The organism is Acinetobacter baretiae, assembly GCF_015627105.1.
Lineage (GTDB): Bacteria > Pseudomonadota > Gammaproteobacteria > Pseudomonadales > Moraxellaceae > Acinetobacter > Acinetobacter baretiae.
Map to the genome: position 1 here is coordinate 1 of NZ_VTDM01000004.1, position 103,504 is coordinate 103,504.

Annotated in this window: 104 protein-coding genes, 3 tRNA genes and 1 pseudogene; 42 read left to right on the top strand and 66 right to left on the bottom strand. The window is 36.6% G+C overall.

The window, feature by feature from the left end:
* The first annotated feature begins 7 nt into the window (after positions 1-7).
* Positions 8-217 (top strand): transposase, encoded by a 210-nt coding sequence (locus I2F17_RS12785; RefSeq protein ID WP_456236996.1) that lies wholly within the window; start codon positions 8-10, stop codon positions 215-217.
* Here I2F17_RS12785 and I2F17_RS01755 read toward each other — a convergent pair.
* From I2F17_RS01755 to I2F17_RS01790, 8 genes are all read right to left on the bottom strand, one after another.
* Positions 135-614 (bottom strand): hypothetical protein, encoded by a 480-nt coding sequence (locus I2F17_RS01755; protein ID WP_235985900.1) that lies wholly within the window; start codon positions 612-614, stop codon positions 135-137. The two genes, I2F17_RS12785 and I2F17_RS01755, sit on opposite strands and share 83 nt — an antisense overlap.
* Positions 615-909: 295 nt before the next feature.
* Complete coding sequence (cas3, locus tag I2F17_RS01760) at positions 910-3,924, bottom strand: CRISPR-associated helicase Cas3' (protein WP_211138949.1); 3,015 nt, start codon at positions 3,922-3,924, stop codon at positions 910-912.
* A complete protein-coding gene (gene cas1f, locus I2F17_RS01765) occupies positions 3,921-4,883 on the bottom strand; it encodes a type I-F CRISPR-associated endonuclease Cas1f (RefSeq protein ID WP_211138950.1) in 963 nt (320 codons plus the stop codon). The genes cas3 and cas1f overlap by 4 nt, the downstream gene beginning before the upstream one ends.
* 483 nt (positions 4,884-5,366) lie before the next feature.
* Positions 5,367-6,191, bottom strand: coding sequence for an ABC transporter permease (locus tag I2F17_RS01770; protein ID WP_196423079.1), 825 nt, complete (start codon positions 6,189-6,191; stop codon positions 5,367-5,369).
* Between the two features lie 16 nt (positions 6,192-6,207).
* Positions 6,208-7,287: an extracellular solute-binding protein gene (locus I2F17_RS01775; protein WP_211138951.1), complete on the bottom strand. Its 1,080-nt coding sequence runs from the start codon at positions 7,285-7,287 to the stop codon at positions 6,208-6,210.
* Positions 7,284-8,315 carry an ABC transporter ATP-binding protein gene (locus I2F17_RS01780; RefSeq protein ID WP_211138952.1) on the bottom strand — a complete coding sequence of 344 codons (1,032 nt, stop codon included), beginning with the start codon at positions 8,313-8,315 and terminating at the stop codon, positions 7,284-7,286. Before I2F17_RS01780 ends, I2F17_RS01775 begins: the two co-directional genes overlap by 4 nt.
* 4 nt (positions 8,316-8,319) lie before the next feature.
* Positions 8,320-9,093 (bottom strand): ABC transporter permease, encoded by a 774-nt coding sequence (locus I2F17_RS01785; protein ID WP_196423082.1) that lies wholly within the window; start codon positions 9,091-9,093, stop codon positions 8,320-8,322.
* 67 nt (positions 9,094-9,160) lie between these two features.
* Positions 9,161-9,811 carry a TIGR00725 family protein gene (locus I2F17_RS01790; protein WP_211138953.1) on the bottom strand — a complete coding sequence of 217 codons (651 nt, stop codon included), beginning with the start codon at positions 9,809-9,811 and terminating at the stop codon, positions 9,161-9,163.
* A gap of 73 nt (positions 9,812-9,884) precedes the next feature.
* Here I2F17_RS01790 and I2F17_RS01795 point away from each other — a divergent pair, with 73 nt between their 5' ends.
* On the top strand, positions 9,885-10,664 hold the full coding sequence (locus tag I2F17_RS01795) for a DeoR/GlpR family DNA-binding transcription regulator (RefSeq protein WP_211138954.1): 780 nt from the start codon (positions 9,885-9,887) through the stop codon (positions 10,662-10,664).
* Between the two features lie 45 nt (positions 10,665-10,709).
* On the opposite strand, the gene hfq is transcribed toward I2F17_RS01795, so the two are convergent.
* The 4 genes from hfq to tsaE all read right to left on the bottom strand — a co-directional run bounded on the left by hfq (position 10,710) and on the right by tsaE (position 14,685).
* On the bottom strand, positions 10,710-11,264 hold the full coding sequence (hfq, locus tag I2F17_RS01800; RefSeq protein WP_196423085.1) for an RNA chaperone Hfq: 555 nt from the start codon (positions 11,262-11,264) through the stop codon (positions 10,710-10,712).
* Between the two features lie 93 nt (positions 11,265-11,357).
* A complete protein-coding gene (gene miaA / locus I2F17_RS01805; protein WP_211138955.1) occupies positions 11,358-12,302 on the bottom strand; it encodes a tRNA (adenosine(37)-N6)-dimethylallyltransferase MiaA in 945 nt (314 codons plus the stop codon).
* A 6-nt stretch (positions 12,303-12,308) separates the two neighbouring features.
* Complete coding sequence (mutL, locus tag I2F17_RS01810; protein ID WP_211138956.1) at positions 12,309-14,219, bottom strand: DNA mismatch repair endonuclease MutL; 1,911 nt, start codon at positions 14,217-14,219, stop codon at positions 12,309-12,311.
* The gene (gene tsaE / locus I2F17_RS01815) at positions 14,206-14,685 is read right to left on the bottom strand and encodes a tRNA (adenosine(37)-N6)-threonylcarbamoyltransferase complex ATPase subunit type 1 TsaE (protein ID WP_196423098.1); all 480 of its coding nucleotides are present in this window, start codon (positions 14,683-14,685) and stop codon (positions 14,206-14,208) included. Before tsaE ends, mutL begins: the two co-directional genes overlap by 14 nt.
* A 99-nt stretch (positions 14,686-14,784) precedes the next feature.
* On the opposite strand from tsaE, the gene I2F17_RS01820 reads away from it, so the two are divergent.
* Positions 14,785-15,693 (top strand): pseudouridine synthase, encoded by a 909-nt coding sequence (locus I2F17_RS01820; RefSeq protein ID WP_211138957.1) that lies wholly within the window; start codon positions 14,785-14,787, stop codon positions 15,691-15,693.
* Positions 15,694-15,789: 96 nt separating this feature from the next.
* Positions 15,790-16,074, top strand: coding sequence for a type II toxin-antitoxin system RelB/DinJ family antitoxin (locus I2F17_RS01825; RefSeq protein ID WP_196423089.1), 285 nt, complete (start codon positions 15,790-15,792; stop codon positions 16,072-16,074).
* Positions 16,075-16,080: 6 nt separating this feature from the next.
* On the opposite strand, the gene I2F17_RS01830 is transcribed toward I2F17_RS01825, so the two are convergent.
* Positions 16,081-16,785 carry a pseudouridine synthase gene (locus tag I2F17_RS01830; RefSeq protein WP_211138958.1) on the bottom strand — a complete coding sequence of 235 codons (705 nt, stop codon included), beginning with the start codon at positions 16,783-16,785 and terminating at the stop codon, positions 16,081-16,083.
* 134 nt (positions 16,786-16,919) lie between these two features.
* On the opposite strand from I2F17_RS01830, the gene I2F17_RS01835 reads away from it, so the two are divergent.
* Entirely contained in the window at positions 16,920-17,369 is a 450-nt protein-coding gene (locus I2F17_RS01835; RefSeq protein WP_211138959.1) for a DUF441 domain-containing protein, read from the top strand.
* A gap of 682 nt (positions 17,370-18,051) precedes the next feature.
* Here the strand turns inward: I2F17_RS01835 and I2F17_RS01840 are convergent.
* The 3 genes from I2F17_RS01840 to I2F17_RS01850 form a co-directional block, all read right to left on the bottom strand.
* The gene (locus I2F17_RS01840; RefSeq protein ID WP_211138960.1) at positions 18,052-18,606 is read right to left on the bottom strand and encodes a TetR/AcrR family transcriptional regulator; all 555 of its coding nucleotides are present in this window, start codon (positions 18,604-18,606) and stop codon (positions 18,052-18,054) included.
* A gap of 4 nt (positions 18,607-18,610) precedes the next feature.
* Entirely contained in the window at positions 18,611-18,955 is a 345-nt protein-coding gene (locus tag I2F17_RS01845) for a DMT family transporter (RefSeq protein ID WP_211138961.1), read from the bottom strand.
* Positions 18,956-19,434: 479 nt separating this feature from the next.
* A complete protein-coding gene (locus tag I2F17_RS01850) occupies positions 19,435-20,352 on the bottom strand; it encodes a LysR family transcriptional regulator (protein WP_211138962.1) in 918 nt (305 codons plus the stop codon).
* Positions 20,353-20,619: 267 nt separating this feature from the next.
* Here I2F17_RS01850 and I2F17_RS01855 point away from each other — a divergent pair, with 267 nt between their 5' ends.
* On the top strand, positions 20,620-21,807 hold the full coding sequence (locus I2F17_RS01855; RefSeq protein ID WP_196422121.1) for an MFS transporter: 1,188 nt from the start codon (positions 20,620-20,622) through the stop codon (positions 21,805-21,807).
* 15 nt (positions 21,808-21,822) lie between these two features.
* On the opposite strand, the gene I2F17_RS01860 is transcribed toward I2F17_RS01855, so the two are convergent.
* The 3 genes from I2F17_RS01860 to I2F17_RS01870 form a co-directional block, all read right to left on the bottom strand.
* Entirely contained in the window at positions 21,823-23,043 is a 1,221-nt protein-coding gene (locus tag I2F17_RS01860; RefSeq protein WP_196422120.1) for a chloride channel protein, read from the bottom strand.
* A gap of 186 nt (positions 23,044-23,229) precedes the next feature.
* The gene (gene proC, locus I2F17_RS01865) at positions 23,230-24,069 is read right to left on the bottom strand and encodes a pyrroline-5-carboxylate reductase (protein WP_211138963.1); all 840 of its coding nucleotides are present in this window, start codon (positions 24,067-24,069) and stop codon (positions 23,230-23,232) included.
* Positions 24,070-24,668: 599 nt separating this feature from the next.
* Positions 24,669-25,139, bottom strand: coding sequence for an Lrp/AsnC ligand binding domain-containing protein (locus I2F17_RS01870; RefSeq protein ID WP_196422118.1), 471 nt, complete (start codon positions 25,137-25,139; stop codon positions 24,669-24,671).
* A gap of 134 nt (positions 25,140-25,273) precedes the next feature.
* On the opposite strand from I2F17_RS01870, the gene I2F17_RS01875 reads away from it, so the two are divergent.
* The 3 genes from I2F17_RS01875 (at position 25,274) to queC (ending at position 28,670) form a co-directional block, all read left to right on the top strand.
* On the top strand, positions 25,274-26,524 hold the full coding sequence (locus I2F17_RS01875; protein ID WP_196422117.1) for a D-amino acid dehydrogenase: 1,251 nt from the start codon (positions 25,274-25,276) through the stop codon (positions 26,522-26,524).
* A gap of 27 nt (positions 26,525-26,551) precedes the next feature.
* A complete protein-coding gene (alr, locus tag I2F17_RS01880) occupies positions 26,552-27,649 on the top strand; it encodes an alanine racemase (RefSeq protein ID WP_211138964.1) in 1,098 nt (365 codons plus the stop codon).
* Positions 27,650-27,971: 322 nt separating this feature from the next.
* On the top strand, positions 27,972-28,670 hold the full coding sequence (queC, locus tag I2F17_RS01885) for a 7-cyano-7-deazaguanine synthase QueC (RefSeq protein WP_211138965.1): 699 nt from the start codon (positions 27,972-27,974) through the stop codon (positions 28,668-28,670).
* A gap of 103 nt (positions 28,671-28,773) precedes the next feature.
* Here queC and I2F17_RS01890 read toward each other — a convergent pair whose 3' ends face one another.
* On the bottom strand, positions 28,774-29,106 hold the full coding sequence (locus tag I2F17_RS01890; protein ID WP_196422114.1) for a hypothetical protein: 333 nt from the start codon (positions 29,104-29,106) through the stop codon (positions 28,774-28,776).
* A gap of 122 nt (positions 29,107-29,228) precedes the next feature.
* On the opposite strand from I2F17_RS01890, the pseudogene I2F17_RS01895 reads away from it, so the two are divergent.
* A pseudogene (locus I2F17_RS01895) lies at positions 29,229-29,809 on the top strand (uracil-DNA glycosylase family protein).
* On the opposite strand, the gene I2F17_RS01900 reads toward I2F17_RS01895, so the two are convergent.
* From I2F17_RS01900 to pabC, 7 genes are all read right to left on the bottom strand, one after another.
* Complete coding sequence (locus I2F17_RS01900; RefSeq protein WP_196422112.1) at positions 29,806-30,549, bottom strand: amino acid ABC transporter ATP-binding protein; 744 nt, start codon at positions 30,547-30,549, stop codon at positions 29,806-29,808. The pseudogene I2F17_RS01895 and the gene I2F17_RS01900 overlap by 4 nt on opposite strands.
* A gap of 14 nt (positions 30,550-30,563) precedes the next feature.
* Positions 30,564-31,241, bottom strand: a complete 678-nt coding sequence (locus I2F17_RS01905; RefSeq protein ID WP_211138966.1) for an amino acid ABC transporter permease — start codon at positions 31,239-31,241, stop codon at positions 30,564-30,566.
* Between the two features lie 2 nt (positions 31,242-31,243).
* Positions 31,244-32,086 (bottom strand): amino acid ABC transporter permease, encoded by an 843-nt coding sequence (locus I2F17_RS01910; RefSeq protein WP_196422110.1) that lies wholly within the window; start codon positions 32,084-32,086, stop codon positions 31,244-31,246.
* 65 nt (positions 32,087-32,151) lie between these two features.
* Positions 32,152-33,009: an amino acid ABC transporter substrate-binding protein gene (locus I2F17_RS01915; RefSeq protein WP_407926537.1), complete on the bottom strand. Its 858-nt coding sequence runs from the start codon at positions 33,007-33,009 to the stop codon at positions 32,152-32,154.
* A gap of 334 nt (positions 33,010-33,343) precedes the next feature.
* The gene (tmk, locus tag I2F17_RS01920) at positions 33,344-33,955 is read right to left on the bottom strand and encodes a dTMP kinase (RefSeq protein ID WP_196422108.1); all 612 of its coding nucleotides are present in this window, start codon (positions 33,953-33,955) and stop codon (positions 33,344-33,346) included.
* A complete protein-coding gene (mltG, locus tag I2F17_RS01925) occupies positions 33,956-35,014 on the bottom strand; it encodes an endolytic transglycosylase MltG (RefSeq protein ID WP_211138967.1) in 1,059 nt (352 codons plus the stop codon).
* Positions 35,014-35,844 carry an aminodeoxychorismate lyase gene (pabC, locus tag I2F17_RS01930; protein WP_211138968.1) on the bottom strand — a complete coding sequence of 277 codons (831 nt, stop codon included), beginning with the start codon at positions 35,842-35,844 and terminating at the stop codon, positions 35,014-35,016. Before pabC ends, mltG begins: the two co-directional genes overlap by 1 nt.
* 195 nt (positions 35,845-36,039) lie before the next feature.
* Here pabC and gloB point away from each other — a divergent pair, with 195 nt between their 5' ends.
* Both gloB and I2F17_RS01940 read left to right on the top strand, forming a co-directional pair.
* A complete protein-coding gene (gloB, locus tag I2F17_RS01935) occupies positions 36,040-36,774 on the top strand; it encodes a hydroxyacylglutathione hydrolase (RefSeq protein WP_211138969.1) in 735 nt (244 codons plus the stop codon).
* A gap of 148 nt (positions 36,775-36,922) precedes the next feature.
* Positions 36,923-37,126, top strand: a complete 204-nt coding sequence (locus I2F17_RS01940) for a hypothetical protein (RefSeq protein ID WP_196422104.1) — start codon at positions 36,923-36,925, stop codon at positions 37,124-37,126.
* 1,247 nt (positions 37,127-38,373) lie between these two features.
* Here the strand turns inward: I2F17_RS01940 and I2F17_RS01945 are convergent.
* The 5 genes from I2F17_RS01945 to I2F17_RS01965 form a co-directional block, all read right to left on the bottom strand.
* Positions 38,374-38,458, bottom strand: a tRNA-Leu gene (locus I2F17_RS01945).
* 5 nt (positions 38,459-38,463) lie between these two features.
* Positions 38,464-38,537 (bottom strand) — tRNA-Trp (locus I2F17_RS01950).
* A 19-nt stretch (positions 38,538-38,556) separates the two neighbouring features.
* A tRNA-Leu gene (locus I2F17_RS01955) sits at positions 38,557-38,641 on the bottom strand.
* 92 nt (positions 38,642-38,733) lie between these two features.
* Entirely contained in the window at positions 38,734-39,543 is an 810-nt protein-coding gene (locus I2F17_RS01960; RefSeq protein ID WP_211138970.1) for a protein kinase domain-containing protein, read from the bottom strand.
* A 5-nt stretch (positions 39,544-39,548) separates the two neighbouring features.
* Positions 39,549-41,021 carry a DUF3336 domain-containing protein gene (locus I2F17_RS01965; protein WP_407926536.1) on the bottom strand — a complete coding sequence of 491 codons (1,473 nt, stop codon included), beginning with the start codon at positions 41,019-41,021 and terminating at the stop codon, positions 39,549-39,551.
* A gap of 186 nt (positions 41,022-41,207) precedes the next feature.
* On the opposite strand from I2F17_RS01965, the gene I2F17_RS01970 reads away from it, so the two are divergent.
* Complete coding sequence (locus I2F17_RS01970) at positions 41,208-42,077, top strand: ATP-binding protein (RefSeq protein WP_211138972.1); 870 nt, start codon at positions 41,208-41,210, stop codon at positions 42,075-42,077.
* A 62-nt stretch (positions 42,078-42,139) separates the two neighbouring features.
* On the opposite strand, the gene tkt is transcribed toward I2F17_RS01970, so the two are convergent.
* Complete coding sequence (tkt, locus tag I2F17_RS01975; protein ID WP_196422100.1) at positions 42,140-44,128, bottom strand: transketolase; 1,989 nt, start codon at positions 44,126-44,128, stop codon at positions 42,140-42,142.
* A 295-nt stretch (positions 44,129-44,423) separates the two neighbouring features.
* Here tkt and I2F17_RS01980 point away from each other — a divergent pair, with 295 nt between their 5' ends.
* The 3 genes from I2F17_RS01980 to I2F17_RS01990 all read left to right on the top strand — a co-directional run bounded on the left by I2F17_RS01980 (position 44,424) and on the right by I2F17_RS01990 (position 46,568).
* Positions 44,424-44,963 (top strand): hypothetical protein, encoded by a 540-nt coding sequence (locus I2F17_RS01980; protein ID WP_211138973.1) that lies wholly within the window; start codon positions 44,424-44,426, stop codon positions 44,961-44,963.
* A gap of 180 nt (positions 44,964-45,143) precedes the next feature.
* Entirely contained in the window at positions 45,144-46,310 is a 1,167-nt protein-coding gene (gene metK, locus I2F17_RS01985) for a methionine adenosyltransferase (protein ID WP_196422098.1), read from the top strand.
* 69 nt (positions 46,311-46,379) lie between these two features.
* On the top strand, positions 46,380-46,568 hold the full coding sequence (locus tag I2F17_RS01990) for a hypothetical protein (RefSeq protein WP_211138974.1): 189 nt from the start codon (positions 46,380-46,382) through the stop codon (positions 46,566-46,568).
* Positions 46,569-46,593: 25 nt separating this feature from the next.
* Here I2F17_RS01990 and I2F17_RS01995 read toward each other — a convergent pair whose 3' ends face one another.
* Entirely contained in the window at positions 46,594-47,157 is a 564-nt protein-coding gene (locus tag I2F17_RS01995) for an FxsA family protein (RefSeq protein ID WP_211138975.1), read from the bottom strand.
* A 209-nt stretch (positions 47,158-47,366) separates the two neighbouring features.
* Here I2F17_RS01995 and ruvC point away from each other — a divergent pair, with 209 nt between their 5' ends.
* The 4 genes from ruvC (at position 47,367) to I2F17_RS02015 (ending at position 51,158) form a co-directional block, all read left to right on the top strand.
* Positions 47,367-47,912: a crossover junction endodeoxyribonuclease RuvC gene (ruvC, locus tag I2F17_RS02000; RefSeq protein WP_196422095.1), complete on the top strand. Its 546-nt coding sequence runs from the start codon at positions 47,367-47,369 to the stop codon at positions 47,910-47,912.
* Positions 47,913-48,036: 124 nt separating this feature from the next.
* Positions 48,037-49,032 carry a biotin synthase BioB gene (gene bioB / locus I2F17_RS02005; protein ID WP_196422094.1) on the top strand — a complete coding sequence of 332 codons (996 nt, stop codon included), beginning with the start codon at positions 48,037-48,039 and terminating at the stop codon, positions 49,030-49,032.
* A gap of 118 nt (positions 49,033-49,150) precedes the next feature.
* Complete coding sequence (locus tag I2F17_RS02010) at positions 49,151-50,419, top strand: histidine-type phosphatase (RefSeq protein WP_211138976.1); 1,269 nt, start codon at positions 49,151-49,153, stop codon at positions 50,417-50,419.
* A gap of 73 nt (positions 50,420-50,492) precedes the next feature.
* Positions 50,493-51,158, top strand: a complete 666-nt coding sequence (locus I2F17_RS02015) for an O-methyltransferase (RefSeq protein ID WP_211138977.1) — start codon at positions 50,493-50,495, stop codon at positions 51,156-51,158.
* A gap of 113 nt (positions 51,159-51,271) precedes the next feature.
* On the opposite strand, the gene I2F17_RS02020 is transcribed toward I2F17_RS02015, so the two are convergent.
* From I2F17_RS02020 to I2F17_RS02030, 3 genes are all read right to left on the bottom strand, one after another.
* A complete protein-coding gene (locus I2F17_RS02020) occupies positions 51,272-52,114 on the bottom strand; it encodes a universal stress protein (protein WP_196422091.1) in 843 nt (280 codons plus the stop codon).
* Between the two features lie 115 nt (positions 52,115-52,229).
* The gene (locus tag I2F17_RS02025; protein WP_196422090.1) at positions 52,230-52,844 is read right to left on the bottom strand and encodes an acyltransferase; all 615 of its coding nucleotides are present in this window, start codon (positions 52,842-52,844) and stop codon (positions 52,230-52,232) included.
* Positions 52,834-53,427 carry an IMPACT family protein gene (locus tag I2F17_RS02030; RefSeq protein WP_211138978.1) on the bottom strand — a complete coding sequence of 198 codons (594 nt, stop codon included), beginning with the start codon at positions 53,425-53,427 and terminating at the stop codon, positions 52,834-52,836. Before I2F17_RS02030 ends, I2F17_RS02025 begins: the two co-directional genes overlap by 11 nt.
* Positions 53,428-53,761: 334 nt before the next feature.
* On the opposite strand from I2F17_RS02030, the gene I2F17_RS02035 reads away from it, so the two are divergent.
* Entirely contained in the window at positions 53,762-53,983 is a 222-nt protein-coding gene (locus I2F17_RS02035) for a DUF1653 domain-containing protein (protein WP_196422088.1), read from the top strand.
* Here the strand turns inward: I2F17_RS02035 and tsaD are convergent.
* Positions 53,967-54,986, bottom strand: coding sequence for a tRNA (adenosine(37)-N6)-threonylcarbamoyltransferase complex transferase subunit TsaD (gene tsaD, locus I2F17_RS02040; protein ID WP_196422087.1), 1,020 nt, complete (start codon positions 54,984-54,986; stop codon positions 53,967-53,969). The two genes, I2F17_RS02035 and tsaD, sit on opposite strands and share 17 nt — an antisense overlap.
* A gap of 142 nt (positions 54,987-55,128) precedes the next feature.
* On the opposite strand from tsaD, the gene rpsU reads away from it, so the two are divergent.
* Positions 55,129-55,344 carry a 30S ribosomal protein S21 gene (rpsU, locus tag I2F17_RS02045; protein ID WP_004652785.1) on the top strand — a complete coding sequence of 72 codons (216 nt, stop codon included), beginning with the start codon at positions 55,129-55,131 and terminating at the stop codon, positions 55,342-55,344.
* Positions 55,345-55,371: 27 nt separating this feature from the next.
* Entirely contained in the window at positions 55,372-55,821 is a 450-nt protein-coding gene (locus tag I2F17_RS02050) for a GatB/YqeY domain-containing protein (RefSeq protein WP_196422086.1), read from the top strand.
* Between the two features lie 23 nt (positions 55,822-55,844).
* On the opposite strand, the gene I2F17_RS02055 is transcribed toward I2F17_RS02050, so the two are convergent.
* From I2F17_RS02055 to I2F17_RS02100, 10 genes are all read right to left on the bottom strand, one after another.
* The gene (locus tag I2F17_RS02055) at positions 55,845-56,504 is read right to left on the bottom strand and encodes a hypothetical protein (RefSeq protein WP_211138979.1); all 660 of its coding nucleotides are present in this window, start codon (positions 56,502-56,504) and stop codon (positions 55,845-55,847) included.
* Positions 56,505-56,573: 69 nt separating this feature from the next.
* On the bottom strand, positions 56,574-58,433 hold the full coding sequence (locus I2F17_RS02060) for a M48 family metalloprotease (RefSeq protein ID WP_196422084.1): 1,860 nt from the start codon (positions 58,431-58,433) through the stop codon (positions 56,574-56,576).
* A 258-nt stretch (positions 58,434-58,691) separates the two neighbouring features.
* Positions 58,692-60,230 carry an amidophosphoribosyltransferase gene (gene purF / locus I2F17_RS02065; RefSeq protein WP_196422083.1) on the bottom strand — a complete coding sequence of 513 codons (1,539 nt, stop codon included), beginning with the start codon at positions 60,228-60,230 and terminating at the stop codon, positions 58,692-58,694.
* Between the two features lie 24 nt (positions 60,231-60,254).
* Positions 60,255-60,836, bottom strand: a complete 582-nt coding sequence (locus I2F17_RS02070) for a CvpA family protein (RefSeq protein WP_196422082.1) — start codon at positions 60,834-60,836, stop codon at positions 60,255-60,257.
* 5 nt (positions 60,837-60,841) lie between these two features.
* Positions 60,842-61,846 carry a quinone-dependent dihydroorotate dehydrogenase gene (locus I2F17_RS02075; RefSeq protein ID WP_211138980.1) on the bottom strand — a complete coding sequence of 335 codons (1,005 nt, stop codon included), beginning with the start codon at positions 61,844-61,846 and terminating at the stop codon, positions 60,842-60,844.
* A 117-nt stretch (positions 61,847-61,963) separates the two neighbouring features.
* Positions 61,964-62,425 carry a SixA phosphatase family protein gene (locus tag I2F17_RS02080; RefSeq protein ID WP_196422080.1) on the bottom strand — a complete coding sequence of 154 codons (462 nt, stop codon included), beginning with the start codon at positions 62,423-62,425 and terminating at the stop codon, positions 61,964-61,966.
* A gap of 18 nt (positions 62,426-62,443) precedes the next feature.
* Complete coding sequence (locus I2F17_RS02085) at positions 62,444-63,526, bottom strand: NAD(P)H-dependent glycerol-3-phosphate dehydrogenase (RefSeq protein ID WP_196422079.1); 1,083 nt, start codon at positions 63,524-63,526, stop codon at positions 62,444-62,446.
* A 7-nt stretch (positions 63,527-63,533) separates the two neighbouring features.
* Complete coding sequence (locus I2F17_RS02090; protein WP_196422078.1) at positions 63,534-64,130, bottom strand: nitroreductase family protein; 597 nt, start codon at positions 64,128-64,130, stop codon at positions 63,534-63,536.
* A 158-nt stretch (positions 64,131-64,288) separates the two neighbouring features.
* Complete coding sequence (gene rhlB / locus I2F17_RS02095; RefSeq protein ID WP_211138981.1) at positions 64,289-65,440, bottom strand: ATP-dependent RNA helicase RhlB; 1,152 nt, start codon at positions 65,438-65,440, stop codon at positions 64,289-64,291.
* A gap of 101 nt (positions 65,441-65,541) precedes the next feature.
* Positions 65,542-65,754: a cold-shock protein gene (locus I2F17_RS02100; protein ID WP_088822748.1), complete on the bottom strand. Its 213-nt coding sequence runs from the start codon at positions 65,752-65,754 to the stop codon at positions 65,542-65,544.
* Positions 65,755-66,099: 345 nt separating this feature from the next.
* Here I2F17_RS02100 and I2F17_RS02105 point away from each other — a divergent pair, with 345 nt between their 5' ends.
* The 3 genes from I2F17_RS02105 (at position 66,100) to I2F17_RS02115 (ending at position 67,825) form a co-directional block, all read left to right on the top strand.
* The gene (locus tag I2F17_RS02105) at positions 66,100-66,363 is read left to right on the top strand and encodes a sulfurtransferase TusA family protein (protein WP_235985901.1); all 264 of its coding nucleotides are present in this window, start codon (positions 66,100-66,102) and stop codon (positions 66,361-66,363) included.
* A gap of 123 nt (positions 66,364-66,486) precedes the next feature.
* Positions 66,487-67,356 carry an RNA polymerase sigma factor RpoH gene (gene rpoH, locus I2F17_RS02110; RefSeq protein ID WP_196422075.1) on the top strand — a complete coding sequence of 290 codons (870 nt, stop codon included), beginning with the start codon at positions 66,487-66,489 and terminating at the stop codon, positions 67,354-67,356.
* Positions 67,357-67,462: 106 nt separating this feature from the next.
* Positions 67,463-67,825: a DUF423 domain-containing protein gene (locus tag I2F17_RS02115; RefSeq protein WP_196422074.1), complete on the top strand. Its 363-nt coding sequence runs from the start codon at positions 67,463-67,465 to the stop codon at positions 67,823-67,825.
* A 166-nt stretch (positions 67,826-67,991) separates the two neighbouring features.
* On the opposite strand, the gene I2F17_RS02120 is transcribed toward I2F17_RS02115, so the two are convergent.
* From I2F17_RS02120 to I2F17_RS02130, 3 genes are read right to left on the bottom strand one after another with little or no spacing between them, the layout of a single operon-like run.
* A complete protein-coding gene (locus tag I2F17_RS02120) occupies positions 67,992-68,423 on the bottom strand; it encodes a hypothetical protein (RefSeq protein ID WP_211138982.1) in 432 nt (143 codons plus the stop codon).
* Positions 68,424-68,439: 16 nt separating this feature from the next.
* Positions 68,440-69,261: an FAD:protein FMN transferase gene (locus I2F17_RS02125; protein WP_196422072.1), complete on the bottom strand. Its 822-nt coding sequence runs from the start codon at positions 69,259-69,261 to the stop codon at positions 68,440-68,442.
* 14 nt (positions 69,262-69,275) lie between these two features.
* Entirely contained in the window at positions 69,276-69,800 is a 525-nt protein-coding gene (locus I2F17_RS02130; protein WP_196422071.1) for an FMN-binding protein, read from the bottom strand.
* Positions 69,801-69,940: 140 nt separating this feature from the next.
* Here I2F17_RS02130 and I2F17_RS02135 point away from each other — a divergent pair, with 140 nt between their 5' ends.
* On the top strand, positions 69,941-70,858 hold the full coding sequence (locus I2F17_RS02135; RefSeq protein WP_211138983.1) for a DUF6662 family protein: 918 nt from the start codon (positions 69,941-69,943) through the stop codon (positions 70,856-70,858).
* 58 nt (positions 70,859-70,916) lie between these two features.
* Here I2F17_RS02135 and I2F17_RS02140 read toward each other — a convergent pair whose 3' ends face one another.
* The 3 genes from I2F17_RS02140 to I2F17_RS02150 all read right to left on the bottom strand — a co-directional run bounded on the left by I2F17_RS02140 (position 70,917) and on the right by I2F17_RS02150 (position 73,105).
* Positions 70,917-71,423, bottom strand: a complete 507-nt coding sequence (locus I2F17_RS02140) for a DinB family protein (protein WP_211138984.1) — start codon at positions 71,421-71,423, stop codon at positions 70,917-70,919.
* 18 nt (positions 71,424-71,441) lie between these two features.
* A complete protein-coding gene (locus tag I2F17_RS02145) occupies positions 71,442-72,032 on the bottom strand; it encodes a LysE family translocator (RefSeq protein WP_211138985.1) in 591 nt (196 codons plus the stop codon).
* Between the two features lie 116 nt (positions 72,033-72,148).
* Positions 72,149-73,105, bottom strand: a complete 957-nt coding sequence (locus tag I2F17_RS02150; protein ID WP_211138986.1) for a 2-hydroxyacid dehydrogenase — start codon at positions 73,103-73,105, stop codon at positions 72,149-72,151.
* Positions 73,106-73,421: 316 nt separating this feature from the next.
* On the opposite strand from I2F17_RS02150, the gene mutS reads away from it, so the two are divergent.
* Positions 73,422-76,013, top strand: coding sequence for a DNA mismatch repair protein MutS (gene mutS / locus I2F17_RS02155; RefSeq protein WP_211138997.1), 2,592 nt, complete (start codon positions 73,422-73,424; stop codon positions 76,011-76,013).
* A 47-nt stretch (positions 76,014-76,060) separates the two neighbouring features.
* On the opposite strand, the gene I2F17_RS02160 is transcribed toward mutS, so the two are convergent.
* Positions 76,061-76,315, bottom strand: a complete 255-nt coding sequence (locus tag I2F17_RS02160) for a hypothetical protein (protein WP_196422131.1) — start codon at positions 76,313-76,315, stop codon at positions 76,061-76,063.
* Positions 76,316-76,592: 277 nt separating this feature from the next.
* On the opposite strand from I2F17_RS02160, the gene fdxA reads away from it, so the two are divergent.
* The 3 genes from fdxA to I2F17_RS02175 all read left to right on the top strand — a co-directional run bounded on the left by fdxA (position 76,593) and on the right by I2F17_RS02175 (position 78,444).
* On the top strand, positions 76,593-76,916 hold the full coding sequence (gene fdxA / locus I2F17_RS02165; protein WP_196422067.1) for a ferredoxin FdxA: 324 nt from the start codon (positions 76,593-76,595) through the stop codon (positions 76,914-76,916).
* A 123-nt stretch (positions 76,917-77,039) separates the two neighbouring features.
* Positions 77,040-77,798 carry a YcbK family protein gene (locus tag I2F17_RS02170; RefSeq protein WP_456236995.1) on the top strand — a complete coding sequence of 253 codons (759 nt, stop codon included), beginning with the start codon at positions 77,040-77,042 and terminating at the stop codon, positions 77,796-77,798.
* A 16-nt stretch (positions 77,799-77,814) separates the two neighbouring features.
* A complete protein-coding gene (locus tag I2F17_RS02175; protein ID WP_196422066.1) occupies positions 77,815-78,444 on the top strand; it encodes an OB-fold-containig protein in 630 nt (209 codons plus the stop codon).
* A 23-nt stretch (positions 78,445-78,467) separates the two neighbouring features.
* On the opposite strand, the gene I2F17_RS02180 is transcribed toward I2F17_RS02175, so the two are convergent.
* A complete protein-coding gene (locus I2F17_RS02180; protein WP_211138987.1) occupies positions 78,468-79,832 on the bottom strand; it encodes a nucleobase:cation symporter-2 family protein in 1,365 nt (454 codons plus the stop codon).
* Between the two features lie 206 nt (positions 79,833-80,038).
* Between I2F17_RS02180 and I2F17_RS02185 the strand changes: the two genes are divergently transcribed.
* Positions 80,039-80,533 carry a lecithin retinol acyltransferase family protein gene (locus tag I2F17_RS02185; RefSeq protein WP_407926539.1) on the top strand — a complete coding sequence of 165 codons (495 nt, stop codon included), beginning with the start codon at positions 80,039-80,041 and terminating at the stop codon, positions 80,531-80,533.
* A 48-nt stretch (positions 80,534-80,581) separates the two neighbouring features.
* Here the strand turns inward: I2F17_RS02185 and I2F17_RS02190 are convergent, their stop codons facing one another.
* Complete coding sequence (locus tag I2F17_RS02190) at positions 80,582-82,306, bottom strand: glutamine--tRNA ligase/YqeY domain fusion protein (RefSeq protein ID WP_196422063.1); 1,725 nt, start codon at positions 82,304-82,306, stop codon at positions 80,582-80,584.
* Positions 82,307-82,473: 167 nt separating this feature from the next.
* On the opposite strand from I2F17_RS02190, the gene I2F17_RS02195 reads away from it, so the two are divergent.
* Positions 82,474-82,983: a peptidylprolyl isomerase gene (locus tag I2F17_RS02195; RefSeq protein ID WP_196422062.1), complete on the top strand. Its 510-nt coding sequence runs from the start codon at positions 82,474-82,476 to the stop codon at positions 82,981-82,983.
* 17 nt (positions 82,984-83,000) lie between these two features.
* The gene (locus tag I2F17_RS02200; RefSeq protein ID WP_211138988.1) at positions 83,001-83,720 is read left to right on the top strand and encodes a UDP-2,3-diacylglucosamine diphosphatase; all 720 of its coding nucleotides are present in this window, start codon (positions 83,001-83,003) and stop codon (positions 83,718-83,720) included.
* Between the two features lie 155 nt (positions 83,721-83,875).
* On the opposite strand, the gene gabP is transcribed toward I2F17_RS02200, so the two are convergent.
* The 3 genes from gabP to I2F17_RS02215 form a co-directional block, all read right to left on the bottom strand.
* A complete protein-coding gene (gene gabP, locus I2F17_RS02205; protein WP_211138989.1) occupies positions 83,876-85,246 on the bottom strand; it encodes a GABA permease in 1,371 nt (456 codons plus the stop codon).
* Positions 85,247-85,516: 270 nt separating this feature from the next.
* Positions 85,517-86,152, bottom strand: a complete 636-nt coding sequence (gene grxB / locus I2F17_RS02210) for a glutaredoxin 2 (RefSeq protein ID WP_196422059.1) — start codon at positions 86,150-86,152, stop codon at positions 85,517-85,519.
* Positions 86,153-86,221: 69 nt separating this feature from the next.
* Complete coding sequence (locus tag I2F17_RS02215) at positions 86,222-87,934, bottom strand: AAA family ATPase (protein ID WP_196422058.1); 1,713 nt, start codon at positions 87,932-87,934, stop codon at positions 86,222-86,224.
* Positions 87,935-88,064: 130 nt separating this feature from the next.
* Here I2F17_RS02215 and I2F17_RS02220 point away from each other — a divergent pair, with 130 nt between their 5' ends.
* Entirely contained in the window at positions 88,065-88,766 is a 702-nt protein-coding gene (locus I2F17_RS02220; protein ID WP_196422057.1) for a glutamine amidotransferase, read from the top strand.
* Position 88,767: 1 nt separating this feature from the next.
* On the opposite strand, the gene I2F17_RS02225 is transcribed toward I2F17_RS02220, so the two are convergent.
* Positions 88,768-93,186: a hypothetical protein gene (locus I2F17_RS02225; protein ID WP_211138990.1), complete on the bottom strand. Its 4,419-nt coding sequence runs from the start codon at positions 93,184-93,186 to the stop codon at positions 88,768-88,770.
* 347 nt (positions 93,187-93,533) lie between these two features.
* On the opposite strand from I2F17_RS02225, the gene trmB reads away from it, so the two are divergent.
* A complete protein-coding gene (trmB, locus tag I2F17_RS02230) occupies positions 93,534-94,253 on the top strand; it encodes a tRNA (guanosine(46)-N7)-methyltransferase TrmB (RefSeq protein WP_213014409.1) in 720 nt (239 codons plus the stop codon).
* Positions 94,254-94,283: 30 nt separating this feature from the next.
* Here trmB and I2F17_RS02235 read toward each other — a convergent pair whose 3' ends face one another.
* The 4 genes from I2F17_RS02235 to surE form a co-directional block, all read right to left on the bottom strand.
* Positions 94,284-95,057, bottom strand: a complete 774-nt coding sequence (locus I2F17_RS02235) for a Rossmann-like and DUF2520 domain-containing protein (RefSeq protein ID WP_211138991.1) — start codon at positions 95,055-95,057, stop codon at positions 94,284-94,286.
* 57 nt (positions 95,058-95,114) lie between these two features.
* Complete coding sequence (grxD, locus tag I2F17_RS02240; protein ID WP_196422054.1) at positions 95,115-95,450, bottom strand: Grx4 family monothiol glutaredoxin; 336 nt, start codon at positions 95,448-95,450, stop codon at positions 95,115-95,117.
* Positions 95,451-95,583: 133 nt separating this feature from the next.
* Positions 95,584-96,432 carry a peptidoglycan DD-metalloendopeptidase family protein gene (locus I2F17_RS02245; RefSeq protein ID WP_211138992.1) on the bottom strand — a complete coding sequence of 283 codons (849 nt, stop codon included), beginning with the start codon at positions 96,430-96,432 and terminating at the stop codon, positions 95,584-95,586.
* Positions 96,433-96,562: 130 nt separating this feature from the next.
* Entirely contained in the window at positions 96,563-97,336 is a 774-nt protein-coding gene (gene surE / locus I2F17_RS02250; protein ID WP_196422052.1) for a 5'/3'-nucleotidase SurE, read from the bottom strand.
* 224 nt (positions 97,337-97,560) lie between these two features.
* Between surE and I2F17_RS02255 the strand changes: the two genes are divergently transcribed.
* The 6 genes from I2F17_RS02255 to purB all read left to right on the top strand — a co-directional run bounded on the left by I2F17_RS02255 (position 97,561) and on the right by purB (position 103,129).
* Positions 97,561-97,977, top strand: a complete 417-nt coding sequence (locus tag I2F17_RS02255) for an MCR_0457 family protein (protein WP_235985040.1) — start codon at positions 97,561-97,563, stop codon at positions 97,975-97,977.
* Positions 97,978-98,087: 110 nt separating this feature from the next.
* Positions 98,088-99,236, top strand: coding sequence for a D-alanyl-D-alanine carboxypeptidase family protein (dacC, locus tag I2F17_RS02260; protein ID WP_211138993.1), 1,149 nt, complete (start codon positions 98,088-98,090; stop codon positions 99,234-99,236).
* Between the two features lie 73 nt (positions 99,237-99,309).
* Complete coding sequence (locus tag I2F17_RS02265; RefSeq protein WP_211138994.1) at positions 99,310-99,801, top strand: NUDIX hydrolase; 492 nt, start codon at positions 99,310-99,312, stop codon at positions 99,799-99,801.
* 4 nt (positions 99,802-99,805) lie between these two features.
* Positions 99,806-100,936 carry a tRNA 2-thiouridine(34) synthase MnmA gene (gene mnmA / locus I2F17_RS02270; RefSeq protein WP_211138995.1) on the top strand — a complete coding sequence of 377 codons (1,131 nt, stop codon included), beginning with the start codon at positions 99,806-99,808 and terminating at the stop codon, positions 100,934-100,936.
* Between the two features lie 18 nt (positions 100,937-100,954).
* Positions 100,955-101,698 (top strand): DUF489 family protein, encoded by a 744-nt coding sequence (locus tag I2F17_RS02275; protein ID WP_196422048.1) that lies wholly within the window; start codon positions 100,955-100,957, stop codon positions 101,696-101,698.
* A 42-nt stretch (positions 101,699-101,740) separates the two neighbouring features.
* Complete coding sequence (purB, locus tag I2F17_RS02280; protein WP_196422047.1) at positions 101,741-103,129, top strand: adenylosuccinate lyase; 1,389 nt, start codon at positions 101,741-101,743, stop codon at positions 103,127-103,129.
* A gap of 125 nt (positions 103,130-103,254) precedes the next feature.
* On the opposite strand, the gene I2F17_RS02285 is transcribed toward purB, so the two are convergent.
* Positions 103,255-103,504: transposase (locus I2F17_RS02285; protein ID WP_211138996.1), on the bottom strand; the 250-nt coding region annotated here is incomplete at its 5' end.

Genomic DNA, 103,504 nt, shown 5'->3' on the forward strand with positions numbered 1-103,504 from the left:
CATCGTGATGGATAATGCGGCCTTTCATAAGCGATCGGATATACAGGAGTTATTGGAACACTATGGGCATCAGATTTTATGGTTACCGCCTTATAGCCCTGATTTGAATTTTATTGAAAAGACTTGGGCATGGATTAAGAAAAAGAGAAAAGAATGGCAAGAGGATTGTATTGATCGACTCTTTCAGATGTTTTTTCATGTCTGTATGAGTAATTAGATTGTTTGACTATAGTACGTTTACACTGGCTAGATGGCACCACATAACCACGGATTAACCCTGTTATCGATGCTAAAACCTGTTGCAAACTTTTTTCTGCTGCAAAGTGTAAATCAAAGGCTTGATCACGAAAGAGGTGGTGACGAATACAGTTTTGACTAATATATAAAGGATTTTCTTTAAAATTAATATCAGCCGCTTCTTTTTTATACTTATAGCCTGTTTCTTCTTTTATTTTTCCAGTGAGATTAGTATAGCCACGTAATTTAGGTAAGGTATGATTATCTACGGTACGCCCCTCATTACTTAAAGTCGTTGGCCCATTCCAATTCACGACACCATGACCAAAAGCACGAATTTTAAAGTCTACACTCTTAATACCTGTTACTTTTTCCATCTCTCTCTCCAACACACTAATAACTTATAAAATTATTTTGATGATTTATTTTTAAATAAACCACATTCACAACTAAAACAACTAAAACAACTAAAACAACTAAAACAACTAAAACAACTAAAACAACTAAAACAACTAAAACAACTAAAACAACTAAAACAACTAAAACAACTAAAACAACTAAAACAACTAAAACAACTATAGTATTTTATAAATAAACTCCAATGCACTCACAACCTATTATAAAAATAGCTTAGCAAAATAGTATTTTAATTTTTTCCACTGTATAATTAGCTTATTCAATGACTTGTGGATAAATGAGTTGATCTATGCTCATCATACCCACAGGCTGTTTTTTTGTTTTCACATAATACATCGCATGTGAATGTCTAGTTTTTTCGCCACCAATAGGTTCTAAATCTAAGGGGGTATAACTTAAATAAATGGGATATTCAGGTGAACGAGCCAATTTAAGTAATTCCCAATCACGATTCGATTTTTTGTATTCTATATCTAAGTTTTTTGCTTTCATCACGTTATGATGCTTTGAATGCATAAAAGCCAGTAAATTCTTATTACTATCTCTCATTTCAAAACGACCACCCTGAATTTTACTTACCGACTCAGTCAAACCAATCGTTTCTTTTGTATGATCATGTTGTTCAGCGTACGCATATTCATTTAAAAATTTTGGCTCTAAGCTAGAACTAACCTCACAAACAGCCAATTGCACAAAACGATTATCTCCACGAAGCGATATATTGGCTATTTTAGCTACACCATCTTTGTTTTTTTTGCTTCGACTCGGCATACTCACTGGATCAAGCACTTTTTGGTTAATCAAACTAACACTTTCTCTTAAAGACTTTTGAAGATCTTCTGTAATATATTTTTGACTCGCAGAGTCAGTATAGAATAACTGATAAATCGCATATAAATCTTTAATTTTTATTACTTCACCATGACCAATATGCTCTTTTAAGAAAAGTAGCCAAGCTACTGCACTTTGCCATACATGCATCGTAGCTAAAAACTTAGCTTTTTGGCTACTTTGCTTACCTCTTTCAGCTGATTTGGGTACAATTGTGGTGTAAATATTTGTTGCGCCATGTTTATCAAAGCGATCTAATCGCCCTAAACGTTGCAACCAGTTTTCAGCACTGGTTAAATCCGTATACATTCGCTCACAGCTAATATTAAGCGAAGCTTGTACAATAGGGCCGCTTCTTAACACATGATACTGCCGACTGCCATTGTGTTTAAAACTTTCAAATACCCGATTAAACCAAAGGGATTTATCTACCTTAGTATATTTTGAATGTAGCAAAATGCTGTTTTCTGTATTTTGATGCAATAAAAAGCCAAGCTGTGCATCTTGTGCAGTATTACTAATCACAAAAGTTACTTTATCACTCGGCATTGCTTGTGTAATGAGTGGGCTTTTTTGTTCCGTCTCATCGTAGTTTACAAACTCTATTTGATAATCTGCTTGGTTAAAACTTGGCACACGAACAATATAACTAGGGTCTATTTTTAAAATATTTTTTATATAAAAATCATGGGGTGTTGCAGAGACAAGAAGTGTATTGGCATGCTGATGCTTCAATTTTTTCGCCGCGATGAGTTCTGCAAAAAACAAATTAAATGCAGGCATAACAATCAGCTCGTGAAATTCATCAAAGATAATATGTGATTGCATAAAATTAATCATACCTGTCACTTTATGATGCGAAATAATATTATTAATCACTTGATCAATCGTCGTAATAACAATATCACCTGTAAAATACTGGTCAGGGTCGGTGTCTTCAGCTTGCTCAAATGTTGTTCCTTGCAATATTTTTTTATACTCACCAGTCAAAATTTCAATACGGCTATGTGGTAAATAACTAGATGCTGTTAGATCATGTAATATTCCCAAACATACTTGAACCCGAGGACACACCCAAATAATTTTTTGAGCATCTGTTTTTAATGCCCATTCAAGCGAAATTTTGGTTTTACCACAACCTGCGGGGCCTTGAAGTACGGCCACATTAGATACCTCATCAAATTCAGCATTATCTTTAAGTGCTGCAAGGGTAGATGATGCTTGATCTTGCACTTTATTTTGCTCACTCTCTGAGTATTTAGTATTAAATCCATCTATACACTGTTGAATTTGCTGAGAAATATTGCTTTTTTCCAATAAAATATGATCAAGTGCTTGAACCAATGTTCCCTCTGCCAAATACTCATTTAAGTCCTCTTTTGTCATTGCAGATACAATTCTATCTGCACTAATGACTGCCATTCTCACTAAATTGTGTAATGCATTCGGTTCAACATCACTTACAAATTCTTCTATATTTTCTGATAAATCACTGTATATTTTATATTTTGGTACAGCTTTATTTTTTTCTACATGATAGTGATACGACCATTGTGGAAATAGATTTTCAACACTAAAATGTTTCCCCATCAGTTGAATATCTTTTAAAATAGCTACTATCTGATCAGTTAGCTTTTCAAGACTCACATCTTTAAGCGAATTTTTAAATTTTTTATCAATACCCTCTGCTGTATCAAAAAATGTATCATCTTTACGGTAGGGTCTTGTATGATGCCAATAAACACCATGAAAAATTTGATCACATTGCAATGTATTGAGCTGTGTACTCTTTCTTAATAACGATTCAGCCAATAACCAAGAAATTTCGTTGTGTCTAGGATGATTTTCAAAAGAAAAATCTTTAAATCCTCGAACAGTGGTATCAATATGCACACCATCTTCTAAAAGTACAATCTCATCGGAGGGGTAACTTTTTTTAGATAACCATTGCTGAAATTGTGGATCAAGTTTTCCAATATCGTGCAATATTCCAGTAATAAAAGCAGATTGTGCAAGATTTTTATTATTAATCTCTAATTTTTCAATGATGTAATAGGCCAAATAACCCACGGAAAATAAGTGCTGGCTCAAGGGTTGTCCAGAAGAATTAGCTAAAATTGTTTTTGTTTCAATAGGTAAATCCATAAATAACTCCTTTGTTGTATAATTTACTGGAACAATGCCATTACTATTAAATTGACTCCGATTACCCACAATCCAAACTAATGCAGTTGATCTGCGGGTGGTTATTTTATGACAAGCTACGGCGGTATTTTTACTCACTGTATTTAACAATAGTCTCTTTACTGCAAGTAATCCCTCCTCTGTAATCACCGTTTGCCATGTATGGCTACCTATACGATTTGCAAATGCATCTAAAATTTGTCTTGTTCTCGGTATCGCTTTTTTTTCACACTGACTAATGAAGGTCACAATCATAATGTAACCTCAGATATATTTTTATTTTTACAAGCTAGTAATTTTATTTGTTCAAACATAAAGTCTAAACATTTATGTTCAGTCATTTTTTGTAGCACATACTGACGAAATTCTTGTTCAGTCATTTTTTCTTTGGCACAAATAAAGGCTGATGGTAGTACAACAGCATCTTTAATTAAATCAGCCACATCAAATACCAAAGCTCCTCGTCTTGTTTTGCCATGCATCACTGCAAAACTATGTGGAATTCCCAAAACCCATAATGTAGATGCTGCCAAACCATAAGCCAAATAATTCCCATGATTTAAAAAAGTATTGGTTAAATCACCTTCTTTAGGATTACGAGTAAATGATGTTTGCCCACAACGAGTTACAGCAATTTTATACAGTTGTTTTGTTGTCTGTGCTTCTGCTAGTAATAAATTTCCCACCTTTGTCAATTTAGGAATTTTTTGAGTAAAGTCTTGTAGTGCAAATGCAATATCATGATCACTCAAATGGAAACCATACTCTTTTAAATCTCGGTCTTTGGCCCATACTTTTTCAATATATTGAATACGTGCATATTGAAATTGTTTGGCAACCTCAAAACGCTTTTGTTCATCAAACCAAAAACTCATCCAATACTGCATGTATTCAGTAGGTCGATACTCATTTTGAGGTGTAAGCCATTCTATTTCACTGCCCATAAACAATGGGGTTGCTCCACCGCCAGAAAACCCCACCAATACGCCTGCTGTGGCAAGCATACGCATGGCCGCCTGAGTAATAGATGTTCCTGTTCCTAAAATAATGACGGTGGTATTAGCAATCGGAATATTCCAATACTGATTTTCATGTTTTGCTTCAGTCAAATATAAAACTCGACCATCTTTTTGCATCACACGACAGTATTCTAAATAGTAGATATTGGCTCTTTTGGAATGTAAGATTGCTTTCAAATCTGTTATTTGCTGCATTATTATTAGACTTTTTTAATTGGTTATTTTTACAATATCTATTTTTTTATACACTCACAACCACGTTTCATTCAACTGCGACAAATCAGGTCGCGATGTTTTCCATCTATGTATCAAAATTATAATGACGCCTTCTAATTTCTCTTTAGACATGACCAAACATCTAAAGAGTGGATCACTGTAAATTTTGGTTATTTGTAATTCACTGCTCGCAAAATTCAATAGAGTCTGTATTAGGGCAATATAAATAACCACAAGATTTGATCATTCTTTTTCCAATAATTTTCGTATAGCTATTTTTTATGAAATTTTGCACTATCTATGACAATAATTTTTCTTTTCGGTATAGCTATTTAGAAAATACACATTTAAAATTTCAAAAGTAACATCTCTCTAAAAACTAGTCACTTTACACAAAACAAGGTTATATTAAAACTGTATAATAAGTATACGATTACACTGGCCTATTTTTCAAATCATCACTTATTTGTAGTCACATTTACGGGCTAAATAATCTGCTGTTAAAGTAAATATTAAACATAATGTAATTAAAATAATAGACAACATGCCTACCACAGGAAAATCTGTACCTCCATCGGATACTTTACTATAAAGCACTAAAGGCAAAATATTTAGTTGGGTTCCCGACAGTGCTAAAGCTGTACCATATGCACCCAATGCCACTGAACACATCACACACAAAGACGTGACCATGGCAGGTAAAATTTGAGGAAATAAAATCAGGCGATAACTTTGTAATGTAGTTGCACCAAAACTTTTAGATATATCAATCTGACGCCAATCAAAACTTTGAAAGACTGGCAATAAAATAAATACTGCTCGAGGAATAAGGTAGTAACAATATGCCATACCTAAACCAATGGGTGTAAAAATAAGATTACCAATATGTTGCTCTGAAAAACCAATCTGTCCTAGCAATTGCGTAATAAAACCCGCTCGACCAAAAACGAGTATAAACCCGTAAGCTACGATTAAACCACTAAAGACCAGCGGTAAAGAAATAAGTACAATAAAAAACTGTCGTAATTGATCAGAGCAACGACTTAAATGAAAAGATATCAGTACAGCAATAAGCAAAGATATCATTGATGTAAAAATAGATAATAAAAGACTCCCCGTAATACTGCTTAATAAGTACTGATCTGATAACATTCGATTTAACGTAATTATCGGTGACTGCAAAGGCTCATAAAAAACAAAGACCACTGGAAGAATAAAAAATACTAAATAGCATACCAATGTAGGTATGGTCGCCAACCAATCATGGCATATTGTTTTAAAACTCACAGTAGTCTCCTTAATTTTATTGTGAAAGTACCGCACTAGCCCAACGTTTATCTAACTCGGGCTTAATTTCAGCTGCTAAATTTAAATCTAACGGCTGAATTTGAGGTGCAGGTTTTAATTTATCTTTTACACTTTCTGGCAATGCAATACTCGTAACAACAGGGCGTACAAAACCCTCTGCAAATAATGTTTGGCCTTTTGATGACATCACATAATTAGCCCATAATTTTGCTGCTTCAGGATTAGGTGCATTTTTAACCAATGACATCGCATAAGGAGCAGCCAAAGATACTTCTTTTGGAATCACAACAGCAATTTGATCACCCATGCCATCTTTATTCATGGCTTTTAAACCATCATTTTCATAACCAATCCAAATTGGAATTTCACCTTTTAAAAATTGTGCATATGGTGTTGTGCCTACAACACGCAATACATTGCCTGTTTTTTGGAGCTTCCCAAAATATTCAACACCAGGGTTTATGTTTTTCATGGTTCCACCCTGGCTCAAATTTGCAGCAAGTACTACAACTTGCCCTTGACCTGTAGTACGAGGATCTTGATATACAATGCTATTTTTATATTCAGCCTTTTGTAAATCTGCCCAAGATTGTGGTACATTTTTAACTAATTTTTTATTGACTAAAATTGCAACAGTAAGGGAGTGAACAGTGAACCATTGACCATTTCCCTCTTTAAATACTTGTGGTATTTTCTCAAAGTTCACTGGCTTATATGATGCCACTAAATTCTTTTTTGCAGCATCAATTGCAGAAGCACCAAAATAATACGCTGTGTCTGCTTGTGGACGATGTTTTGACTTCTCTAAAGCCACAACTGTTGCAGCTGAACCTAAATCATTGTAGACAATTTCAACCCCTGGGTAACGTTTCTTAAAATCAGTAAATAAATTACTCCAATTTGCCCATGTAGGCCCTGTATCAAAAGAAATCACCATACCTTCTTTCTTTGCTTTTTCGTATTGTAGTTGCTCTTGAGGATACAGCTCTCCACCCTCCAAAGGACTTGCAAAAGTAGAAGCTATTGACATAGATAACACTGTGCCTAGTATCGTATTTAACCAAATTGATTTCATAATGGATTTTCCATAATAAGATGTATTGCATGTATAGGAAGTGAAATAAGATGTAACTGATGATCGGCAAAAATCGTATGTATTTTGACTCTCTCACCTTGGCTTTTAATCACAAATTCATTCAAATGACCTAAAAATTGAGAGCTCACCACTTCATCCACATTGACCACATTCACGTCATTACTTAATGGATTAATGATAATCTTTTCAGGCCTGACCATAATGTTCACCTTTGAGCCAATTGCCAAAGTTGTCGCCATTACAGTTAAAATACCTAACTGTGTTTGTACTGTAGTTGGTGTTAACACCACACCTAGAAATATATTGTTTTTACCCACAAATCGAGCAACAGCTAAATTATTAGGCTGATGATAAATTTCTTTTGGTGGTGCGCATTGTTGAATTGCACCTTGCCCCATCACAGCCACTTGATCGGCCATCATCATCGCTTCTTCTTGATCATGTGTAATTAAAAACGTGGTGATATTTAAAGCCTGTTGAATACGTTTAATCTCTGTACGCATTTCATCTCTTAATGAAGCATCTAATGCAGACAATGGCTCATCAAGTAAAAGTGCTTGTGGCTCAAAAATTAATGCTCTTGCCAATGCAACACGTTGTTTTTGCCCCCCTGATAATTGACTTGGAAATTTCTTTTCCATTGCAGTCAATCCCACCAAATCCATCATACGTTGAACTTTGGTTTCAATATCGGCAACTCGATTAATTTTTAAAGGGTAAGCAATATTTTGTGCTACGGTATAATGAGGAAATAATGCGTAATCTTGAAAAACAATACCTAATCTACGTTCAGCGCATGATAAATTTTGCTGATTTTTATGATTAACCCAAATTTCACCCTCAGTAGGCTGTTCAAACCCTGCAAGTAGTTTGAGTAAAGTGGTTTTACCACAACCACTTTGCCCCAATACTGCAATAATTTCTCCAGTTGCAACAGACAAAGAAATATCAGTGATACCTGCATGGCTATTCGGATAAGTAAAGGAAACTGAACGAAACTCTATCATGGAATTAAAAACCTTTTCTTTTGTTCCAAGGTTGCCAGTTAGACAACAATGACATACAAATTGCCATACACAATAAAATGACGGTAGCTGCGCAGGCTAACCCCGTTGCACCATAAAAGGCCTGTAACAATAATGTGGGATAAGTACGATTCAAAAAGCCTGCAATGAAATTACTTAATTGAAACTCACCCAAAGATATTGCAGCAACTGTCACTAAAGCGGAAAAAATAGATTTTGCCGCAAGTGGCAAAAAAACTGTTTTGAAACGTGTAAATTGATTCGCACCAAAAGATTGAGCAACTTGATCTAAAACAGTCAATGGTGAGCGAGAGATTTCAGCGGTTACACTAAAGTAAAAATACGGGCAAGTAATGACCCAATGTCCGAGAATCAACAACCATGTTGTTCCCAACCAAGGAGTAATTTCTTGACTAAAAAACAAAATAAAACCAAATGCTAAAATGAGTTCGGGAACAGCAATTGGCAATAATGCGAACGTACGTACAATCTTTTGTAATCGTTGATTTTCACTGATGTGTAATCTATAAATCAGTGGCGTAATCATAATAAAGTTGAGTATACACACAACAACACATACCATTAGACTCGTGATCAATGCACGTTTGTACGCTGTAGATTCCCATATTTCTAAATACCATTGTGTTGTAAAGCCTGTCGGAAGTAAGCTATTTGTCCAGCTTTGCCCTAAAGACCCCACAAATAACAATACAATCGGCAATAACAAATAAATTAAATACAAATACGTGACTTTTTTCATGATCACAAAAGACCAAAATGATTAATTATGATCATATTTTTAAAACATGACAAAATAATGAAATACATTAGTCATCATTAAAATTTAATAACTCTGCAATAACCAATGTAATAATTTCATCTAAATTATCACTTAGAACCACCCCTTCAACATAAGGGGCTGTAGAAGTTATAAAAACAGGTTTACCATAATGCAAACCATAGGCAATCTCGCTCAAAGTTCCCATTCCTCCACCTATCGCAACTAAACTAAATGCAGACAATGCGATTAGAGAATTTCTCGTTGGCCCCATATTTGTAGTAACAATTTGCTTAACATAATGATTTGATTCAAATAAATTACCACTTGGAATTAATCCTATACTCATACCACCATGTTGATGCACCCCTTTACACACCGCTTCCATCACGCCATTACGACCACCACAAATGATAGGCAACCCTAAATCTGCCAAAGATTGCCCTAATTTCTCAGCAAATATATATTCACTTTGTGATGCCTCTTTAGGGCCAATAATACCCACAGGTGCAATTTGTAAATACTGTGTATATTGTTTTAAAAAGATAAAAAATTGCTTAGTATCGCAACATTGTATTAATGCTTTCATCAAATCATCAGTTGCTGAAATCAATCTAATCTGAGTTAAACGCCCATTACATAACAACCGATGTGTATCTTCAGACACACTAAAGTTTAAATTTGAGATTATTTTATACATAAGATCAGATATAATTCATAAAACACCATTAAATTTGATCATAAATGATCATTATGACATTTTAAGGAAAATTATGTCTAAAGTGAGACAACACCAATTGCTTGAAATTGTAAAGAAAAATGGTTACACCTCTATTGAACAGTTGGCAGAGCAATTAGAGTGCTCACAACCAACTATTCGTAGAGATATCACTAAACTTTGTAATGACAACCTACTACAACGTTTTCACGGTGGTGTCAGCCTACTCCATCATAATGATGTGCGCCTAGGTCACAGCTTTAAATCATCTCACATGGCGAAAGAAAAAAATTGGATTGCACAACACTTATTAGAAAAAATAAAACACGTAGACAGTCTTTTTTTAGATACGGGTACAACCTGTGATCAAGTAGCCTTTGAAATGAATAAAATCAGTCATAAACAAGTTATTACTCACAACCTCTCTGCCGCACTGATTTTAGCAAAACAAGATAAGCATACCGTCATTGTTTTAGGTGGAATAATTCGAGGAAGTGATGGTGCTGTTACAGGAGATGAAACGTATCGCCAAATTCAATCCTATTTAACAGATTTAAGTATTATTTCTGCATCTGGACTTGATTTAGCAGGCAATGTTCTTGACTTTGATGTAGAAAAAGTTGAGGTTAAAAAATCAATGATGCGTTCGTCGACTACACGAATTTTACTCTTAAGCTCTGATAAATTTAGAAAAACAGGTGTGAAAATTGTTTCTTCTATTGATAAATTTGATTATCTCATTACAGATCAACAACCCAATGAAGCATACACACAAATGCTTAACACACATCAGCTCAAGCTGATTGTTATTCAAAAAAATACCCTAGCGTTCTAAAACACTAGGGTCTTCAGATTATAAAATAACCCTACACAAGAGCGATTAACGGTTGTTTTTATCTTCGTCTTGATTATCTTCAAACTTTTGTTCAGCTTCAAAGTTATTGCTTTGAGGTGCTGCACCAAAATTGCCTTGGTTAAAACCACCGCCGAAGCCACCTTGGTTTCCACCGCCGAAGCCACCTTGGTTTCCACCACCAAAGCCACCTTGATTTCCACCGCCGAAGCCACCTTGGTTTCCACCGCCGAAGCCACCTTGGTTTCCACCGCCGAAGCCACCTTGATGTCCACCACCGAAGCCACCTTGGTTTCCACCACCGAAGCCACCTTGGTTGTTGCCTGCATTAAAGTTTGAACCCTGACCTGGAGCACCTGCTGGAGCACCTGCTGGACGTGGATTTCTTGCAGGTACAACTGTAGAGATGGCATGTTTATACACCATTTGACTGACAGTATTTTTTAAAAGTACAACGTATTGGTCAAATGATTCAATATGGCCTTGTAGCTTAATACCGTTTACCAAAAAAATAGAAACAGGAATACGCTCTTTGCGCAAAGAGTTTAAGAAAGGATCTTGTAAGGTCTGGCCTTTAGACATGTTATTTACTCCAAAAAATAAAAATGAAACTAGCGCAAAAACTATCTTCAGTTTTTTAAAAATTTATAAAAAAGACAGTTTGCAGATTTTGCTTTATCTGTAACAGTTTCGCAAGTGCTCTTGTGCTTGTTTTGTAGATAAAAACGTTACAATTCGATGTTTTTCACTCAAAGAACGTAACCAAGTGAATTGTCTTTTTGCAAGTTGTCTCGTTGCAAAAAGTGCTTTATCCTCCATATTTTTAGTATGACCATTTTTTAGTTGTTCATCGAGCAAAAATTCAACAGCTTGACGATAACCTACAGCCCTCATAGAGGGTGTATCAGCTGAAAGATTATATTTTTCAATTAAATTTTTAACTTCACTCAAAAAACCAATATCCCACATTTTGTTGAGTCTTTGCTCAATTGACTGATGCAATTTTAACCGATCTGGAACGAGTGCATAATTATGAAAATTGTAACGATATGGTAATGATTTTGGTTGCTCTCTTTGTATTTGTGTAATTGAACATCCTGTTAAACGATAAACTTCTAACGCTCGAATAATTCTTTGTTTGTCTGACACTGAAAATTTCTGTGCAGCTTCTGCATCAACTCGTTGTAATTCTTCATGCACAGCACCCCAACCATCTTTAGCTGCCTGTTGTAAAATCTCATGGCGTACATTTTGATCTGCACTAGGTAAATGGTCAGACAACCCCTCAAGTAAAGCTTTAAAGTACAACATAGTACCGCCTACCAAAATTGGAGTTTTTCCCTGTGCATGAATTTGATCAATCACACATATTGCATCTGTAACAAACGATGCAGCCGAATACACCTCTAATGGTGTAATTAAATCAATTAAATGATGTGGATATTTTTGCTGTTCTTCTAAAGAGGGTTTAGCTGTTCCAATATTCATATCTTGATAGACTAATGCTGAATCCACTGAGATCAGCTCAAAACCACCATGATCATACAACTCACAAGCGAGTGCAGTTTTGCCACTTGCTGTTGGCCCCATTAAATTAATGACAGGTAATATCTTGCTCATGAATCCTTACTCTCCTCGAGCAAATAATTTATCTAATTGCGACAACGGAAAAGCACGCCATGTTGGTCGCCCATGATTACATTGGCTTGCAAATGCAGTCTGTTCCATTTGACGCAACAAAGCGTTCATTTCAGGTAAACTCAGCTGCCGATGTGCACGTACCGCACCATGACACGCCATACCCGCTAAAATTTGATCTCGTTTCTTTAATAAACCTAGCGCCTGATCACTAGGATCTAAATCATTTAATAACTCACAGATCAAACGATTTAAATCTGCATGTTGTAAAATTGCAGGAACGCCTCTCACAATTAGCTCATGCTGACCGTATACATCAAGCTCTAAACCAAATTTTAAAAACTGCATTTTTCGTGCTTCAAATTTTTCGATTTGATGCTCACTTAGGCTAATTATTTTAGGAATTAAAAGTTGTTGAGATGCCCAAAAATCAGGTTGATCCCAGCTACTTTTCATTTGTTCAAATACAATACGCTCATGTGCAGCATGCATATCTACAATAATTAACCCTTCTGTATTTTGTGCCAAAATATAAATACCATGTAGCTGTGCCATAGCAATACCCAATGGATATTCATCTTTTTTATCTGACTGTACAGGGTCAACTTCACGTAAAGGTGCTAAATATGACTGTAGAGCATTTTGAAATTGTGGTACTGCCGTATTTTTATGGGCTTGTGGTGCATAATGAGTGGTTGACTTAACATCTGATTGATTAAAATTTGTCGTTAAACCATCATTAAATGTAGGGGCTGCTTGTTCAGATCGTTGTTCAGATTGCTGATAAAGACCGAGGGTTTCTTGTAATGTGGGTTGTTGCTTGGCCATTTGGTTGGGCGGTAGTTTTTTCATGGCTTGCGCTAAATCAGCCACTGCGGTTTGAAACTGTGCCAACACTTCTTTGGCGGTATGACGCACAAACTCATGTACACTGCGCTGATTTAAAAACCGAACTTCACTTTTAGTCGGATGCACATTCACATCAATGGTTTCTGGCTCGACCTCTAAAAACAACAAATAACCTGCATATTGATGACCATGCAATATACCATCATAAGCCATACGTAATGCATGTGAAATAGTTTTATCTTTAACAATACGACCGTTCACATAAACATATTGCAAATCTGCTTGTGGGCGTGCATCTGAAGGATGACCTAACCAACCACTCAAACGCATCCCTGTCATTTCTGTATCAATCCAATAGGCATTTTCTGCAAAAGGCTTGCCCAAAAGTTGCTGTACTCGTTGTAATCGAAGTGTTCCTGTGGTTGCTTTGGGCAAATTTAAACGAATTTGATCATTATGCTCAAGCATAAAACGCACGTCAAAATAAGTAAGTGCCAAACGTCTCACGACTTCTTCAATATGTATAAACTCTGTGGAAGGTTTTTTTAAAAATTTACGGCGTGCAGGTACATTAAAAAATAAATCTTGTACACGAATATGTGTACCTCGTTCACAAGCACACGCTCTAACCTGTTGGTGGTTAAATGCCGTCCCATTAATTTCAAGCTGATATCCCACACCTGAGTCATCTTGGCTACTTGAAAGACTTAAACGAGAGACTGCTGCAATAGATGCTAATGCCTCACCACGAAAACCTAAGCTGGCAATCGCATGTAAATCATCAGATGTTTTAATTTTGCTGGTTGCATGTCGCATGACGGCTAACGCTAAATCTTCTGCATGAATACCTGTGCCATTGTCAATAATTTCGATCAGTGTACTACCACCTTGTGCGACTCGAACAATTAAAGAATTTGCACCTGCATCAATTGCATTTTCAAGCAACTCTTTTACCACAGAAGATGGGCGTTCAATCACCTCACCTGCGGCAATTTGGTTCGCTAAAGCGGTATCTAAAGTTTCGATTCGCTGTAGGTTAGCGTTTTGCATCAAGGTGTTCCTGTATTAACTCAATCAGGCGTTTTGAATCACTTTCAAACGTGAATTTGCGTGCCTGCTCATCTTCAGTTTTTTCAATACGTAATGTAATATCAGCCATTGGAATTTCACCATCACCTTTAGATGGCCATTCAAATAAAAACAATGCTTGATCTTCTTCTAAGTAATCACGAATTCCCATCAACTCTAGCTCATACGGATCATCTAAACGATATAAGTCGAAGTGGAAAATATTTCGTCCATCAATATGATATGGTTCAACAATCGTATATGTTGGGCTTTTTACCGCACCTTCGTGACCAAATGACTCTAAGAAATAGCGAGTAAATGTAGTTTTACCTGCACCCAGATCTCCAATTAAGTACACCACGCCTTCCGTAAAACAACTGGCTAACGTATCTGCGTAACGCTGTGTGTCTTCTAGAGATAAAATATCGAAAGTAAGGCTGTGTAACATAGTCATGAATCATAGAAAAAAGTACCCCGCTATGATAGCATTGCCACACTTGAAAACCTACCATTCACCATTATTTGCCCACACTACAGCACTTCATTTATGCCACTTCATGACCCTAAACCACCTATGATTCACGGCGTCAGTGCCAGCCGTGTTGTACTTCCATCACACACACCCTATCTGACCATATTTGAGTTTTTATGTGCATACTTTCCACACATTAGTGCAAAAGAATGGCAAAAGCGTTGCGATGAAGGCATGATATTTGATCAACATTTAAATATCATCAACACGTCAACACCTTACCAAGCACAGCAGTATATTTTTTATTATCGTTTTTTAGAGCACGAAACTCATGTGCCATTCTCACACCATATTATCTTTGAAAATGATGACATTATGGTTGTAGACAAACCTCACTTTTTGACCGTTAGCCCAACAGGGCGTTATGTACAGCAAACGCTTTTGGTTCGATTAAAACAACTTACAGGCAATGAAAACTTAAGTCCACTTCACCGTTTAGATCGTGAAACTGCAGGATTAATGATGTTTTCTAAACAACCTAGCAATAGAGCACTTTATCAACAACTTTTTGCCAATCACAAAATAATCAAGCACTATCATGCAATTGCACATCATACACAGCAACTATCCTTCCCTCATCATATTCAATGCCATATGAAAAAGGGGAACCCTTTTTATACCATGTGTATTGATCCAAGTTTACCGAGTAATAGTGACACCATCATTGAATGTTTAGAATACAACCAACACTATGCAAAATATCTACTAAAACCCAATACAGGCAAACAACATCAATTACGTGTTCATCTCAATGCCTTGGGTATTCCTATTTTACATGACTCATTATATCCAACAGTCACACATAAAGCAGAAGACGATTTTACACAACCTTTGCAATTATTGGCTCACATGTTGGCATTTACCGATCCAATAACCATGCAAAACATGCAATTTTTTTCGCACAAAACACTGACATTGCCATAACAGTGTAATGACAATATAATTCAGATGCATATTGTAATTGCTTAAATTTTAGCTAAAATAAGACCATATATATTTATAACGAATTGGTTTAGCCTCATGAGAAAAACTGAAGTCTATCAAATACGTTTAGACTCACAAGAAAAAAAACAAGCCTTTGCTGTGTTTAAACAACTTGGTATCACGCCTGCTCAAGCAGTGCGTCTTTTTTTTAAACAAGTGGTCATTACCAAATCAATTCCATTTTCTATCGAAAATCAAAACATCAATGTAGATCACCCTAAAAACAAAAAAACAGCCACCACTCAAGCACAGCACAACGTCAACGATGATGAGTTTCTAAAAACACTACAAGAATTACTCAATGTTAAAGATGAAACTTAACTTCACTTATTGATGTTGTAATTTAATTAAATCCGCTGCCTCTAGGTATTGCCAATCACCTTCGGCCAATGTATCAGGCAAAACCCATTCCCCGATTTGACTTCGGTGCAGCGTATCTACTGCATTGCCTACAGCGGCAATCATACGCTTAACTTGATGATAAATACCCTGATGAATAGTTAATTGTAACGCATGCTCATTTAATTGACGAACATCAGTGGCTTTATACAAACCAACCTCATTACGCAGTGCAACACCTTTTGTTAAACGCTCAATCTGAGTAGAATCAATAGGATCTTTTGTGGTTACAAAGTAGGTTTTTGCAATATGCTTTTTGGGATGAGTCAACCCATGTAACCACTGACCATCATCAGTAAATAATAATAATCCTGTTGTATCTTGATCTAAACGTCCAACAGACTGCAAACCTCGATAAATTAATAACTCTGGCAATAATTCAAATACACTCGAATGATGCTCTGGCTGATGTGAGCACTCATACCCTTGCGGTTTATTCAAAGCCAAATAAATATGTTCGCGGTATAGGTAGTCAACATCATGCACCGAGTATTCAAGCCCTTTGGGGTTTACTTGCTGTTTAATATTTTGGCACACTTCACCATCTATACGAACAGCACCATGTTGTATCAAGAATTGACATTCTTTTCTTGGGCCAAAACCTTGAGAAATTAACAATTTATCTAAACGCATTTGAATAACCTAAATCATGTATTTGTATAGTTTACTAAAAAGCCTGTGCTTTGCTGAACTTTTTATGATTTATATATCAATAATCTAGATAAAACAGGCTACAATACCATAAGATATTCAGGTAATTTTAGTATATGGCTTCTATTGACATTAACCTTACTGCGCTTTTTATCCTTTTAGCATGTGGCATCATGAGTCATAATTCTTCTGTCACTATTGCCAGTGTCGCTTTGATTATTGTGCGTATCACCCCCTTATCTCAATACTTCCCCTTCATTCAAAGCCATGCATTAAATTTTGGTATCACTATACTCACTATTGGTGTTTTGGCACCTATTGCAAGTGGTACAATTGCAGGAGCCACTTTGCTAAAATCATTTGCTAGCTATAAATCAATACTTGCAATTGCAATTGGTCTCATTGTTGCTTGGCTTGGTGCACGAGGAGTCAAACTAATGAGTACTCAACCCGATGTGATTGCAGGGCTACTCATTGGCACTATTGCAGGTGTGGCACTTTTAAAAGGTGTGCCTGTTGGCCCCCTAATTGCAGCAGGGATATTGTCTTTGTTTATATTAAAATAAAATACTTAAGTGATATTATTTAACTTATAAAGAACAACAAATACACGATATTGATCCAACCACCTAGACAAAATAAGGCTTCAAGTGGCTTAATTACGGTTCAATCTATTTCACCTACATACGGATTTTTTTAATATCGGATATTAAAATGAATGACTTATGTATTTTCATCACATAATAAATTTGTATAACCTCTATTTCTTGGCACTTATGCTTATTTTTTCAGGTGACATCACTTGTTTGTCATACAAAAGAGTTTAAAAAAAAATTATACCATTTAAATACAACCATATAAAAAGTAACGTTCTATCGGGTCTTTCACAAGATTCAGAACATGAAAAACCTAGATGCTTCATTCTTTATCTTTATGCTTTTTACAACATGTTATCCTACACATCTACATGCTATATCAATGTCCAATTTTAATATTAGATACTTTAAACGGCCTTAGCCCAACATCTTTATAGTAATTATTTTTTCTACATACAAGACTTTGACGTTTTAATCCAATTACAACACATCAAATCAATGAAATGAATACCGTGAGTTTTGAATATTCGCTAACATGCCAATTAAAGCAAGTACAGAACACTTTTTTGTGATTACAACAATCACTGTATATAAAACCCATGAGCAAAAAAAATTAAATACAATCAATCTTTAAGCTCTTAAAACAAAATTTTTAGCATGAAGAATACGTTCGATTTAATAATTGATTTTTAGCATAAACTAAGTCATTAGCCTCACAGGTACTGGTCATATTTTTCAACCAAAGACCATCAGCTGCCAAACGGATCATTTCAAGATCAAAACAATAATCTGTTTCTTTGTATTGAATTAATTTCATTTCGATCCATTTTTGCCAAAATGAATTAAACGTGTTTTCTGTTAACATGGTCATTGCCAAAGCATTCCATGGTGAAATTGTCTCATCTATATCTAATGCAATCTGTATATATGCTCGAGTAAACTGCCCATATTCAGCTTGATCTAGGTGAATGAGATGTTCTACTTTAGCATCTAATTGATGCATGATTTCAATCATCATTTCATGAATTAAAACATTTTTACTAGAAAAGTGGTGAAAAACACCGCCTTTGGTCACACCTGCTCCACTTGCAACACTTTGAATAGAAACACTAGAAATTCCCTTTAAAGAAGCCAAAATGATTGCTTGCTCAATAATTCGCTTACGAACCACTTCAGGCTGTTTTTTAGGTTGTTCTATCTTTTTCATGTGATTAATGACCAGCAGATTTAGAAAATAAATTAATAATGACAACACCAATGACAATAAAACCAATTCCAATAAGTGCAGGCATATCTAATGACTGTTTAAATACAAAATAGCCAATACATGCTGTAAGTACAATACCTACCCCTGCCCAAATTGCATATGCAATGCCTAAAGGAATCGTTTTAATCACCAATGATAAAAAGAAAAATGCAGCACTTAAACAAATAATCATTGCTAAACTCGGTACAAGTTTAGTAAAACCTTCTGATTTCACTAAAAATGTACTACCAATCACTTCCGTAATAATTGCGCAAGCAAGCAATAAATATGCAACTAAAATATTGTTCATAATAAAAACCAACCATATGGTATGTTTAAATTATTTTAACGAGGTTGAATATAAATAGAAAGTCCATTTATGTATTATCACCCGAACCCTATTTAATTATCTATTTTAAAATCAATAATTTAAATTATTTTTTAGCCATAAAAAATATTTATATCGCATCAATTTCATGTCACTTGTATTTATCTTTTTTAATGAAATCACTTTGTTTGTCATGCAAGATGATCAGAAAAAACTGCTAATTTAAATAAGAGGATATAAAACAAAAACTTACTTATATGTCTTATCTACGATTCGCAATTGTTATAAATATGCAAATATTTAGTTTGATATATAGTAAAGCCATCTAAATGTTCATACGGTTAATCATACTAAAGCCTTATGTCACCGTATTTGGTGATTTTGAGTGGTCTGACTATGGTATCTTTTTATCAACGGTTAAAACTTAAAGTATTTAATATTCAAGCATATTCATTTTTAAGTTAACCATAATATTGCACACGTTTTTTTGAAAACTTTTCAAGCTGTTTTAAAAAACCTTCAAAATAGTTCTTTTCTTTGCCATCTACTCGATAACCTGCATATAACGTACGGCGTAAGCCTTGGGGCGATACACAACTTAAACGACGACTGGTAACCCATCCTTTTTGTTCATATTCATTAACCACCCAATCTGGTAATGCTGCAACCCCACGCCCACTTGCAACCAATTGAATTAACATTTGTGTTAGATCCGTAGTTCGTAGATTTTTAGGTTGAATTTTTGCTGGAATAAATAAATGTGACATAATATCTAAGCGATGCTTATCTACAGGATAAGTTACGAGTGTTTCATTTGCGAGATCTTGCACACTAATTTGTGAAGCGCGAACCAGTGGATGTGTATTTGAAAGTACTAAACGCGACTCATATTCAAAAATGGCAAAATACTCTATCCCTTTCAATTCAATCGGATCTGCCGTAATCAACATATCAAACTCACTATTTTGCAACAATTCGTGTGGGTTTGATTCAAATGCTGGCGCAAAGTCCAAATCTACATCTGGATATTGCTGACGATATTGGTTTAACAGTGGCATAAGCCAATCAAAACAGCTATGACATTCTGAAGCAAAAATAATACGCCCTGTTTGCCCATGTATAATGCGCGTAATATCACTCTGTGTAAGATGAATTTGCGGTAAAATATCGTCAGCTAACTTTAATAGACGCTGTCCAACATGTGAAAATTGTATCGGTCGGCTACGGCGATTCACCACTTCCACTCCATACCAATGGTCTAATTCTTTCAACTGATGTGAAATGGCCGATGGTGTTAAGCACAAATCACCTGCTGCGGCAACTAAAGAACCATGCTCTCTCAATGCAAGCAGGGTTTTTAAATGACGAATTTCTAACATACTCACGACATATATATTGAATTTATCTTAATATATCATAAAAAAAATTAATTTAATTCATGATTAAATCATTTTTAAATCTTCAATCTGAATGATTATATTGACTTTGATTTATTTTGATGCTGTACAAATTTGATGCCATTTTCAAAAAAATACCACCTCAAAGCACTGTGAGTGTTGTGCGCTTCTGATGAATAAATTTTTCCCCGATTAAATATAAGTGAGTTTTCTTGTAGAATACAAAAAAACTTAACAATTTATAATTTTATGACGACAACAACTCCAGCATCTCATTCTTTGTTCCTTGCATTACTTTCGTTAGCTATTGGTGGTTTTTGCATTGGTACAACTGAATTTGCCACGATGGGCTTACTTCAAGAAATTGCAAATAATCTCCATATTTCGATTCCACATGCAGGGCATTTAATCAGTGCATATGCCTTAGGAGTGTTAATTGGTGCTCCTCTATTTGCCATTCTTGGTGCAAGAATTCCTAAAAAGCAATTTTTAATCAGCCTCATGTTATTTTACGGTTTAGCAAATGTCACCACCGCATTTGTACATAGTTATGACCTTATTTTACTTTCTCGTTTTGTTGCAGGTTTACCACATGGTGCTTATTTTGGTATCGCTTCTTTAGTTGCAGCAGAGCTTGCAGGACCTAAACGACGTGCTACAGCCGTTGCACGTATGATGCTTGGCTTAACGATTGCCAATGTCATCGGTGTACCTTTAGCCACATGGATTGGTCAAAATTTTGGTTGGCAGGCAGGTTTTGGATTTTCAGGTACAGTTGCATTTATTACAATCGTGGCTATTTTATTTTTTGTGCCCAATATTGCCATAAAAGACAATGAGAGTATTTTAGAAGAATTACGTGGGCTTAAAAATATAAATATGTGGCTCACGTTGGCAGTCGGTGCCATTGGTTTTGGTGGAATATTTGCAGTATATAGTTATATTTCTCCCATATTACTCAATTATACACATTTAAAAAATGACTTTATTCCAATTGTTTTAGCAATTTGGGGGTTAGGTATGGTGTGTAGTAACTTTGTCAGTGGTTATTTTGCAGATAAAAATCTAACAAAAACCACCATTGGGATCTTAATTTGCTCGACCCTGTCGTTTTGTATTGCTTTACCAATGATGGGGAATATTTATACGGCTGTATTGGCGTTATTTTTGATCGGTATCAGTGTATTAGGACTCACCACCACCTTACAAACTCGATTAATGGATGTTGCAGGCAATGCCCAATCTTTAGCTGCAACCTTAAATCATTCTGCATTAAACTTTGCTAATGCACTTGGTGCATTTTTAGGGGGCTGGGTATTAAACAAAAACCTAGGTTGGCTTTCCCCGATTTGGGTAGGTATTTTTTTAACCTTAGGCGGACTCATGATTTTCCTTATCGCGCTCAAAGTTGAAAAGAGCCAATCTTCTCTATCTTAAATCAAGTTATTCATTTTATTCTGTGGGCTTTTGTGTTCGATATAGCCCACAATTTCCCGAAAACAAGTATGAAAATAAACAAATGATGGTCGCATAAATAATCATTTGTGTACCAAACAACTCAACAGCTAAAATTAAAGACGTAATAGGGGCTTTACTGGCACCTGAAAAAATTCCAACCAAACCAAGCGCAGCCAACAACGATATTGGTAAAGGTAAAAATCCTCCAAGAGCATTGCCAAGCGTTGCACCAACAAAAAATAATGGCGTAATTTCACCACCTTTAAACCCTGAGCCTAGTGTGAGTGCTGTAAATAAAGTTTTATTCAAAAAATCTGTGACAGGCAACGGTACGTAAAATGCAGCAATCACTTTATTTACACCTAAACCATTAAACTCTTGTGAACCCACCCAAAGTGTCATGAGCATTAAAAGAATACCACCTACCATCGCTCTAAGTGGCATAAATGGAATCACTGTTTTAAACCCTAAACTGACATAATGAATCGATGCGATAAAAAGTCGTGCGGCTATCCCTAAAATTAACCCCACAACCATTAAACACAGTAAATTTTTTAAATTTATTTCCGGATAATGACTGACAATGTAAAATACATGTGGATGTACAATATCAAAGGCCTCTGGAACTTTAGCCGCAATCAATGATGATATAAAGCATGGAAATACCGCAGAATAACGCAAGTTACCTAAGGCTGTAATTTCAAGCCCATACATTGCTCCTGCAAGTGGCAAACCAAAAATACCTGAAAAACCTGCACCAATACTTGCCATCAAGAAAATTTTGCGATGATCTCTAGAGACCCTTAAAACTTGTGCAATATGATCTGTGAGTGCTCCAGATAATTGTACAGCAGGAGCTTCACGACCTGCAGATCCGCCAAATAATTGCGTTAAAATCGCACTAAAAAAAATCAGTGGACTCATTCGTTTTGGAATAAAAGATTTCGGCTCATGAATTTCATCAATGAGCAAATGTGTACCTTTTTCAATAGGTGTACCAAAACGGTAAAATAAATAACCAATAAATAAACCAACAAGGGGTAAAAAATAAATTAAAGATGGATATAACGCACGCACTTTATTGGCAATATCAAAACAACTAAAAATCAGTGTAGATGCAAGGCCAGAAATTAACCCTATTGCTATAGAGGCACATAACCAATACCCAGTATATTTTATAATTTGGTGATATTCAGAAGAAGGAAAGATTTTCATGGATATAATCGGTCACTGACGCATGCTGACCATGTCGTCAATCTTATTAATATTACATTTTATTATACACAAATTCAGTGACTGCCTATAGTTTATATCACAGTAATTGAGTTGTTATCACAGTTAGTTTAAAGCCACGATATACATTGGATGAACACACGCATTCACCCAATGTATATCAAAAAATTATGATTTTTTGTTTAAAGAAAACTCTATTTCCATACTCTGAGCACGATCAATTGCAGCCTGCATGGCTTCATCGACTGTTGTCTTCAAGCCTTTGTTCTCAAATACAGCCAACGCTTCAACAGTAGTTCCACCTTTTGAACTTACATTTTTTCGTAGCTGATTGAATCCTAAATCTTTTTCATGTTCAGCCAAAGCAACAATACCTTTTGCTGTTTGCAAAATTGTTTCACGTGCTTGATGAGGCTCAAAACCCAAAGCAATTGCCTTATCATACATGGCTTCTAAAAATAAAAATAAATATCCAGGAGCACTGCCTGCAACTGCAATAACATGATTAATCTCTGTTTCTTTCACAACCCATACCACTTTACCGACAGCACTCATGAGTTCTGTCGTAAATGTTTTGTCGTCTTGAGTAATCATTTCATCTGCAAATACGCCACTAACCCCTTCACCAACTAAAGATGGAGTATTTGGCATAATACGAATAATTTTTAGCGTTGGACCAAGAATATCTCGGTACAGTTGTACTGCTGTACCCGCAGCAATAGTTAAAAATAATTTTTGATCTAAATTTTGAATTGCTTTTAAGCCTTCGCAGACTTCACGCATCAGCTGTGGTTTAACTGCCAATACCACGACATCTGCTTGCGAGGCAGCTTCTACATTATTGGCTGTAGTTAAAATACCCATATTTTGTGTAAATCGTGTGCGTGTCGCTTCACTAGGTGCAGATACAGTAATTAAACTTTTTTCATAACCAGATGCAATCAATCCAGCGATAATTGCAGCAGCCATATTTCCACCACCGATAAAGGCAATCTTACGTTGCATCATATTTACACTCCAGAGTTAATTAAGATTAGTAAATGGTTTAGTCTTGCAGAAACTGAACCATAAATAAATGAAAAATTTATGTTAAAGTACACTCAAATCAATAAATAGATGGCTAAAACAAAATTTTTAATTAAAAATCAATTTTGAATAACCACGTCATACAACCTCCTTTAAGATCAAGCAGCTTTTTAAAATAAACTATAACTTCACGCTTAATCATTTACTTAATTTTATTTAAAGAGATAAACCCAAAAAATTTATTTCTGTGTTTGTCGTATGCAGTCTAGGGTTTAAATTCCCTCACGATTCAACCCATGATTGCGATTTCAAATATATAGATTTTAAGTCAATAGTTTATTACAACTACTCTATAATATATTTCGAGCATATCTATTTTTGTTACTTATTATTTTTAGGTAAAATCATCTTTTTTTCATACACGTCATACACGTCATACACGTCATACACGTCATACACGTCATACACGTCATACACGTCATACACGATAATAAGGGAAAAACAATACAATTTAAATAATTAAATATAAAACAATCAGTTAATCTAATTTATTAAAACAAGATTCGAGTATTTTATAAAAATTAAGTTTGCTTTAAATCTAAATATAAGCTTTCTTTAATTTCTTCCATCACAATATAACTATGTGAAGATGCAGATGCTGGTAATTTTCTTAAAATATCAGCCAATAATCGTCGATAGACCCCCATTTCTTTCAGTCTTGCCTTCACAAGATAATCAAATTCACCTGAAATTAAATGGCATTCTAAAACTTCAGGAATATCGGATAGATTTTTAGCCACTTGATCAAACACATCACCTGATTTAGCAGAAAGTTTAATTTCTAGAAAAACCAATAAATTACGATCGACATATTCAGGATTTAATCGTGCATGGTAACCTGTAATAATCCCTTCTCTTTCTAATTTTTTTACTCGCTCTGAACACGGCGTGGTTGATAAATTCACCTGTGAGGCCAATTCACTAATCGCTATACGACCATTTTTTTGCAATATGTCTAAAATCTGATAATCGATTCGATCTAACTTTCGCATTTTTACTACTTTTACCTACATTTACATGAAAATATATGGATACTTAGATATTAAAGCATTAAAAACAGTAAAATTCACTATTAAAATAACAATATACTAGGTAAATCGACTTATAAATTTTGCAGGAAACCCACATGCATGTGATTGTTCTTGGTAGCGGTGTTATTGGTACAACAAGCGCTTACTATTTATCAAAAAATGGGGCAAAAGTCACTGTTTTTGATCGACAAGCAAACCCTGCAGAAGAAACAAGTTTTGCCAATGCAGGCCAAATTTCTCCTGGTTATTCAACGCCATGGGCTGCACCAGGCATTCCAGTCAAAGCCATGAAATGGATGTTTGAACAACATGCTCCGCTTGCTATCAGCTTAGACGGAAGTGCATGGCAATTACAGTGGATGGCTCAAATGCTAAAAAACTGTAATCCACGCAGTTATGCCATCAACAAAGAACGTATGACACGTATTGCAGAATATAGTCGGGACTGCTTACGTACGTTACGCAGTGATACAGGAATTTCTTACGAACACCGTTCGAAAGGCACTTTACAAGTTTTTCGTAAAGAAGCTCAACTTGAAGCTGTAGAGCGTGATATTGCTGTATTAAAAGAGTGTGGCGTAGCGCACCAGCTACTCTATAGCGATGATTTAAAAACTGTAGAGCCTGCATTAGCATTTGCAAAAGATAAACTTGTGGGTGGATTACACCTACCCAATGATGAAACAGGTGATTGTTACTTATTCACTCATGCCTTAGCTCAATTAGCACAACAACAGGGTGTTGAATTTAAATTCAATCAAAACGTACAGCAACTTATTGTTGAAGGTCAGGAAATTAAAGGCGTTTTAGTCGATGGTGTTGTGCATACCGCAGACCGCTATGTTTTAGCTTTTGGTAGCTATAGTCGTGAATTTTTAAAACCGTTACATTTAAATATCCCTGTGTATCCTGTAAAAGGTTACTCACTCACCATTCCAATTATAGATCGCACACGTGCGCCTGAATCAACAGTTCTTGATGAAAGTTACAAAATTGCAATCACACGTTTTGATCAACGCATTCGTGTAGGAGGCATGGCAGAGCTGAGTGGTTTTGATTTAAGTCTAAAACAAAAGCGCAGAGCCACGCTAGAAATGGTCACCAATGACCTCTTTCCCGGAGGAAATACCGCGGAAGCTACTTTTTGGACGGGTCTACGCCCCATGACCCCAGACAGTACACCGATCGTAGGCGCAACACGCTACAATAATTTATTCTTAAATACAGGGCACGGTACATTAGGTTGGACCATGGCCTGTGGCTCAGGCAAGCTGATTAGTGATCTTGTGATGAATCAAACCCCTGATATTAGTACAGAAGGTTTATCTTTACAGCGCTACGACTAGGCTCATACTTATTATAGGAAGTTCTACATGCCACGCCCAATCAAAGCCATGATTCATAGCAATGCGTTAAGGAATAATCTTGCCATTGCACGAAAATACAGTGGTCAGGCTCAATTAATGACCGTTGTCAAAGCAAATGCTTATGGTCATGGAATCGAAAACGTATACGACTGTTTTAACGATGGTGATGGTTTTGCATTGCTTGACTTAGATGAAGCCATACGTTTACGGGCACTTCACAATCAAGGTCGGATTTTACTCTTAGAAGGGATATTTCATAGCACAGATTTAGACCTCTGTGCACAATATAACCTGAGCTTTGCTGTACATAGTCCACATCAAATACAATGGTTACAACACTATCAAGGTACAGCAAAATTTGAAGTTTTTTTAAAAATGAATAGCGGTATGAATCGTTTAGGTTTTAGGCCCAAAGAATACCGCCTCGCTTGGAATACACTAACTCAATTAGATTGTGTCTCTACACTACATCATATGATGCATTTTTCAGATGCAGATGGACAACGTTTTGGTAAAAATGGAATTAATGATCAATATCAAACCTTCCAAAAAGCAATTCATGGCTTATTAGGTCAACAATCTGTCAGTAACAGTGCAGCCATGTTACGCCACCCTCACCTGCATTCAGATTTTATACGTGCAGGTATTGCCTTGTATGGTAGCTCACCTGATCATCCGACCCATACTGCAGCAGATTGGGGATTACAGCCAACAATGAGCTTGCGCAGTGAGATTATTGCGATACAACATGTTCAGCCCCATGAAAGTGTAGGTTATGGATCAACATATATTGCTAAACAGCCGATGAAAATTGGTATCGTTGCATGTGGTTATGCAGATGGCTATCAACGTGTGTCTCCAACAGGAACTCCTGTTTTAGTCAATGGTAAACGCAGTACACTCATCGGGCGAGTGAGTATGGATATGTTAGCTGTTGACCTAACACAGCACGATGCAAACATAGGTGATGAAGTTGTGTTATGGGGGAAGTCTAAATATGGCAACATTTTATCTATCGATGAAGTTGCACAGGCCTCTGGTACTTTGGGCTATGAATTAATGTGTGGTGTTACCGCACGTGTGGAAATACAAGTAACGGATTGAAATAACAAAAAAGCAGGGCCCAATGGCCCTGCTCATTTTTAATAAAAAACCATGTTCGTATAGACGACGCACGGTGGTCCAAAAATGGACGAAACTTTGGTAAAGCAAATCAAATACTTTACACTTTAATGTTCTTATCATTTCATGAAATGAACTAAAAGCATAGCTTTTATATGTTACTAATCGTTGCATTTTTCCATTGTATGATGAAATCATTCCACGCAGTAGACATAAATAGTTCTAGATCTAGGTATCCTTTCCTACCCTTATCGATTTATTTCAAATAACATACATTCATCATTATTCAAGTAGGCAATTAAACATGAATAAAGCATTAGTTTTATTTTCTGGCGGTCAAGACTCAACCACATGTCTGATGTGGGCACTTGAAAACTTTCATGAAGTTTATACTGTAGGCTTTGAATACGGACAAAAACATCATGTTGAGATGGACTGTCGTCATCAAATTTTACGCTCTATCGAATCCATTAAACCTACATGGAAAAATAAGTTAAAATTAGACCACATTTTTAATTTAGATTTTTTATCACAGGTTAATACCACTTCTTTAACACATGACGTCAATATAGATCAGACTGAAAAATATCCCAATACATTCGTACCTGGCCGTAATTTAATTTTCTTAAATGTTGCAAGTACCATTGCCTATAAACACGATATTGAACATATCATTACAGGTGTATGTGAAACAGACTTTTCTGGTTATCCAGATTGCAGAGATAACACGATGAAAGCACTACAAGTTGCATTAAATTTAGGATTAGATAAGAAAATTGTCATACACACGCCACTCATGTGGATCGATAAATGTGAAACATGGCAAATGACTCAATCTCTTGCTGGCCAAAATGCGATAGATTACGTCATTAAAGAAACACATACCTGTTATAACGGTGATCGTACACATTTTCATGCTTGGGGATATGGCTGTGACGATTGCCCATCGTGTGAATTAAGAAAAAAAGGGTATGAATCATTTATCAGTCAGTCTACGCACTAGACATAGTACAGACATCTTATAAGTATAAATGCCATTTTATCGTCATATCACCGTATAACAGCTCATTTTTCATTATGTTTGCTATACGGTGGATACGTTTCAATTAATACTGCACCAATGGCACAAGCTTGCCCAGTAATTCAATAAGACTCGGGGTATCTGTTACACCAAAATACTCTACACTGTCGGTATATAATGCAAAAATAACAATATACTGATATAAGTCAGGAGTGACATCTTTTGCAATGAGCACTGTAATGTACTTTGGAGAGTTTTCAGGGTTAAAAAATAGACTCTGATCACAAATATAGCCCAACTCTTCAATTGCTTGCTCTTGTGTGGTTGGCTCACCTAATGCTTGGACTTCTTTATTTAACTCCGTACTAAAGTCATATTTAGCTTCACCCCAACCTGTTCTATAGTTATATTCGTACATAAAATCAACTTTAATGCTTTAAGATACTCACAACCATATCATGAACAGATATAGATCCATAATTCATTTCAGCTAAAATACATCTACTTCGATTACAACTTCATTGAGGCAAGATAAAAAGTATGCATGATATAGAAACACATCCTCTATCGCCATTTCTACCAAGCAAAACAAAAGTACTCTTACTCGGTAGCTTTCCACCACCAAAAAATAAATGGAAAATGGATTTTTATTATCCAAACTATCAAAATGATATGTGGCGTATTATGGGAATCATTTTTTTAATGAAAAAAATTATTTTTTAGACTTAGCGCATAAACAATTCAAATTAGAGCAAATTAAAGAATTTTTAATCACAAAAGAAATTGGTATTTTTGATACAGCATATAAAGTTATTCGAAAAAAACACAATGCATCTGACTTACACTTACACATTGTAGAACCCACCAATTTGGTTGAATTACTCAAAAAAATCCCCGATTGTCATACCATCATGACCACCGGGGAAAAAGCAACACAGGCGATGATGTTGCATTTTTCAGATACGCCCACACCTAAAATTGGGCAGCCTAGTCAGGTTAAGATACATCAAAAACCATTTAACCTATACCGCTTACCCTCTAGCTCTAGAGCATATCCTTTAGCTTTAGAAAAAAAAGTAGAAGCATATCGACAATTTTTTCAAGAAATTCAAATTATTTAATGTACTGCTTGAATTTTGTCTAAGAAAATACGTGCACGCTCATGACGCTCATCAATATTTTCAAAGAAGTCTTTCGTTGAACAGTCTTCTAAAATCTCACCTGCATCCATAAAGATCAAACGGTTAGATACTTTTTTTGCAAACCCCATTTCATGGGTAACACACATCATCGTCATGCCTTCATTTGCAAGCTGAACCATAACATCTAGAACTTCTCCGACCATTTCAGGGTCAAGTGCAGACGTTGGTTCATCAAACAACATGCACACAGGGTCCATACATAAGCCACGAGCAATTGCAATACGTTGCTGTTGACCACCTGAAAGCTGGCCTGGAAATTTATCTTTATGCGCAAGCATGCCTACACGATCAAGATATTGCTGTGCTTTTTTCTGTGCGTCTGCTAGGTTACGCCCTAAAACTTTTACTTGTGCAATTGTTAGGTTTTCCATCACTGTCATATGTGGAAACAGCTCAAAATGCTGAAAGACCATACCCACTTGTGATCTAAATTGCGCCAAGTTAGTTTTAGAGTCTTTTAGTGATGCACCATTGACAATAATATTACCTTTTTGAAAAGGCTCAAGAGCATTCACTGTTTTAATGAGTGTTGATTTTCCAGACCCTGATGGTCCACAGACAACAACTACATCACCTTTTTCAATTGAGGTTGAACAATCTGTCAATACTCGGAAGTCACCATACCATTTAGAGATATGTTGGATGTCAATCATTGGCATATTTAATTTCCCTACTAACGTATGATGGCTATTTTTTCTTGTAAACGTTTCACTAAACGAGACAAGAAGAAAGAAATAGCAAAATAAACGATCGCAACTACTGCATAAAATGTCGCTTTGGTTTCTGGACCATAAGTATTTGATAATGTATCTGCATTTCCTAAAAAGTCAGGTGCACTGATCACATAGACCAAAGAAACATCTTGGAATAAGATAATAGTTTGTGTTAACAACACAGGAATCATGTTACGAAAGGCCTGTGGTAACACAACATAGCGCATAGATTGGCTATACGTAAAACCAATCGCATACCCTGCTGAAACTTGTCCTTTAGAAATAGATTGTATTCCTGAACGAACAATTTCAGAGAAAAAAGCCGCTTCAAAAATTGCAAATGTAATCACACTTGAAAACAACGGCCCATAATATGTATCTGTTTGAAATTCAAAAACTTTTGGGAGTAAAAAGTAAAAAATAAAAATCACTTGAATGAGTGGAATACCACGAAAACAATCTACATATACTTTAGCAAAGTTACTTGCAAACTTGTTATTAGATAAACGCATCATTGCTAATGGCGTACCAATTAAAATACCACCAATCATCGATAAAACTGTGACTGTCAGTGTAAATTGTAAGCCTTTTAATAATGCCTGAGAGACTTCTGCATGCTGTAGTAAACTAAAATCCATGCTTATTTACCTCCCGAACCAAGACCAGGTACAGCCATTTTTTTCTCAATCCATACCATTAAGTATTTAATCAAATATGTAATAACCAAATACACAGGTGTAGATAGAATTAAAATAACAATATCTTGAGATGTTTCTTCTCGCATGGTTTTGGTATATGCGAAAAAGGTTAATACACTCAAAGCATACAATACAGCTGAATTTTTAAACACATTCATTGCTTCAGAGGTTACCGTTGGCCACACCATACGATAAGCAATAGGCAGTATAACGTAACGATAGCTTTGAGCCGTTGTAAAACCCATTGCAGATGATGCAAATTTTTGACCACGAGAAACCGTCAAAATACCTGCACGTATGTGTTCAGATACACGCGCTGCGGTATATAAACCTAAAGCCAATACACCAATAGCAGCAGGATGGGTATTTAGTAAACCTTTCCACCAACCACCAGCAACCAACTCACCACTACCACTACTAATACTATGTGGTAGAAACTCTGGAAAAATAAATGCCCAAAAAAATAGTTGCACAATGAGTGGTACGTTTCGGAATATTTCAACGTACACATTTCCCACACCAGCTAACCACTTATTTGGTAGTGTGCGAGCAACCCCAAGTAAAGAGCCTAAAAAGAAAGCGATAATGAATGCGCCGAATGCTGTCCACACCATAGTGAACACCCCAGAGCCAAGCATTTGCAACCATGTTGGTGCTTCTGCAGCTGCAGAATAACTTTGCCCACCAATATGTTGGCATATCGACTCAGCCCATCCAGCTTTGTCTACCCCAAACTCATTTGAAGCCGAACAAAATACTGTCCAATTTAATGAACCAAATGACATAAATCCCCCTAAAAAAATAGACTGACTATCTTTAAAAGATAGTCAGTATTTAGCACGTTGGTCTATTAAACACCAGCGTCGGTAGGATGTTGTTTCAACTGTTTGAATGATTCACTTTGATGCATATTCAAGTTTACATTTTTAGGTGCAATCGGTGATTGGAACCATTTTTTGTATAATTGATCCATTTGCCCAGATTTCCACATACCAGTGACTACACGATCTGCAACTGCTTTCATTTTTGTATCGCCTTTAGCCAACATAATGCCGTAAGGCTCAGATGACAGTACAGGACCAACAATAGCAAAGTCTTTCGGATTTGATGATTTTGCAATGAGTCCTGCAAGAATATTGTCATCCATCACAAATGCGGCTGCACGGCCAGACGCAAGCATTGCAAATGAATCTGCATGGTCTTTACCGTAAACATTTTGTACGTTTACTTGTTGACCTTTTTCATTCATTTTAATGTATTTATCAGATGTTGTACCTTGAGTAGTTACAACGGCTTTACCATTTAAATCTGCAATACTCTTAATACTAGATGCTGCTTTTACTGCCATACGAACTTCAGTTGCATAATAGTTCGTAGAAAAACCAACCTGTTCTTGACGTTGTTTAGAGTTGGTTGTTGTACCACATTCCATATCGATATTTCCTGACAACAGTTCAGGAATACGAGTAGAAGATGTGATTGCTTTATATTCTACTTGCAGGTTAGGCATTTTTAATTCTTTTTTAATTTCATTTGCCACATTGTTGCAAATATCAACCGCGTAACCAACGGCTTTACCACCAGCAACATATGAAATAGGGTCAGACGATTCACGGTGACCAATAATAATTTTACCACTCGTTTTAATTTTCTCTAACGTATCAGCGGCATTTGCTGAAGTCACTAGACCACCGAAACTAGACACCATTAATGCTGAAATTAGCGCAGATTTTGATAAAAATTTCATTACTTAAACCTCTAAGACTTCGCCCTGTTTTAGCCTCTTTTTTAGATATAAAAAAGATTACCAAAACCCTAACCAATTAGAAGCAAATACTGTACCAACTTTGAAGCAGGTATCACATTTGATTAAAAAGTGTCTATTTATAATGATTATCACACTGTATTGGTTAAATTATTTTATTTATAAATTAATATGTATTTAATCTAAGTTAGATATGTAAAAAATAGTACAATAATTTTTTTGCACCAAAATTAGTCATTAAAAAAATAATGCCCAATTAGTGGGCATTATTGCTATTTTAAGTTGCAACGTGTAGATCTATGTATTTTAGTGCCTGAGCCAACACTTCTTCAGATGTCTGAGTTGCATCAATTTTTTTCACTCGACTTGGCTGTGTTTCATGTAAAAACTGATAACCTGAACGAACTTTATTAAAAAAAGAGACTTTTTCTTGCTCAAAGCGATCTAACTCACCACGTGCTTTTGCCCGTGCCATGCCCACTTCAACAGGCGCATCTAACCAAAGCGTTAAATCTGGCATACGAGAAATAAATGTTTGATTTAGGGTATGAAGTTTTTCTGCATCTAGACCACGCCCCATTACCTGATAGGCAAAACTTGCATCTGTAAAACGATCACATAATACAATATGATTCATATTTAATGCTGGTAAAATCACATGCGATAAATGTTGACTACGTGCTGCATACATTAATAAAAGCTCTGTTTCCGAAGACATTTGTTCATCATGAATTTCAAGTAGTAATGCTCGGATTTTTTCAGCAATCGCTGTTCCCCCTGGTTCTCGAGTCAAGGTCACTTGCTTTGCTTGTTGAATCAGATGATCATAAATTCGCTGAATTAGCGTACTCTTACCCACACCTTCTGTACCTTCAAAACTAATAAACATTTAAGGTGTTACTCCATCTTTTTTAGATCTTAAAACTGAAAGATATTCTTGCACAGCTTGGTTATGATCCGTCAAGTTTTCACTAAATTTATGACCACCATTCCCTGTTGCTACAAAATAGACATTTTTTGAGTCATCTGGGTGCATCACTGCATTTATAGATTTTTCGTCTGGTAAAGCAATTGGAGTTGGAGGTAATCCTGTAATGGTATAAGTATTGTAAGCCGTTGGCGTGCGTAAATTTTGTTTTGTAATTTTCCCATTGTAGTCATCTCCCATCCCGTAAATGACTGTAGGGTCTGTTTGTAAACGCATACCTTGCTGTAAACGGCGTGCAAAAACACCAGATACTTGTGTTAACTCTCGATCTAAGCTGGTTTCTTTTTTAACAATAGATGCCATGATGAGGGCTTCATATTTGTTTTTATACGGCAATCCATGAGATCTAGCTTGCCATTCACGTTCTAATGTATCCATTTGACGGTGATATAAATGTAGTATGATTTTTTTATCTGTCTCGCCTTTCATAAAAAAATAAGTATCTGGTGCAAGCAATCCTTCTAAATTCGCATAAGGAATATCTAACGCTTTCATCATTTCTGATTCAGGCAAATTCACAACCGTTTTCACAACATTTGGATCTTTTTTTAAACGTTCAAGTAATTGTTTAGACGTTGTTCCATCAATGACCATAATTTTATTCATTTGTGCATTATCTGCATCTGACATTAAATCAAAGACTTCTTTTACCGTCATGCCAGAATGAATTTCGTAAACACCTGCTTTAAGCTGACTTTGTATAAATAGTTTTCGATACGCTTTCAATACCCATGGAAACTCTACTTTGTTTCGCTCAGCCAATTTATCAATTAAACCACTATAGGTTTCACCATTGTTAATTGAAATAAATTGCTTATTGGCTGTTACCGGATAAATACGTCCTAAACTCATTTTATAGACCACAAAAATCATCAATATAGTGGCTAAAATGAAGCAGACCATTAATATTCGACCCATTATAGGTTTTTTTGCGTTCTTTTTAAGTGCATCTGAACCCATTATATGTGCTCCAATCTCAACAGATTAAACAACGCTTGGGTCATTGAGCAATCTAAACGACGTCCTGAAAAAGTATGTACTGCTTGCATAGGATGCAGTGCGTTACAAAAAAATAAAGCATCCACTTGCGATAACATCGGTTTATATATATCCGTCTCACAGACATCAATATCCACAGAGCGCATACGAACTAAAATTTCTTCTCGCATAACACCTTGTATTCCAGCACCGATAAGTTTAGGCGTCTGCCAGACTCCTCCCACATATAAAAAACAATTACTACTCACACCTTCAATGACTCTTTGATTTGTATCTAATACCAAGGCTTCATCAACACCTTTGGTTTTTGCTTCACGTTTCAATAAAACTTGCTCTAAACGATTTAATGATTTCACTCCAACCAATATAGGCATCAGTTGCGCTGAAATAGGCAATGTTAAAACATCAGAATGAATTTCATTATAATTGATTTGGATCGCATGATTTGGATAAAAACAGACATAAACATCTGATTTTTGTGAATGAGAAAATCCATAGCCTCGATGGCTTTGGCCACGGCTGATAATGATTTTTATGGTTCCCGTCAGGCTATCCATTCCACTAAATTTTTGTAAATCAGCAACAAGCTGTTCTAAATGATGAAAACAGGGCTGTAAATGTAATTTATCACAATCTCTTTTTAAACGTTGTAGATGTCTTTCCCAAAGTAAAATATTGTTTTGCTGTATTTTAGCTGTTGTAAAACAACCATCTCCGTACTGAAAAGCTCGATCTTGAATCGGAATATTTGGTATATTTAACCATTCACCATTTTTTAAATACAGCTCCACACGCTTTCCTTCCTCAACCTATTTACACCTATAGTTTATTCGGATTATGTTTATATTTCTTGTTATTTTACTCAAAAAGCAAGGTTTAACAGACAAATTTAACCTCTTAAGCTATGATGAATATGATCAGCAAAACAAAATTATAAAACCACCTTCTTCTGTTGATGATAATGTACTCACTATAGGAACAATACGATGCAAAACATTAAAATACATGTCATTGATGTTGCAAACTCATCTCAAAACTACATTTGGCTGATTGAAAATCAAAATAATAAAAGCACGATCGTGATTGACCCTACCGAATCTGCATGCGTTCTCGATTACTGCGCTCAACACAAATTAGATATAGAACAAATTTGGCTTACTCATTGGCATCAAGACCATACTGGTGGACTATCGGGTTTACTTGAAGTGCATCAAGTTCCTGTATATGGCCCGATGTATGAACAGCAAAAAATTCCAATGATTACACATGCATTAAAAGATGGTGATAACTTTAATTTTGCTGACTTAGACATTGATGTAATTTATACGCCTGGGCATACACTCGGTCATATTTGTTATTATATTTCCTCTATTGATTGTGCGTTTGTGGGCGACACTTTATTTGCTATGGGCTGTGGGCGTATTTTTGAAGGTACGCATCAAGACATGTTCAACTCTTTACAACGTCTATCTGCGTTACCTACTCATACCAGCCTATATTGTGCTCATGAATATAGCTTATCCAATGCACAATTTGCTTTAACTATAGAACCCAATAATTTAATACTACAAGAGCGTGCTCAACACATAGAAGCTTTGCGTTTATTAAATCAAATCACTTTACCCACGACACTATCAGTAGAACTCGAAACCAATCCATTTTTACGTGTAGAGTCAGTTGAACTATTTAGTCAAATTCGTACATTAAAAGATCATTTTTAAATGTGATCATGTAGATTTCCTCAAGGAAATACTCATTTCTTACAAAAGAGAAAAAAAATCACAATTATTATATCAATTCACCCTTTAAAAATACGTGAAATAGCCTTATAAAGAATTTAAGTCGGCAACATTAAAGGGCATTATTAAAATGAAGAAAGTTGTTAAAGCAAAAAATTTAATTGCGTTTAAAATTTGGTTAGAAAACTTAGGCTATTCTGTTAAAAGCTTAACAGATAATCGTGGTTTTACCTTTAGTTTTAAAAAAGAGTACGGCCTTGTGACATGTGAGCTATCGGGTAATCCATTAGCCATGCAACTAGGCGAAGAGTTCGAAGACCATTTAAAAGCTTAAAGTATTGTTTTGGAAAATGCATTCGGATTATAAATAAGACACCGATTGCAGTAAACTAAATGTTTTTATAGATTAGCTTATTCATATTCAGGATAGATATAAAAAAGAATCACGGTATACCCTATACATCATGGCCTGTCAGATTTAAATGATATAAATACCTGCCTACATCACACCATCGCTGTTTAACCCGTGATTCAATACACATTCGACTTACACCTTTTCATCGTGTAACCATGACCTCACCCATCTTTGCTTTTTCAAGCCTGGATGTCTTTTTGAAAAAATATGCTTTTCTTACATTGAACAATTCCACTTCATATAAATCACAAAATTTACTTTTTAACCGTTCACAGTGATCTCTAAATACAACCACTTTTATTTATGGCTGAATCACCAACAGGCTTGTCGCAGATAACGCGTAGAATTTATCAAAATGTAGATATTTACATGTGTAATCAAATATCTTTAGTGAAAGCATCTAATTGTTCATATAGCTAATCATACTAAAGCTTTGTATAGTCATCTTTAGTAATTTTTAGGTGTATGTAGTTTCGAGTAGTTTACCATATAATGACCTAAACTTTCTAAGTTTATCTATATTAATCAAGTGAATCTTACTCATCACCCAAAAAAGCGCGCACAAGAAATATAAATAAGTTTATGTTTTATATACTCTCATTTAAATGAGAAGATTTTTCTTGATCTTATTACATAGCAAACAACACAATTTCACCTAAAAGATAAGTACACGTGACAGGAAATAGATGAGATATAAATATTCTTTATGGCTGAAAATATAAATGATTAAACAAGATTCAGGTTATTCATAGCAATATTTATCGTAGCGAAGGCTATCCAGCCCTTCTCAATCAAATGTAACTTCATCTTTTTGAAAAAAGACTCTAGACTGTATTTATTCAGATCACGAACCATAAATTTAACAATAAAAATATATTTAGTATTTACAGATACAGTACACTCAACCACAAATACACATGAGTTTTAAAGTTAAATACAGAAGTGATACTTTGTCTCGAGTGTTTTTTATCATATTGACAGTAAAATCATTTAATTAGCTAACTAGCGAACAACATTAACGTCTTTTTTAACTACGTTCTTCATTTTTACTTGTATATATGTTCTAACAGTTTTTATAGGAATAATTATTTTAATTTGAAATTAAGGCAAACAAAGCGATAAAATTCAGACACAAAAAAAGCAAGATGCTTTATCTTTCTTTTTAATGGTGGGGATGAAGAGACTCGAACTCTTACACCTTGCGGCGCTGGAACCTAAATCCAGTGCGTCTACCAATTTCGCCACATCCCCAATCATGGCAGAGGATAAAGGATTCGAACCTTTACGAACGGTTTTGGAGACCGTCATGCTACCATTACACCAATCCTCTATAACACACTCTCATGTGTTGGTGGGGGCGAAGAGACTCGAACTCTTACACCTTGCGGCGCTGGAACCTAAATCCAGTGCGTCTACCAATTTCGCCACGCCCCCAATGGCTGTGTATAATATAGATAACCACTATACCTGACAAGCCTTTTTATTAAAAAAGTTTTTGCATGTGCAAATATCAATCAAAATAAAGATTAATCTTCATGATTCATAGCAATTTGTTGATTTAATATACTTTTTAACTGTTTTAGTTTTTCCTTTCTTTTAAAAAGCGATTTTTCCAGCAGACAGTCCAATATCGGTTGAAGGGGTTCATACTTCATAGGTAGCGTATAAAAATAATGTTGACAGTGTATTACTGCCCAGTCTTGATAGCTTGAAGCAGATAATTTCTGCTCTGTCAGCCATTCATAAATTACAACACCTAAAGCATAAAAGTCGCTTTCTGCACTTTTTGATACCCCATGAAATAATTCTGGTGCCATATATCTTGGAGTTGCATGTATTCCACTTAGTGGTGTATAAATATTAAAACTATGTTCAAAATCAATCATATAAATATGATCTTCATCCATTAAAAAATGTTGTTTCTTAATATCACCATGCACATAGTCAAGTAAGTGTAATTCAAATAAAAGTTCGCACAGTGCTTTAATCGATTGTTGGATCTCATCTATATTTCGAGAAATAGATTGAAAATAATTTTTTTTATGAGGGAAAATTAAACCATAACCCTCATCTTCCATATTATTTAAATCCTTTAAATCAATCACTTGATGTGGTATGACGAATGGTTCATTTTTATGTATATTGTAAAAATGACATTCTCGTTTCCAACCATCGATATGTATTTGACTACATATTTTAACATCATTGAGTTTTTGGTATTTCAGCCAATAAACTTGCCCCTGTTGTACTACTTGATATAATTTTCGCCCATACTGCTCACTAGATTGTCGATGATACGCTTGCATGGCATATGGTATATTGATGTCAAAATACATTTCATTTAACTCATATACTGCTGCCGCTTTAAATCATCAATAATATGCTCAATCGTTTTGCCCACTCGTGCATACATTTCTATCATTGATAATTTAGGCCAAGTTGCACGCTCACCCTCTTTTTGAAGTTCTTTAAAAATTTCAGCACTTGGATTTTGTAATAAATAACGATAATGCCGTAAGCTGTACTGACCAATAATATTGATGTCACCATAATAATGCTGATCGACAATCCCATATCCATGATCGAGTAATCGTCTCATTTGAGGTACAGCTGCCACTCGCTCACGAGTAAAATCCATGACCCCTTTAGCAAGCAATTTGCCCTGTTGGCGTACAATTCGCTCAGGCCAACTGAGTAAATCTTGTCTATATCTTTCAACATCAGTTTGCATAAACGGAACAACGTGTGGATTCGCTTGACTCGCTATACTGTAATTCATGTTATATAGACGCGCCATCTTCTCTTGTGGGAAATCACTGCGTACACTTCCATCAACCCACTGTGTATCACCTAAAAATGCAACATGCTGACCATCATATCTTTTCGCCAACAATTTGATAGGTGCAAATAAAATCGGCACTGCACAAGAAGCCAACACTGCACTCCAAATCAAAACATCTGGTGAGGTATATTGATTTAATAATTGTGGTTTTTGCGTTGCATCATAGGGTGCAACCGCGATATTTAAATGTAACCCAGATTTTTCATAAGCCTCGGAAAATGTTAAATCACCTAAATGTGCAATTAAAAATTTCTTGAGTGCTTCATTACTTGTAAAACCTGTCGGTTCTTTAAGTAACATTCTAAATGATTTAAATTGAAAAACATCACTAAATAAATTTTCACTTTGTGTCAGTAAATCAAGATTGTTTGCATCTATTGTACCCAATAAAGCAGCCATTACCGCCCCTGCACTTGAACCAGATAAAACATTAGGTAGTAAATCTTGCTCTTTAAGTGCTTTACACACACCACTATGAAACAACCCCAATGTTGCACCACCGGAAAACATTAAAGCAGGTTGGCCATAGGCCGTTTGACATGTTTCAAAAAATTGCTGTTTTTTGATAAAGCTCATTTCGGAGTCAGGTAATAAGTGTATGTAACGTAAACATTCACTGACTTCAGCCACATATTCTTCAATGACCTGTTTTGTTCCTAAACGAGTCACAGAAAAAAGCATCGGATGACAAATATTGGCAATATCATAACTTAGCCCCTCTCGAAGTAAATGTATGACAGCCGAAATATGATGTTGTGTTCTGTGTTGTTTTAAAGCATTCAGTCGGCTTAAAATTACTTCTGCATTAAAATAAGGAGATTGTAAATCATGCTTCCATGCCATAGCATCTGTACATTGATCAAGCTCAGAAGCGATGTGTTGCCACTGTGCATAGTTTTGTGCGCGAACTAACTGATGCTCTAGCTTTTTAATTTTAAAACTCTGTTGAATATTTGATCTATATTTCGACATCAAATCAAGCATAACTCACCCTAAACTCATGTTTATCAACCCAAAGCGACAGCTATGTTTTTTTATATTGTGACGTAAATATAGCAGTTCTTTGTCAAAAAATCGTAAAGATTTTATTGTTCGTACCTATACTTTATAGCTAAAAAACGCCAAGATAGAAAAAATACTCTTTTGTTGGTTATAAGAATGCAATTACAACTCCCTGATACCATCATCAACACTCTTTCAGATGTACTCAAAAGAATACAACAAACTTTACCAGAACTCCGCAAAGACACCGACTTTTCCGCCATTTCCTATCATTGGAAAAACAAACAACTTGTTCCTATTCATCAACCTAAAATGATTGCTTTAGATGATTTAAAAGGTATTGAGCGACAAAAAGAGAAAATTATTCAAAATACGTTACAGTTTATTCATGGTTTACCTGCAAATGATATTTTATTAACAGGAGCACGGGGTACAGGAAAATCCTCCATCGTCCGTGCACTATTACATCATTATCAAGATCAAGGGCTACGTTTAATTGAAATTGAACGTAATGATTTATCAGATTTACATTTAATTGAACAACAACTGATTGGTCGCTCTGAACGCTATATTATTTACTGCGATGATTTAGCATTTAATGCAGAAGATGAAAACTATCGTAGCTTAAAAAGTGCTTTAGATGGCTCATTACAATCCGGCAATAATCCATTTATTGTATATGCAACGAGCAATAGACGACACTTACTCCCAGAATTCATGCATGAAAATACACCTGTTACGCGTGTTGATGTGCCCCAATATAATGAACTACACCCTCAAGAGGCCATTGAAGAAAAAATTTCACTCTCTGATCGTTTCGGATTATGGCTGTCTTTTTATCCAATGGATCAAAATTTATATTTAGAGATTGTAGAACACTATCTACAAAAGTCAGGTCTTGCATATGATGAACTTGTAAGAGCTGAAGCATTAAGATGGTGTCAAAGCCGAGGACAACGTTCAGGACGTGCCGCATATCAGTTTTCTAAACATTGGGTGGGTATGCAACGACTCAATAAGCTTTGATTTCCACAACATCACAATAAAAAGCCCCCGACAATGCGGAGGCTTTTTTAAATCACATTACATTAAGCAGTTAATGTTTTCACTGAATTTACAATTGCTTCAACAGTAATACCAAAATGCTCAAACAGTGCTTTTGCAGGTGCAGACTCACCGTAAGTGCTCATACCAATTACTTGACCATCTAAGCCAACAAATTTCCACCAATAATCAACATGGGCAGCTTCTACCGCAACACGAGCACGAATCTGAGATGGTAAAACAGCTTCACGATACTCAACATCTTGTTGCATAAACACTTCAGCACACGGCATAGAAACGACACGCACACCCTCTAATTGAGCATAAGCTTGCATTGCAAGATCAACTTCAGAACCTGTTGCAAGAATAATTGCTTGTAATTGACCTTTTTCTTCAGCCAATACATAGCCACCTTTTGCAATATTTGCAATTTGTGCGTCTGTACGTGTTTGAAACGCTAAATTTTGACGAGATAAAATCAATGCAGATGGGCCATCTTTACGAACTAAAGACGACTTCCAAGCCACAGCGGTTTCTACCGTATCGGCAGGACGCCATGTATTTAAATTTGGCGTATTACGTAAAGATGCGATTTGCTCAATCGGTTGATGTGTTGGGCCATCTTCACCCAAACCAATTGAATCATGCGTATATACATGAATAATACGTTGTTTCATGAGTGCAGACATACGCACAGCGTTACGTGCATATTCCATAAACATCAAAAATGTTGCGACATAAGGTACAAAGCCACCATGTAAAGCAACACCATTTGCAATAGCAGTCATACCAAACTCACGTACACCATAGTATACGTAATTGCCTGCAGGATTGTTTTGCACCCCCTCACAACCCTTCCAAAGCGTTAAGTTTGATCCTGCTAAGTCAGCAGAACCACCCAAAAATTCAGGCAATAACGGACCAAAAGCTTGTAGCGTATTTTGACTTGCTTTACGTGTTGCAATCGTTTCGGCTTTTTTTGCAGTTTCTGCAATAAATGCATCTGCCTGTTCAGCAAATGTCTGTGGCAAATCGCCATGTACACGGCGTAATAATTCAGCCGCTTCTACAGGATATTGCGATTCATATTTGGCAAACAATGCATTCCATTGTGTTTCTGATTGCTGACCTTTTTCTTTCGCATCCCACTGCGCATATATATCTTCAGGAACTTCAAATGCAGGTGTATCCCAACCCAAAGCTTGGCGTGTCAGCGTAATTTCATCTGTTCCTAACGGCGCACCGTGGCTCGACTCTTTACCTTGTTTGTTTGGTGACCCCAAACCAATCACTGTTTTACATACCACCAGTGTTGGTTTTTGTGTTTCTTGTCTTGCATCAATTGTTGCTTGACGAATGGCAGCATGGTCATGGCCATCAACATGAAGAACTTGCCAACCATATGCTTTGAAACGTTGGTCTGTATCATCACTAAACCAACCTTCAACCTCACCATCAATTGAAATGCCATTATCGTCATAATAAGCAATCAATTTACCTAAACCAAGTGTACCTGCCAATGAACATGCTTCATGAGAAACACCTTCCATCAAACAACCATCACCTAAAAACACATATGTAAAATGATCAACTACATTGAAATTTTCTTTATTAAATTGGGCTGCAAGTGTTTTTTCAGCCAATGCAAAACCAACAGCATTTGCAAGCCCTTGACCTAAAGGACCAGTCGTTGTTTCAATACCTGGCGCATAGCCTAATTCTGGATGACCTGGTGTTTTAGAATGTAACTGTCTAAATTGTTTTAGATCGTTTAAAGATAAATCGTAGCCTGTTAAATGAAGTAGTGCATATTGCAACATCGAGCCATGACCATTTGACAATACAAAACGGTCACGGTTCACCCACTGTGGATTCGTTGGGTTATGGTTAAAAAACTCACGCCATACAACATCAGCGATGTCTGCCATCCCCATTGGTGCACCAGGATGCCCCGAGTTCGCTTGTTGAACAGCATCCATAGCTAATACACGAATCGCATTGGCAATACGACGTTCATTTAAAGGGGTTGTCATAGGTCAGATCCAAGAATAAATGGTAAAGAAAAAGAATAAGTATTCAAGCTGTGCGTATTGTCTTAAAAAAAAGCGACGGGGTAAAGGCTATAAGTCATGATTTATGTACGAAAAGGAGCTGTAACCCCATAAAATTCGCAATATGCCTGTTTTTTAGGCAAAAATATTTTTTTACGTTACAACTTCATAACAAGACTATTATGATCACCCAACAAACTCATAAACATAGACTAACAGCAAAAAATAAGACAACTTGCTAATATTATTATGAGTTTCATATATTTAAGGTATAACAATGAAGATTAAAAAGATTATTTTCGTAGGGGCTACCCTTTTATCCGTTACTAGCTTAAGTGCAGTGACCAATGCAGCTGAAACAAGTGCAAACAACAGTGTTACACAAAGCATTTCGCAAGATTACCAAGAAATGAAAAAGTCTGCTACAACACATACTGAACATCTAAAAGATGATGCAAAACAAGCATGGCATAAAGCTGAAGCAAAAACCGATGCAGCAGGCAATACAATTAAGAAAGATTCACATACAGTAGATACAGGTGCAAAAGATAAATTTATCGAAGCAAAAGATGCAACCAAACACACTTACGATAAAAACAAGCACGCCATTGAAAAAACAACCAACGAAGGTAAAAAATACACGGCTGAAACATGGGATAAAACCAAAGCTGAAACTGCATCAAAATGGGACAAGAGCAAAGACTACACTGCTGACAAGTGGGGGAAAAGCAAAGAATATACCAAAGAAAAAACAGGAGAAATTAAAAAAGGTATGGATCATCAAGTCGACAGCCTAAAACAAACTTTTACCCCTTAAAATATAAAATAAAAGCCTATTTGTTTTAAATAGGCTTTTATTTCACCAAAATACTGAATAAAACTCAAATAATTATTTCTTTGCAAGAATTTTATTCAATTAGTGCAACTGCCCCTAGTGATTCTACTGAAGTCAATGTAAAATGTTTGGTCTTTAAAAAATTACTGTTATAGGGCTTTCATGCGCGAGTACGCTGTTTTTACTTCGGAATCTGTAAGCGAAGGTCATCCAGATAAAATGGCCGACCAAATTAGTGATGCAATTCTAGATGCAATTTTAAAAGAAGACCCTCATGGTCGGGTTGCCTGTGAAACTTTAGTAAAAACAGGGGCTGTTGTACTTGCCGGTGAGGTCACGACCACGGCAAATATAGATATCGAAGCTATTGTGCGCCAAACGGTCAATGCGATTGGTTATAACCACTCAGACTTAGGCTTTGACGGTTCAACCTGTGCTGTCGTCAACATGATTGGTAAACAATCACCTGAAATTGCACAAGGGGTTGACAGACAAAATGCTGAAGATCAAGGTGCAGGTGACCAAGGCCTCATGTTCGGTTACGCAAGCCGTGAAACCGATGTACTGATGCCAGCACCTGTTTCATATGCACATCGCCTCATGGAACAACAAGCAAGATTACGTCGTAATGGCACACTCGCTTGGCTAAGACCAGATGCCAAAAGCCAAGTCACGTTTGCTTATGAGAATGGTCGTCCAGTACGTTTAGATGCTGTTGTACTTTCTACACAACATGACCCAGATATTTCACAAGAACAACTGAAAGAAGCAGTGATCGAAGAAATTATTAAACCGATCATTCCTTCAGATATGTTCCACGCGAGCACCAAATTTCATATTAATCCTACAGGTAAATTTGTGATTGGCGGCCCTGTCGGTGACTGCGGGCTAACAGGTCGTAAAATTATTGTTGACACCTATGGCGGTATGGCTCGTCATGGCGGTGGGGCTTTTTCTGGTAAAGATCCATCGAAAGTTGACCGCTCAGCGGCTTATGCAGGTCGCTACGTTGCAAAAAATGTCGTTGCCGCAGGTCTTGCTGAAAAGTGTGAAATTCAAGTCAGTTATGCAATTGGTGTAGCTGAACCTACATCTATTTCTATTAATACATTTGGCACAGCAAAAGTTGACGAATCACTGATTATTGCTTTAATTCGTGAACATTTTGATTTAAGACCTTATGGCATTACACGTATGCTTAACCTTATCCAACCAATGTACCAACAAACTGCAACTTATGGCCATTTCGGTCGTGATGGTTCAGATCATGCATTTACTTGGGAAAAAACTGATAAAATGCAAGAATTACGCGATGCAAGTGGCTTATAATTAGATTCAGCCACATAAAAACCCACTTTTAAGTGGGTTTTTTAATCTCAATACAAAGAGCACATGAACATGTTAATTAATCAAGGAAAATTTCGAGAAAGAGCCAATCGAAGTAAACGCTATAAAGGTTCTGAAAACCATGTTGCACAACTCATAGATCATTCTTATGATCATCACCATACCGTAAAAAAGCCATTGCCCAATACAGATCAATCCATTGATCAAACACAATTAAAGCCAAATGACACTCAACTTTAAGTGATCTGAGCCATCAATAAAAAAGTTATTTCACGTCTTTCATATTAATTTTTTTCACATCTGGGTTTACTTCTTTTGCTTCACCATCAATCACTTGTGCACCATTTTTTGCTCGTGGTGATGAATTACCCTGTCCTTGCATTTGTTTCATGAGATCTTCAAAAGGATTAGCACCACCTGCTGATCCAGTACCCCCCATCATTCCTCCCATCATTTTATTCATCATTGCTTGCTGACGTTTTGCCATTGCAGCCATCAACGCAGAAACAACCATTTTTTGCACAGGAGGCAACAAAATCAAGACAGCGATCACATCTGAAATTAGTCCAGGAATAATCAATAAAATACCTGCAATTGCCATAGCAATCTTACGTGAAACGTTGGTATCTAAAGACATTTGCCCTGTCATTTGCATTTGTTGTAATTGAGGCATAATCGTTGCTGTACTTGAGCGCAACAACTTAAACCCAATGATTGCCGCCAAGATAAACCAAAAAAACACATACCAGCCACTAATAAACTGAGCAACGCCAATCCATACAGCAATTTCTAAAATTGCGCCGATAACAACCATAAAAACAATATTCATGAAATTTTGTTTACCTTTTAACACTCAAATGAAGTCATATACGCTGCACAGCGCAACACTATATTTATATCTTGTTTTATAAGATAAGGCCTTTTTATAAAAATTAAAGTCAATTTAAATATAAATTAAACAAATAGCATCAAACATTGGCCTTATTCAGATTGAAACCCTCTATACTCCCCTTATAATTTTATAAGCTACTTTTTATTATGTCTTTAATTATTGGAATTGATCCAGGTTCACGACTGACAGGTTACGGTATTATCGAACGTCAGGGAAATGATCTTAAATTTATTGATGCAGGTACCATTAAAACAGAAACGCAAGAAATACCTGAAAGGCTAAAAAGAATTTTTGCTGGCATTGAACGAATTGTAAAATTTTATGGACCAACAGAAGCGGCTGTAGAACAGGTCTTTATGGCACAAAACCCTGATTCAGCTTTGAAACTTGGACAAGCCCGTGGTGCAGCCATTGCAGCACTCGTAAATCTAGATTTACAAGTGGCAGAATACACAGCAAGACAAATCAAACAGTCTGTTGTCGGTTATGGTGCAGCAGATAAAGAACAAGTTCAAATGATGGTCATGCGTATTTTAAAACTGACCATCAAACCACAATCCGATGCAGCCGATGCTTTGGCCGCAGCCATTTGTCATGCCCATGCATCTGGTAGTATGAGCAAAATGGCTGTATTAAATGCACTAGGTGGCATGGCACGTGGACGTAGTCGCTCTAGTTCTCGAAGAAGATAACCCATTTCACCCATCATGATATTTACAAATCCAAGAAAGTTTGGAGTATTTTGCCTAATCACAGCAGATTATTTTCGGTATGATAACGACATAAAATCATATTGCAACTGATGTGGAACACAAAATGACTGTAAGAAATGATTGGAGCCGTGAGGAAATCCAAAAACTTTATGATCAACCCTTTTTAGATCTTGTTTTTGATGCTCAACGCATTCATCGCCAGAACTTTCAAGCAAACAGCATTCAAGTGAGTACACTCCTTTCTATTAAGACAGGTCGTTGCCCTGAAGATTGCAAATATTGCTCACAATCATCTCGTTATGATTCAAAACTAGAAGCTGAAAAACGTATTGCCGTTGAAAAAGTCATCGCTGAAGCTAAAGCAGCGAAAGAAGCTGGGTCATCTCGTTTTTGTATGGGTGCTGCTTGGCGTAACCCACACGAACGTGACATGCCCTACGTCTTAGAAATGGTTCAAGAAGTCAAGTCTTTAGGACTTGAAACTTGTATGACACTCGGTATGCTTGATCAATCGCAAGCAGAACGTCTAAAAACTGCAGGTTTAGATTATTACAACCATAATCTTGATACATCTCGTGAATACTACAGTAATATTATAACGACACGAACTTTTGACGATCGTTTAGATACACTAGACCATGTACGTCGTGTAGGAATGAAAGTTTGTAGTGGAGGTATTGTTGGTTTAGGTGAAGGCAAACAAGACCGTATTGGCTTATTACATGAGTTAGCTACATTGCCGATTCATCCTGAATCTGTTCCAATTAATATGCTTGTTCCTATTGAAGGTACGCCCCTTGCAAATGTGGACAAACTAGATACAACCGAATGGATTAAAACCATTGCTGTCGCTCGTATTATTATGCCAAAAAGTTATATTCGACTTTCGGCAGGTCGTGAGGCTCTGAGTGACTCAGACCAAGCATTGGCCTTTATGGCAGGTGCAAATTCACTGTTTTCTGGTGAAAAACTCTTAACGACACCCAATGCAGGTGAAGGCAAAGACAAAGTGTTATTTGCTAAATTAGGTCTTACCCCTGAAAAACCTAAACCAACTGTTACTGAACTCTCTGTTGATGCAATGGCCATTTCAGCTTAAAACATACACTATCAAAAAAACCATGGTGCACAATCAATGACCATGGTTTTTTTAACCTAAAATAAATAATAACAACCGTACACTAGAACCAACTCTTTCTCACAAATAGATACTCACAATGCACCGTAAAACAGTTTCAGCAATTGCTTCAATACTGCTATTTACTTCATGTTATACCTTTGCAAATCCAACAAAACAGTATCAACTAGAACAGGTCGTGACTCTAATTCGACATGGCATTCGTCCTCAAACCAACACCGAAGCATTAAATGAAGCCACAGGTAAAGCATGGCCAGTGTGGTCGGTACCTGATGGACACCTTACTGCTCGTGGATATGCAGGCATGCTTAATCAAGCCCAATATCAAATGAGTATATGGCAACAACAAGGATTGCCATTACTCTCCAATCAACCTTGTAGCCTACAACAAAATCAGTTATTTATTTGGGCTGCTCCTGATGAGCGAACACAAAAAACTGCTCAAGCCTTTGCAGAAGGAATCAATCCACATTGCCGTTTTAACGTCAATGTTAGTCAATATAAACAAGACCCATTATTTGATGCCGTAAAAATGCAAAGTACAACCCCTTCGTTTGAAGCAATCCAACAACAATTTAAAGCAAAAATCATCAGCCAAGATAAAATACAGACCCGCTATAAAACAATAAATCAAGCTTTTAAACAAGCGGTTTGCACGTCAGACCACTGTCAATTTCTAGATGAACCATGGGAGCTAAAATTAACACATAAAGGACAACCTAAGCTGAGTGGCCCAGCCAATGAAGGGGCAAATATTGGCGAAACCATTCGACTACAGTACAGTGAAAACTTCTCACTTGATCAAATTGCATTTGGGCATGTTCGTGATGTAAGTGATGTTAAATCACTCATGCAACTACATCAGGCAAAGTATATTTATCTCAATGAGATCATGCCTTATGCCCAAATGGGAGGATCCATTTTATACCAGCAAATACTAAATGCACTTTCAACACCACAGACCAATGACCCTTTATCTAGACCTTTGGTTATTTTTGTAGGTCATGACACCAATATTTCACAAATAAAAACATTGCTAGGTTTTCATTGGCAACTACCACAATATTTAGCAGATGACATTCCACCAGGGGGTAGCTTAACTTTTAGTAAATATAAAGAACTAAAAACGCAGCAATATTTCGTAAAAATCGATTTTAGTGCGAGAACACTTGACCAATGGCGACAACTTACGCCTCTTTCAAGCAAAGCACCTTTGGCACAAAATACCCTCAGATATGCTTATTGTAAATCAACCTCTGTAGGTACACTTTGCCCCCTTGAACAATTTTTACATGATGCACAACAAAAAATTATCCCTACCACAATAAATCAGCCATTATTTCAATAATCAGTATTCTTATCGGTCATGAATTGTATACAATCCATCACAGCTTTTAGTTATAGATTGATACGGTATTACAATGCAAAAAACTTGGTCTGATCTTGATCACTATATTGAATCTCACCTTATTCCTCAAGATCAAAAATTACAACAGGTGATAGATAACACAGACCAATATGGGTTATCTAATCATCTTGCTGTTGCCCCCAATCAAGGCATGTTATTGCAAATGCTCATACAAATGAACAAAGCCAAACGTGTATTAGAAATCGGAACATTTGCTGCCTACAGTACACTTTGGCTTGCTAGAGCACTTCCAGAAGATGGTTATTTACTCACGATTGAGGGAAGATATAGCCATGCTCGCGTTGCACAAGAAAATATTCAGCAGGCTCAAATGCATGTTGATATTGATTTACGTATTGGTATGGCGGCAGACGTCCTAAATGCTTTACCGAAAGACACCTCTCCTTTCGATTTTATTTTTATTGATGCAGATAAAGGTAGTTATCCGACATATTTAGAATTGGCACTTCAATTTAGCCATTCTGGTACTATTATTGTTTTAGATAATGTCATTCGTGCAGGGGATATTATTGATGCTTCAAATCAAAAACCAAGCATTGTAGGAATTCGTAAAATGTTTGAAGCCCTACAAAACCATCCTCGCCTATTATCTTGCACAGCATTACAAACTGTAGGAAGCAAAGGACACGATGGTTTAGCAATTGCTATTGTGAAATAGACAAAATTTAAACGTTTTTTTATTTCAAATAAAAAACAAACACTTAAGTAGATAAAATCATATTATCCATAAAGTTATCCACAGGATTTGCGGATAACTTTTTTGGAAAGGAATTACTTCGCTACAATTAAAGGAACATCAATTTCTCGATACACTTTAGTTGTAATACTTCCTAAGAAAAATTGCTGGATACGGCTTTGACTAAATGCACCTAAAATTACGAATTGAATGCCATGTTCTCGTTGGTAATCAATAATATTTTGAGCGACATCACCATGACGATGCTCAACAACCACATCGAATCCATGCTCTCTTAAATAATTTTCTGGAGTTTCCAACAGTTCTGGGTAATCACCTACATATAATAGATGACACTGTAAATGTTTAAATAAATCGCTCTCTACAATGCTATGCATCATTTTAGTACATACATCAGAGTATTCATAAGCAAAAATAAAACGAGTTGGTGGCTTAAAATGCTCACTTACTGTCATCACAGTGCATTTAGCACCTCGAATAAAGTTTTCAACATTACCGCCTAGATCTTTATTTTTCTCAGCAGCACTATCACCAACCTTACCAATCAAGGCAATATCATCCTCTTGTAATGCACCTAAGCTTTGTTCTAAAAAATCACCTTTTTCTTGTACAATAGAAACATCTAACCCATGTTTTTCTTCAATTTGTTGCTTAATATGTTTCAGCAAATTATTACTATAATCTAATGCAAGCGTACTTTGTTTTTGCTCTAGCTCAGCGAGCTCTTTTAGCAGCATCGCATTACTTTCAAAGCCAATAACACCGCTAATTTCGCCTAAATGATAACTGGATGGGTAATAATCTAAAACCTGTAATAACACGAGCTCACGGTGAGTTGTTTTTGCAATCCATGCAGCCGCTTCAGCGATGGCATTAACACATGGAGATGAGTCAATACATGCAATAACACGTTTCATTTTTGCCTCTCTTACGAGTTTGTTCTATACATAATCATAGCTTCAAATTAACACAAGTGGATAACCGTGCAACTGTTTTATGCAAGTTACGCACAAAAATTACGATATTTATGGATTAATCAGGCCTAAATTTAATGAATTTTGCAGGATTTCCAGCAACTATCGTGTAAGGCTCCACATTTTTGGTCACCATGCTGTGCATACCGACCACTGCATGATTTCCAATTTTTACTCCATCTCGAACACCTGTATGTGCACCTAACCAAACATCTTGACCAATTTCTATGCCTTTAGATGTAACCGATTGTTGATAAATTGGAGAATCTGACGCCATACCATGGTTAAATGCATAAAGATGACTATATGCAGCCAATCTCACTTGATCATGAAGAATAATACCTGCTCGGCCACCATCTAAAATACAATGGTGATTAATTGCGACTTCATTACCAATCGTTAATGGACCATGTAACACGCTGTCTGCTGCAATAAAAGTATTATCTCCGATCGTTATTTTTCTTCCACGTTCTGCAAAAATATGAGCCTGTGGTGAAATAAAAACATTTTCACCAATCTCAACGGTTTCCATATCCATTAAGTAGGCCTGATATTCTTGTTGCCATTGTACCGCCCATTGTTTATGTTGATCTTTTAATCGCCAATACAACCACGGCATATAATTTAAACGTTGTTTATGCTGTTCGCGGTATTTTAACAACCTATCTGTCATGATCAACTCCTTTGAGTCGTTCTCTTCCTCTGGTTACATCTTGAATTTTTTGTGCCAATTCACTTTGTTGATGATGTTGAATTTTCGCTGAAATTTTCACACCACTTATCAAATATTCTTGAGTAAATACAATTTGCTGGTGTAGTAATTCATATTGTAAAATTGGCCATTCACTAAAATTACATTCAAAATAAACATCAATTTTTTCAACTAAAGCAATTTTCTCTGCTAATAGCAGTGCTTTACCTGCAGTTCCACCATACGCACGAACCAAGCCACCTGTGCCCAATTTCACACCACCATACCAACGATTTACCAGTACAAGAATATTGGTTAATTCATTGCCTTCTATTGTGGCCAGAATAGGTCTCCCTGCTGTTCCTGAGGGCTCACTATCATCGTTGATACGAACATTATGGCCAATTTTCCATGCCCAACATTGATGTGTTGTCGAATGATCTTGATACTCTTCTAAAGTCATTTTTACATCTTCTTCTGTTTCAACAGGAATGACGTAAGCTTGGAAGCGACTTTTTTTTATGTCTTCTTCATAAACAACAGGGTCTAAAATTGTAAATGGCATACTCACTCATTGTTTTGAATTTTAAATCATTATAGCCTTTTCTCAGCGCAGACCAAATGTCATCTAAAACCACTTTCATATTAAATCACATATCATTTTTATGAGACGCAGTTGCGATAATGAATGTTTAAAATAAATAAATGAATGCGTGAAATATTGGTTCAAACAAAAATAATCTTGAGTAGTGAGTAGTGAGTAGTGAGTAGTGAGTAGTGAGTAGTGAGTAGTGAGTAGTGAGTAGTGAGTAGTGTAGAAAAATACTATAGAATATTACAAATCAACGACCACCATGAAATTCGCTCACTTTCTTCAATTCCCTATTTTAGGATCAAATATGCATATTAAACATGGCATTTACCAACATTATAAAGGCCAAAAATATCAGGTCATAGGCACAGCTCAGCACAGTGAAACACAAGAACAACTGGTTGTTTATCAGTGCCTATATGGTGATTTTTCTCTTTGGGTCAGACCATTAAGTATGTTTGAAGAACACGTCGTTTTAGCTGATGGAAAAAGTGTGGCTCGCTTTCAGTTTATTAAAGCGAGCTATTAGGTTTACTGAGTTCATTCATCGGCCAACGAGGTGTTGTAGTTACCACTAAGCCGTCACTTGCCCCTTCTTTTAAACGCTGATAGCCTGCAAAAGCAATCATTGCACCATTGTCTGTGCATAAAGCAGGCTCTGCGTAGTACACCTCTGCTTTCATTTTAGGCAAAGCGTGCTCTAATTGTTCACGCAACCTCAGATTTGCACTAACACCACCTGCAATCACTAAACGTTTGAGCCCCGTTTGTTTTAACGCATTCACTGATTTTTTAACCAGTGTATCAACAATAGCTTCTTGAAATGAAGCTGCAATATCTGCATCTTTATTTTCACCATTCAATTTTTTAAGCTGAACGGATACAGCTGTTTTCAATCCACTAAACGAAAAAACAAGGCCTTTATGTAACATAGGACGTGGAAAATCAAATGCCTTAGGATCACCATTTAAAGCAAGTTTTGCAATATTTGGCCCACCGGGGTAAGGCAAATTCATCATTTTAGCAACTTTATCAAATGCCTCTCCTGCTGCATCATCAATTGATTCGCCCAACATTTCATACTCACCAATTCCATATGCGGCCATTAATTGTGTGTGTCCGCCCGACACCAACAGTGCCACAAAAGGAAATTGCGGAGGATGTTCGGACAGTAAAGGTGCAAGCATATGACCTTCCATATGATGAACACCTATGGCCGGTTTATTTAACGCAAATGCCAATGTTCGACCAAATAAAGCCCCTGTCATCAATGCACCCATTAAACCTGGGCCTCTTGTATATGCCACTGCATCAATTTGCTTTTTTTGAATATTGGCTTGACTTAACAGGCGATCTAAAAGGGGAACCATTTTACGCACATGGTCGCGAGATGCTAACTCAGGTACAACGCCACCATATTCTGCATGTAATTGCATTTGTGTATAAAGCACTTGACCTAACAAGCCTTTTTCACTGTCATACAATGCAAGTCCAGTTTCATCACAAGATGTTTCCAAGCCTAAAACAATCATTTATACGCCTATTTTTCACATTCAATTCGCAGCAAAGCTATTATAGGCTTGTAGTATGAGATGTAAATGAGTAAAATACTGCACTTCACTTGTTTTCTAGTGCATACCGCGCTAGATTTTATCCATAATATTGAGGATTTTCATGCCACAAGTTAAATTGAAAGAAGGCGAACCAGTAGACGTAGCAATCCGTCGTTTCAAACGTTCTTGCGAAAAAGCTGGTGTTTTAGCAGATGTTCGTAAACGTGAATTTTACGAAAAGCCAACACAAGAACGCAAGCGCAAAAAAGCTGCTGCTGTGAAACGCTACCAAAAGAAATTGACTCGCGAATCTGTACGTACTACTCGTCTTTACTAATTTTAATTTGTGACTGAGGTTGCTTGTATGAATAACTTGAAAAACCAAATTACTGATGCATTGAAAAATGCCATGCGTGCAAAAGAAATGTCTACAGTAACTGTTATTCGTAGCTTACAAGCAGCAATTAAACAAATTGAAATCGATGAACGTATAGAACTTGATGAAAATCGAGTCCTTACAATTGTCGAAAAGCAAGTTAAACAACGTAAAGAGTCAGTCAAAGCATTTTCTGCGGCTGACCGTGACGATTTAGCTAGTAAAGAGCAAGCTGAAATTGAGATTCTATCTCAATTTCTACCAGTTGCTATGACTGAGGAAGAACTTGACTCTATTATTGCAAAGATTATTTCTGAGCAAAACGCAACTAGCATGAAAGATATGGGTAAGGTGATGAATTCTCTACGTCCGATCATAGCCGGACGTGCCGACCCTTCTATTGCATCTACAAAAATTAAAAATCAGCTCAACGGCTAACTCAGACGTTATAGTTGCTCATTCTACATATTTTTAATCATTGCCCACAATGCTCTTTTTTGAGTTGGGTCATTAATAATATCCGTCATACTTGGCATATTTTTTTTCACCTCAAGGTTTATGCTAGACGGTAATTGTCCCAATAAAATAACCTCTTTGTCTAATGACACATGATCAACAAACCCTTTTACATAACTATTTGCAAAACACCCCTGTTGAAAATCAGGCAAATTGGGTGGCCAATGTAAATTTGTCGATGTTGCGGCCAATGCATAAGTTAAATTTTCTAAAAATATTTTTTCTTGTACTGATATTTCAGTCACGTTTAACAATAAGCTGTATTGATCTGTACTCAATAAAATAAGCGTAAATGGTGGAATTACTTGCTGTACTAATGCTTGAGGCATTTCAGGAGTTAAAACAGATTCTACATGCATCAGATCTTCATTTTTTTGAAGATCATCAAGTACTTTCGTTTGGATCTGAATATGCTTTTGGCGCGTGTCTTTTTCTGATATTAAATCTTGTTTAATAATACTAGGCTGTTGATCTTCAAGCTCAAAAAATGCACTAGATTGATTGCGCCAAAACTGCTCGGCTGAAAAATTTTTAGGTTGTGTATCTTTTACAATCCACACATCCACCCCCATACTATGTAATAGGTGGCGTTGCTGTTGTAACATCAGATCATTCATAAACAGTGAAATTTACTTCTATGGTCGACTATTTTATCACTCACAGATATAAATAAACTACATTATCATCATATTATTATGATTTAGTACTCGATTAACCATCGCATCGCTTTCAAAACCAAATCTCCAATACAATAATGTCAGTACATCTAATTCTTCTTGTGTAATCATTCGATCATTCCACAAACATTGTTCAGCAATATACAAAAACTTCAAACGATCTCTAAGTAACAAACCTTCCATATGATGAAGAATCAAGCCTAAATCAACACCATCATGCACCGCTTGTATAATTTCTCCCGTTAATTGTAATAACATCTCATCACGACGTTTCTTTTGATTGGCCTGTCCAAGATATTGCACATGTAACAGTGCATCCACCAATGTGGTTAATTCTTTTGAAATACTTTCATTTGACGTTGGCATATGTACGGGTAAAAGATTTAATTTCTCTTTTACTTTTTCTAGCAGTAAAATATCAAGTAACCCAACAGAACCATCACTTTGAATAATGTTTGCTAGGCGTGTTAAAAATTTTCGAGCCATACTTAAAGGCATTGGCTTTAATTGTTGGCATGCATCCAGAAAAATTTGTACGTGTAAACGATGGTCTATATGTTGTAATGCTTCAATAATGGCATAGCTGACAACAACTGTTTGTGGAATGAATGCTTTGTACTGTCGAATCATAAAAATGGCAACCAAAACCTCCCGTACACCTGTTGCAGTTTGCAATGCTCGAATCACCACTTGAGGGCTGTCTATATTCTTTCTTGTTTCTGGATTGAGTGCATATATTTTATCGTATTCAGGATTTACTCTTAAATCATTCGCCCGTCTTAAACTTGGTAACGGTTGAGGCGTAGACCACAATATATGCGCTGTAGCAAACTCTTCATATTCAAAAGGCTTAAATAAGCTAAATGATGTTAAATGTGTCAGTTTTTTTAATTTTTCTTGCTGTAATTCTTTTATTAAATGTGGCGATAATCGATAAATACGACTCTTAATACTTGGATGTGTATTAAGCCAGCTTTGTGGACTTAAGGAGTTTGCAAAACACATATGAGCAATTGATTCAGAATAAGAGCTATGGATTTGAGAACCGGCATGATGCACATAAATTCTTAACAAAGTTTGTAAATTGGTATCTCGTTGTAATAGTGCTTGTGTTTGCACATCATTTTTAAATGTTCGACCTGAAAGTGTAAAATATTTAACTAATCTAGAAATTAAAAGTCCTAAGCTCCCCATCAACCAAATAATACCGCCTATGGCAACAAGAACACTTTCAAATTTATGACGTTTTTGTTTTACATCTGAACGAAATCCCCAGCGAGCGATTTCACTGCCTAATTGATTAAAAGTAATTAATGCACTAAATAAAATTTTGAGGCGAATATTTTGTTGTGCCTCTCCTGTCATAATTTGATTAAAAGTATAACTTAATAAGCCATGTAGCTCTAATTCATCTAAGTTTTGCAATGCACCCCAAGTTAAAATAATCACCGTATCAGTATCATCTGCACCTGCTGTAAGCGCATTCACACCAACTTCATGGGGTAAAATATAAACAGATGGCACAACAATATTAAACTGTTCTGCAAGTGATTCTGTAATATGTACTGCAATCATTTCTTCAGGTGTACATTCAGAAATATCTAAATAACGCGCATTCATTTGACGCGCTAAAGAATGCCCTCCTTTTCTAAAAATGTATATTTCATACATTAAAGAGGCCAACATAATCATCATTACGCAAATTAAAAAAGTCTGACTATAACAATTCCACCAAATTGACTGTGTTTGATCTAAATAATAAATCATTAAACCAAATGAAAAATTCAAAATTGCCAATGTAAGTATAATTGCAAATAAACAAATGACCGTTGCAATAAATAAATTCTTTTTATGCATGGCGGTTGTTCTATGCTGTGTCAATTTCAATCATTCCTAGATAAAGACTATTCCATGTATATCTCTTATGATAAGTAAACAATGACAATAAATTGTGCTTTCCTTCTCACTTTTTATCACCATCACTTATCAAAACCGTTTTTTATTTTTATACGATGTTCTTTACTCACAATATCATGAATCTTTTATAATGATACAAGAAATAGTTCAAACTTAAGCAAATAAAAAGTGGGATATACCCACTTTTTATTTATTCATTTAGGCTTCTGTAATCCCTGTAAGATCGACTGATGCTGCATCAATATTCACATCAATGTAGCTGTCTTTTTTCTTGGCTTTATCTGAACGACTTTGTTCTAAGTTGTTCAAATACGCAGTATCTATATCACCTGTAATATACTGGCCATCAAATACAGAACAGTCAAAATCAGTAACTTGTGGAACTTTGGTCACTCGAATGGCATCTTTTAACTCTTCTAAATCTTGAAAAATTAAACGGTCTGCGCCAATTAAAGCTCTAATTTCTTCTACATTACGATCAGATGCAATAAGCTCTGTTTTCGCTGGCATGTCAATACCATACACATTTGGATATTTCACCATAGGTGCAGCAGAAGCAAAGAATACTTTTTTAGCGCCTGAATCTCTAGCCATCTGAATGATTTCGTTACACGTTGTACCACGTACAATTGAATCATCGACCAATAAAACATTTTTCCCTTTAAACTCAAGTTCAACAGGGTTTAGTTTTTGACGTACAGATTTTTCTCGTTGCTGTTGGCCTGGCATAATAAATGTACGCCCAATGTAACGGTTTTTCATAAAGCCCTCTCGGAACTTTACACCTAACACATTGGCCAACTCTAGTGCAGAAGTACGACTAGTATCTGGAATTGGAATCACAACATCAATATCATGACTCTCACCCCATTCTTTTAAAATACGATGAGCAAGTTTTTCACCCATTTTTAACCGTGCTTTATATACCGAAATGCCATCAATAATCGCATCTGGACGTGCAAAGTAAACGTATTCAAAAATACATGGAAAATATTGTGGATTAGTTGCACATTGCTTACTAAATAAATTGCCAGATTCATCAATATAAATTGCTTCACCTGGTTCAATATCACGTTCAACTTTGAACCCTAGTGCGGTGATTGCAACAGATTCTGAAGCAATAATATATTCTTTTTGACCATTATCGAGCTCACGTGAACCATAAATCAGCGGTCGAATACCATTTGGATCACGAAATCCAACAATTCCTTGCCCTGTGATCATTGCAAGTACACCATATGCACCTTTACAGCGTTGATGCACGCGATGTACAGCATAGAAAATATCTTCAGGTGTTGGGTGTAATGTTCTGAGTTTTTGTAACTCGTGCGCAAATACATTCAGCAACACTTCTGAATCTGAATCGGTATTCATATGACGAAGATCTGTTTCAAAAAGATCCTGTCGAATATCATCTGCATTGGTTAAGTTACCATTATGTGCCAACGTAATACCATACGGTGAATTCACATAAAATGGTTGTGCCTCTGCACTACTGGACGAACCTGCAGTCGGATAGCGTACATGGCCAATGCCATAGTTGCCTTGCAAAGCTCGCATATGACGTGTATGAAAAACATCACGCACTAAACCATTGTCTTTTCTAAGAAATAAACGCCCTTCTTTACAAGTGACTATGCCAGCAGCATCTTGTCCACGATGTTGTAACATCGTTAAAGCGTCAAACAATAATTGGTTTACTGGTGATTTTCCAGCGATCCCAACAACTCCACACATAGCAACCTCGCAATCAAGCTTGGATTAATTAAAAGGGTTTTCTGTTGTATGCCCAGAAGCACTTCTTTTGACTGAAGACTCTGAACGAACAGGTGAAGCACCTTGTGCCTCGGTTTGTTGAAAATGTTCTATTGCTTCATGTGCAACACTTTTTGTCATGTCTGTTGCAACAGGAGCATATGGCAATAGTGTTTGTACAACTTTCGACTGTTTCCAATTTTGTGCTGCATGTACCCAAGGCTCTACACCTTGCATAATGATGAGAAGAACAAAAACCGTTTTGATGATACCTAATACACCACCTGCAAAACGATTTAATGGACCTAAATTCAGACTCACGAAAATTTTATTAATCACTGCAGAGACAAGCCATGTTAACGCCATGACCATTAAAACTAAAGCGGAAAAAGCAACAATTTTTTGTACAACGATGTCTTGACTTAAACTAGACATCACGGGCGCAAGTTCACCTGCATATTTTGCACCTACAAATAATGCTAATATCCAACCTCCCAAGTTCGCCAAGGCTTGAATCAATCCTTGTCGCAAACCATGTACTCCTCCTAGCACCACCATGATTACAATAACAATGTCTAATGCGTTCATGCGTGTTAGGTCATCGCTTGAATACTATCTTGTACAAGTTTTGGTCCTGTATAGATTAATCCTGTATAAATTTGCACTAATTGCGCACCCGCTTGTTGCTTCATTAACGCCTGTTCACCAGTTAAAATACCACCAACACCAATGATTGGAATCTCTTGCTTTAAATGGGCTGCAAAACGTGCCAAACATGCTGTGCTTTTTTCAAAAACAGGTGCTCCAGATAAACCACCCGCCTCGTCTGCAAACGCTAAGTCTTCCACACCGTCACGAGACAATGTTGTATTTGTCACAATCAAGCCATCAATATTATACTGCAATAATGCTGCTGCAATAAAATCGACATCTTCTTCAGATAAATCAGGAGCAACCTTTAACACCAATGGTACATAATGCTGATACTGCTCTGCAAGTTCAAGTTGACGTGCTTTGAGTGTTGAAAGAAGTAATGTCAACGCGTCACCACTTTGCAAACTTCTAAGATTTTTTGTGTTCGGAGATGAGATATTTACCGTAATATAAGACGCATAATGATAGACTTTTTCTAAACAGTACAAATAATCATCGACTGCATTTTCTACAGGTGTATCTGCATTTTTACCAATATTAATACCAAGCACACCTGTATATTTGGCTTGCTTGACATTTTCAACTAATTTGTCTACACCATCATTATTAAAACCCATACGGTTAATAATGGCTTGTGCTTTTGGAAGTCTAAATAAACGAGGTTTTGGATTTCCACTTTGCGGACGTGGCGTTACTGTACCGATTTCAATAAAACCAAACCCTAATGCGGCAAGTGCATCAATATGAGCACCATTTTTATCTAAGCCTGCAGCAAGCCCAACAGGGTTTTGAAATTCAATCCCCATACAAGTCACTGGTTTTTGGACTATTTTTGCTTTAAGTAAGCCTAATCGATACGCCCGATTTAACCAAGACAATGTCAACTCATGTGCATGTTCTGGTGACAAAGAAAATAACAAAGGTCGGGCGAGTGAATACATCATATGCGATCAAGTTTATTTGCTTTAACTCGTCCTATTATAGGGCATTTACCCACATAAATACTATGTCTTATGTGGGATTATTTTTCATAAAACTGTCACACTGGCCAACACTCAAGGTTAATCCTTCGGAACAAAGTGAGCCTTTAATGTTGATAGACCTTGAGTAAGAACAGTTTGTTCATATATTCGAGCTTCAGCCAACGCAAAAGGATGGAAAGGCTGTTGCACCAAAATTTCTTCAATATGGGCAACAATATTCATATGACACACCACGACCACATGCTCAAAATCTAAATACGACAACCACTCCACTGCTAATTCAGCCTCGTCATCTGGCTTAATATAATCACATAACATCACTGGAATATTAGGATACTTTTGTTGTATGTGTTTGAGCGTTTGTTGTGCTCTGACCAAGGGACTCACCACAAACAAATCTGGTTGAGTAATATTTTCTTTTAAAAAATCAGCAGTCTGCGCTGCTTGCGTATGTCCTTTTGGGGTAAGCTGACGAACAACATCATTATGATCCGATCCTGCTGGATGTGCTTCACCATGACGAACTAAAGTAAGTTGCATTTTTTTTAGACTCCAAAATTATTTGAATGACATATTATGTTGATGCGGTAATACAAACTCGACATCGCTACGATGTCCATTTTTCATTAATGAGAGTGCCATGTTTAAAGCAGGTGCTTGTTCAAAAATAACTTCATACAATGCATTAGTAATTGGCATGTAAACATCAAGTTCAGCTGCTCTTTTACGCACTTGTATAACCGTGTTAACCCCTTCTGCAGTTTGTCCTAAGGCTTTAGTTGCTTCATCAAGCGTTTTTCCTTTACCCAAAGCAAAGCCAACTTGGTAGTTGCGACTTAATGCACTATTACAAGTTGCAAATAAATCACCTACACCTGATAGTCCTAAAAACGTTAAAGGGTTTGCACCCAATTTAACAGCAAAACGACTCATTTCAGCCAAGGCTCGGGTTAAAATCATACTACGAGTATTTTCACCAATATTGTATGCAGCGGCCATACCCATTGCAATTGCATAAATATTTTTCAGTGCACCACCAAGCTCTACACCATAAATATCATCACTTGCAAAGACACGAAAAACTGCGCTGTGTAACGAGGTTTGTACGGCATGTCGAACTAAATCAGAATGACTTGCAACCACTGTTCCCGTTGGCATACCCGCAACAATTTCTTTAGCTAAATTCGGCCCAGAAACCACACCATAAGGCACTTCTGGCAACTCTTGCTGTATAATTTCACTCATAAAACAAAAGCTGTCGGGCTCAATTCCTTTCGTTAAAGAAATGACTGCTTGTGCTGTAATATAAGGTTTAATTTGCTGTAAAATTGCTCGAAAAGAGTGGCTTGGGATAGCCACTAAAATCAAATGACAACCTAGAACAGATTCTTCTAAAGAAGCAGACACTTTTAAGTTGGTATCTAATTTAAAATCAGGTAGGTATTTTGCATTGATACGTGTTTTTGTAATTTGTGCAGCAACATCAGCACTACGAATCCATAATGTCGTATCACAACCATTTTTTGCCGCCATATTCGCAATGGCTGTTCCAAAGCTACCACCACCTAAAATCGTGATTTTTAATCGATTTTGATCACCTTGCGACGATGTCACTGCTTCAGAAAATACATGTTCTATCATTTTTAAATTACTTCGCTTCTAAATCTGTATCATTTTGCCAGATGGAAATATGTCCCTCTACACTATGATCAGTACGATGCTGTAAGGCTTTATCTGTCGTGCCAATATAAATAATTCCAGAAATATAATCACGCACTTGTAGGCCAAGCGCTTTTTTCAAGGTATTTGATTCAACGACAGCGCCTGTACGCCAAATGGTCGAAAAACCTTGTGATTGTAATGAAAGTAAAAAGTTTTGTACTGCAGCACCTGTACTTAAGATTTGTTCGTAATGCGGTACTTTAGGGTGATCTGTTAATTCGGTTAACGCAAGGACTAAAAGTGGTGCTCTTAAAGGATGTGCTCTTACACGCTCTACTTGTGCTGGATCTATATCTTCAAAATCTGCCATAGACTGCGACAACAAATGACCAAACTCTTGACGTTTTTCTTCACTCACAATCACAAAACGTGTTGGTTTCAGGCGATGATGATCTGGTGCAGTCAGTGCTGCTTGAAATGCACGGTCTAATTGTTGTTTGTTTGGTGCAGGATCAGCTAACAGCCCAACTGATTGTCGTTGAAGCATATTTTCATGTATTAAATCAACAGATGATAATGTCATAAGTCTCTCAATCAGTTCTATAAAATATGATTTAGGTTAGCACAATCTAAAAAAAAGACGCCAGTATTATTACGTAGACTCAACACAGTTGAAGGTTTATGTTTATTTAGTCGCTTTTAAATAATACAAGCCCATTAAATGGGCTTGTATTGAAGTGACTAGCAATAACCTTCTAGGCGTGTGAGAGGCAGTTTTTGCCCAATTGCTTTTTCTATGTCAGGTAAATAAAATGCATCATCTTCAGATAAAAAGCTAATACTTACTCCTTGTGTACCTGCTCGACCAGTACGGCCAATACGGTGTACATAATCATCAGATTGTTCAGGTAAAGTATAATTAATGACATGCGATACACCATCAACATGTATACCCCGACCAGCAACATCGGTTGCGATCATAATATGATGTTTTCCCGACTTAAATTGATCTAGCATTTTTAAACGCTTATCTTGCGAAATCTCACCAGATAACATTACCACTGCATAATTATCTTTTTTCAGTTGATCATATATTTTGCGCACTTGATCTCGTCGATTGGCAAAAATAACCACTTTTTCTATCGGCTCTTTCGACAAAATATCTTTGAGCAATTTATATTTATCTTGCTTAGAAACCACATACATTCGTTGTTCAACATCTGCGTTTGTTTTCTTCTCTGGTTCAATTTCAACAGTTACAGGCTCACAAAGCCACTGTTGAGCCAAATTAAGAACGTCATAACTGAATGTTGCAGAAAAAAGTAATGTTTGACGTTGTTCTTTACGCGGTGCAAAGCGGACAATTCTCTTCACGCTTGGGATAAAGCCCATGTCCAACAAGCGATCTGCCTCATCAATCACCAAAAACTCGATTTGATCTAACCAAATTTCTTTTTGCTCAGTAAAGTCGATGAGTCGGCCGGGCGTGGCTACAATAATATCTATAGGGTTTTGATCGAGTTGTTTTTTTTGTTTTTCAAAATCCACACCACCGACTAAAGTTAAGACATGTAGGTCAGTAAATTTAGTCAGATCTTTGGCATCTTGTTCAATTTGAATCGCAAGCTCTCGTGTTGGTGCTAAAATTAAAGCACGTGGCTCACCACGATAGCGTGTTTGTTGGATTGGATTATTCAACAAATCATTAATTATACTAATTAAAAAAGCAGCGGTTTTTCCCGTACCTGTTTGTGCACGGCCGATTGCATCATGGCCTGCTAAAGTAAAGTTAAGAACACGTTGTTGTATAGGAGTCATAGATTTAAAACCAAGCGCATCAATGGCCTGTTTTAACTGTGGATGTAAATTAATGGTTTCAAAACCTAATGCCATTCTCAATGAATCTCTAACTCAACTTAATGAGACATATTATAAACAAAAACACCCCGAAGTGTTAACTATCGGGATGTCATATTCAGCAATTTGCCAAATACTTAGTCTAAAGGCTGAACTTCTTCAGCTTGAAAACCTTTTTGACCTTGTACAACGCTGAATTCAACACGTTGGCCGTCACGTAGTGAACGGTGGCCGTCGCCTTGAATTGCACGGAAGTGAACGAATACATCGTCGCCGCCATTGCGTTGAATAAAGCCGAAGCCTTTAGTATCGTTGAACCATTTAACTACGCCTTGTTCACGTACTGTCATAAGTTAATCCTCAGTGATATTGAAAAGGACCACCCGGTGTTGCAAACAGTAGAGTTAACAAGGGTTAAAAATTTTATTATTTCTAAGCTTGTGATCATTTCTGTAAAACTATCAACAAAATCCGGTTATATCCAAAAAATAAATGTAGTTAAAGCCAAGTTTTATAATTGACCTGTCTCTAATTACTATTCGAGAGTAACATGCTTAACCCCGAATTGATACAATATTTTCAACAAATCTTTTATTGTTTTTTATGAATTAGATATTTTTACTCTAATCATCATGTTTCGTTTTTTAAATATGGCTTTTTAAATCAATCATTTTTTGTTAAGATGGCATAAATATTTGAAGTATTCACAGATTGTTATGACCTCACAACACGTACAAAATTTTGTTACTGTTGATGCAACAAATAAAGTGTGTCCCCTCCCTTTACTCATGCTGAAGCGTGCATTAAAAGACTACCCAAACCAACCATTAAAACTGATTACCTCTGACTCAAACAGTGAAATAGATATTTTACGCTTTTGTCAATTACGTCACATTCATTGCTCTTTTGCAAAAATATCAGAAACAGAATTTCATTTTAGCCTTCAATACAGCACATAAAATACTTGAAAGCGAACAATGGATATATTTTTTTACATTTATATACGCTTTTTACCTTAATCTAAGTTTCAAAGCGAATTATCATAAAATTCACGTGAAAACGTATCCCATTAAGGAGTATCCATGACTGACAGCAGCAATCTACCGATGCCCCTGTCTTTGTCTGCGCCAGGTGCCAACCTAGGTGCATATATCAGTAGTGTCAATCAAATTCCCATTTTAACACCAGAGCAAGAAAAAGAGCTTGCCAATCGCTATTTTTATAATCAAGATCTTGACGCTGCTAAACTGCTGGTCATGTCGCATTTACGTTTTGTGATTCATATTGCTAGAACCTATTCAGGCTACGGCTTACCCCAAGGTGATCTGATACAAGAAGGCAATTTAGGTCTTATGAAAGCTGTAAAGCGTTTCGATCCCAGTATGGGCGTGCGCTTGGTCTCATTTGCAGTACATTGGATTAAAGCCGAAATTCACGAATATGTAATTCGTAATTGGCGTATTGTTAAAATTGCCACAACGAAAGCACAACGTAAGCTATTTTTTAACTTACGCAGTTTAAAAAAATCGAGTAAACGTCTGACATTAAAAGAAGCTGAAGCAATTGCACAAGATTTGAATGTTACAGCTGAACAAGTGTTAGAAATGGAAGGCCGTTTAACTTCATACGATGCAGCTTTTGAAAGCCAAAATGATGATGATGACGAGTCAAGCCATTACGTGTCACCCGCTTTATACCTTGAAGATAATCGTTATGATCCTGCTCGTTTAGTTGAAGATGAAGACTGGGAAGCCCAAAGTAATCATGCATTACATAATGCCATGAGTGATCTAGATGATCGTTCAAGGCAGATTTTACAACGTCGTTGGTTAGATGATGATAAATCAACGCTTCATGAGCTTGCATCTGAATATAATGTATCGGCAGAACGAATACGCCAACTTGAGAAAAATGCCATGGAAAAAATTAAAGTGGCAATGTCTTCTAACTAAATCATTTCATTCCGCTCAATTCTAAGGGATAACGATAAATGCTACCCCTTAGAGCGAATGCATGCTTATAATTATGCCTATCATCATATATTCAGGACAATAAAAGATGTGGCTTGCTATTTCCGCTATTAACTTGGCCATTGCTGTAATTTTAGGTGCATTTGGAGCACATGGGCTAAAAACACGTGCAACCGCAGAGCAATTAACATGGTGGCATACCTCAACTGAATATTTTTTCTACCATGCACTTGGCCTACTTGCACTTGCTATATTAGTGAAAGCTGTACCAGCCTTTCCCATCAAAGCCAGCTTTATCCTCATTCAAGTGGGAATTTTATTTTTCTGTGGCTCGCTTTATTTAATGAGCGTTGGATTACCACGCATTTTAGGTGCAGTCACCCCATTTGGGGGTTTATTAATGATTTTAGGTTGGTTAGTACTTGCTTATCATGCCATCAAACTCAATTAACTCTATGCAATTTAAGAACAGTGTTTTACTGTTCTTAAAGGTACCAACGTTTTAAAAGCAAAGAAAATTCAACATTAAAACAATGAGTCAATACGGCATGTTTATATTTTCATTTTAAAGTGAACTTCTACTTCATGGTTAAAGAGAAATTTTATATCACACGGTTCTATTTATAATTGTGTAGTCTTTTACGTCTTCGCCCGAGCCAAATGTGGCAAGGTAAAAAGAAAACAATAAAAATACCGACCCAAATATGGATGATTTTTACGAGAGCAATCCAAGTTTCAGCACTATAGTATAAGCCCACACCACTTAAAGCCAATAACAACATAAATACCAATATAGATATTCCTGATGTCAAATTACGTTTGGTCTCTAAAGATCGTTGAATATGTATAGGAATCAATGTACCAATCAAAATTAGCATCAAGCTGGCACATATTCCATGTACTTTTAAGCTATACACCGTAAACTCACTAGGATCATACTTTTTCCAATCTTGGCTATAAGCAAAGTACAGCCCTGTTACACTAAGTACTGCCCAAATGATATATAAAGTATATTTGTGAATTTTAGGGAGTCGAATTGATGTATTCACGATGCATCCTTCATGTCTATGTAATCAATACCTGTGCACCAAAGCGCTTAAAACATACATGCTCTGTATTTTTCGCCAACACCAAGACTTTGGTTAAAGCATCTGCCAACCAAGCTTGAGGTGCAAGTACTGTAAAATTTTTCTCTGTAAAGACTGAACTATGCGTCAAGGGATGAATAAAATGTGATACTGCATTTTTTTTATAGATTCTTTTCGAAAAATAACTTCCAGATGTGGCAATTGCACCATTGGATAAATATCCCATAGATTGCATATACTGAGGTTGACTAGAATCTCGAAGGTAAATCTGTTCTGTCATATCCCCTACAACCCGTAAATCACCACCTGCATTGACTACAGCATTTTTTATTCCAAGAGATCTTAATTGATGTATAGCAAGGTCTACGGCAAAACCTTTGGCAATGCCACCTAAATCTAAACACAAAGGTTGTTTAAATCGTATTTTATTTTCAGGCAACAACATTACATCTTGCTGTGAAACATCAATATGATTAAATGTTTGGTGAAAATGATGCTTTGGCAAAAAACCATATTCAATTAAAGTGGGTGCAATAGTACAGTCAAACAAACCATGAGAATGATCATATATTTTTTTTGCACGTTGCAATAGCGCATACAGCCACGGATCTGTTTGAATATCACTCAAATGTGCTCGTGCATTTAATTGATTTAGCGCACTAGATTCATCGTGAAAACTCATTAAAGATTGAACTTTTTGAATGACTTCATATGCTTTTGAAATCGCAAAATGAATCTGTTCAACTGATTTTTTGGTACCTGATAAAGCAACATGTATCTCTACATATGTACCTAGCAAAGGGCTAGAACGACTTATTTTAATGACTTTAACTCCATTGCATAAAGTGCCATTGCACGATGTACACCATCTGTTAAATGCTTGGAAGATAATGTGGCACCACTAATATTTTTAATATCTTTTCCCAACGTCAAAGCAGAATTTGCAGTTTTACCTATAAATTGATCACGCCATGATGCATTTCTAACTTGATCACCATAGGTTTCTGTATATTGCATCACTTCAATTTGTTTAATACTGCCATTTGAATGAATTCCAACAGCGTAAGTAATCATTTCATGTTTACCAATCACCTGATCTATTACTAACCAATCTCCTTCTTTAGTTTTATAGATTTGGTCTGTCTTTAGTGCTGAATCAATTCCTGAAATTTGTCTCAGTTGTTTCAATTGCTCTGGTTTTAAATGTAGATCCTCTTTAACAAGCATTTGATTTGGAAAAATCACTTGTTTAACTTGATCTGTAGTGAGATAGATTGTTGCATGCGAGACAATAGGCGTAACAAGTAATGCTGTACCCAAACAAGTGGTCCATTTCATAATGACTCATCTTTATGTTTTTATTGGGGCTATATTTTTGATAGCGTATCTTAAACAACCATTAAAAAAATGCGTAAAAATTAATAAAAAATTAAGGAAAAATGATAATCATTACCACTCAATAAAAAAGAGTAACTAAAATGCCACAATTTTCAGTCAAAAAGACGATCTTTGCTGTATGCCTTGCATGCAATATTGGCCATACAACACATGCTGGTGAAGGACTTTTTGGGTTTTTATATACATTAGACACACAACCTAAAGGCACTTATGAGTTTGAACAACGTGCAGATGTTACCCATGGTCAACAAACAGGATCATACAACTTAGGCGTGTACCGTACCGCAATCGAATATGGTTTATCTGATAATTTACAAATCGCAGGCTACCTAAACGCATACTCTATACAAGCAAAGAAAAACTATACCAATCCAGATATGTGTGATGGCGATAAAAATCCATGCAATGCCGGATTCGGTGTACCATCAAGTGCTCATGATGCTGACTCATATAGAAAATTCACAGTCGATGGTGGTTCATTAGAATTAATTTGGCGAGCAATTAACCCCGTCACATCTCCTGTTGGGGTAGGTGTATATATCGAACCGACCTTAGGCCGACTTGAAGATTCACTTGAATTGCGCCTTTTACTGCAATCTAACTTTTTAGATGATCGCCTTATTGTTGCATTGAATTTACTCTACGAACCTGAAAAAGAAAAATACGATAATGCAGGAACAATTCGTAATTCGATGGGTGATATTTTGTATGGTGCAAGTTATCGTTTTGCACCGAATTGGTCGGCAGGTATAGAGGGTCGATTACATACCGATCATGATGGATATTTCTGGAATGAGCACACACAAACGGCGCACTTTATTGGCCCGACTGTACACTATGCATCTCAAAAATGGTGGGCGACTGCAGCATGGAGATATCAACTCGAAGGTAAATGTTTTGCTGACGGTACTGCAGATTGCGCAACAGGTTACAACAAAGTATCAGACAATCATGGACGTAACCAATTTGTAGTTAAATTTGGCCTACCCTTTGGTTAATCTAAAATCAAGCCTCTGAGATAAATCATCTCATGGGCTTTTATACGGCATTCAGCTATTAAGCTTTAGATTTTTCTTCAACAAGCATGTATACCAAATCAATTTCAGGACAGCTATATCCCAATTGTGTCAATGCTGCCGTCACTTGTCCTCTATGATGTGTCCCGTGATTAAATACATGTAGCAATGTTGAGCCATACGGTAAACAATAATGGTGTCCCATAGAGGATTTATAATTTAAATCACTTTGTAAAAGAGACACAGATACCCTATCAATAAAATGATCCCACTGCTGTGCTTTTTCTTGCAAGCCGTGCATTAAATCTATTTTATTGTGCAATACGATTTGATTTAAACGCCACTGAGGTGGTGCTAATTGATTAAACCGAGCAAACCATAATGATTCACCGACATACAAATGATTGAGCGTACCTAAAATACTTTGAAAAAATAAGCCTTGTGCTTGTGTAAAATGATCTATTGACACATGCTTAAGTGTGTCATTTAAACGGGCTGTTGCCCAAACATGGTAACGTGCAAGCTGTTTGAATACCGTAATGTCCAAAAAAACCACCTTTTTTTATTATGTAAGATAGGAATATATGACTGTAAGCAATAAAATAATTGCCATACTCTTAAAAAATATAGACTTTTTAAGTGATGTATTTAAGATTTGATCTAAATAACTCCCCAGCATTAACCATGGTATACACCCTAGTATCGACATCATCAAAGCGGTTAAAAACACATACCCATACCCCATATCTGCTTTTACATAGGTTGCCGCTGCTGCACTACAAATAATCCATGCTTTAGGATTTACCCACTGAAATAACGCCACACTCATAAAACCAAATTGTTTAATTTTTGCATGCCCATCTACAAGTTTATCGTTGATATTCATATTAAAAACACCATAACAAACATAGAGTAAAAATATAAAGCTTGTTAGAGATAAAAGATAATGTGCATAAATATTTTGATTTAAATAGCTTAAAACCACACCACTCAAGACCAACATTATAGAAAAACCAATACAAATTCCCAAAAGTACAGGAAGTGCACCTATAACACCTGATCGATGGGTGGCAAGAATTAAAATAATATTGTTTGGGCCAGGTGTCACTGAGGCAATAAAACAAAAAATCGCTAAACCCACATAGAAGCTCAGCATAAAATTCCCTCGTTTGACCGTTTTATATCACATGTTTTCAAACAACATGTACTCAAAGCACATGCTGTTTTTAATGATGAAGACAGCTTAATCATTCTAAAAAAAGTATGAATGCACTATACAGTCACAGGTGTAAATACATCTTTGCCATCTAGATAAGCTTTTATATTATCAGAGACTAAATCTGCCATAGCTTGACGGGTTTCATATGTTCCACTTGCATAGTGTGGCGTTAAAATCACCTGATCCATTGTCAGTAATGGACTATCCACACATGGCTCAACCTCAAAAACATCTAAACCTGCTCCAGCGATTTGTCCTGTTTGTAAACTATAAATCAATGCTTGTTGATCAATCACAGAGCCACGAGCAATATTCACCACAAAAGCAGTCTTTTTCATTTGAGATAATATTTCTGCATTTAAAATATGCTGTGTTTGCCCTGTGCTTGGCAAAGCTAAAATCAATACATCTGCTTGCTTGGCCAATTCACTCACCGTATCGACATAACAGTATGAAACATGCTCTTTTTTACTTCGGTTATGATAGATAATTTCCATATCTGCTGCGGCTGCACGTTTGGCAATCGCTTCTCCAATATTTCCCATCCCTAAAATAGCACATACTTTTCTTGCCGTATTTTTGGTTAATGGATACTCGCCATGTGCCCATGCCCCTGTTCTGACAAAACGATCTGCTTGTAATAATTGTCTAGATAGTGCGTATGTCATCATCATGGCAGTATCTGCAACACAATCATTCAATACATTAGGTGTGTTGGTAACAATAATGTTTTTTTGGTTTGCATAGGCGACATCAATACTGTCGAAACCAACACCAAAGCTTGCGATAAGTTTTAATGAAGGCAACTGATCAATGACTTCCGCACGAATACCTACACTATTACTTGTCGCAACCACTTGAAATTCATGACCATGTTGTTTTAGAAACTCAGTTGGCTGAGCTTCTAATATCAATTGATGAACGGTGTTAAATTGTGCTTGTAATGCTTCAATATAAATATCAGACTGTTTTCCCATAAGTAATATTTTTATATCTATTTTGCCAGACATACTCTGCTCCATTTTTTAAAGGTTGGTTTTATTTCTTTATTTGACTATGCCTTAAAAAATGAATGTATGCCATATCTAAGCTTTAAAATGATCAAAATAATCTCAAAGATAACAAGACAATGGAACTTGTTAAATCAATAAAAAACCACCGATCAAACACTTTTGTTCTTTGCTTAATACATCACTATTTACAGAACCTATTTATTCAGTGTCATTTATAGTAAAGTCACTTCAGACTGTTTTTATTTTTTAAATTGAAGGCCTACTTGTGTCAACACTCAATGAAATTTTTGAAAATATTGCCACACATACTCCAATGATGCAGCAATATCTCAATGTAAAAATCCAACACCCTCATAGTTTATTATTTTATAGAATGGGTGATTTCTACGAATTATTTTTTGATGATGCAAAAAAGGCAGCAAAGTTACTTGGTATTACCCTTACTCATCGTGGCAAAAGTAACGGCGACCCTATTCCTATGGCAGGTGTGCCGTATCATGCTGCAGAAGGTTACTTGGCGCGTTTGGTTAAACGTGGCGAAACGGTGGCCATTTGCGAACAAGTAGGCGAAGTTACAGGCAAAGGGCCTGTCGATCGTCAAGTTGTTCGTATACTCACCCCCGGTACACTAACAGATGATGCACTCTTAAATAGCACCCAAACGTCTAATTTGGTTGCACTTAGCATTAAACACAATCAAGTTGGCCTTGCTTTACTTGATTTAAGCTCGAGTTTATTTAAAGTCCAACAAATTGATTTTAAACCTGAATTATTAGGCATTGAATTATCTCGACTCATGCCAAGTGAAATTTTAATTGATGAAGACTTAATTGACCAAAACATTATAGATTTGATCAAAAAACAACAAGAATGCCCCATCACACAACGACCAAATGTCGATTTTAATATCAACAATGCCTATAAAACGCTATGTGATCAATTTAATGTTTCAACACTCGCAGGCTTTGGTATAGAGGCACTGCCTCTCGCTCAAGCTGCTGCAGCCGCACTCATTCACTATGCCAAAGAAACTCAAAAAACAGCTCTTCCACATATTCAAACTATACATGTAGAACAAAGCCAAGACTTTATTGCACTTGACCCTGTCACACGGCGTAACTTAGAGATTATTGATCCATTGTTTGAACACGGTACATCTTTATTTGGTTTGATTAATGATTGTCAAACTGCAATGGGGGCACGTTTATTACGTCGTACACTCATGCAACCTTTAAGAGATACTGCCATATTAGAACAGCGACTAAATGCAATTCATCACATGCTCGAATATGACCATGAACACAATATTCGCCTTCCACTTAAACATATTGGCGACATTGAACGTGTGTTGAGCCGAGTTGCTTTAGGCACAGCTAGACCTCGTGATTTAGTTTTAATTAGACAAGCTTGCACACAACTTCCAGAACTTAAACACACACTTGAGCCCTTACTTAGATTAACATCTGCCACTACTTTACTGAGCAATTTGGCGCAAGATATTGGTGATTTTGAATCATTGCATCAATATTTGTCCGCTGCCATTGTAGAAACACCTCCAGTATTGTTGCGTGATGGACAAGTCATTGCAGAGGGCTTTGACACCGAACTTGATGAGCTACGTAAAATACGGGATCATGCAGGACAGTTTTTAATTGATCTTGAGATCAAAGAAAAGCAAGAAACAGGCATTTCAACATTAAAAATTAACTACAATCGAGTCAGTGGTTACTACATCGAATTATCACGTACGCAAGCAGAACAAGCACCTACTCACTATATTCGCAGACAAACGCTTAAAAATGTTGAACGTTATATCACTCCTGAATTGAAAGCTTTTGAAGATAAAGTCTTATCAAGTGAATCACGTGCATTAGCACGTGAAAAAATGCTTTTTGAACAAATACTTGAACAGCTTCGCAGTCATTTAACCCAATTACAATCGATGAGCAATGCCATTGCTCAATTAGATGTATTAAGTAATTTTGCACATCAAGCCCGTATGAAAAATTGGGTACAGCCCGATTTTACAATAGAAACAGGAATACACATTACCGCAGGTCGTCATCCTGTGGTCGAATCACTCAACAAAACACCTTTTACACCCAATAGCACACATTTAGATCATCAACATCGGTTAGCCATTATTACAGGGCCAAATATGGGGGGGAAATCCACCTTTATGCGCCAAACTGCACTCATTGCCTTATTGGCACATTGTGGGAGCTTTGTTCCTGCCGAACATGCCACACTTGGCCCAATAGACCGTATTTTTACTCGTATTGGTTCTGCAGATGATCTGTCTACAGGTAAATCAACATTTATGGTTGAAATGACGGAAACATCTCAAATTCTACATCATGCCACGCCTCAGTCTTTGGTACTCATGGACGAAGTTGGGCGTGGTACAAGTACTTACGATGGTCTTTCTTTGGCTTGGGCATGTGTACTTGATTTATCTAAACGTATTAAATGCTTATGTTTATTTGCAACACACTATTTTGAACTCACCGAGCTTGGAACAGACTCCAATATAGACAACTATCATGTCACAGCCAAAGAAATTAATGGTCACCTTATTTTACTTCATAAAGTCCACACAGGGCCTGCAAGTCAAAGTCATGGCTTACAAGTGGCAAAATTGGCAGGAATTCCAAACAATGTCATTAAAGAGGCACAAAAAAAGCTTAAGGTTTTAGAAAAACAGCAACTTCAGCCACCTTCAACGGTACAGCAGAATGATTTATTTCATTCAAATGAGCTCACCATACCTGAGGTGATCGAAAAAGTCGTTCATATTGAACATCCTTCACGCATCGATCAGTCGATTCGTGATTTAGATATTGATGATATGACTCCCAAACAAGCATTAGAAATGCTTTATCAATTGAAATCGATTGTGAAATAAAAGCAATATCTCGTATTGATCATTACATCAATACGAGATTCGATATATTATTTAATGCTTAAAATATCAATTAATCGACTTTGTACATGATGTATCGCTTGGGCATATCCTTGTTCGTATACGTGCGCACCATGGGTTGCATCATGCCAATGTTGTGCATATTCGTGCTCTAGCTCTTTCATCAAACGCTGTATTTTTTGTATTTTATGCTTATTTACATCTTTAGCAATGCTTGGCTTATGTCCACCACGTTTTGCATTTTTGATTTGTTTTTGCTGATTTAATTCTGTTTTGATATTCATTCGATCATCCATATATGCCATCTTAGAAACATCTGAATCTACCTCCATCTCAGCATGCAAAAATTATTTTAAAGAAATATGACAATGAATATGAATTAACATTGAATGTACAGTTTAGATGATATTAATAATCATTTATCAGTAAAATTCATATAGAGTTGCCTTATTCATAGATTTTAATAATTAATATCAATAAAAGGAATTGTTAGTTGCCCTGTTTTTTGCCTACAATATAACAATCAAAAATCAACACCAAATTTTTTAGGTAGCTGTCGCTATGACCTTTGTTGTCACTGAAAACTGTATTAAATGTAAATATCAAGATTGTGTTGAAGTATGTCCTGTAGATTGCTTCTATGAAGGGCCAAACTTTCTTGTTATTCACCCAGATGAGTGTATTGACTGTGCATTATGTGAACCTGAATGCCCAGCAAATGCAATTTTCTCTGAAGATGAACTTCCAGAAGGTCAAGAAGTATTTATTGAATTAAATGCTGAATTGGCAGAAAAATGGACAAATATTACCGAAATCGGTGAACAGCCTGAAGACCGTGATGAATGGAATGGTAAAACAGATAAGTTACAATATTTAGAAAAGTAAAATGATTTAAAAAGACCAGTCACATACTGGTCTTTTTTTATTTATACGTAAATTATCATTCACCTGATTTAAATATCACGTAAAATAAACTTAAGTTGCCTTTTCATCGCTTGATATATCTATATGACTACTCTACCAAGTAAAAAGTCCGCCTTGTGTTTCGTACTGTCATTTATGCTTATGTCTTGCCAAACGGTACAAGACCCTATCGTTCATCCCATGAATCAATCATCAAAACAATTGATTTTTAATCAAAAAACCCTAACACAAGTTCAAAATAATACAACGCCTCCAAAGCGCGATGTACCAACGGTAACACCATCCAAACCGACACCACCAAGTTATACACAATGGTTGGCTCAAAAAAATCATGCTCAACAGGCCAATGCCTATGAAATTTTTTTAGCAAAACATCAGCTTGCACAAATAGTTCCACCTTTTGAACTCTTACGTACAGCCCGTGACTGGCAAAAATGCTTCGGCCAAGAATATGCTGTGCCAACTCAAGAACTTTGGCAGAATCAGGTGTCTACATTAAAGGTTTTAAAATTACTTGTAGAACAAAATATACTTGATGATTTTGAAGTCACTTCTGTCTATAGAGATTTACCAACCAATCAGTGTGTAGGTGGTGCAAGTGAATCACGACACTTATATAATTCAGCCATCGATTTTAGAATTGGGCCAGCAACACCGCAAACAACAGATCTTCAGCGTATTGCGCTAACTAAAACCAAATTGTGCCAGTTTTGGCGACAACATGGTGCAAATTTAAATCTTGGTCTAGGGGTATATGCCTCTGGGCAAATTCATATAGATACTCAAGGTTTTCGCACATGGGGTGCAAATCTGAACCGACAAACATCTATATGTTCGCTGTAATGTAAAGAAGAATTTTATGAGTAGCCGTTTTAGCCATTTTTTACTAAGTCCTGAACTCCTTCCTTTTCATTTATGCTTTATTGGCTTAATTGCCATGAGTATTATTGAAACTGTGGGATTTTATTTTGGGAAACACCCATTACACGTGTTCAAACCGATTGTTCCTCGCCAGCTTTGGCATCGCTTTTCATCAGTAAAATTTTCTAAAGTTCTTATTTTATTATTTTTTCTACTCAACTTTAGCTTTGCAGGATACTTTGTACAATTTGCTTATTTTGCTTATCAACAAAGCTTTAGTACTATGCTGTACGTGCTTCCTTTTACTATTCTTATTGCCACTTTTTTTACAGTCTTTATGGTACATTGCTTAAATCAAGTGATTACACCACGCTATCGTTATGAAGCACCAAATTTAATTGGCAGATTAGCAACCATTTCTAATGGACAGGCATCAAACACTCGGCATGCAGAAGCAAGAGTGCGCGATCAGTATGGAAAATTACATTACATTCAAGTATTTGCTGATTTTGGAACGATTCCCATTCGCAGTCAAATTATCATTGTCAAAGCATCTAAACAATTTTATATTGCAAAAAAAATAAGTGATTCACATCACTTATTTGATACTCAACACATTACACAATAGCATAATACACACCATCAAAGCGCCTAGTGTGCAGATGGTGCAGCTTTATCTGGCATTACCGCATCTTGTTTAGAGGCTTTCCCAACAGCAAGATGATTAAAAAAGATATTTAGACTGACCGCAACAATACACGTCGTACTAATTCCTGAATGAAATAGGGTTTGTACCCATTTTGGAAAATGCATAAAGAAATCACTGCTAATCATCGGAATCATACCCGCAGAAATCGCAACGGCAACAATAATAAGATTTTTTTGTTCACGAAAGTCAACTTGTGCCAATGTACGAATACCACTTGCTGCTACTGTACCAAATAAAACCAACCCTGCACCACCAAGTACAGGCGTCGGAATAGCGGCAACAAAACGCCCCATAATTGGCAATAAACCAAGTAAAACTAAAATGACACCACCTGCGGCTACAACGAAACGGCTTTTAACCCCCGTAATGGCAACTAAACCTACATTTTGAGCAAATGCACTTTGCATAAACGTACCAAAAAATGGTGCAATGGCTGAAGATAGCATGTCTGCACGTAATCCATTTGCAATACGCTTTTGATCAGCACCTGTACCCACAATCTCACTGACTGCCAAAATATCTGCTGTTGTTTCTGTTAATGTCACAATCATAACAATACACATGGCAATGATGGCAGGAATTTCAAATGTTGGCATTCCAAACTCTAAAATACTTGGAAAAGCCATCCAGTGGCCTGTTGTAACTTTTGAAAAATCACAAAAACCAAGTGCATAAGCAACAACTGTTCCCAATACAATCGAAGATAAAACAGCCAAACGGCGTATAGCCACCGAACCAAATTTACTCAGTATCAATAAAATAAATAAAGTTATCGCTGCTAAACCAAGATTTGCTAATGAGCCCCAGTCTGGTGCTTTATTATTGCCTCCCATGACCCATCTTAAAGCAACGGGCAAGAGTGATAATCCGATAATTGTAATAACACACCCTGTCACAATAGGTGGAAAAAAACGAACAATACGTGCAAAAAATGGGGCAATAATCAGGCCTATAATCGCACTTGCAAATACAGCACCCAAAATGGCTTGAAATCCACCACCTGAGGTACCAATGGCAATCATGGTTGCAACACCTGCAAAAGACACCCCTTGTACTAAAGGAAGTTTTACACCAAACCATTTAATACCTATCGTTTGCAATAGCGTTGCTAAACCCCCAACAAACAAAGAGGCAGTAATGAGCATACCGATTTGAGCTGCATTTAAACCCACGGCAGACCCTACAATCAATGGCGGTGCAACAATCCCCCCATACATTGTTAGCACATGCTGTAAGCCATAGGCAAAGCTCTTGCCAACGCCTAAATACTCATCTTCAGGTGAAGAACATTCTTTTGTTTTACTCATGAGGCCCTTCTTATTGTGTGTATTTCATGTAACAACAGAAGCAATAGCTATGCCAAAAAATACTTGAAGTACTCATGAACGACAATTTAAGTCAATATACTGAAACAAAGCACCGTGATTTTTTCAAAAAAGTACACAATTTTGTTATAATAACGTGACTTTGATTACTTTGTTTTCATGTGAAAAAACAACATCAACGCCTACATATTCCAATTGGCTCACACTTAATTGTTAAACATTTTGGCTATAGTCACCACGGTATCTATGCTGGTCGGGGGCGTGTCATTCATTATTCTGGGTTTGCACACCTTTTTAAAAAACATCCAATTGAACTTACTCAATTTTATAAATTTTCACATGGTAAAGACGTTTATATTCGTACCTACAAATATCCAAAATTCTCAGGGCGTACAGTTGTACGTCGTATGCGCTCTCGAATGCATGAAAACCAATATCATCTCATTATTAATAACTGTGAACATTTGTGTAGTTGGGCAATTACAGGCATAGAAAGTAGCCCACAAGTGGTGAAAATGATGAATCGACTCACTACCATTGGTTATATTAGTTCATTGATGAGTTATATGAATGGTATATTTATTACCATTGCTACCGCCTGTTTTGCTTTGGTACTTTACATCAAGAAAAAATTAAGAGATAAAACCAAACTACATCGCATGCGAGAAAACAAAAAAAAATAGAGACTTTTCAATGTTTATCAAAAAGCCTCTATTTTAGTCAATTGTTATTTAAACTGAGGGTTTAAAACTGTCTTTTAAATCTAAAATACGGTTAAAAACCAATTTTTCGTGACTGTGATCATAACGATCTGCCACAAAATAACCTTCTCGTTCAAATTGGAATCTTTCTTCAGCAACTGCATTTGCTAATGCAGGTTCAACGATGGCTTGGACCACTTTTAAAGACTCTTGGTTTAGATGTGCTAAGAAATCATCGCCCATATCTGGATTTGATGCATTAAACAAACGATCATAAACACGAACTTCTGCTGGTATGCCATGTGTTGCAGATACCCAATGAATTACCCCTTTGACTTTACGTCCTTCAGGTTTTTTACCTAAGGTATCTGCATCAATAGAACATTTCAATTCCACAATTTCATTGTGTTCATTCTTAATCACGTCATCACAGCGTACGACATATGCATGGCGTAAACGCACTTCTCCACCCAACGTTAAACGCTTAAATCCTTTAGGTGGAACCTCTTCAAAATCTTTACGATCAATATAAATCTCTTCGGTTAAAGGAATCACTCGTTCACCTAAGTCTACATTTGGGTGACGTGCATGGGTTAAATCCATAGCTTGTGGTAAGTTAGTGAGTGTTACTTTCAATGGCTCTAGTACAGCCATACCACGAGCCGCAGTATTTTCTAACGACTGGCGAATACAAAACTCAAGCATAGCCACATCTACGATACCATCCGTTTTAGATACACCAACCCGCTTACAAAAATCACGTAAACCTTCAGGTGTAAAACCACGACGACGCATACCTACCACTGTTGGCATACGTGGATCGTCCCAACCACTGACATAGCCTGCTTCAACTAAACGACGTAATTTACGTTTTGAAGTAATTGTGTAATCAATATTTAAGCGTGAAGACTCATACTGACGGGGTACAGCTTGCGAATGTACCTTTGCAATGACCCAATCGTAAAACGGACGATGATCTTGAAACTCTAATGTACATAACGAGTGTGTAATCCCTTCGATGGCATCAGACAATGGGTGAGCATAGTCATACATTGGATAAATTTTCCATGTATTGCCTGTTTGATGGTGTGATGCATGTAAAATACGATATAAAATTGGATCACGCATATGTACATTTGGGCTGGCCATGTCGATCTTAGCACGTAATACCGCTTGGCCTTCTTGGTATTCACCTGAGCGCATTTTTTCAAATTGTTTAAGGTTTTCTTCTACACTCACATCACGGTAAGGTGAATTTTTACCTGCTTCAACAAAATTACCTCGATTCAATTTGATTTGTTCAGGCGTTTGTAAATCGACATACGCATCGCCTTGTTGAATCAAAGTTAGAGCCCATGCATACAACTGTTCAAAGTAGCTTGATGCATAACGTGCATCACCACTCCAATCAAAACCAAGCCATTGAATATCATTGGCAATTCCTGTGACGTATTCTTGTTCTTCTGCATCTGGGTTTGTATCATCAAAACGCAAATGACACTGACCATTAAATTCACTGGCAATACCAAAGTTTAAACATATTGCTTTTACGTGACCAATATGTAAATAACCATTTGGCTCTGGTGGAAAACGTGTTACCACTGTTTGAGTACGCCCTTGGGCTAAGTCGTCGGTAATAATTTGACGTACAAAGTCTAAGCCGGGCTGTTGTTCTTGCTGCACAGACTCAGTAGAGGCTAGACGATCTGTCGTCGGATGATTAGGCAGATTTGAAACAACATCATTTGGCTTCATAATAGATTATTCACTTCTATACAGTTAAATTTTGACTAAACGGAACATCATCTTCGCTTTTTTCAAAGATAATTGATGTTTATACTTGCTATCTAGTTTACAGTTTGCTTATGCTTCTCTCAACCAAAAACCCATGGCGAATGTGCCCATGACTAGGAGATTATAAAATGAGTTTTCCTCTTGTCGAGTTAAACACCAATAAAGGACGTATTGTTCTTGAATTAAACAGCGAAAAAGCACCAAAAACAGTGGCTAATTTCTTAGAATACGTCCGTGATGGTTTTTATGACGGCGTTATTTTCCACCGTGTGATAGACAGCTTCATGGTTCAAACAGGTGGTTTTGACGAAAACTTTAAAGAAAAAGCAACACGTGATTCTATTGAAAACGAAGCAGACAATGGCTTAAGCAATGACTTAGGTAGCATTGCAATGGCTCGTACACAAGCGCCTCACTCTGCATCTGCTCAATTCTTTATTAATGTAAAAGACAACGGCTTTTTAAACCACTCAGGTAAAACCACTCAAGGCTGGGGTTATGCAGTGTTTGGTAAAGTTACTGAAGGCTTAGACGTTGTTAACGACATTAAATCTGTACGTACAGGCAACCGTGGTTACCATGCAGATGTTCCTTTAGAAAACATTGTCATTGAATCAGCTAAAATTATTTCTGAATAATTACAGCAAGCGTTTTCGTGACAACATACCTATTTATTTCAGACTTACATTTGTCTGAACAGCACCCTCGACTCGTTCGGGGGTTCTTCGCTTTACTTAAACACTACCAACACAAACACACACAATTGTATATCTTAGGTGATTGGTTTAATGCGTGGATTGGTGATGATCAACACAATCTTTGGTTAGATCAAATCATTCATCAATTAAAATTATTTCAACAAGCAGGCAATCATATCTATTTTCAGGCAGGCAATCGTGATTTTGCACTTGGCCAGCAGTTTTTGAATCATTTTTCAGGAACACACTTACCAGACATCCATCTGCTTAACATTGCACATCAAACCTATCGTTTAGAGCATGGAGATGCCCTATGTACAGATGATATTTCATATCAACGCTTTAAAAAATTCATTCGGCATCCATTTGTACTTTCAAGCTTAAAAAAAACCCCTCTCTTTTTTCGACAAAAATTGGCCAATGGCTTCAGAAAAAAAAGTGCTCAAGCGCACCAACACAAAAAACCAACCATTATGGACGTCAACCTAAATGCCGTGAACAACGCAATAATAACCGCTCAATATCTTATACATGGCCACACCCATCGCCCTGCAGTACATCAACTCAATACCAAACAACGTATTGTTTTAGGCGATTGGCGAGAAGATACTGGCGAAGCATATATTCTTGAAATTTCCGCACAAGGTAAACATCATTACTTTAAATGGCACTTTTAATACACTTCACTCTTTTTTGATCATTAACCACTGTTTTATTCAGTACTTTAAACAACACCATCAAACCACAAGACATAAAAAAAGGCATGAGTGGAGTAATAACCCATGCCATAAAACCAATCATTTATACTTCTTATTTTACCATAATGACTGCTCTATTCACTTTTACGTTTTTTAGAAACTATAACCCCTGAGATCACCACAAGAATCGCCAAAATACCCGTAGAAGTAATTTCACTAGTATGCTTTGGATTGAACAACATAATTGTTAAAGCACCTACAATAAAGATAATAACAGCCCATGTTAAATATGGATACAACCACATTTTCATGCGTATTTCTGAACCATCCTTCATCAATTGCTTACGCATTCTTAATTGTGAAACCGCAATCACTAAATACACTAATAACGCAATAGCACCAGAACTATCTAACAAAAAGCCAAATACTTTGGCTGGTGCAGCATAGTTAGCAAAAGTACATAGGAAAGCGACTGCTGTAGAGAGCAATACAGCATATATAGGTGTTTGAGATTGATTGACTTTTTGTAGCATTTTTGGTGCATCGCCACGTTTTGATAGAGAGAAAATCATACGAGATGCTGTATAAAGTGCTGAATTTAAACAGCTTGTTACAGCAATCAATACAATCACATCTACAATCAATTTTGCATGTGGAACGTGAATGAGCTCTAACACAGCTTGGTATGAACCAATTTTAGCTAAAATAGGATCGTTCCAAGGTACAAGACAAATTACAATAAAAATTGACAATAAATAAAATAATGCAATACGCCAAATGACAGAATTGGTTGCTTTAATAATTTGTTTTTCTGGATTTTTTGACTCACTTGCAGCAATAGTTACAATTTCAGAGCCCATAAAAGAAAAGATGGTCGTTAATAGTGCACCTAATACCGCACTCCAACCATTGGGCATAAAGCCACCTTGACTGTATAAGTTACTTATCCCACCCACTGTTGGATTAGATGAGAAACCAAAAATGGCGCCTAAGCCCAGTATAATAAACGCAACAATCGCCACGACTTTAATCGTAGCAAACCAAAATTCAAATTCACCGTAGTTTTTAACACTAAATAAGTTAGTAACAGTTAATACAGCAGTTACCACAAACGCCAAAACCCAAATCGGAACCATTGGAATCCATGAGTTAAGAATTGCAGCTGCAATAAATGCTTCAAATGGAATAACCAGTACCCAAAACCACCAATACATCCAACCAATCGTAAATCCTGCCCATTTTCCAATGGCTTGATCTGCATATGTTGAAAAAGAGCCACTATCTGGTTTAGCAATTGCCATTTCAGATAACATTCTCATGACTAAGACAACCAATGTTCCTGCAGCTAAATATGATAAAAGTACTGCAGGGCCTGCTGAAGCAATTGCACGCCCTGAACCGATGAATAATCCTGCACCAATAACACCTGCAATAGACAGCATGGTGACATGCCGACTTTTAAGCCCTTGAGAAAGCTCTTTGGTTTCTTTAGCTTCTGTTGTCATAAGATCTCCATGTCTTTTAAAGTTGTTATTGCATTTTTACACCAATACAACAAAAGCATATATAATGCCAACTTCAAATAACTTACGAGATTTTCAACTACAAAAAATAAAAACAACCAACTATTGTTTTTTATTTATGCAAATATCCTTTATTTTGATCTAAAAATGGAAGGTTTCATATAATTATCCACTGCACCAATATTCACCTCAAAAATTTTAAATGCATGCTTTGTGAGCAAAATGGTGCAAAGCGCCTCAAATAAGTGCAGATCAAATGGCTTGATCGAACAATAATGGGACTTTTGCGGCAGTGGCAATACGGTTCATATAGCGTAGAGTTTGTGGTGCAAACTGTAAGCCCTCAACCACACTTAAAGAGCGCAACCAAGGAAATAAGATAAAGTCGGTTAAATCAATCTCTTTATGTTTCACAATCAGTTGATCTAATGCGGCCAGCTGCTTGTTCATTAGAGGAATATAAATATCACTTTGCTCAAATAAAGCATCTAACGAACCAAACACCTGTGTTTCACGCTCAATAAATGCTTGACGTGCTATGGATGTTGAAATCTCTGTAAAATCTACCCGTACAAAACGAGGTACGATTAATTTCATCACTAATTTCAAATGATTATCGACCCAAGTCTTTAATTCGGTGTTAATCACCTCTTGTGCATATTTAGGCTCACCCAATCCATCTAGATATTTGACGATCTCTAAACTTTCAGTCATATGTTGACCATCTTCACGCTGCAGTATAGGTACAACCTTTTTTCCGACCAATTGAATAGGTGTTTCTGCATCTCCTTCCATAATGACAGCATATTGCATTGGTAAATTTTTAAACCCTGCAATCATGCGTACTCTCAAGCAAAATGGGCAGTGCTCATAAATATATGCTTTCATTGCAATGAACTCTTTAAGGTGATCATTTATCTTACGCAATGTCTATGACACTGCAATATATATCTACAATTATTGAATAAATAATAATGCTAAACGCACCTGATCATACCCCATACGAGGTTGTGTTAACTCAACAATCGGGCGTAATTTCATTGAACCATCATCTGTGAAATGCTCTGTTTGGTTTGATTTTTGGAGTTTTTTATAAATTCTTCGAACCTGTTCAAGTACATCATCGCCCGGGCTTGCTGTACTAATATCTAAAGCATGTTCTTTATGCAGTTTCTCTAAATGCTTAATAATTGTAGATGGAGCCAAACCACGCTCTTGAGCAATGTCTTGAATATCATAACCATTTTCAAATAGATCTCGAGTGATTTCAAGGGTATTTACATTGAGTGAACTTTGCGCATGTTGTGCAATTTTGTTTTTATTTTTTTTAATTTCAACATCATTGAGCGTTCCTCCACAATGTCTAATAAATGCTTTATGTTGTTGCTCTAAATCAGCATCTTCAAAGTGTGCTTGAGCCTCTTCAGATAACTCCTGAAAGCGACGATCGGCTTTGATCGCTAAAGGATCTAATGTGAGTGCTTTCGTGTCAAAGCCAAGTAGCCTTAAACCATTGATCGATTTTAAACGAGATAAAGCCACATAACCTTGCCCATTTTCAAAAGTATGAGAAAGATTAATCTCAGCTGCATCTAAAGTCATCCCTTGGCTTTTATGAATCGTAATCGCCCACGCAAGTCGTAAAGGGATTTGCTGAAAACTTGAGATGACTTTCCCTTCTTCATTTTCAACAGACCATGTTTCTGGAGCAACCAATAACGTTGTGCCATCAGTCAGTTGTACTTCTGGTAAAAGCCCAAACTCATCGTCATTTTCAAAACCAATGACTTCACCTAAACTGCCATTAATGTAACCCATATCAAAATTATTTTTAACAAACATCACTTTGGCATGTTTTTTCAACACCAATGTTTCTGGTGCTCGTACTGAAGATTTTAAAGTTTCTAGTAGTTTGGCATTTCCTTCCAACGTGGCTTGAAACGTATGTGCATCTTGCGTCAATTGCTGTAAATGTTGTTCATTTAGGCTATCCACATCCATATTATGCGTATATAAACGTGTGTATGTTTCTCCAATTTCTTGTTGTTTCGTCGCTTTTAATGCTTGCTCATGGGTTGTTGTAATCGATGCTGAACGAATTGCATTTAAAATTTGGTTAAGGGTTTCATCATCTTGACGATGTTGTTCTTTAAGATAACAAATTCTAAATTTTGCCTCCACCCATGCATCAGACATAAAACAAAATTTATCTCGATTACGTTCACCTTGGCGACCAACAGGTGGAAGCTGAAAAAAATCACCTGCCAAAATGACTTGTATTCCTCCAAAAGGTTCATCATTTTCTTTAAAGTATTTTAAAACTTGATTCACCAAATTAAGTTGTTTGGCATGAAGCATAGAAATTTCATCAATCACCAAAACTTGAGCACTTTCTAAGTGTTCTTTGAGGTACTTACGCTCTTTCATGCGTTTAAGATCGTCTTGCGTTAAAATATCTTTAATACCAATACCACTCCATGTATGAATGGTCATACCATTCATATGCGTAGCAGCAATACCTGTTGATGCAGTAATAGCAACAGACACTCTTCTCTCTTTTAAATACTGTATATATTGGTTCAGTGTGTATGTTTTGCCTGCCCCTGCCGACCCTGTCAAAAATACATTTTCGCCTGCTTTTAATAGTTTCAATGCAGTTTCTTGCTTCATACGACCACTTCAAAAAAATAATTTAGATAGCCTACCGACTTTTGAGCAGAATGTTAAGCATTTCGCAGTCAAAAGCTATGCTAATATAGTTTAGCGCTTACGCCATTTCATACGAATAAAGGTATTGCTTATGCATCGTTCTCATCAAACCATTTATGCCATCAAGCATGTTGCTTTTGAAGACCTAGGGTCACTCGAAGACATTTTTTACGAGCATGGTTATCGGATACGTTACTTTGATGCAGGCGTAGATGCATTAGATACTGCCTTGAACCACGAAGGATTAACGGTGATTTTAGGTGGTCCAATTGGGGTAAACGACAGTCCAAGTTATCCTTTTTTACAACACGAATTGGCTCTTTTAAAACTACGTTTAATCCATAATAAACCCACCTTAGGTATTTGCTTAGGTGCTCAGCTCATGGCCAAGGCGTTAGGTGCTTCAGTGTACTCAGGTCAACACAAAGAAATTGGGTGGAGCCCACTTCAACTTCACGCCCCCAATAATCTTTTGTCTCCTTTAGCCAATACACCTGTATTACATTGGCATGGCGATACCTTTGATTTACCTGTAAGAGCACAGTTACTGGCAAGTTCTGAGCTATACCCTCATCAAGCTTTTCAAGTGGGGCAAAGCCTTGCATTACAGTTTCATCTAGAAATAGATACAGACTATATTGAACAGTGGTTAATTGGTCATCATCATGAACTTCAACATCATCATATTGATATTCAACGTATACGAGAAGACAGTGAAAAATATGGACAGATGTTAAAAATTGCTGCAAAAAAAGTGATTACACAATATTTACAACAAATACATTATCGCTAATTTATAGGTGTAAGGTCAAACTAACACCGTGCACATGTTGTTGAATCATAATGTTTTCTTGATGTAATTCAATGGTAATCTGTAATACAGCAATATAGTATGTATTTTTTTCTTGAGTATATGACCAGTCACTACTGACTTTTTTCGTATTGGTTTGAATAGAATAACGTAGACCACTTTCTAAACTTTCTAAGTTCAAGCGTTTATGTCTTCTCGATAAAAAAATACATAACCCAAATAGCTCCATTTCTGTTGTTGCGTGATATACAAGCTCATGTGATCTGGCATCAATCACATCACATAAGCTTTTTTGTCTTGAATTGAACTCTGCTTTTTTTGTGAGTAGCTGTGTTTCTTCTAAACACACCGACTGCACTTGCATGTCAGAAGGCATTGATTGTGCTAACAACTTAGCTTGCGCTATTTCTTGTTGTTTTAATTGCTCTTCTGCTTGACGTTGTTCGTCCTCCAAAGCCTGTATACGTTGTTGCTCTAATAATTTGGCTTGCGCTATTTCTTGTTGTTTTAATCGCTCTTCTGCTTGGCGCTGTTCGTCCTCTAAAGCCTGTATGCGTTGTTGCTCTAACAACTTAGCTTGCGCTATTTCTTGTTGTTTTAATCGCTCTTCTGCTTGACGCTGTTCGTCCTCTAAAGCCTGTATACGTTGTTGCTCTAACAACTTAGCTTGCGCTATTTCTTGTTGTTTTAATCGCTCTTCTGCTTGACGTTGTTCATCCTCTAAAGCCTGTATACGTTGTTGCTCTAATAATTTGGCTTGTTCTACCTGCTGTTTGGCTTTTTTCACCTGTTGAATATCACACAACTCTTGTTGTGTTAATTCAAGAATATTTTTAAGTAACTCTTCTTCATTTTTTATTGGTTTTAATTCAACGGGAGTTTGCAGATCAACTTTCAATCGTTTTTTATATTTTAGCTCTAACTTTCTTATTTCATTGCATATTTCAGACGTTTCAATGGATGTCATTTTTAAACGTTCAATCACTACGGCTATGCGCTCTAAACACCACTTATGTAGGGTGTCTTTAATGTCTCTTGATAGAATTTGAGTATATACACCGAATGCATCTGCTAAAGACGGACTTTTTTCAAGTAATCCTGTCAGTGCACGAACTGCAGGAAAATGATAATTCCAAACAGTACTTCCCGAATATTCACTAGAAAACACTCCTCTCAACGCATCAAATACTTTAACAATCTGTGGTTGTGCTTGATACTCCGCAAACTCTTCTGCTGTTATACAAGTTTTCAAATCGTTATTTAGGCTCAAAGCATATAAAATATCGACCAGTTCATTATTTAAAGCAGAATTTTGTTTTTTCTTGACAGTACGATTTTGTTTTGATCGTGAATGAGAAAAACACTGCGTACCAAAACCAATATGTAGCTTACTGGTCATATCTTGCACAGTGTATTGTGTAGGCATGTAATGTTCAATTCTTTCAATGACCACATCCCAATCACTATTTAAACACGCATACAAGGTTTTAAAACGCTGTATACGTGAGTAAGAAAATGTATCATTGTTATTTTTGCAAAACTCATACAATCGATCTAGCAATACAGGATGATTGATATGGATTAATAATTGATTCAGTACACTTTTTAGCTCATCGTGTTCATCTAAATAAATACAAATTTTATCCCAATAACTCTGCTGTAATTCATTTAAAGTATTTTCAACCAATAATGTCATTAATTTATCCGTTCTTTTTAATTTAATATATGCCAAAACTTGTATTTCAATGTCATGGATCGTATTTAACTCAATGTTCTGATAAACCTGAGGGAACTGAGTTATTTCTTGCTGTAAATACGCCTGCTCCCAATACACTTTTGCCAATGCATATTGATGAGCATTGTAAGCACACACTGCTTTTAAATAAAATGTGTCTTGAATGTGTTCTATGTGTAATAGGACTTTTGACCACCATACAAACGTAGTCTGTGTATTCAAAATACGAATGTGGGCAAACAACTGAGGTAACAAAACTTGCCAATAGACTGCCCATTTTGTCATATTCTGTGCCAAGTATTGCTCTAAAATATGACTTAACGTATCTACTTGTAACGATTTTTCTTGTGCATAAAAACAATGTTCTATGGCAGCCAAATGGTACTTATAATCATGAGGTATATACGATCGTACATTCCACAAAATATGTGGCATTTGCTCAAGCCATAATTTTTCAACCATATATGCACGTTGCTGATCATGCTGTGCCAATTGAAAATAATCGACATATCGTTCTTGTAAAAAATAACTATGGCTGTACAACTGCCATGCCATAGTATATTGATGTTGATTTTCATATGCTCGAGCATAGTCCAAACAACCCAATGCATCTGACCAGTTTATTTTTGATAGATCAATGCTTAAATCTTGTAGGACTGCCTGCTTTGTTGTTTCTAAATGCACATTTAATTGCGTAAAATGTTGTTGCCACAGGCAAAAATCATCAATATCAGAAACAATAAAAACACGTAGCATACTTAAATCACTGAGCTGTTTTATTTGCTCTAAATCTATCTGCGATGGACTAAAATCGAGTAAAACTAAATCAGCGACTTTATTTGGCAAATTATCTAAATAATATAAATTTAGTCCAATCTGCTCTACTGCAACCATATTAAAAAATTGGCTTAAACAGCCATTTTTCAGACGTTTCAAACCATCTTTCATACAGCTATTCATCAGCCACGTCATACTTGGTTGCGTTAATAAACGCTCTTGCTCAGAAAGTTCATCTACAAAATAAAAATGAATATGCTCAATATGTGTCTCTTCATCTACAATATGCTCAACCCTAGGAATCAATTGGTAATGTAAATAAAGCTGCTGAGATAGTCTTTGCGTCCAATCAAAGAAACTGTATTGTTGATTACCGAAAAATACAACAGGCAGTTGAGTGACTTGCTCACACACTTCAGCCGTTAAACCTGCACAACTTTGCATTAAAAATTGTAAACATAATGGACTATATTGATGTGCCTGATCCACAAAAAGGCCATGACAGGGCGGTAATCGTAACTTACATGCCATCGCTTGTACCGTTAGATCTTGATCATCCCAATAACCTTGACTTTGACAAAGGGGGAAATACCAAGCCTGCCACACCTTTTCAACAATAATCTGTAGTACATCTGCACTGATCTTTTGGTCAGCATAGTCAAAAATATCAGCATCTGAATCGATTCTCCCTTTAATTAAATGCTGAATCACAAACCAACTTAATTGGGCAGACACTGTGACCTTTGTTGACATAAGATGTTTTTGCCACAGCCAAATAAAACGAAACTCTGTCACATATAGCGTTAAGCAAAAACTTTTTCTTATTTTTGGATCTAACACAGGCTGTATCAAATCGACCAAATCCACACAGTTTTGGTCTATATAATGTTTCACATCTACAGAGATTGGATATATACCATAGATTTCTGCAAGCACTGTAAAATAGATATTCAGTTGCTCTTGAAAAAAAACTTTTTCATTTTTTTTGACCAAAAACAATGGGTTCATTTGTTCTAAATGACTAGATGTTGCCAGCGTATTGGCAAATAACAATGCCAATATACTGCTTTTCCCTGTATTGCTCGTTGCATCTATACATAAAGGATTTGCTTGTACCGTATCAAAGAAATACTCTGTGATCTTTCTTTGGATGCGATTTAAATAAAGTGGGAGTTTTAGACGTTGGCATAACATCCATATTTCTTGATCAAGTAAAGCATCTACTGGATAATCTCGCGATAAATATTCATCACAAGAAAAAGGCATATCTATCGTGAGTGGTTGATGTAAGACATGTGTGTGCTGATATGAGTCAGTCGATAACGTATTCAATAGGGTAAAATATATTTGTTGTTTCTTATATTCATTAAGATAAGGAATTGTGGCATATCCCCATTGTCTAGGTTCAGTAAAATATTGCATTTCAACAGTTTCACGATTTAAACCTAAAAAATCAAAGCCACATTGTTGAATGAATAACCGTACTTCGGTGCATGACTGCTGATTTACTGTGATTGGTTGTTGCCCTAAAGTGACAATAAACTCTTCGAGCTCATTTTTAATCCCACATTGGCTATAAATCACATCACCATAGCTTTTTGCGTTAATAAATAAATTTTCGTACTCTTTACCGCCTCGAGTGTACACTTTTAAAAACACATATACTTTATAATGACCTAACTGCTCATCTGAATACTCATTTAAACGAACCAACAAGCGATAACGATGAGCAATATTTTTTCTTACATAATAGGGATACTCAAAAACTTCAAAGTGTGAAAAATAATGATGATGCTCAATCATATTTTTAATTTTATTTATAGATTGTTCTAAATCATATAATTCAACATCTTTTAAGCAGTCCTTACAGATATACACATAGTTTTTCATCCAAAGACCTGCACCTAAAGTCATTTATTAAGTGGTTTGTGATGAAAAACAACTTAACCATTAAAACTTTATCATTATAAAAATAACAATTTACTTTTAGAGCAATCAAAAGTAAAGACTTCATCATGCTTTAACATGATGAGTACACTCGATTTTCTACCAAACAGTTGACCATTTGGTTAGTCTGACCTTTTCAAAACATGCTATATCTATCAGCCTAGAGATCAGTTTTATATTCAAACAACTTAATATACAAAGAGTTAACTTTTCGTAAAAACCAAATAGCATTTGACTTCATAAGTACAGTACTTAAAATAGCGTTTTTACAATGTGATGTGATGTTGAAAATGATCAGTAACAATCCACTTGACCCTCAAATTGTCGAACTTGATGATTTGCACGAACATCGTGAAATTGTGACCTTTATGCGCCGTTCTGCACCACTAAACACTTCACAACGTACTGCTCTTGAACAACACCAACATTTGATTTTATCTTACCCTGTTGGCGATTTACGCCAACACTTTGAACACCCAGAAAGACCATTGACCGTAGAAATTGGTTTTGGTATGGGAAGATCTTTCGTACAAATGGCTATGGCTAACCCAGACCGAAACTTTGTGGGCATAGAAGTACATGTGCCTGGCATTGCACAATGTGTTTATGAAGCAGGTATTGCAGGGTTAAATAATCTAAAAGTACTTGATGCAGATGCAATACACGTCCTTAAAGATATGCCTGACCAAAGTATTCAGTGTATACAGCTTTATTTTCCAGATCCTTGGCAGAAAAAACGCCATTTCAAACGCAGATTTGTTGCACATGAGCGTATGGCATTGGTTGAATCCAAATTAGAAATGGGTGGCACTTTTCATGCAGCAACAGACTGGGAACCATATGCACAGTGGATGCTTGACGTGCTAGACAATCGCCCCAACTTGGAAAATCTTGCAGGACATGGCAATAGCTACCCTCGTCCTGATTGGAGACCACTGACTAAGTTTGAACGGCGTGGAATAGAAGCAGGTCATATAATTAATGACTTTATCTTTAAAAAAATTCATTAAATGAAGTAACTAATCTGAATATGAGGCATTTTATGAGTGCCTCTTTTGAATTTGCTCACTCAATAACCGATACATTTCTAGATGATTTGGCATATATTTTTTTAACAAGGCCTGATGTTGTTTTAAAATGACCTCATCATGCCTCATGGCAGGGCCTGTTTGCGCCATTGAAGGCGAAATTGACGTGGCTTTATTGGTCGTTGCCATCATAAGTGGAAAAAGAAGCTCAAAGTCCACACCTTGTTCTTGTACAATTTGATGTGCAACATCATAACAATAATTAGAAAAATTACAGGCAAAAACTGCTGCTAAATGTAAACTTAAACGCTGTGCCGAGCTGTATTCATATACTTTTGTAGACAGTTGCTGTGCAAGCAGACGTACAATTTCAAGCTGTTGTGGCGTATTCGCTTCAATTAATACAGGCACATTCAACCAATCTACGTCATGCTCTACACTAAATGTTTGTAATGGATAAAATACACCTGCATAAGCCAAATGATCGCTAATCACTGTTACATGTGTACTACCTGACGTATGAAGAACTAAGCATGTTGGTTTAATATTCACCAATTGCTGTACCACCTCTCCAATCGACTGATCTGAAACAGCAATAATCACTACATCTATATTTAAATCCATATTGTCGATATGATTTAAAGCACGTGCATTTAATCGAGCAGCCAAACCTTCAGCATGTGTGATTTTTCGACTACAAACATCAACAAAAACATGTCCATGTGCTTTTAAAGCCAATGTTAAATGCGTTGCAACTCGACCTGAACCAATAATACTAATGCGCATCGACTATACTCCTATAAATAAAGCGCCAAAAGGCGCTTTATTTTAGTCACATGAATATCATGCTTCTGGGCTATTTTCTTCGATTAATGGCTTTAATTCGCCATTTTGAAACATTTCAAGAATAATATCACTACCACCAATTAACTCACCTTTTACCCACAATTGAGGGAAAGTTGGCCAATTTGCAATTTTAGGCAATGTCGCACGAATATCAGGGTTATCCAAAATATTTACATACGCAAATGGACGACCAATTTGACTGAGCGCTTCTACCGCACGGGCAGAAAAACCACACTGTGGAAATTGTGGTGTGCCTTTCATATACAATAACACTGCATGCTTCGCAATTTGCTCATGAATCAATGCTTCAGTGTCACGTGCTTGTTCAGTCATTTTAGTTCCTTAATCATTTACACTTCTGCGCTATCATAGCGTATAGATCTTCTTTTGTGTAAGGCTTTTCAGTAAATACCTCTGTACATCTTCTTGATCAAAACACACTACTGATCAAAAATAATCCAAAATATTAATTTACAGGAATGACCAGTGCAGGATCAATCGCTTTGCCATCTGCCCTTACTTGAAATTCTAACATAACACGATTTGTACCAGACGACCCCATTTGAGCAATTTTTTGACCTGCTTTTACTCTAGCTCCACTTTGCACCAACATCATACTATTATGTGCATAAGCACTGATATAACCATTACTATGTTTAATTAAAATAAGATTACCAAACTCTTTTAGACCATCATCTGCATAAACAACTTGCCCATCGGCTGCAGCCACAACAGGATCTCCAACCTGACCTGCATAACGAATGCCTTTTATATTACGATTTAAGTCATATCTTGCAATAATTTCATTTGAAGATGGCTTCACCCAGCGTAAAGCATTACTCGCTGAAGGTGTTGCAACAGAAGGGACTGCTTTTTGTACAGGTGGTGGTGTTACTTTAACAGGTTGTGCAGGTGGTAATGGAATACTCTGCGTTTGAATAGGCGGAATGCTTTGTGTACGTACAGGTGCCATATTTTGTGGCACATTCGGCGTGCTTGTTGTATTCGCAGTTTCAGCCAAACCTGTTAACTTCAAAGATTGATGAACATAAATGGTATAAGGCGCAGGAATATTATTCATTTGCGCAACAGCAATATAATTTAAACCGTAACGATTTGCGATACCACTTAATGTATCACCTGGTTTTACCACATATGATGTTGGCGCGGCTTGTGTAATGCGTGTTGGATGATTAATTTCAGGTTTAGATGCACAACCTGTTAACAAAAGACTTGCAATTGGTAAGCCTAACAACACAACACGAGATAACAATCGTGTATAAGGTTTGGTCTGTTTTTTTATTAAAATTGACATTACTGTTCCTCATTTTTTTCAAACAATGGGTTTGATTGCCTTAGACTAACAAAAAAGCAATCACAGGTTGTGAAATAAATACCTATTTTCACAAAGCAATAACATCAATACATTCAAGTCTCTCATTTAATTATTCAACATGCTGTTTCAATTGCGCAATCACATTGTAGTTTGTGGCATCCATTTGTATCGGAGTCACACTAACAAAACCTTGATGAATGGCTTGAAAATCAGAGATTTGATTTACTTCATCATCAATTGTTTTTAACACTGCCTCACCTGCAAGTCCAATCCAGTACACATGGTGACCTCTTGGATCGACATGATGACTTATAGGCTTGGCTTGCTTACGTTGCCCTTGATAAGTCACTTGTGTTCCACGAATTTGCTCACGTGGCAAATAAGGAATGTTAATATTTAAGATATGTCGTTCTGGTAAGGATGGCAGTCCTTTGCAAATAAAGTCATGAACCCACTGTGCAGCCACCGCAAAAGCATCTTTTTGATGATAATCGCTACGTTGTTGCCCAACTAAAGACACAGCAATTGCAGGTTGTTTCATCAAACGCCCCTCAAAAGCAGCACCCACCGTGCCTGAATACAACACATCATCTCCTAAGTTAGAGCCACTATTAATCCCGCTAACCACTAAATCAAATTCAAGATCAAACAAACCGTTCATCGATAAATACACACAATCTGCAGGAGTTCCATTGACTGCCCATACATCTGGCATAATTTCTACAGGTCGTAATGGTCGATCTAAACTAAGCGCACTTGAAAAACCACTTTTTTCTGAATCAGGTGCCACAATAATCACACGCCCTAAGGGCTTTAGCGCTTTAGCCAATGCTTGAATACCCGGTGCTAACACACCATCGTCATTTGAAATTAGAATATTCACAATTCACCATAAAAAATTAAAGTTGAGAAAAAATAATGCCTTAAATAACACCATTGGCATTGAGTTAAAGTACTTTATATACACAAAAATGTGTAAAAGATTCTAAATATAAAATTTAAACAACACTTTATACAGGTTTTATACAGTTTATTGCTTTCATTCTAGTGAAAGTTGTTTAATATCGTAAACAGCTTTTAAAATATGATGCCCATACAGTACTGCTTATGATAAAAAATCCATTAAACCATGCCTTAACCGCTTGCCTAATGAGCAGCATTTTATTGGCTTTGCCTGTAAGTTCGTTGTATGCCAAAGCCACAGAAACAGAAGACAAAAATATTGATGTCACACCACAACAAACAGGTGTCACAGATGAAGAACTCGCAGCCATTTATGTCTTGTCTGAACTGTGTAGCGATTATGGCTTTAAAAAAGATCCAAATTACCGCAGTGGCTATGCAGAACTGCTAAAAGAAAATATGCCGGGCATTCAAAACCCAATGAACGCACTACAAATGCGCACCAAACAAAAAGATTTCAAACCCTTTTTAGAACAAGCGAGACAAGATGCAAACAAAGCTGGCGAAGCCGAAAATAAAGAAATTTGCAAAGAAATATCATCTTTAGCAAAAAGCCCTTAAATTATCCTGTAGACAACGTAAATAAGCACATAACACATATAGAAGTTAGCTAGACTTTGTCCTACAATGCCCACTTTATTACACGACTCTAACCATTGGAATGATCCTCAATGAGCAGAACAAGCACCTTTGCTGCGCTCCTACTTTTACCATCACTGTCGTATGCAGCAACTGTCCTATCTTCACCGCCTGAATTAGATAATAAATCATATGTCCTTATGGACTATCAGACAGGACAAATCCTTGCTGCAAAAAACGAGAATGAAAAACTCGCTCCTGCATCAATGACAAAAATGATGACCAGCTACATCGTTGAACAAAAACTTCTGAAAGGACAACTCACAGAAACTGAAAATGTGAGAGTAAATGAAGATGCTTGGTGTCGTGGTAATCGTTCAGAATCATGCATGTTTGTACCTCTAAATGGTACAGCAACCGTTATGCAAATGTTACGAGGAATTATTGTACAATCGGGCAATGATTCTGCAAAAGCCATGGCAGAACATTTAGCAGGCAATGAAGGTACTTTTGCCCACATGATGAACCAAGAGGCTAAAAGAATTGGTATGCAAAATACCAACTTCATGAACTCTACAGGTTTACCTGCCGATGGCCACTATTCAACGGCCAAAGATATGGCCATACTTGCGCAACATATTATTCACGACAGTGCTAAATACTATCCGATTTACTCAGAAAAAGAATTCACCTTCAACAACATCAAACAAGGTAACCGTAATCCACTACTCTACACAGATCCAACGGTAGATGGGTTAAAAACGGGTCATACCAATGAAGCAGGTTATTGCTTAACCACATCAAGCAAACGTGGGCCAATGCGTTTAATTACCGTCATTTTTGGTGCGCCAAGTATTAATGCACGTGCGGTACAAACGCGCGAGCTACTCGCTTGGGGTTATGCTAACTATGAAACGGTTCGAGTTAAACCTGCAGGCCAAACATTAAAGAATGTAAAAGTTTGGTTTGGTACAGAAAATGAAGTCCCTGTGGGTTTAGCAGATGATTTTAGTGTGACTATGCCAAAAGGACAAGCAGGCGATATTAAAACCGATCTACAAATTTCACAGTCTATTAATGCGCCTCTACAAAGTGGTCAAGTGATTGGTAAACTGGTTGCCTCTCTCAATGGTAAAGTGATTTCAGAAAAACCTGTTGTTGCACTCAAAGCTGTCGAAGAAGCAGGTTTCTTTTCTCGAATGATTGATCATATCAAACAATTTTTTAGTAATTTATTCTAATTTGCGAGCAAGCATAGCATCATGTGTCTAAATTGCGTAAAATACGCGTTTTTAGCACATGGTGTATTTAGGCATGGCAAACCATTGGTCTACACATGTGACTGTTGCGACAGTCATTGAACAAGATGGACAATACCTTTTTGTGGAAGAACACAGTAAAGGTGTTGTGCATACTGTGTACAACCAGCCTGCAGGCCATTTAGAATATAATGAAACACTTATCGAAGCTGCACAACGAGAAACGCTTGAAGAAACAGGCTACACTGTAGAGATTGACCATTTGATTGGTATTTATACCTACACTCCCCCTATGGCACCAGACCGTAGCTATTTTAGATTCTGTTTTGCAGCTCATATTACACATCCGATTGCAAATACAACGCTCGACCCAGATATTATTCGTACGACTTGGCTCACAAAAGAACAATTAGAACATACCGCTCAAGCTCGTAGCCCTTTGGTGCTTCAAGCAATTCAAGATTATGAACAAGGACAAAAATATCCTTTGTCTATGATTTATGAACACCCTTTTCACTCTCAACCTACTTTAACTTTGGATACCTAGTCCTATGCAACAACGTGTCATCGTCGGTATGTCTGGTGGTGTAGATTCTTCAGTTTCTGCGGCTTTATTACTTCAACAAGGCTATCATGTTGAAGGACTATTTATGAAAAATTGGGAAGAAGATGATGGCACTGAATACTGTACTGCCTTAGAAGATCTTGCAGATGCACAGGCAGTGGCAGATAAACTTGGCATTACCCTACATACAGCCAATTTTGCGATGGAATATTGGGACCGTGTATTTGAACACTTTCTTGCCGAATATGCTGCAGGGCGTACACCAAACCCAGATATTTTATGTAATAAAGAAATTAAATTTAAGGCATTTTTAGATCATGCGATGACCTTAGGGGCAGATTTTATTGCAACAGGCCATTACACACGCCGTGGTGCAACACAAATCAATACTCAAGGTCAACATTATGCGCCACTGCTTCGAGGCATAGATCAAAACAAAGATCAAAGTTATTTTTTACATGCTGTCAACGGTCAAGAAATTAATAAAACACTTTTTCCTGTAGGTAATATTGAGAAACCTGAAGTACGTCGCATTGCAGAAAAATTAGGCCTTGCAACAGCAAAAAAGAAAGATTCAACAGGAATCTGCTTTATTGGTGAAAGACGCTTTCATGATTTCTTAAAACAATATCTCCCAGCACAACCCGGAAAAATTGTACTTGAAGATGGAAAAGAAGTCGGTGAACACCATGGCCTGATGTATTATACCCTCGGACAACGTGGTGGTATTGGCTTAGGTGGCATTAAAGATAGTCAAGAAGGCGCTTGGTTTGTACTTTATAAAGATTTAAAACACAACCGATTAGTGGTAGGTCAAGGTCATGAAAACCCGCTTATGCAAAGTACAATCCTTTGGACAACAGCAATAGATTGGGTTTCAGGTGAACATACCATTCCTACAACAGGGTTTCGTTGTACCGCAAAAACACGTTATCGCCAACCTGATCAATCATGCACCTTATTTGTAGATGAACAATACGGTATACGTGTTGAATTTGATGTTTCTCAACGTGCTGTTACCCCCGGTCAAAGCGTTGTATTTTATGCTGGTGAGGTGTGTTTAGGTGGTGGTGTTATCCATCATAGTAATGCACCAACCCCTGACTTTATTTACTGATAAAAGGATAAGAAAGGCATGGTTGATCAGCCCTTTCAACAACCTAGCATACTTACAGATGCTCAAAATCGAACCCTTGCTCTTGCAGGGGTTTTCCAAGCCGCCCAACTGACGCACTTAACTGCTCTTGCAGGTACACAGCGCAGTGGCGATAGTTGTTCATTTTATTTCGAACAACTGATCAAGGCCAGCTTAAACATACGCCCAACCTCTCAAAAACAATCAAAGCTTAATCCGCTTGATTTATTTGATCATTTCAACTCTCTTACGCTTGGTTTGCAAAACCTTGAAGATAGTGTGAATCAGCCTTTTTCACCGCACCCTAAAACACGCACACCTAAATTACCCCAAGCAAAACTGGCAACAACTTATGCAATCTCGCTATTACAGCTAGAAAAAAAAGTATATAGCAACCCTTTATTTGTTGAGAAAATCACCCAAACACAACAAAAAATACTCCAACAATTATCTTTTTTTGATCAAAACTATTTACACCCAAGCATTATTGCCAATCTTGCACAAACCTACTTAGATACTGCTGCGCAAATAGAGCCTCGTATTTTAGTCAGAGGTAATCCTGAAGCCTTTAAAGATGCCCAACATACTAATCGTATACGTGCCATGTTATTTACTGGCCTACAACTTGCTCATCTATGGCGACAAATGGGTGGAAGATCTCGGCACTTAATTTTTAGTAAACGTAAAATCAAACAAAACATTCATGCCATTGCTCGTATGCAGTTTCAGCTTGCAGAAAAGTAACAATTTTAGGTGTCATAAGACACTGTCTTTAAAGGAAAATGTATGAACGCTTTAACAGCACTTTCACCATTAGATGGTCGTTACGCGAGCAAATGTGATGCTTTGCGCCCTTTTTTATCTGAGTATGGGTTAATTCATGCTCGTGTGACTGTAGAAATTCGCTGGTTACAATCTTTAGCAAAGCATGAACAGATTCAAGAAGTTCGTCCATTTAGCGAACATACAAATACAGCACTTGATGACATTGTGACTCAATTTAGCGAAGCTGATGCCTTACGCATTAAGGAAATAGAACGCACAACCAACCATGATGTTAAAGCTGTAGAGTATTTTCTTAAAGAAAAAATTGCACATCTTGATGAACTCAAAGATGCAGGTGAATTTATTCATTTTGCATGTACTTCTGAAGATATTAACAACCTATCCCATGCTCTTATGTTAAAATCTGGTCGTGAAGTTTTACTTCAGTCTATGCACCAAATTTCAACAGCAATAGCAACTTTGGCAAAAACACATGCCGAACAACCAATGCTCTCTCGCACACATGGTCAAACTGCTAGCCCAACTACACTAGGGAAAGAAATGGCCAACGTGGCTTATCGTCTTGCCCGCCAAATTAAACAATTTGAGCGTGTTGAATTGCTAGGAAAAATTAATGGTGCTGTAGGTAACTATAATGCACACCTATCTGCATATCCAGATCTTGATTGGGCATTACATGCTCAAAACTTTGTTGAATCATTAGGCTTAAACTTTAATCCTTACACCACACAAATTGAACCACACGACTATATGGCAGAGTTGTTTGATGCTTTACGCCGTTTCAATACCATTTTAATCGATTTTAATCGTGATGTATGGGGTTATATTTCTTTAGGTTACTTTAAGCAAAAATTAAAAGATGGTGAAGTTGGTTCATCAACTATGCCTCACAAAGTAAATCCTATTGATTTTGAAAACTCAGAAGGTAATCTAGGAATTGCCAATGCTGTACTTGCCCATTTAGGTGAAAAACTTCCTATTTCTCGTTGGCAGCGTGACTTAACTGACTCTACTGTACTACGTAACATGGGTGTTGGTTTTGCACAAAGTTTAATCGCTTTTGATGCCTGCTTAAAAGGCGTGGGTAAACTCGAACTCAATGCACAACGCTTACTTGCTGATTTAGACCAGTCACAAGAAGTATTAGCAGAACCGATTCAAACTGTTATGCGCCGTTATAACATTGAAAAGCCATATGAAAAGCTTAAAGCACTCACACGCGGTCAAGCCATGACACGTGAAATGATGGTTAATTTTGTCAATAGTGATGAACTGGCACATGTACCTGAAGCGGAGCGTGCTCGCCTTGTAGAACTCACGCCTGCAACTTATATTGGTAATGCAACAGCACAAGCCAACGCAATTGATCATCACATTCAATCGCTGTAAGCCAATTTTTTCAAAAAGGGGAAGTATTTATTACTTCCCCTTTTTTATTAAAACAGATCATGAAAGTTTATATACACAAAATTTCACCGTATAAAAACTAAGTATATCCTCTATAGTCAAACAATCTAATTACTCATACAGAAATGAAAAAACATCTGAAAGAGTCGATCAATACAATCCTCTTGCCATTCTTTTCTCTTTTTCTTAATCCATGCCCAAGTCTTTTCAATAGAATTCAAATCAGGACTATAAGCAGGCAACCATAAAATCTGATGCCCATAGTGTTCCAATAACTCCTGTATATCCGATCGCTTATGAAAGGCCACATTATCCATCACGATGACACTATTTTGGGGTAGTTCGGGAATAAGAAAA

Bases quoted from the DNA above. Each gene is read 5' to 3' on its own strand.
- I2F17_RS01840 (WP_211138960.1), bottom strand. From the start codon at position 18,606: ATGAAAAAGATAGAACAACCTAAAAAACAGCCTGAAGTGGTTCGTAAG.
- I2F17_RS01855 (WP_196422121.1), top strand. From the start codon at position 20,620: ATGACGACAACAACTCCAGCATCTCATTCTTTGTTCCTTGCATTACTT.
- I2F17_RS02035 (WP_196422088.1), top strand. From the start codon at position 53,762: ATGCATATTAAACATGGCATTTACCAACATTATAAAGGCCAAAAATAT.
- mnmA (WP_211138995.1), top strand. From the start codon at position 99,806: ATGCAACAACGTGTCATCGTCGGTATGTCTGGTGGTGTAGATTCTTCA.
- I2F17_RS02180 (WP_211138987.1), bottom strand. From the start codon at position 79,832: ATGAGTAAAACAAAAGAATGTTCTTCACCTGAAGATGAGTATTTAGGC.
- I2F17_RS01875 (WP_196422117.1), top strand. From the start codon at position 25,274: ATGCATGTGATTGTTCTTGGTAGCGGTGTTATTGGTACAACAAGCGCT.
- I2F17_RS01915 (WP_407926537.1), bottom strand. From the start codon at position 33,009: ATGGTGTCTAGTTTCGGTGGTCTAGTGACTTCAGCAAATGCCGCTGAT.
- I2F17_RS02070 (WP_196422082.1), bottom strand. From the start codon at position 60,836: ATGAACGCATTAGACATTGTTATTGTAATCATGGTGGTGCTAGGAGGA.
- fdxA (WP_196422067.1), top strand. From the start codon at position 76,593: ATGACCTTTGTTGTCACTGAAAACTGTATTAAATGTAAATATCAAGAT.
- trmB (WP_213014409.1), top strand. From the start codon at position 93,534: ATGATCAGTAACAATCCACTTGACCCTCAAATTGTCGAACTTGATGAT.
- I2F17_RS02135 (WP_211138983.1), top strand. From the start codon at position 69,941: ATGCCACAATTTTCAGTCAAAAAGACGATCTTTGCTGTATGCCTTGCA.
- I2F17_RS01860 (WP_196422120.1), bottom strand. From the start codon at position 23,043: ATGAAAATCTTTCCTTCTTCTGAATATCACCAAATTATAAAATATACT.
- I2F17_RS02245 (WP_211138992.1), bottom strand. From the start codon at position 96,432: ATGTCAATTTTAATAAAAAAACAGACCAAACCTTATACACGATTGTTA.
- I2F17_RS01790 (WP_211138953.1), bottom strand. From the start codon at position 9,811: ATGTATAAAATAATCTCAAATTTAAACTTTAGTGTGTCTGAAGATACA.
- I2F17_RS02055 (WP_211138979.1), bottom strand. From the start codon at position 56,504: ATGTTACAACAGCAACGCCACCTATTACATAGTATGGGGGTGGATGTG.
- I2F17_RS02215 (WP_196422058.1), bottom strand. From the start codon at position 87,934: ATGAAGCAAGAAACTGCATTGAAACTATTAAAAGCAGGCGAAAATGTA.
- I2F17_RS02145 (WP_211138985.1), bottom strand. From the start codon at position 72,032: ATGCTGAGCTTCTATGTGGGTTTAGCGATTTTTTGTTTTATTGCCTCA.
- I2F17_RS02235 (WP_211138991.1), bottom strand. From the start codon at position 95,057: ATGCGCATTAGTATTATTGGTTCAGGTCGAGTTGCAACGCATTTAACA.
- I2F17_RS02085 (WP_196422079.1), bottom strand. From the start codon at position 63,526: ATGATAGAACATGTATTTTCTGAAGCAGTGACATCGTCGCAAGGTGAT.
- I2F17_RS02025 (WP_196422090.1), bottom strand. From the start codon at position 52,844: ATGACAGATAGGTTGTTAAAATACCGCGAACAGCATAAACAACGTTTA.
- I2F17_RS02100 (WP_088822748.1), bottom strand. From the start codon at position 65,754: ATGACAGTACGTGAACAAGGCGTAGTTAAATGGTTCAACGATACTAAA.
- cas3 (WP_211138949.1), bottom strand. From the start codon at position 3,924: ATGATTGTGACCTTCATTAGTCAGTGTGAAAAAAAAGCGATACCGAGA.
- I2F17_RS02090 (WP_196422078.1), bottom strand. From the start codon at position 64,130: ATGACATTATCATCTGTTGATTTAATACATGAAAATATGCTTCAACGA.
- mltG (WP_211138967.1), bottom strand. From the start codon at position 35,014: ATGGGTTCAGATGCACTTAAAAAGAACGCAAAAAAACCTATAATGGGT.
- I2F17_RS01845 (WP_211138961.1), bottom strand. From the start codon at position 18,955: ATGAACAATATTTTAGTTGCATATTTATTGCTTGCTTGCGCAATTATT.
- alr (WP_211138964.1), top strand. From the start codon at position 26,552: ATGCCACGCCCAATCAAAGCCATGATTCATAGCAATGCGTTAAGGAAT.
- I2F17_RS02175 (WP_196422066.1), top strand. From the start codon at position 77,815: ATGAGTAGCCGTTTTAGCCATTTTTTACTAAGTCCTGAACTCCTTCCT.
- ruvC (WP_196422095.1), top strand. From the start codon at position 47,367: ATGTCTTTAATTATTGGAATTGATCCAGGTTCACGACTGACAGGTTAC.
- cas1f (WP_211138950.1), bottom strand. From the start codon at position 4,883: ATGCAGCAAATAACAGATTTGAAAGCAATCTTACATTCCAAAAGAGCC.
- metK (WP_196422098.1), top strand. From the start codon at position 45,144: ATGCGCGAGTACGCTGTTTTTACTTCGGAATCTGTAAGCGAAGGTCAT.
- I2F17_RS01825 (WP_196423089.1), top strand. From the start codon at position 15,790: ATGAGAAAAACTGAAGTCTATCAAATACGTTTAGACTCACAAGAAAAA.
- rpoH (WP_196422075.1), top strand. From the start codon at position 66,487: ATGACTGACAGCAGCAATCTACCGATGCCCCTGTCTTTGTCTGCGCCA.
- I2F17_RS02275 (WP_196422048.1), top strand. From the start codon at position 100,955: ATGGTTGATCAGCCCTTTCAACAACCTAGCATACTTACAGATGCTCAA.
- I2F17_RS01755 (WP_235985900.1), bottom strand. From the start codon at position 614: ATGGAAAAAGTAACAGGTATTAAGAGTGTAGACTTTAAAATTCGTGCT.
- I2F17_RS01940 (WP_196422104.1), top strand. From the start codon at position 36,923: ATGAAGAAAGTTGTTAAAGCAAAAAATTTAATTGCGTTTAAAATTTGG.
- rhlB (WP_211138981.1), bottom strand. From the start codon at position 65,440: ATGGCATTAGGTTTTGAAACCATTAATTTACATCCACAGTTAAAACAG.
- I2F17_RS02010 (WP_211138976.1), top strand. From the start codon at position 49,151: ATGCACCGTAAAACAGTTTCAGCAATTGCTTCAATACTGCTATTTACT.
- proC (WP_211138963.1), bottom strand. From the start codon at position 24,069: ATGATGCAACGTAAGATTGCCTTTATCGGTGGTGGAAATATGGCTGCT.
- I2F17_RS02075 (WP_211138980.1), bottom strand. From the start codon at position 61,846: ATGATGTATTCACTCGCCCGACCTTTGTTATTTTCTTTGTCACCAGAA.
- I2F17_RS02225 (WP_211138990.1), bottom strand. From the start codon at position 93,186: ATGAAAAACTATGTGTATATCTGTAAGGACTGCTTAAAAGATGTTGAA.
- I2F17_RS01820 (WP_211138957.1), top strand. From the start codon at position 14,785: ATGCCACTTCATGACCCTAAACCACCTATGATTCACGGCGTCAGTGCC.
- I2F17_RS01780 (WP_211138952.1), bottom strand. From the start codon at position 8,315: ATGATAGAGTTTCGTTCAGTTTCCTTTACTTATCCGAATAGCCATGCA.
- I2F17_RS02220 (WP_196422057.1), top strand. From the start codon at position 88,065: ATGCATCGTTCTCATCAAACCATTTATGCCATCAAGCATGTTGCTTTT.
- I2F17_RS02020 (WP_196422091.1), bottom strand. From the start codon at position 52,114: ATGAAACGTGTTATTGCATGTATTGACTCATCTCCATGTGTTAATGCC.
- I2F17_RS02130 (WP_196422071.1), bottom strand. From the start codon at position 69,800: ATGAAATGGACCACTTGTTTGGGTACAGCATTACTTGTTACGCCTATT.
- I2F17_RS01965 (WP_407926536.1), bottom strand. From the start codon at position 41,021: ATGTCGAAATATAGATCAAATATTCAACAGAGTTTTAAAATTAAAAAG.
- I2F17_RS02265 (WP_211138994.1), top strand. From the start codon at position 99,310: ATGGCAAACCATTGGTCTACACATGTGACTGTTGCGACAGTCATTGAA.
- I2F17_RS02255 (WP_235985040.1), top strand. From the start codon at position 97,561: ATGATAAAAAATCCATTAAACCATGCCTTAACCGCTTGCCTAATGAGC.
- bioB (WP_196422094.1), top strand. From the start codon at position 48,037: ATGACTGTAAGAAATGATTGGAGCCGTGAGGAAATCCAAAAACTTTAT.
- I2F17_RS02195 (WP_196422062.1), top strand. From the start codon at position 82,474: ATGAGTTTTCCTCTTGTCGAGTTAAACACCAATAAAGGACGTATTGTT.
- dacC (WP_211138993.1), top strand. From the start codon at position 98,088: ATGAGCAGAACAAGCACCTTTGCTGCGCTCCTACTTTTACCATCACTG.
- I2F17_RS02030 (WP_211138978.1), bottom strand. From the start codon at position 53,427: ATGCCATTTACAATTTTAGACCCTGTTGTTTATGAAGAAGACATAAAA.
- miaA (WP_211138955.1), bottom strand. From the start codon at position 12,302: ATGAGCAAGATATTACCTGTCATTAATTTAATGGGGCCAACAGCAAGT.
- I2F17_RS01775 (WP_211138951.1), bottom strand. From the start codon at position 7,287: ATGAAATCAATTTGGTTAAATACGATACTAGGCACAGTGTTATCTATG.
- I2F17_RS02170 (WP_456236995.1), top strand. From the start codon at position 77,040: ATGACTACTCTACCAAGTAAAAAGTCCGCCTTGTGTTTCGTACTGTCA.
- I2F17_RS01870 (WP_196422118.1), bottom strand. From the start codon at position 25,139: ATGCGAAAGTTAGATCGAATCGATTATCAGATTTTAGACATATTGCAA.
- I2F17_RS01850 (WP_211138962.1), bottom strand. From the start codon at position 20,352: ATGTTAGAAATTCGTCATTTAAAAACCCTGCTTGCATTGAGAGAGCAT.
- tsaD (WP_196422087.1), bottom strand. From the start codon at position 54,986: ATGATTGTTTTAGGCTTGGAAACATCTTGTGATGAAACTGGACTTGCA.
- tmk (WP_196422108.1), bottom strand. From the start codon at position 33,955: ATGTTTATTAGTTTTGAAGGTACAGAAGGTGTGGGTAAGAGTACGCTA.
- I2F17_RS02060 (WP_196422084.1), bottom strand. From the start codon at position 58,433: ATGCATAAAAAGAATTTATTTATTGCAACGGTCATTTGTTTATTTGCA.
- I2F17_RS02080 (WP_196422080.1), bottom strand. From the start codon at position 62,425: ATGCAACTTACTTTAGTTCGTCATGGTGAAGCACATCCAGCAGGATCG.
- I2F17_RS01980 (WP_211138973.1), top strand. From the start codon at position 44,424: ATGAAGATTAAAAAGATTATTTTCGTAGGGGCTACCCTTTTATCCGTT.
- purB (WP_196422047.1), top strand. From the start codon at position 101,741: ATGAACGCTTTAACAGCACTTTCACCATTAGATGGTCGTTACGCGAGC.
- purF (WP_196422083.1), bottom strand. From the start codon at position 60,230: ATGTGTGGAGTTGTTGGGATCGCTGGAAAATCACCAGTAAACCAATTA.
- I2F17_RS01995 (WP_211138975.1), bottom strand. From the start codon at position 47,157: ATGAATATTGTTTTTATGGTTGTTATCGGCGCAATTTTAGAAATTGCT.
- I2F17_RS01830 (WP_211138958.1), bottom strand. From the start codon at position 16,785: ATGCGTTTAGATAAATTGTTAATTTCTCAAGGTTTTGGCCCAAGAAAA.
- gloB (WP_211138969.1), top strand. From the start codon at position 36,040: ATGCAAAACATTAAAATACATGTCATTGATGTTGCAAACTCATCTCAA.
- I2F17_RS01785 (WP_196423082.1), bottom strand. From the start codon at position 9,093: ATGAAAAAAGTCACGTATTTGTATTTAATTTATTTGTTATTGCCGATT.
- gabP (WP_211138989.1), bottom strand. From the start codon at position 85,246: ATGACAACAGAAGCTAAAGAAACCAAAGAGCTTTCTCAAGGGCTTAAA.
- I2F17_RS01960 (WP_211138970.1), bottom strand. From the start codon at position 39,543: ATGTATTTTGACATCAATATACCATATGCCATGCAAGCGTATCATCGA.
- I2F17_RS01990 (WP_211138974.1), top strand. From the start codon at position 46,380: ATGTTAATTAATCAAGGAAAATTTCGAGAAAGAGCCAATCGAAGTAAA.
- I2F17_RS02160 (WP_196422131.1), bottom strand. From the start codon at position 76,315: ATGAATATCAAAACAGAATTAAATCAGCAAAAACAAATCAAAAATGCA.
- hfq (WP_196423085.1), bottom strand. From the start codon at position 11,264: ATGTCTAAAGGCCAGACCTTACAAGATCCTTTCTTAAACTCTTTGCGC.
- rpsU (WP_004652785.1), top strand. From the start codon at position 55,129: ATGCCACAAGTTAAATTGAAAGAAGGCGAACCAGTAGACGTAGCAATC.
- mutS (WP_211138997.1), top strand. From the start codon at position 73,422: ATGATGCAGCAATATCTCAATGTAAAAATCCAACACCCTCATAGTTTA.
- I2F17_RS02150 (WP_211138986.1), bottom strand. From the start codon at position 73,105: ATGTCTGGCAAAATAGATATAAAAATATTACTTATGGGAAAACAGTCT.
- I2F17_RS12785 (WP_456236996.1), top strand. From the start codon at position 8: ATGGATAATGCGGCCTTTCATAAGCGATCGGATATACAGGAGTTATTG.
- I2F17_RS01905 (WP_211138966.1), bottom strand. From the start codon at position 31,241: ATGGATTTTAGTTTACTACAGCATGCAGAAGTCTCTCAGGCATTATTA.
- I2F17_RS01970 (WP_211138972.1), top strand. From the start codon at position 41,208: ATGCAATTACAACTCCCTGATACCATCATCAACACTCTTTCAGATGTA.
- I2F17_RS01795 (WP_211138954.1), top strand. From the start codon at position 9,885: ATGTCTAAAGTGAGACAACACCAATTGCTTGAAATTGTAAAGAAAAAT.
- I2F17_RS02015 (WP_211138977.1), top strand. From the start codon at position 50,493: ATGCAAAAAACTTGGTCTGATCTTGATCACTATATTGAATCTCACCTT.
- I2F17_RS01835 (WP_211138959.1), top strand. From the start codon at position 16,920: ATGGCTTCTATTGACATTAACCTTACTGCGCTTTTTATCCTTTTAGCA.
- queC (WP_211138965.1), top strand. From the start codon at position 27,972: ATGAATAAAGCATTAGTTTTATTTTCTGGCGGTCAAGACTCAACCACA.
- tkt (WP_196422100.1), bottom strand. From the start codon at position 44,128: ATGACAACCCCTTTAAATGAACGTCGTATTGCCAATGCGATTCGTGTA.
- I2F17_RS02190 (WP_196422063.1), bottom strand. From the start codon at position 82,306: ATGAAGCCAAATGATGTTGTTTCAAATCTGCCTAATCATCCGACGACA.
- mutL (WP_211138956.1), bottom strand. From the start codon at position 14,219: ATGCAAAACGCTAACCTACAGCGAATCGAAACTTTAGATACCGCTTTA.
- I2F17_RS01890 (WP_196422114.1), bottom strand. From the start codon at position 29,106: ATGTACGAATATAACTATAGAACAGGTTGGGGTGAAGCTAAATATGAC.
- tsaE (WP_196423098.1), bottom strand. From the start codon at position 14,685: ATGTTACACAGCCTTACTTTCGATATTTTATCTCTAGAAGACACACAG.
- I2F17_RS02050 (WP_196422086.1), top strand. From the start codon at position 55,372: ATGAATAACTTGAAAAACCAAATTACTGATGCATTGAAAAATGCCATG.
- grxB (WP_196422059.1), bottom strand. From the start codon at position 86,152: ATGAAAGCATATATTTATGAGCACTGCCCATTTTGCTTGAGAGTACGC.
- I2F17_RS01910 (WP_196422110.1), bottom strand. From the start codon at position 32,086: ATGTCATTTGGTTCATTAAATTGGACAGTATTTTGTTCGGCTTCAAAT.
- I2F17_RS02115 (WP_196422074.1), top strand. From the start codon at position 67,463: ATGTGGCTTGCTATTTCCGCTATTAACTTGGCCATTGCTGTAATTTTA.
- grxD (WP_196422054.1), bottom strand. From the start codon at position 95,450: ATGACTGAACAAGCACGTGACACTGAAGCATTGATTCATGAGCAAATT.
- I2F17_RS01900 (WP_196422112.1), bottom strand. From the start codon at position 30,549: ATGCCAATGATTGACATCCAACATATCTCTAAATGGTATGGTGACTTC.